Annotated in this window: 95 protein-coding genes (1 of these 95 running past the window's edge); 48 read left to right on the top strand and 47 right to left on the bottom strand. The window is 72.5% G+C overall.

All coding sequences use genetic code 11. The features are described from left to right. Together ACGFQ9_RS30830 and ACGFQ9_RS30825 are read right to left on the bottom strand one after the other, a co-directional pair. On the bottom strand, positions 1-143 hold the 5' portion of the coding sequence (locus ACGFQ9_RS30830) for a GNAT family N-acetyltransferase (protein ID WP_393578333.1). 697 nt of this gene lie to the left of the window's left edge; the window shows 143 of its 840 coding nt (coding positions 1-143); the start codon lies at positions 141-143; the stop codon falls past the left edge of the window. Positions 144-400: 257 nt separating this feature from the next. Continuing rightward, positions 401-1,210, bottom strand: coding sequence for a PaaX family transcriptional regulator C-terminal domain-containing protein (locus ACGFQ9_RS30825; RefSeq protein WP_393578332.1), 810 nt, complete (start codon positions 1,208-1,210; stop codon positions 401-403). Positions 1,211-1,362: 152 nt separating this feature from the next. Here ACGFQ9_RS30825 and ACGFQ9_RS30820 point away from each other — a divergent pair, with 152 nt between their 5' ends. Beyond that, positions 1,363-2,574 (top strand): RNA-guided endonuclease InsQ/TnpB family protein, encoded by a 1,212-nt coding sequence (locus ACGFQ9_RS30820; protein WP_393578331.1) that lies wholly within the window; start codon positions 1,363-1,365, stop codon positions 2,572-2,574. Between the two features lie 50 nt (positions 2,575-2,624). Here the strand turns inward: ACGFQ9_RS30820 and ACGFQ9_RS30815 are convergent, their stop codons facing one another. Next, a complete protein-coding gene (locus ACGFQ9_RS30815; protein WP_393578329.1) occupies positions 2,625-4,232 on the bottom strand; it encodes an AMP-binding protein in 1,608 nt (535 codons plus the stop codon). Between the two features lie 140 nt (positions 4,233-4,372). Between ACGFQ9_RS30815 and ACGFQ9_RS30810 the strand changes: the two genes are divergently transcribed. From ACGFQ9_RS30810 to ACGFQ9_RS30800, 3 genes are all read left to right on the top strand, one after another. Continuing rightward, positions 4,373-5,545, top strand: a complete 1,173-nt coding sequence (locus tag ACGFQ9_RS30810) for an acyl-CoA dehydrogenase family protein (protein ID WP_393578328.1) — start codon at positions 4,373-4,375, stop codon at positions 5,543-5,545. Next, complete coding sequence (locus ACGFQ9_RS30805) at positions 5,542-5,940, top strand: RidA family protein (RefSeq protein ID WP_393578327.1); 399 nt, start codon at positions 5,542-5,544, stop codon at positions 5,938-5,940. The genes ACGFQ9_RS30810 and ACGFQ9_RS30805 overlap by 4 nt, the downstream gene beginning before the upstream one ends. Before the next feature lie 87 nt (positions 5,941-6,027). Then, a complete protein-coding gene (locus tag ACGFQ9_RS30800) occupies positions 6,028-6,447 on the top strand; it encodes a hypothetical protein (RefSeq protein ID WP_393578326.1) in 420 nt (139 codons plus the stop codon). A 67-nt stretch (positions 6,448-6,514) separates the two neighbouring features. On the opposite strand, the gene ACGFQ9_RS30795 is transcribed toward ACGFQ9_RS30800, so the two are convergent. Beyond that, on the bottom strand, positions 6,515-7,903 hold the full coding sequence (locus ACGFQ9_RS30795) for an aminopeptidase P family protein (RefSeq protein WP_393578325.1): 1,389 nt from the start codon (positions 7,901-7,903) through the stop codon (positions 6,515-6,517). 185 nt (positions 7,904-8,088) lie between these two features. Here ACGFQ9_RS30795 and ACGFQ9_RS30790 point away from each other — a divergent pair, with 185 nt between their 5' ends. The 9 genes from ACGFQ9_RS30790 (at position 8,089) to ACGFQ9_RS30750 (ending at position 18,425) form a co-directional block, all read left to right on the top strand. After that, positions 8,089-10,485 carry a collagenase gene (locus tag ACGFQ9_RS30790; protein WP_393578324.1) on the top strand — a complete coding sequence of 799 codons (2,397 nt, stop codon included), beginning with the start codon at positions 8,089-8,091 and terminating at the stop codon, positions 10,483-10,485. 58 nt (positions 10,486-10,543) lie between these two features. Next, positions 10,544-11,707 carry an NAD(P)/FAD-dependent oxidoreductase gene (locus ACGFQ9_RS30785; protein ID WP_393578323.1) on the top strand — a complete coding sequence of 388 codons (1,164 nt, stop codon included), beginning with the start codon at positions 10,544-10,546 and terminating at the stop codon, positions 11,705-11,707. Next, entirely contained in the window at positions 11,704-12,039 is a 336-nt protein-coding gene (locus ACGFQ9_RS30780) for a (2Fe-2S)-binding protein (protein ID WP_393578322.1), read from the top strand. Before ACGFQ9_RS30785 ends, ACGFQ9_RS30780 begins: the two co-directional genes overlap by 4 nt. Further along, positions 12,020-13,636, top strand: a complete 1,617-nt coding sequence (locus tag ACGFQ9_RS30775; protein WP_393578321.1) for an NAD(P)/FAD-dependent oxidoreductase — start codon at positions 12,020-12,022, stop codon at positions 13,634-13,636. The genes ACGFQ9_RS30780 and ACGFQ9_RS30775 overlap by 20 nt, the downstream gene beginning before the upstream one ends. Before the next feature lie 74 nt (positions 13,637-13,710). Next, on the top strand, positions 13,711-14,610 hold the full coding sequence (locus tag ACGFQ9_RS30770) for a dihydrodipicolinate synthase family protein (protein WP_393578319.1): 900 nt from the start codon (positions 13,711-13,713) through the stop codon (positions 14,608-14,610). 41 nt (positions 14,611-14,651) lie between these two features. Then, complete coding sequence (locus ACGFQ9_RS30765) at positions 14,652-15,656, top strand: proline racemase family protein (protein WP_393578317.1); 1,005 nt, start codon at positions 14,652-14,654, stop codon at positions 15,654-15,656. Positions 15,657-15,724: 68 nt separating this feature from the next. After that, positions 15,725-16,735 (top strand): proline racemase family protein, encoded by a 1,011-nt coding sequence (locus tag ACGFQ9_RS30760; RefSeq protein ID WP_393578461.1) that lies wholly within the window; start codon positions 15,725-15,727, stop codon positions 16,733-16,735. Beyond that, a complete protein-coding gene (locus ACGFQ9_RS30755; protein WP_393578316.1) occupies positions 16,732-17,715 on the top strand; it encodes an ornithine cyclodeaminase family protein in 984 nt (327 codons plus the stop codon). Before ACGFQ9_RS30760 ends, ACGFQ9_RS30755 begins: the two co-directional genes overlap by 4 nt. 41 nt (positions 17,716-17,756) lie before the next feature. Further along, the gene (locus tag ACGFQ9_RS30750) at positions 17,757-18,425 is read left to right on the top strand and encodes a GntR family transcriptional regulator (protein WP_393578314.1); all 669 of its coding nucleotides are present in this window, start codon (positions 17,757-17,759) and stop codon (positions 18,423-18,425) included. Between the two features lie 63 nt (positions 18,426-18,488). Here ACGFQ9_RS30750 and ACGFQ9_RS30745 read toward each other — a convergent pair whose 3' ends face one another. Further along, complete coding sequence (locus ACGFQ9_RS30745) at positions 18,489-20,495, bottom strand: alpha/beta fold hydrolase (protein ID WP_393578312.1); 2,007 nt, start codon at positions 20,493-20,495, stop codon at positions 18,489-18,491. Positions 20,496-20,754: 259 nt separating this feature from the next. Between ACGFQ9_RS30745 and ACGFQ9_RS30740 the strand changes: the two genes are divergently transcribed. Further along, positions 20,755-22,278 carry an MFS transporter gene (locus ACGFQ9_RS30740; RefSeq protein ID WP_393578459.1) on the top strand — a complete coding sequence of 508 codons (1,524 nt, stop codon included), beginning with the start codon at positions 20,755-20,757 and terminating at the stop codon, positions 22,276-22,278. Positions 22,279-22,655: 377 nt separating this feature from the next. Here ACGFQ9_RS30740 and ACGFQ9_RS30735 read toward each other — a convergent pair whose 3' ends face one another. The 3 genes from ACGFQ9_RS30735 to ACGFQ9_RS30725 form a co-directional block, all read right to left on the bottom strand. After that, positions 22,656-23,555, bottom strand: a complete 900-nt coding sequence (locus ACGFQ9_RS30735) for a helix-turn-helix domain-containing protein (protein ID WP_393578310.1) — start codon at positions 23,553-23,555, stop codon at positions 22,656-22,658. 8 nt (positions 23,556-23,563) lie between these two features. Further along, positions 23,564-24,943 carry a cytochrome P450 gene (locus ACGFQ9_RS30730; RefSeq protein ID WP_393578308.1) on the bottom strand — a complete coding sequence of 460 codons (1,380 nt, stop codon included), beginning with the start codon at positions 24,941-24,943 and terminating at the stop codon, positions 23,564-23,566. A gap of 212 nt (positions 24,944-25,155) precedes the next feature. Further along, on the bottom strand, positions 25,156-25,629 hold the full coding sequence (locus ACGFQ9_RS30725) for a hypothetical protein (protein WP_393578307.1): 474 nt from the start codon (positions 25,627-25,629) through the stop codon (positions 25,156-25,158). A 266-nt stretch (positions 25,630-25,895) separates the two neighbouring features. Between ACGFQ9_RS30725 and ACGFQ9_RS30720 the strand changes: the two genes are divergently transcribed. Continuing rightward, a complete protein-coding gene (locus ACGFQ9_RS30720; RefSeq protein ID WP_393578305.1) occupies positions 25,896-26,234 on the top strand; it encodes a hypothetical protein in 339 nt (112 codons plus the stop codon). Between the two features lie 497 nt (positions 26,235-26,731). Here the strand turns inward: ACGFQ9_RS30720 and ACGFQ9_RS30715 are convergent, their stop codons facing one another. From ACGFQ9_RS30715 to ACGFQ9_RS30695, 5 genes are all read right to left on the bottom strand, one after another. After that, positions 26,732-27,352: a hypothetical protein gene (locus tag ACGFQ9_RS30715; RefSeq protein ID WP_393578304.1), complete on the bottom strand. Its 621-nt coding sequence runs from the start codon at positions 27,350-27,352 to the stop codon at positions 26,732-26,734. Between the two features lie 60 nt (positions 27,353-27,412). Further along, a complete protein-coding gene (locus ACGFQ9_RS30710; RefSeq protein ID WP_393578303.1) occupies positions 27,413-28,000 on the bottom strand; it encodes a hypothetical protein in 588 nt (195 codons plus the stop codon). A 301-nt stretch (positions 28,001-28,301) separates the two neighbouring features. Continuing rightward, positions 28,302-28,883 carry a hypothetical protein gene (locus ACGFQ9_RS30705; protein ID WP_393578302.1) on the bottom strand — a complete coding sequence of 194 codons (582 nt, stop codon included), beginning with the start codon at positions 28,881-28,883 and terminating at the stop codon, positions 28,302-28,304. Positions 28,884-29,213: 330 nt separating this feature from the next. After that, on the bottom strand, positions 29,214-30,743 hold the full coding sequence (locus tag ACGFQ9_RS30700) for a helix-turn-helix domain-containing protein (RefSeq protein ID WP_393578301.1): 1,530 nt from the start codon (positions 30,741-30,743) through the stop codon (positions 29,214-29,216). A 67-nt stretch (positions 30,744-30,810) separates the two neighbouring features. Then, entirely contained in the window at positions 30,811-31,794 is a 984-nt protein-coding gene (locus ACGFQ9_RS30695; protein ID WP_393578300.1) for a hypothetical protein, read from the bottom strand. Positions 31,795-32,283: 489 nt separating this feature from the next. Between ACGFQ9_RS30695 and ACGFQ9_RS30690 the strand changes: the two genes are divergently transcribed. Then, positions 32,284-33,240, top strand: coding sequence for an ion transporter (locus tag ACGFQ9_RS30690; protein WP_393578299.1), 957 nt, complete (start codon positions 32,284-32,286; stop codon positions 33,238-33,240). A gap of 25 nt (positions 33,241-33,265) precedes the next feature. Here the strand turns inward: ACGFQ9_RS30690 and ACGFQ9_RS30685 are convergent, their stop codons facing one another. After that, positions 33,266-35,188 (bottom strand): amidohydrolase, encoded by a 1,923-nt coding sequence (locus tag ACGFQ9_RS30685; protein WP_393578298.1) that lies wholly within the window; start codon positions 35,186-35,188, stop codon positions 33,266-33,268. A gap of 262 nt (positions 35,189-35,450) precedes the next feature. Here ACGFQ9_RS30685 and ACGFQ9_RS30680 point away from each other — a divergent pair, with 262 nt between their 5' ends. Both ACGFQ9_RS30680 and ACGFQ9_RS30675 read left to right on the top strand, forming a co-directional pair. Then, a complete protein-coding gene (locus ACGFQ9_RS30680; protein ID WP_393578297.1) occupies positions 35,451-36,461 on the top strand; it encodes a LacI family DNA-binding transcriptional regulator in 1,011 nt (336 codons plus the stop codon). A gap of 48 nt (positions 36,462-36,509) precedes the next feature. Next, entirely contained in the window at positions 36,510-37,112 is a 603-nt protein-coding gene (locus ACGFQ9_RS30675; protein WP_393578457.1) for an HD domain-containing protein, read from the top strand. Positions 37,113-37,143: 31 nt separating this feature from the next. Here the strand turns inward: ACGFQ9_RS30675 and ACGFQ9_RS30670 are convergent, their stop codons facing one another. Further along, positions 37,144-38,007 (bottom strand): alpha/beta fold hydrolase, encoded by an 864-nt coding sequence (locus ACGFQ9_RS30670; protein WP_393578295.1) that lies wholly within the window; start codon positions 38,005-38,007, stop codon positions 37,144-37,146. Between the two features lie 452 nt (positions 38,008-38,459). Here ACGFQ9_RS30670 and acnA point away from each other — a divergent pair, with 452 nt between their 5' ends. The 4 genes from acnA to ACGFQ9_RS30650 all read left to right on the top strand — a co-directional run bounded on the left by acnA (position 38,460) and on the right by ACGFQ9_RS30650 (position 44,826). After that, positions 38,460-41,174, top strand: a complete 2,715-nt coding sequence (gene acnA, locus ACGFQ9_RS30665; RefSeq protein ID WP_393578294.1) for an aconitate hydratase AcnA — start codon at positions 38,460-38,462, stop codon at positions 41,172-41,174. A 246-nt stretch (positions 41,175-41,420) separates the two neighbouring features. Further along, on the top strand, positions 41,421-42,845 hold the full coding sequence (gene ngcE / locus ACGFQ9_RS30660; protein ID WP_393578293.1) for an N-acetylglucosamine/diacetylchitobiose ABC transporter substrate-binding protein: 1,425 nt from the start codon (positions 41,421-41,423) through the stop codon (positions 42,843-42,845). 40 nt (positions 42,846-42,885) lie between these two features. After that, a complete protein-coding gene (locus ACGFQ9_RS30655) occupies positions 42,886-43,830 on the top strand; it encodes a carbohydrate ABC transporter permease (protein ID WP_393578291.1) in 945 nt (314 codons plus the stop codon). Positions 43,831-43,899: 69 nt separating this feature from the next. Further along, a complete protein-coding gene (locus ACGFQ9_RS30650) occupies positions 43,900-44,826 on the top strand; it encodes a carbohydrate ABC transporter permease (RefSeq protein ID WP_393578289.1) in 927 nt (308 codons plus the stop codon). Positions 44,827-44,830: 4 nt separating this feature from the next. On the opposite strand, the gene ACGFQ9_RS30645 is transcribed toward ACGFQ9_RS30650, so the two are convergent. Further along, positions 44,831-45,364, bottom strand: coding sequence for a hypothetical protein (locus tag ACGFQ9_RS30645; protein ID WP_393578287.1), 534 nt, complete (start codon positions 45,362-45,364; stop codon positions 44,831-44,833). A 314-nt stretch (positions 45,365-45,678) separates the two neighbouring features. Between ACGFQ9_RS30645 and ACGFQ9_RS30640 the strand changes: the two genes are divergently transcribed. From ACGFQ9_RS30640 to ACGFQ9_RS30615, 6 genes are all read left to right on the top strand, one after another. Further along, positions 45,679-46,893, top strand: a complete 1,215-nt coding sequence (locus ACGFQ9_RS30640) for an ROK family transcriptional regulator (protein WP_393578455.1) — start codon at positions 45,679-45,681, stop codon at positions 46,891-46,893. A gap of 117 nt (positions 46,894-47,010) precedes the next feature. Beyond that, positions 47,011-48,129 carry a substrate-binding domain-containing protein gene (locus tag ACGFQ9_RS30635; RefSeq protein WP_393578285.1) on the top strand — a complete coding sequence of 373 codons (1,119 nt, stop codon included), beginning with the start codon at positions 47,011-47,013 and terminating at the stop codon, positions 48,127-48,129. 133 nt (positions 48,130-48,262) lie between these two features. Continuing rightward, positions 48,263-49,051, top strand: coding sequence for an ATP-binding cassette domain-containing protein (locus ACGFQ9_RS30630; protein WP_393578283.1), 789 nt, complete (start codon positions 48,263-48,265; stop codon positions 49,049-49,051). A 59-nt stretch (positions 49,052-49,110) separates the two neighbouring features. Next, positions 49,111-50,346 carry a sugar ABC transporter permease gene (locus tag ACGFQ9_RS30625; protein ID WP_393578453.1) on the top strand — a complete coding sequence of 412 codons (1,236 nt, stop codon included), beginning with the start codon at positions 49,111-49,113 and terminating at the stop codon, positions 50,344-50,346. A 220-nt stretch (positions 50,347-50,566) separates the two neighbouring features. Continuing rightward, complete coding sequence (gene dxs / locus ACGFQ9_RS30620) at positions 50,567-52,477, top strand: 1-deoxy-D-xylulose-5-phosphate synthase (protein WP_393578281.1); 1,911 nt, start codon at positions 50,567-50,569, stop codon at positions 52,475-52,477. 148 nt (positions 52,478-52,625) lie between these two features. Next, positions 52,626-54,140 carry an amino acid permease gene (locus ACGFQ9_RS30615; RefSeq protein ID WP_393578279.1) on the top strand — a complete coding sequence of 505 codons (1,515 nt, stop codon included), beginning with the start codon at positions 52,626-52,628 and terminating at the stop codon, positions 54,138-54,140. A gap of 103 nt (positions 54,141-54,243) precedes the next feature. On the opposite strand, the gene ACGFQ9_RS30610 is transcribed toward ACGFQ9_RS30615, so the two are convergent. After that, a complete protein-coding gene (locus ACGFQ9_RS30610; RefSeq protein WP_393578277.1) occupies positions 54,244-55,347 on the bottom strand; it encodes an LCP family protein in 1,104 nt (367 codons plus the stop codon). A 153-nt stretch (positions 55,348-55,500) separates the two neighbouring features. Between ACGFQ9_RS30610 and ACGFQ9_RS30605 the strand changes: the two genes are divergently transcribed. Continuing rightward, entirely contained in the window at positions 55,501-56,634 is a 1,134-nt protein-coding gene (locus tag ACGFQ9_RS30605; protein ID WP_393578275.1) for a hypothetical protein, read from the top strand. A gap of 85 nt (positions 56,635-56,719) precedes the next feature. Here ACGFQ9_RS30605 and ACGFQ9_RS30600 read toward each other — a convergent pair whose 3' ends face one another. The 4 genes from ACGFQ9_RS30600 to ACGFQ9_RS30585 are packed head-to-tail and all read right to left on the bottom strand — an operon-like array spanning position 56,720 to position 61,304. Continuing rightward, positions 56,720-57,847, bottom strand: coding sequence for a hypothetical protein (locus ACGFQ9_RS30600; protein ID WP_393578273.1), 1,128 nt, complete (start codon positions 57,845-57,847; stop codon positions 56,720-56,722). 10 nt (positions 57,848-57,857) lie between these two features. Further along, a complete protein-coding gene (locus ACGFQ9_RS30595) occupies positions 57,858-58,769 on the bottom strand; it encodes an N-acetylneuraminate synthase family protein (protein ID WP_393578271.1) in 912 nt (303 codons plus the stop codon). A 3-nt stretch (positions 58,770-58,772) separates the two neighbouring features. After that, positions 58,773-59,978, bottom strand: a complete 1,206-nt coding sequence (locus ACGFQ9_RS30590) for a cytidylyltransferase domain-containing protein (RefSeq protein WP_393578270.1) — start codon at positions 59,976-59,978, stop codon at positions 58,773-58,775. Positions 59,979-60,029: 51 nt separating this feature from the next. After that, positions 60,030-61,304, bottom strand: coding sequence for a DUF6716 putative glycosyltransferase (locus ACGFQ9_RS30585; RefSeq protein WP_393578268.1), 1,275 nt, complete (start codon positions 61,302-61,304; stop codon positions 60,030-60,032). A gap of 362 nt (positions 61,305-61,666) precedes the next feature. Between ACGFQ9_RS30585 and ACGFQ9_RS30580 the strand changes: the two genes are divergently transcribed. Both ACGFQ9_RS30580 and ACGFQ9_RS30575 read left to right on the top strand, forming a co-directional pair. Beyond that, the gene (locus ACGFQ9_RS30580; RefSeq protein ID WP_393578451.1) at positions 61,667-62,641 is read left to right on the top strand and encodes a glycosyltransferase family 2 protein; all 975 of its coding nucleotides are present in this window, start codon (positions 61,667-61,669) and stop codon (positions 62,639-62,641) included. Further along, complete coding sequence (locus tag ACGFQ9_RS30575; protein WP_393578267.1) at positions 62,641-64,371, top strand: polysialyltransferase family glycosyltransferase; 1,731 nt, start codon at positions 62,641-62,643, stop codon at positions 64,369-64,371. Before ACGFQ9_RS30580 ends, ACGFQ9_RS30575 begins: the two co-directional genes overlap by 1 nt. Positions 64,372-64,478: 107 nt before the next feature. On the opposite strand, the gene ACGFQ9_RS30570 is transcribed toward ACGFQ9_RS30575, so the two are convergent. From ACGFQ9_RS30570 to ACGFQ9_RS30550, 5 genes are all read right to left on the bottom strand, one after another. Then, on the bottom strand, positions 64,479-66,617 hold the full coding sequence (locus ACGFQ9_RS30570) for a 3-hydroxyacyl-CoA dehydrogenase NAD-binding domain-containing protein (RefSeq protein WP_393578265.1): 2,139 nt from the start codon (positions 66,615-66,617) through the stop codon (positions 64,479-64,481). Further along, entirely contained in the window at positions 66,614-67,840 is a 1,227-nt protein-coding gene (locus ACGFQ9_RS30565; RefSeq protein ID WP_393578264.1) for a thiolase family protein, read from the bottom strand. The genes ACGFQ9_RS30570 and ACGFQ9_RS30565 overlap by 4 nt, the downstream gene beginning before the upstream one ends. A gap of 781 nt (positions 67,841-68,621) precedes the next feature. After that, positions 68,622-69,905 (bottom strand): HRDC domain-containing protein, encoded by a 1,284-nt coding sequence (locus tag ACGFQ9_RS30560; RefSeq protein WP_393578262.1) that lies wholly within the window; start codon positions 69,903-69,905, stop codon positions 68,622-68,624. Positions 69,906-70,053: 148 nt separating this feature from the next. Continuing rightward, the gene (locus ACGFQ9_RS30555; RefSeq protein ID WP_365102248.1) at positions 70,054-70,716 is read right to left on the bottom strand and encodes a response regulator transcription factor; all 663 of its coding nucleotides are present in this window, start codon (positions 70,714-70,716) and stop codon (positions 70,054-70,056) included. Positions 70,717-71,369: 653 nt separating this feature from the next. Next, positions 71,370-72,020 carry a DUF3000 domain-containing protein gene (locus ACGFQ9_RS30550; protein WP_393578260.1) on the bottom strand — a complete coding sequence of 217 codons (651 nt, stop codon included), beginning with the start codon at positions 72,018-72,020 and terminating at the stop codon, positions 71,370-71,372. A gap of 91 nt (positions 72,021-72,111) precedes the next feature. On the opposite strand from ACGFQ9_RS30550, the gene hemE reads away from it, so the two are divergent. Further along, complete coding sequence (gene hemE / locus ACGFQ9_RS30545) at positions 72,112-73,176, top strand: uroporphyrinogen decarboxylase (protein WP_393578258.1); 1,065 nt, start codon at positions 72,112-72,114, stop codon at positions 73,174-73,176. Between the two features lie 36 nt (positions 73,177-73,212). Here hemE and ACGFQ9_RS30540 read toward each other — a convergent pair whose 3' ends face one another. The 4 genes from ACGFQ9_RS30540 to ACGFQ9_RS30525 all read right to left on the bottom strand — a co-directional run bounded on the left by ACGFQ9_RS30540 (position 73,213) and on the right by ACGFQ9_RS30525 (position 77,552). After that, positions 73,213-74,556: a cytochrome P450 gene (locus ACGFQ9_RS30540; RefSeq protein WP_393578256.1), complete on the bottom strand. Its 1,344-nt coding sequence runs from the start codon at positions 74,554-74,556 to the stop codon at positions 73,213-73,215. Positions 74,557-74,560: 4 nt separating this feature from the next. Then, positions 74,561-74,785 carry a hypothetical protein gene (locus ACGFQ9_RS30535; protein ID WP_393578254.1) on the bottom strand — a complete coding sequence of 75 codons (225 nt, stop codon included), beginning with the start codon at positions 74,783-74,785 and terminating at the stop codon, positions 74,561-74,563. Positions 74,786-74,988: 203 nt separating this feature from the next. Further along, complete coding sequence (locus ACGFQ9_RS30530; protein WP_393578253.1) at positions 74,989-76,371, bottom strand: FAD-dependent oxidoreductase; 1,383 nt, start codon at positions 76,369-76,371, stop codon at positions 74,989-74,991. Between the two features lie 89 nt (positions 76,372-76,460). Next, entirely contained in the window at positions 76,461-77,552 is a 1,092-nt protein-coding gene (locus ACGFQ9_RS30525) for a DUF4349 domain-containing protein (protein ID WP_393578252.1), read from the bottom strand. A 230-nt stretch (positions 77,553-77,782) separates the two neighbouring features. On the opposite strand from ACGFQ9_RS30525, the gene hemG reads away from it, so the two are divergent. Further along, on the top strand, positions 77,783-79,309 hold the full coding sequence (hemG, locus tag ACGFQ9_RS30520; protein ID WP_393578251.1) for a protoporphyrinogen oxidase: 1,527 nt from the start codon (positions 77,783-77,785) through the stop codon (positions 79,307-79,309). 4 nt (positions 79,310-79,313) lie between these two features. Next, positions 79,314-80,027 carry a hydrogen peroxide-dependent heme synthase gene (gene hemQ / locus ACGFQ9_RS30515; protein ID WP_393578250.1) on the top strand — a complete coding sequence of 238 codons (714 nt, stop codon included), beginning with the start codon at positions 79,314-79,316 and terminating at the stop codon, positions 80,025-80,027. Between the two features lie 123 nt (positions 80,028-80,150). On the opposite strand, the gene ACGFQ9_RS30510 is transcribed toward hemQ, so the two are convergent. From ACGFQ9_RS30510 to ACGFQ9_RS30490, 5 genes are all read right to left on the bottom strand, one after another. Further along, positions 80,151-81,884, bottom strand: coding sequence for an alpha/beta fold hydrolase (locus tag ACGFQ9_RS30510; RefSeq protein ID WP_393578248.1), 1,734 nt, complete (start codon positions 81,882-81,884; stop codon positions 80,151-80,153). An 85-nt stretch (positions 81,885-81,969) separates the two neighbouring features. Beyond that, positions 81,970-82,749 (bottom strand): TIGR04222 domain-containing membrane protein, encoded by a 780-nt coding sequence (locus tag ACGFQ9_RS30505; RefSeq protein ID WP_393578247.1) that lies wholly within the window; start codon positions 82,747-82,749, stop codon positions 81,970-81,972. A 100-nt stretch (positions 82,750-82,849) separates the two neighbouring features. Beyond that, complete coding sequence (locus tag ACGFQ9_RS30500) at positions 82,850-83,794, bottom strand: TIGR04222 domain-containing membrane protein (protein ID WP_393578246.1); 945 nt, start codon at positions 83,792-83,794, stop codon at positions 82,850-82,852. Further along, entirely contained in the window at positions 83,791-85,245 is a 1,455-nt protein-coding gene (locus tag ACGFQ9_RS30495) for a DUF692 domain-containing protein (protein WP_393578245.1), read from the bottom strand. The genes ACGFQ9_RS30500 and ACGFQ9_RS30495 overlap by 4 nt, the downstream gene beginning before the upstream one ends. 336 nt (positions 85,246-85,581) lie before the next feature. Beyond that, positions 85,582-86,148 (bottom strand): hypothetical protein, encoded by a 567-nt coding sequence (locus tag ACGFQ9_RS30490; protein WP_393578243.1) that lies wholly within the window; start codon positions 86,146-86,148, stop codon positions 85,582-85,584. Here ACGFQ9_RS30490 and ACGFQ9_RS30485 point away from each other — a divergent pair. Then, the gene (locus ACGFQ9_RS30485) at positions 86,147-86,695 is read left to right on the top strand and encodes a flavoprotein (protein ID WP_393578242.1); all 549 of its coding nucleotides are present in this window, start codon (positions 86,147-86,149) and stop codon (positions 86,693-86,695) included. The two genes, ACGFQ9_RS30490 and ACGFQ9_RS30485, sit on opposite strands and share 2 nt — an antisense overlap. A gap of 157 nt (positions 86,696-86,852) precedes the next feature. Here ACGFQ9_RS30485 and ACGFQ9_RS30480 read toward each other — a convergent pair whose 3' ends face one another. Next, positions 86,853-87,602: an aminoacyl-tRNA hydrolase gene (locus ACGFQ9_RS30480; protein WP_393578241.1), complete on the bottom strand. Its 750-nt coding sequence runs from the start codon at positions 87,600-87,602 to the stop codon at positions 86,853-86,855. A gap of 116 nt (positions 87,603-87,718) precedes the next feature. Here ACGFQ9_RS30480 and ACGFQ9_RS30475 point away from each other — a divergent pair, with 116 nt between their 5' ends. Beyond that, positions 87,719-88,393, top strand: a complete 675-nt coding sequence (locus ACGFQ9_RS30475; RefSeq protein ID WP_393578240.1) for an AIM24 family protein — start codon at positions 87,719-87,721, stop codon at positions 88,391-88,393. A 69-nt stretch (positions 88,394-88,462) separates the two neighbouring features. On the opposite strand, the gene ACGFQ9_RS30470 is transcribed toward ACGFQ9_RS30475, so the two are convergent. The 4 genes from ACGFQ9_RS30470 to zapE all read right to left on the bottom strand — a co-directional run bounded on the left by ACGFQ9_RS30470 (position 88,463) and on the right by zapE (position 92,711). After that, entirely contained in the window at positions 88,463-89,281 is an 819-nt protein-coding gene (locus tag ACGFQ9_RS30470; protein ID WP_393578449.1) for a polysaccharide deacetylase family protein, read from the bottom strand. 342 nt (positions 89,282-89,623) lie between these two features. Continuing rightward, positions 89,624-90,967, bottom strand: a complete 1,344-nt coding sequence (locus ACGFQ9_RS30465) for an alkaline phosphatase PhoX (protein ID WP_393578238.1) — start codon at positions 90,965-90,967, stop codon at positions 89,624-89,626. Positions 90,968-91,068: 101 nt separating this feature from the next. After that, entirely contained in the window at positions 91,069-91,494 is a 426-nt protein-coding gene (locus ACGFQ9_RS30460; protein WP_393578236.1) for an OsmC family protein, read from the bottom strand. Positions 91,495-91,607: 113 nt separating this feature from the next. Further along, a complete protein-coding gene (gene zapE / locus ACGFQ9_RS30455; protein WP_393578234.1) occupies positions 91,608-92,711 on the bottom strand; it encodes a cell division protein ZapE in 1,104 nt (367 codons plus the stop codon). Positions 92,712-92,746: 35 nt separating this feature from the next. On the opposite strand from zapE, the gene ACGFQ9_RS30450 reads away from it, so the two are divergent. The 4 genes from ACGFQ9_RS30450 to msrB all read left to right on the top strand — a co-directional run bounded on the left by ACGFQ9_RS30450 (position 92,747) and on the right by msrB (position 96,131). After that, positions 92,747-93,529, top strand: a complete 783-nt coding sequence (locus ACGFQ9_RS30450) for a pyrimidine reductase family protein (RefSeq protein WP_393578233.1) — start codon at positions 92,747-92,749, stop codon at positions 93,527-93,529. Positions 93,530-93,655: 126 nt separating this feature from the next. Then, complete coding sequence (locus ACGFQ9_RS30445; protein WP_393578232.1) at positions 93,656-94,123, top strand: indole-3-glycerol phosphate synthase; 468 nt, start codon at positions 93,656-93,658, stop codon at positions 94,121-94,123. A 185-nt stretch (positions 94,124-94,308) separates the two neighbouring features. After that, a complete protein-coding gene (murC, locus tag ACGFQ9_RS30440; protein WP_393578231.1) occupies positions 94,309-95,706 on the top strand; it encodes a UDP-N-acetylmuramate--L-alanine ligase in 1,398 nt (465 codons plus the stop codon). Positions 95,707-95,717: 11 nt separating this feature from the next. Then, the gene (msrB, locus tag ACGFQ9_RS30435) at positions 95,718-96,131 is read left to right on the top strand and encodes a peptide-methionine (R)-S-oxide reductase MsrB (protein ID WP_393578229.1); all 414 of its coding nucleotides are present in this window, start codon (positions 95,718-95,720) and stop codon (positions 96,129-96,131) included. A gap of 60 nt (positions 96,132-96,191) precedes the next feature. Here the strand turns inward: msrB and ACGFQ9_RS30430 are convergent, their stop codons facing one another. Continuing rightward, positions 96,192-97,766, bottom strand: a complete 1,575-nt coding sequence (locus ACGFQ9_RS30430) for an alpha/beta fold hydrolase (protein WP_393578227.1) — start codon at positions 97,764-97,766, stop codon at positions 96,192-96,194. Positions 97,767-97,778: 12 nt separating this feature from the next. Further along, positions 97,779-99,344: an alpha/beta fold hydrolase gene (locus tag ACGFQ9_RS30425; protein WP_393578226.1), complete on the bottom strand. Its 1,566-nt coding sequence runs from the start codon at positions 99,342-99,344 to the stop codon at positions 97,779-97,781. 214 nt (positions 99,345-99,558) lie between these two features. Here ACGFQ9_RS30425 and ACGFQ9_RS30420 point away from each other — a divergent pair, with 214 nt between their 5' ends. Beyond that, complete coding sequence (locus ACGFQ9_RS30420) at positions 99,559-101,031, top strand: MFS transporter (protein ID WP_393578225.1); 1,473 nt, start codon at positions 99,559-99,561, stop codon at positions 101,029-101,031. Positions 101,032-101,078: 47 nt separating this feature from the next. Here ACGFQ9_RS30420 and ACGFQ9_RS30415 read toward each other — a convergent pair whose 3' ends face one another. The 3 genes from ACGFQ9_RS30415 to ACGFQ9_RS30405 all read right to left on the bottom strand — a co-directional run bounded on the left by ACGFQ9_RS30415 (position 101,079) and on the right by ACGFQ9_RS30405 (position 102,577). After that, the gene (locus ACGFQ9_RS30415; protein WP_393578223.1) at positions 101,079-101,651 is read right to left on the bottom strand and encodes a TetR/AcrR family transcriptional regulator; all 573 of its coding nucleotides are present in this window, start codon (positions 101,649-101,651) and stop codon (positions 101,079-101,081) included. A 7-nt stretch (positions 101,652-101,658) separates the two neighbouring features. Continuing rightward, positions 101,659-102,219, bottom strand: a complete 561-nt coding sequence (locus ACGFQ9_RS30410) for a hypothetical protein (protein ID WP_393578221.1) — start codon at positions 102,217-102,219, stop codon at positions 101,659-101,661. Between the two features lie 73 nt (positions 102,220-102,292). Further along, on the bottom strand, positions 102,293-102,577 hold the full coding sequence (locus ACGFQ9_RS30405; protein ID WP_393578219.1) for a hypothetical protein: 285 nt from the start codon (positions 102,575-102,577) through the stop codon (positions 102,293-102,295). A gap of 325 nt (positions 102,578-102,902) precedes the next feature. Here ACGFQ9_RS30405 and ACGFQ9_RS30400 point away from each other — a divergent pair, with 325 nt between their 5' ends. The 4 genes from ACGFQ9_RS30400 to ACGFQ9_RS30385 are packed head-to-tail and all read left to right on the top strand — an operon-like array spanning position 102,903 to position 106,894. After that, the gene (locus ACGFQ9_RS30400; RefSeq protein WP_393578217.1) at positions 102,903-105,359 is read left to right on the top strand and encodes a nitrate- and nitrite sensing domain-containing protein; all 2,457 of its coding nucleotides are present in this window, start codon (positions 102,903-102,905) and stop codon (positions 105,357-105,359) included. Continuing rightward, the gene (locus tag ACGFQ9_RS30395) at positions 105,356-105,766 is read left to right on the top strand and encodes a roadblock/LC7 domain-containing protein (protein WP_393578215.1); all 411 of its coding nucleotides are present in this window, start codon (positions 105,356-105,358) and stop codon (positions 105,764-105,766) included. The genes ACGFQ9_RS30400 and ACGFQ9_RS30395 overlap by 4 nt, the downstream gene beginning before the upstream one ends. After that, on the top strand, positions 105,766-106,293 hold the full coding sequence (locus tag ACGFQ9_RS30390) for a DUF742 domain-containing protein (protein ID WP_393578213.1): 528 nt from the start codon (positions 105,766-105,768) through the stop codon (positions 106,291-106,293). The genes ACGFQ9_RS30395 and ACGFQ9_RS30390 overlap by 1 nt, the downstream gene beginning before the upstream one ends. Next, entirely contained in the window at positions 106,280-106,894 is a 615-nt protein-coding gene (locus ACGFQ9_RS30385) for an ATP/GTP-binding protein (protein ID WP_393578211.1), read from the top strand. Before ACGFQ9_RS30390 ends, ACGFQ9_RS30385 begins: the two co-directional genes overlap by 14 nt. On the opposite strand, the gene ACGFQ9_RS30380 is transcribed toward ACGFQ9_RS30385, so the two are convergent. Together ACGFQ9_RS30380 and ACGFQ9_RS30375 are read right to left on the bottom strand one after the other, a co-directional pair. Then, positions 106,887-107,546 (bottom strand): response regulator transcription factor, encoded by a 660-nt coding sequence (locus ACGFQ9_RS30380; protein WP_393578210.1) that lies wholly within the window; start codon positions 107,544-107,546, stop codon positions 106,887-106,889. The genes ACGFQ9_RS30385 and ACGFQ9_RS30380 overlap by 8 nt on opposite strands. Beyond that, positions 107,543-108,169 carry a LuxR C-terminal-related transcriptional regulator gene (locus ACGFQ9_RS30375; RefSeq protein WP_393578208.1) on the bottom strand — a complete coding sequence of 209 codons (627 nt, stop codon included), beginning with the start codon at positions 108,167-108,169 and terminating at the stop codon, positions 107,543-107,545. The genes ACGFQ9_RS30380 and ACGFQ9_RS30375 overlap by 4 nt, the downstream gene beginning before the upstream one ends. A 354-nt stretch (positions 108,170-108,523) precedes the next feature. On the opposite strand from ACGFQ9_RS30375, the gene ACGFQ9_RS30370 reads away from it, so the two are divergent. The 3 genes from ACGFQ9_RS30370 to ACGFQ9_RS30360 all read left to right on the top strand — a co-directional run bounded on the left by ACGFQ9_RS30370 (position 108,524) and on the right by ACGFQ9_RS30360 (position 115,228). Continuing rightward, complete coding sequence (locus ACGFQ9_RS30370) at positions 108,524-111,880, top strand: type 2 lanthipeptide synthetase LanM family protein (protein WP_393578206.1); 3,357 nt, start codon at positions 108,524-108,526, stop codon at positions 111,878-111,880. Between the two features lie 119 nt (positions 111,881-111,999). Next, a complete protein-coding gene (locus tag ACGFQ9_RS30365) occupies positions 112,000-112,251 on the top strand; it encodes a hypothetical protein (protein ID WP_393578204.1) in 252 nt (83 codons plus the stop codon). 73 nt (positions 112,252-112,324) lie between these two features. Beyond that, positions 112,325-115,228, top strand: a complete 2,904-nt coding sequence (locus ACGFQ9_RS30360; RefSeq protein WP_393578202.1) for an AAA family ATPase — start codon at positions 112,325-112,327, stop codon at positions 115,226-115,228. Positions 115,229-115,343: the final 115 nt, after the last annotated feature.

The raw sequence follows: 115,343 nt of genomic DNA, 5'->3' as shown, positions 1-115,343 counted from the left end.
TCGTCCCCGAAGGCGTGCGGACCGCGCCGCGCCAGCGCATCGGCCACGGTGAGCAGCATGGTGTTGGAGACGGCGTTCGCGGCCACGGCGGGCCCCGCGGTCCGGAGGTACGAGTTCAGATCACGCGTGAAGGTCCAGGTCATGGCCCATGGTCGCGGATCTCCCGTCCACCGCGCACTCGATTTCACCGTGCTCTCGGGCCACCAACCCAGGGGCGCGGGGAACTGCGCGACCGGCCACGGACCGCCCGCAGGCCCGGAACGGCCGTACAGTCCCCGGACGGGGCCCGGGGCGGAGCCCGGTTTCGGGAAAGGGCGGGGAGGGGAACAGCCCGCGGAGCGGCAAGCCACGGCACCGGGCCGCCGGGCCCGGGCTGACCCGCGCCGGACCGGCGCGACGGTCAGAGCCCGACGAAGGCCGCGCCCACGTCCCGCAGCCGGGCGTGCAGCTCCGCGAAGACCGCCGCCGAGCGGTCGCCCGGCCAGTCCGAGGGCAGCAGGGCGCGCGGCAGGCCGGGGTCGGCGTACGGGAGGCGGCGCCAGCTGTCCAGGGCCGTCAGGTAGTCCCGGTAGGCGGCCTCCGGGTCCGGGGCCGCGCCGTTCTGCCAGCCCCGCAGCACCGGCTCGTGCAGGTCCAGGAACTCCTCGTGCTGCTTGGCCAGCGAGGTCAGGTCCCACCAGCGGGCCACCGCCTCCGCCGTGGGGGCGAAACCGAGGTGCCCGCCGCGGAACAGTTCCACGTACGCGGTGAGCTGGAGCCGGTCGAGGGTGTGCCGGGTCTCGTCCTCCAGGTGCGCGGGGGCGATCCACAGGCCCGGCGCGACCGTCCCGAAGCCCAGCCGGGCCAGCCGGGAGCGCAGCAGGTGCCGCTTGTTCCGCTCCTGCTCGGGGACCGAGAAGGTGGCCAGCAGCCAGGTCGGTTCCCCGGCGGCGGCCGGCGGGGCCGCGTAGATCCGCCGGTCGCCGTCCTCCAGCAGCTCACGGGCCTCGTCGGAGAGGCCGTAGCCGGCGGAGCCGTCCGCCGCCCGGCCGGGCACCAGGAACCCGCGCCGCTTGAGCCGGGACACCGAGGACCGCACCGAGGGGGCGTCCACGCCGGCCGCGCCCAGCAGGCGGACCAGCGCGGACACGGGGACGGGCCCCTCGGCGGCCCGCCCGTAGGCGCCGTAGAAGGTGACGATCAGGGATCGCGGAGTGTGCTGCTCGGCCACGTGGTCACCTGATGTCTTCCGTTTCTCCCCGGTCTGAATGCCGGGGAGAAACGGGTCCATGGGCCGGAGCCGCGACGCGGCGGAGTTCTCTACGCATCTGTGCTGACCTGCACTCGTTTCCGTTGTCAGTGGTGACTGTTAGCTTCCAGCCCATGACGACGACAGCGTTGGCCGCCGAAGGGACCGGGCATGCCCGGTATACCTTCCGGCTTCGGGTGTCGTCCACCGCGCGCGCTGGTCTTGAGGGTGAGTGGGCGCGGTGCCGGTGGGTGTGGAACGAGTGTGTGGCTGTGTCCCGCCGTGTGCACGCCCGTAACGAGGCCGCCACGGGTGAGAAGACGACGTGTGGTCCGGCACAGCTGGACAGGATGCTGACCGGGGCCCGCCGGTCGATGGCCTGGCTGCGGCAAGGTAGCTCGGTTCCACAGCAGCAAGTCATCCGGGACTTCGCAAAGTCCCGGGCGAAGGCGGTCAAGGACATCAAGGCGGGGCTGCCGGTGCGGCAGCGGGCCGGGATGCCCCGCATCAAGCGGAAGCGTGAGGCGCTGCCCACACTGAATTACACAACCCGGGGTTTCCGCCTCAAGGACGGGCGGCTGCGCCTGGCGGGCGGGATCGTACTGACGGTGGTGTGGTCCCGGGACCTGCCCGCCGCTCCGTCGTCGGTGCGGGTGTACCGGGACAGCCTCGGCCACTGGTACGCCTCGTTCGTCGTGGCCTCGCCCGCCATCGAATGCCTGCCGGAGAACGGCCGGGCGATCGGCATCGACTGGGGCGTGAAGGAGACTGCCACCACCACCTCCGACACCCACGACCTGCCCCACCCCCAGCACGGCAAGACGGCTGCCGTGAAGCTGGCCGGGTACCAGCGGATGATGGCCCGCCGCGCGACGCCGAAGAACCGGCCCGACACCGCCGGCTACCGCAAGGCCCGCCGCCAGGCGTCGAAGGTGTCGAAGAAGATTGCCTGGCAGCGGCAGGATGCCGGCCGCAAGTGGGCCAAGACCATCGTCCGCGACTTCGGCACGATCGCGGTGGAGGACTTCCGGCCGAAGTTCCTGGCGAAGTCCACGATGGCCCGCAAGGTGGCCGACGCCGCGATCGGCGCGACGAAGACGGCGCTGGTCGAGATGGCCCGCAAGCACGGGCGCACCCTGTATCTGGTCCACCCCGCGCACACCACGATGGACTGCGCCAAGTGCGGAGCGAGAGCCAAGCACGCACTCCCCCTCTCGATGAGAACGTACGAGTGCACCGCGTGCGGAGCGGTGTCCCCCAGGGACAAGAACTCCGCAGCCGTGATACTCGTCCGGGCTGGTCTCAACCCGGCTGGTGCCGATCTTGTAAGTCCCATCACCTGCTAGGTGCCAGGCGAAGTGAGCCAGGAATCCCCTCCCCTCAAGGAGGGGAGGTTTCAATCTAGATCCCGCAGCCGGAAGCGTTGAATCTTCCCGGTCGCCGTCCGGGGGAGCGCGGGCAGGAAAACGAAGGTCCGCGGGCATTTGTGCGGGGCCAGCTCGTCCTTCATGAAGGCCCGCAGCACGTCCTCCGACACCGCAGAACCCTCCCGGGTCACCGCGTACGCCACCACGATCTGGCCGCGCCGCTCGTCCGGCCGCCCCACCACGGCCGCCTCCAGCACGTCCGGGTGGCGCAGCAGGGCCTCCTCCACCTCCGGGCCGGCGATGTTGTACCCCGCCGAGATGATCATGTCGTCGGCGCGGGCCACGTAGCGGAAGTACCCCTCCGGGTCGCGGACGTAGGTGTCCCCGGTGAGGTTCCAGCCGTCGCGCACGTACTCGCCCTGCCGCGGATCGGCCAGGTAGCGGCAGCCCACCGGGCCGCGCACCGCGAGCAGCCCCGGTTCGTTGTCCGCCACCGGCTTGCCGTCCGGGTCCACCACCCGGGCCTGCCAGCCGGGCACGACCCGCCCGGTGGTGCCCGGGCGGATGTCCTCGTCGGCGGCGGAGATGAAGATGTGGAGCAGCTCGGTCGCCCCGATGCCGTTGATGATCCGCAGGCCGGTGCGCTCGTGCCAGGCCCGCCAGGTCGCGGCCGGCAGGTTCTCCCCGGCGGAGACGCACCGGCGGAGGGCGGACAGGTCGTGGCCGTCCAGCTCGCAGAGCATGGCTTTGTAGGCGGTGGGCGCGGTGAACAGCACGGTCACCCGGTGCTCGGCCAGGGCCGGCAGCAGCTGCCTGGGGCCGGCCTGCTCCAGCAGCAGCGCGCAGGCCCCGGCCCGCAGCGGGAAGACCACCAGGCCGCCGAGGCCGAAGGTGAAGCCGAGCGGCGGGCTGCCGGCGAACAGGTCGTCCGGGCGCGGGCGCAGCACCTGCCGGGAGAAGGTGTCGGCGACGGCCAGCACGTCACGGTGGAAGTGCATGCAGCCCTTGGGCCGGCCGGTGGTCCCGGAGGTGAAGGCGATCAGCGCCACGTCATCGGCGGACGTGGGCACGGCCGGGAAGGGCCCGCCCCGCTGCTCCCCGGTCAGCCGCAGCAGGTCGCCGGGGTCCGTTCCGCCGTACGGGGTGATCCGCAGGCCGGGGACGGCGGCCCGCTCCAGGTCCGCCAGCACCGAGGTGTGGCACAGCGCGAACTGCACCCGGGCCATCGCGCACACCGTGGCCAGCTCCTGGGCACGCTGCTGCGCCAGCACGGTGACGGCCACCGCGCCCGCCTTCACCACCGCCAGCCAGCAGGCGGCCAGCCAGGGGCCGGTCGGGCCGCGCAGCAGCACCCGGTTGCCGGGGACCACGCCCAGGTCCTCGGTGAGCACCCGGGCGATCCGGTCCACCCGCTCCTGGAGCACGCCGTACGTCCACACCTCGCCGGTGGCGGTGCGGAAGGCCGGCCGGTCCGGGCCGAAGCGCGCGACGGTGGCGTCCAGCAGCTCGGCCGCACAGTTCAGCCGGTCCGGGTAGGCCAGTTCGGGTAACGGGAAGACCAGGTCCGGCCAGGCGTGCCGGGGTGGCAGGTGGTCGCGGGCGAAGGTGTCGGCATGGGCGGAAGGCAGGAGTTCCAAGGCGGGATCGCCCCCTTGCACAACGGTCCGGGCCCCGTTGTGCGGGACCGAGTGGATGGAGCCGGCCGTGCGGTCGCGCCATCGAGCGTATCGTGACGGTGACGGCAGTCAACTGAACGCGATAAAACTGGGGACAATCGATGCCCGAATTCGCGCTGGAGAAGGAACAAGAGGAACGGGCCGGGCGGCTGCGCGCCCTGGCCGCCGAGCAGCTCCACCCGCTGGCGGCACGCGGGGAGCCCGGCCGGGTCAACCGGCCCCTGCTCGCCGCCCTGGGGGAACTCGGCCTGCTGGAGCGCATGTTCGATTCCGGAGCGCTGGAGCTCTGCCTGCTGCGGGAGTCCCTGGCGTACGGCTGCACCGAGGCGGAGACCGCGCTGGCCCTGCAGGGGCTCGGGGGCTACCCGGTGCTGCGCGGCGGCAGCGCGGCGCAGCGGGAGCGCTGGCTGCCGGCCGTACGGCGGGGAGCGGCGGTGGCCGCCTTCGCGCTGAGCGAGCCGGGCGCCGGGTCGGACGCGGCGGCGCTGGAGCTGCGTGCGGAGCCGGACGGGGAGGGATGGCGGCTCACGGGGGAGAAGCGGTGGATCTCCAACGCCCCGGAGGCGGACTTCTACACCGTGTTCGCCCGGACGGGGGAGGCCGCCGGGGCGCGCGGGGTCACCGCCTTCCTGGTCCCGGCCGGCCGCCCCGGGCTGACCGGCGAAGCGCTGGAGATGCTCTCGCCGCACCCGATCGGGGCCCTGGCCTTCGACGGGGTGCCGGTCGGGCCCGGGGATCTGCTGGGGGAGCCCGGCCGGGGGTTCCGGCTGGCCATGGACACCCTGAACCGCTTCCGGCCCAGCGTGGGGGCCTTCGCGGTGGGGATGGCCCGGGCAGCCCTGGATGCGGCGCTCGCGCACACCGCCCGGCGGGAGGCGTTCGGCGGGGTGCTGGGTGACCTCCAGGCGGTGGCGCACCGGATCGCGGAGATGGCCACCCGGACCGAGGCGGCCCGGCTGCTGGTCCACGCGGCCGCCGCCGCGTACGACGCGGGGGCACCGGACGTGGCCCGGCGGGTGGCGATGGCGAAGCTGCTGGCCACCGAGACGGCGCAGTACGTGGTGGACCACGCGGTACAGCTGCACGGCGCACGGGCGTTGCAGCGCGGCCACCTGCTCGAACACCTGTACCGCGAGGTGCGGGCACCGCGCATCTACGAGGGGGCCAGCGAGGTGCAGCGCACCATCATCGCCAGGGAGCTGTACCGCGAGGCGGGCGTGGCGGGGCCCGCGGGCGGGGCCGGCGGGGCCGGCGTGGCGGAGGGGGCGCGATGAGCCTGGAACGGGTCAACCCGGCGGAACTCTCCCCGCCCACCGGCTTCTCGCACGCGGTGGTCGCCTCCGGTACGCGCCTGGTGCTGCTGGCCGGGCAGACGGCGCTGGACGGCGCGGGCGCGGTGGTGGGGAAGACCCTGCCCGAGCAGTTCGAGCGTGCGCTGGCCAACCTGCTCGCCGCGCTCGCCGCGGCGGGCGGTACTCCGGACCGGCTCGCCCGGGTCACCGTCTACGCGGCCGACGTGGCGGCGTACCGCGAGCACGCACCCGAACTGGGCCGGATCTGGAGGAAGTTGGCGGGGCGGGACTATCCGGCGATGGCGGTGGTCGGCATCACCCGGCTGTGGGACGAGGAGGCGATGGTGGAGCTCGACGGGATCGCCGTCATCGAGTGAGTGTTCGACTGATTTTGACAGCGGCCCGGGTCGGGTGGACGGTTGAAATGCCCCGGAATGTTCTCCGTCAACTATGTTCGGAGGTGCATGAAGATGCGCCGTAGGATCGGAGCGGCAGTTCTGGCAGGGGCTGCCGGGCTCACCCTCGGTCTCATGCCCGTCAGCGCTGCATTCGCCGCCTCAACCCCGCAGAGCGTTCCCCAGGTCCAGACCGGCGACGGTCACTGGTGCGACCGCGACTGGCGTGACCGCCATTGGTGCGACAACGACTGGAGCGGTTACGGCGGTTACGGCGGCTATGGCGGCTACAGCCCCTACTGGGTGGGCTATGGCGGCTACGGCGGCGGCGACGGCTGGGACCACGACGACTGGGGTCGCGGCGGCAACGGCCACCACTGGAACGACGATGACTGGGGCCGCGGCGGCTACGGCGGTGACGGCTGGGACGGGCACGGCGGTCACGGCGGTCACGGCGGCGACGGCTGGGGTGGCCACGGCGGCCACTGACCCGAACTGACCCGAGCTGACCCGAGCCCTCCCGGCCGAGGCCGGGAGGGCTGACACCGCAGAGGGCCTAGCCCTCCAGCAGGGAACCCATCCACTCCTCGACACCCGCCACGGTGCGCGGCAGGGCGCCCGACATCAGTCGGGCGCCCTCCGCCGTGATGACCAGGTCGTCCTCGATGCGGACGCCGATCCCGCGGAGCTCGGCGGGGAGGGTGAGGTCGTCGGGCTGGAGGTAGAGGCCGGGCTCGACGGTGAGCACCTGGCCCTCCTCCAGGACCCCGTCCAGATACGTCTCGGCGCGCGCCTTGGCGCAGTCGTGGACGTCGAGCCCCAGCATGTGGCCGCTGCTGCAGAGGGTGTAGCGGCGGTGAAGGTCGCCCTCGGCGTCCTTGAGTACGCCCCATTCGGCCAGGCCCTCGGCGATGACGCGCATGCCGGCCCGGTGGAAGTCCCGGAAGCTGGCGCCGGGCCGCAGTGCGGCGATGCCCGCTTCCTGGGCGGCCAGCACGAGTTCGTAGACCTGGCGCTGCACGGGGGAGAAGCGCCCGGAGAGCGGGAGGGTCCGGGTGACGTCCGCGGTGTAGAGGCTGTCCGTCTCCACCCCGGCATCCAGCAGCAGCAGTTCGTCCCGGTTCAGCGCGCCGTCGTTGCGGATCCAGTGCAGCACGCAGGCGTGGGCGCCGGACGCGGCGATGGTCTCGTACCCGGTGCCGTTGCCCTCGGCGCGGGCCCGCAGTCCGAACACCCCCTCGATCCAGCGCTCGCCGCGCGGATGGGCGAGTGCACGCGGCAGGGCGCGTACGACGTCTTCGAAGCCGGCGGTGGTGTGGTCCACGGCGAGCTGCAGCTGGGCCACCTCCCAGGCGTCCTTGACCAGCCTCAGCTCGGAGAGGGCGGTGGCCAGTTCGGAGTCGGTGGCGGCGTTGCGGCCGGCCGGTGAGCCGAGGAGGCCGGGGGCGCCGAGGCTGTCCAGGTGTGCGCAGCGGATGCCGGTGAGCCGTTCCGCCTCGGCGAGGTCGGGCCGGCGGCCGACCCAGAACTCGCCGTAGCGGCGGTCCCGGAAGAACTCCTCGCCTCCGTCGGCCCGGGGTGAGCGGGGGCGCAGGTAGAGGACGGCCTCGTGGCCGTGCGGGCCGGACGGCTCCAGCACCAGGACGTGGCCGACCTGGTCCTCGCCGGTCAGGCCGGTGAGCCAGGCGTACGCGCTGTGCGGGCGGAACCGGTGGTCGCAGTCGTTGGTGCGGACCCTGAGCTCGCCGGCCGGGACGATCAGCCGCTCGCCCGGGAAGCGCGCCGAGAGGCGGGCCCGGCGGGCCGGGGTCACGTCGAAGGCGGTGACCCGTTCGGACGCCGCGAGCGGGGAGGGCGCCCAGTCGCCCGCCATGAAGCGGGACAACTCGGGTGATACCGGCAGGTCGTGGCTGCCGATGTTGAGCGGGGCGGGGCGATCGGTCACAGGGGCTCCCCGGGTCTGATGCGAACTGGTGGGCGCACAGGTCTTGTCAGTGCAATTTCACATTACTATGTTACAGCTCACACCGCGGCTCGTGAACTGCGCTCAAATGCCGTGTGACGCAAGGCAGTTGACGTTCCGCAGCACCATTTCCCCCACCTCCCCTCCCACAGGAGTTCTTGGTGTCCATGCACAGAGCTGTGCGTTCCTCCCTCCTCGCCACCTCCGTCGCCGTGGCTCTGGTCGCCTCCGCCGGGCAGGCCGTGAGCCTCGCCGCGGAACGGACCGCACCGGCGGCCCCGGTGGCCGCGACGCTCCCCGGCACCTTCGGCTCCGGCGCCGGCGCCGCGTCGGCCCCCGGCCAGAACCCGTTCGACGAGGTCGACCGGCTCGCCTCCGCCCCCGAGAACGTCCCCGCCGCGAGCCGGATCCCCGGCGGCCGCACGGTGAAGCCCGGCGCCAAGGCCAAGGACGCGGCCAAGGTCCCCGGCCCCGCCGAGAAGGCCCCCGCCGCGACGAAGCGCACGCTCGCCCAGGGCGCGGCCACCACCGCCGCCGGGGTGCCGTGCACCCTCGACGGGATCAGGAACCTCGGCCCGGAGCAGTTCGCCGACTTCCTCGCCGACCCGGCCGTGCTCGCCGACGGCTGCCTCCGCGACATCATCTGGACCTGGGACGCGCGCCTGGTCCCCGTCATGTCCGACGCCCACGTCCAGGCCGTGTCCCGCCGGATATCCGGGCTGGCCGCCGCGCACGACGGCCGCAACTCCTCCCACCTGGAGGAGATGTTCACCTACCTGCACGCGGTCGCCTACCACGACTTCTCGCGCACCGAGATCGACGTCACCGACGCCCCGACCGTGGACGCGATGCGCCAGGCGATCGCCGGCTTCGCCGGTGCCGCCCGCACCTTCGACGTCACCCCCTCCAACGCCCGGACCCTGCGCGAGGCCCTGTACGCGGCCAGCGCCCCCGGCCTGCGCCAGCACCAGCTCGGCCTGATCAAGAACGTGCTCGCCACGATGGGCCCGGACCGGCCCGCCACCAACCGCGACGCCGGCTGGGCCGGTGCCGCCCTGGCCGGCCTCTCCGTCAACTACCTGGGCGTGTACCCGGGCAACCAGGACAACGCCTTCCACTCGGCGGTGGCCGCCGACCCCTCTTACCGGGCGGCCTTCAAGGCCTTCGCCGGCTGGACCCACCTCAAGGGCACCGCGAACGACTGGGCGGCGCGGGACGCGCTGAGCGAGTACGCCCGCTTCGGCCAGATCGCCGGCCTCAAGGACGCCACCGTCGCCGACCTCGGCGCGCTGCTCGGACCGGTCGAGCGCGACTGGGGCTCCGGCAGCGAGCAGTGGGCCACGCTCGTCTCCTGGCTCAACTTCTACGAGGCCTGCAAGCCGTACGGGGTCTGCAAGGAGGACATCGAGAAGCGGATCTTCCCGTACACGTACACCTACGACAACGGGGCCATCAAGGTCCGCACCGGGCTCCCGCAGGCGACCGTCGACAAGCTGTACTACGCGAGCAAGCAGGTCAAGGCGCAGTACCACCGGGTGCTCGGCACGGACCAGCCGCTCGCCGGGGACCCCAACACCACGCTGAACATCGTGCTCTACGCCTCGCGCGCCGACTACGAGCGGTACCACCCGATCCTCACCGGGATGGGCACCAACAACGGCGGCATCTACATCGAGCGCGGCGCCACCTTCTACACCTACGAGCGGCGCGTCCCGCAGGACTCCTCGCTGACGCTGGAGGAGCTGTTCCGCCACGAGTACACGCACTACCTCAACGGGCGGTACGCGGTGCCCGGCTTCTTCGGCGAGGGCCCCTGGTACGAGGGCGACCGGACCACCGCCATGGACGAGGGCACCGCCGAGTTCTTCGACGGCGCCACCCGCGACAACGGCATAGCCGTGCGCAAGTCCCTGGTGAAGAGCATCATCGGCGACACGGCGGGCGGCGGTCCGCGGATGAGCGTCGAGCAGATCATGAACGCCACCTACGACGGCGACGGCTTCCGCTTCTACTCGTACGCCGGCACCTTCTTCGAGTTCCTGTGGACCGAGAAGCCCTCGCTGCTCCGCGAGATGTACACGCACCTGCGCGGCAACGACGTCGCCGCGTACGACGCGTGGCGCCACCGCATGGGCTCCGACACGTACCTGCAGCGGGACTACGACCGCTTCCTGGACGCCCAGATCGCCAAGGTCGACCAGCTGTACGTGCCGAACACCTCGTTCACCCCGGTCGACCAGCTGCGCGACTCGGCGCTGGCCTCGGTGAAGTCCTCCTTCGCCACGGCCACGTACAACACGCCGGACTGCGTGGAGAACGGGGAGCCCGGGAAGCGCCGGTTCACCTGCACCGGGCGGATCACCGCCAACCTGAAGAACTGGCGCAGCGACGACCAGAACTTCAAGGACATGTCCGAGACGGTGGACTACTTCATCCTCGACCGGGCGGGCGCGGCCTCCAACAACCTGGCCGACATGAACTGCCACTTCGGGCCGGTGGAGATCTGGTCCAACAAGGTGGCGGGCACCTCGTCCTACAGCTGTGAGGGTCCGCTGCGCGGCTGACCGGACTCGCAGATCAGGGGCCCTAGGCACGCACAGAACTATGTGACATATTACTGTCGTGCCCAAGAGACACCCCCTGGATGCCTCCCCCGACGTCGTGATCATCGGCGCCGGTGTGGTCGGCGCTGCCTGCGCGTACTACGCGAGCCGCGCCGGCCTGTCCGTCGCCGTCGTCGACCGCGGTCCCGTCGCGGGCGGCACGACGGGCGCCGGGGAAGGCAATCTGCTCGTCTCCGACAAGGAGGCGGGCCCCGAGCTCGATCTCGCGCTGCTGTCCACGAGGCTGTGGCGCGAACTGGCCTCCGTCCTACCGCCGGAGACCGAGTACGAGCCCAAGGGTGGTCTCGTCGTGACGCCCGACGGGACCACCCTCGAGGCCCTGCGCGGATTCGCCGAAGGGCAGCGCGCCGCGGGCGTGGACGCGCGGGAGGTCGGCCCGGAGGAGCTCCGCGAGCTGGAGCCGCACCTCGCGCCCGGTCTCGCCGGCGGCTTCCACTACCCGCAGGACGCCCAGGTCCAGCCCGCCCAGGCGGCGGCCCGCCTGCTCGCCGCGTCCGGCGCCGCGCGGTACCTCGGTGAAGAGGTCACCGGGATCCTCCGCGAACCCTCCGGCGCCGTACGCGGAGTCCGCACCGACCGCCGCGAACTCCTCGCCCCCGCCGTGGTGAACGCGGCCGGCACCTGGGGCGGCGCGGTCGCCGCGCTGGCCGGCACCGACCTGCCCGTGCTGCCCCGCCGCGGCTTCGTCCTGGTCACCGAACCGCTGCCGAGGGTGGTCCGGCACAAGGTCTACGCCGCCGACTACATCGCGGACGTGGCCAGCGGCTCCGCCGCCCTGCAGTCCTCGGCGGTGGTCGAGGGCACGCCCGCCGGGCCGGTCCTGATCGGCGCCACCCGGGAGCGCGTCGGCTTCGACCGCTCGCTCTCCACGGAGGCGCTGCGCCGACTCGCCGCCCAGGCCGCCGCCCTCTTCCCGGTGCTGGCCGACGTCAAGGTGCTGCGCACCTACCACGGCTTCCGCCCGTACCTGCCCGACCACCTCCCGGCGATCGGCCCCGACCCGCGGGTCCCGGGCCTGCTGCACGCCTGCGGCCACGAGGGTGCCGGCATCGGCCTGGCCCCGGCGACGGGTCTGCTGATCGCCGCGGCGCTGACCGGGGAGGCGCCGCCGCTGGACCCGACCCCGTTCCGCCCCGACCGCTTCGCGGAGGCACCCCGATGAGCGACAGCACCGGCAGCGGGGGCCGTACCCCGCGCGACCTGGTCGGCGGAGCGCCGGAAGCCGCGTACGCCATCCGCTTCGACGGCCGGGAGATCCCGGCGCAGGCCGGCCAGTCCATCGCCGCCGCCCTGTGGGGCGCGGGCATCCTGGCCTGGCGCACCACCCGCGACGGGGGCTCGCCGCGCGGCGCGTTCTGCGGGATCGGCCAGTGCTACGACTGCCTGGCCACCGTCAACGGCCGCCCGAACCAACGGGCCTGCCTGGTCCCGGCCCGCCCCGGGGACACCGTCACCACCCAGGAGGGAACCGGCCGTGCCGACCTCGCCGTCTGACCCGCCCGCTCCCCGGCAGGGCGCGTCACCGAACCCCGGGCCCGGTGGGTCGGGCTCCTCCGCCCCCGCGTCCGACGCCGCCGTCGCGGACCTCGCGATCGTCGGCGCCGGGCCGGCCGGGCTCGCCGCCGCCGTCACCGCCGCCGACCTCGGCCTGAGCGTGGCCCTGCTGGACGCGGGCGACCGGCCCGGCGGCCAGTACTACCGCCACCCGGACCCCGCGCTCGGCGCCACCCGCCCGCAGGCCCTGCACCACGGCTGGTCCGCCTTCGCGACGCGCGAGGCACGGCTGCGCGCACACGAGGCGGCGGGCCGGCTGAGGTACCTGCCGGGCCACCACGTCTGGACGGTGGCTCCGGCCCCGGTTCCGGCTCCGGCCCCGGTTCCGGCTCCGGGGTCGGGCTCGGCCCCGGAGCCGGTCGTGGAGCGGGAGCGGCAGTGGCTGCTGCATGCCGTGGTCGGGCCCGAGGAGCGGGCGGCGGTCGTGCGGGCCCGGGCGGTGTTGCTGGCCACCGGGGCGTACGAGCGCCAACTGCCCTTCCCCGGCTGGACCCTGCCCGGGGTGGTCGGGGCCGGCGGGGCGCAGGCCATGCTCAAGTCCGGGCTCGTACTGCCCGGGCGGCGCGTGGTGGTGGCCGGCAGCGGACCGCTGCTGCTGGCCGTCGCCGGATCGCTGGCCGCGGCCGGGGCGCGGGTCCCCGCCGTCGTCGAGGCCGCGTCGTACCTGGCCTACGCCGGCCGGCTGCCGGCCCTGCTGCGCAATCCGGGCAAGCTCGCCGAGGGGGCCGTCTTCGGCGGGGCGCTGGCGCGCCGTCAGGTCCGGCTGCTCACCCGGCACGCCGTGGTCGAGGCGCACGGCGCCGAACGCGTCGAGGCCGTCACCGTGGCCCGGCTGGACCGCGACTGGCGGCCCGTGCCCGGCACCCGTCGCCGGATCCCGTGCGACGCGCTCGCCGTCGGGCACGGGCTCGTCCCCCAGCTCGAACTGGCCACCGGCCTCGGCTGCGCCACCCGGCTCGCCCCCGACGGCACCCCCGCTCTGGCCCTGGACACCGGGCAGCGCACCTCCGTCCCCGGTATCTGGTCGGCGGGCGAGACCGGTGGCATCGGCGGCGCCCAACTGGCCCTGGCCGAGGGCGAACTGGCCGCCCACTCCATCGCCGACGCACTGCGCGGCGGGACCCCCGAACGGCTCGCCCGGCTGCGGCGTCGCCGCGCCCGGTTGCGCGCCTTCGCCGAGGCCATGGGTGCCGCCCACCGCCCGGGCGAAGCCTGGACCGGCTGGGTCACCGACGCCACCGACGTCTGCCGGTGCGAGGAGGTGCCCGCCGGGCGGATCCGCGAGGCCGTGGAGGAGCTCGGAGCGCGGGACGCCCGTACGGTCAAGCTGCTCACCCGGGCCGGCATGGGCTGGTGCCAGGGCCGCATGTGCGGCCAGGCCGTCGCCGCCCTGGCCGGCGCGGAGCCCGCCGCCGACCGCCGCCCGCTGTCCTGCCCGGTCCCCCTGAGCCTGCTGGCCGCCCTGCCTCCGGCGCCGACCACGCCGGCCGCGCCGACGGCGCCCGCCGCGCCCGCCGCACCCACCACCGAAGACTGACACCCGTGCGCCACCCCTTGTGGCGCCCGCACACCACGCAGTAAAATGTCACACACCACACTAGGGAGTCCCGTATGAGCGCCGCACCCCGCACCCCCTGGCACGGCATCATGGTCGCCACCACCCTGCCGCTGCGCCCCGACCTCTCCGTCGACCACGACGCCTACGCCGAGCACGTCGCCTGGCTGATCGCCAACGGCTGCGACGGGGTCGTCCCCAACGGCTCCCTCGGCGAGTACCAGACGCTCACCGACGAGGAGCGCGCCCGCGTGGTCCGCACCGCCGTGGAGGCGGCCGGCGACGGCGCCCGCGTGATGCCCGGCGTCGCCGCCTACGGCAGCGCCGAGTCCCGCCGCTGGGCCGAGCAGGCCGCCGAGGCGGGCGCCGGCTCCGTCCTCCTGCTGCCGCCCAACGCCTACCGCGCCGACGAGGCCGCCGTCCGCGCCCACTACGCCGAGGTCGCCAGGGCCGGCCTGCCCGTGGTCGCGTACAACAACCCCATCGACACCAAGGTCGACCTGACCCCGGCCCTCCTCGCCCGGCTGCACGCCGACGGCAGCATCGTCGCCGTCAAGGAGTTCAGCGGCGACGTCCGCCGCGCCTACGAGATCGCCGAGCTCGCCCCCGGCCTGGACCTCCTCATCGGTGCCGACGACGTCCTGCTCGAACTCGCCCTGGCGGGCGCGGTCGGCTGGATCGCCGGCTACCCCAACGCCCTCCCGTCCTCCTGCGCCACCCTCTACCGGGCCGCCGTCGCCGGGGACCTGGAGACCGCCCTGCCCCTCTACAAAGCCCTGCACTGCCTGCTCCGCTGGGACTCCAAGACCGAGTTCGTCCAGGCGATCAAGCTCTCCATGGACCTGGCCGGCCGCCCGGGCGGCCCCACCCGGCCGCCGCGCCTGGCGCTCACCGGCGAGACCGAGGCCGCCGTCCGAGCCGCCACCGAGAAGGCCCTCGCCGACGGCCACTGCTGACAGGCCGCCACCCACAGCCCGCCACAGCCAGGGGAGACCCCATGCGCACCCGTCACATCTACCACGCGGTGGACTCGCACACCGAAGGCATGCCCACCCGCGTCATCACGGGCGGCGTCGGGGTGATCCCCGGCGCCACCATGGCCGAGAAGCGCCTGCACTTCATCGAGCACCTGGACCACGTCCGGACCCTGCTCATGTACGAGCCGCGCGGCCACGCCGCGATGAGCGGCGCGATCCTCCAGCCGCCCACCCGCCCGGACGCCGACTTCGGCGTGCTGTACATCGAGGTGTCCGGGCTGCTGCCGATGTGCGGGCACGGGACCATCGGGGTCGCCACCGTCCTGGTCGAGACGGGCATGGTGCCGGCCGTCGAACCGGTCACCACCGTACGCCTGGACACCCCCGCCGGACCGGTGAGCGTGGACGTCCGCGTCGAGGACGGCGCGGCGACGGCCGTCACGCTCACCAACGTCCCCGCCTTCTGCGCCGGCCTCGACCTCAAGGCCGACGTACCCGGATACGGCACGGTCACCTACGACCTCGCCTACGGCGGCAACTTCTACGCCTTCGTGGAACTCGACTCCCTCGGGCTGCCCTTCGACCGCGCCCGCAAGGAGGACCTCCTGGCCGCAGGCCTCGCGGTCATGGAGGCGATCAACGCCGGACCGGACCGTCCCGTGCACCCCGAGGACCCGGGCATCTCCGGGGTCAAGCACGTCTACCTCGCCGCCCCCGGCTCCGACGCCGTCCGCTCGCGGCACGCCATGGCGATCCACCCGGGCTGGTTCGACCGGTCCCCCTGCGGCACGGGCACCAGCGCGCGGATGGCGCAGCTGCACGCCCGCGGCCTGCTGCCGCTGGACACCGACTTCGTCAACGAGTCCTTCATCGGTACCGAGTTCACCGGCAGGCTGGTCGCCGAGACCACCGTCGGCGGCCGGGCCGCCGTGGTGCCCACCGTCACCGGCCGGGCCTGGATCACCGGCACCGCCCAGTACTTCCTCGACCCGACCGACCCCTTCCCCGCCGGGTTCCTGCTGTGAACCCGGCCCACCCGACACCCGCTCCGGCGGCGCCCGCTCCGGCGGCGCCCGCGGACTCCTCCTACACGGTGCACTCCGTCCGCACCACCGACTACCACACCGCCGGCGAACCCTTCCGGATCGTCACCGAGGGCCTCCCGCCCGTCCCCGGGGACACCGTCGCCGCGCGCTGCGCCACCGCCATCGGCCCCGGAGGCTCCGGCACCGCGCCCCGGCTCAGCGCGCTGGACGACGTACGGCGCATGCTGGTGCAGGAACCGCGGGGACACGCCGGGATGTACGGCGGGTTCCTGGTCCCGCCCGACGACGACGGGGCCCACCTCGGGGTGCTGTTCTGGCACAAGGACGGCTACTCCACCGCCTGCGGGCACGGCACCATGGCCCTCGGCGTCTGGGCGGTGGACAGCGGACTCGTGGCGGCCCCCGACGACGGGGACGCGCAGGTCAGGATCGACGTACCGTCCGGGCGGGTCACCGCCACCGTCCACCGTGACGGCGGCCGCACCACCGGGGTCACCTTCCGGAACGTCCCGGCCCGGGTCGCCGCCCGCGGAGTGCCCGTGGCCACCACCCTGGGCATCGCCGAGGTGGACATCGCGCACGCCGGGGCCTGTTACGCCTCCGTGCGCGCCCGCGACCTCGGCCTGAAGGTCATCCCCGCCGACCTGCCCGCCCTGGTCCGGGCCGGCCAGGAGATCCGCACCGCGCTGGCCACGCACCCGGCCGCCTGGCATCCGGACGGCCCGCTGCTCTCCGGCGTCTACGGGGTCATCCTGTACGAGGAACTGCCCGACACCCCGTTCGGCCCGCACCAGCGCAACGTCACGGTCTTCGCCGACGGCCAGATCGACCGCTCGCCCTGCGGCTCCGGCACCTCCGCCCGGCTGGCGCTGCTCGCCGGGGAAGGACTGCTCGGGACCGGACAGGACCTGCTCCACGAGTCCGTGGCCGGCACGGTGTTCACCGGCCGGATACTCGACGGCGGAGTCACCGAGGTCACCGGCACCGCCTACCGCACCGGCGAGCACAGCTTCCTGCTGGACTCCCGGGACACCCTCGGCACCGGATTCCTGTTGTGACGTACTCCCTCGGGGCGGAGGAGATCGCCGGGCTGCTCGGCCCGGCGGCCGTCGCCGACGCCCTCGCCGACGCCCTGCGCTCCGGGCTCGACCCGGAGGGCTGCCCGCAGCGCACCAGCGTCCCCGTCCCGGCGGGCGAGCTACTCCTGATGCCCGCCGCGTCCGGGGCCTGGGCCGGGGTGAAGGTGGCCGGGGTCGCGCCCGGCAACCCCGCCCGCGGCCTGGCCCGGATCACCGGCAGCTACCTGCTGCTCGACGGCCCGACCCTGCGGCCGGTCGCCCTGCTCGACGCCGCCGCGCTCACCGCGCTGCGCACCCCGGCGGTGTCCGCCCTCGCGGTACGCGCGCTCACCCCGGCCGGGCGGCCGCTGCGGACGGTGCTGTTCGGCACCGGCCCGCAGGCGTACGGACACCTCGACGCGCTGCTCGCGGAGCGCGAGCTCGACGGGGTGACGGTGGTCGGGCGGAACGGGGACGGAGCCGCCCGGCTCGCCGCGTACGCCCGGACCCGCGGAGTGGCCGCCCGTACCGGCAGCCCCGCCGACGTGGCCGGGGCCGATCTGGTGGTCTGCTGCACCACGGCCCGCGAACCCCTCTTCGACGGACGGCTGGTGGCCGACGGCGCCACCGTCGTCGCGGTCGGCTCGCACGAGCCGGAGGCCCGCGAGACCGACACCGCGCTCGTGCGACGCGCCGCGGTGTGGGTGGAATCGCGGGCGGCGGCCCTGCGCGAGGCGGGCGACCTGCTGGTCCCCGAGGCCGAGGGCGCGATCGGGCCGGGCCACATCACCGGCACCCTGGCCGACCTGGTCGCCGGGCGCGGGCCGGCCGCCGGCCCCGCCGGGCCCGCCGCACAGGGCGGGACGTCCGGCTGTCCACACCTCTTCAAGAGCGTGGGCATGGCCTGGGAAGATCTCGCTGTGGCGGTGGCCCTGTACCGGGCCGCGAGTGGGGCCACCGGGGCGAACAGCGAAACGTGACATTGTACGCTGTTCCTCTGCGATTTCTCGGAGGAAAAGCGATGGGTGACCTGAAGCAGCACAGTCTCATCAAGGCCCAGGAGCGGCTTCGCGATCAGGTAGGCCACGCCCTTCGAGCAGCCCTGATAGCCGGACAGCTGGAGCCCGGCCGGGTCTACTCGGCTCCCACCCTCGCCGCCGACCTCGGCGTGTCGGCCACCCCGGTGCGCGAGGCGATGCTCGACCTGGCCCGCGAAGGCCTGGTCGAGCCGGTCCGCAACAAGGGGTTCCGGGTCACCGAGGTCAGCGAACGCGACCTGGACCAGTACACCGAGCTGCGCACCCTGATCGAGGTCCCCACCATCGGCGTGGTCACCCGGATCGCCGCCAAGGAGGCCCTGGAGGAACTCCGGCCCATCGCCCAGGAGATCGTCACCCAGGCCCGGGAACACAATCTGATCGGCTACCTGGAGGCCGACCGCCGCTTCCACCTCACCCTGCTCGGCCTCGCCGGCAACGAACGCCTGGTGGAGACCGTCGGCGACCTGCGCAAGCGGTCCCGGCTGTACGGCCTGACCAGCCTGGACAAGGCCGGTCTGCTGGTGTCCTCGGCGGAGGAGCACCTCGAACTCCTCGACCTGATGCTGGCCGGTGACGCCCCCGCCGCCGAGGCCTGCATGCGCCGCCACCTCGGCCACGTCCGCTCCCTCTGGGCCGACCAGGCCGAGTAGCCGCCCAAGGCAGAGCGGCCCCGGCCGAGACCACCCCGGCCGGGGCCGCTCGCCGGTCCCCGGCTAGTGCAAGGCCGCCTTCAGGAAGGCGAGTTCCTGGGCGGCGATCTTCTCGTAAGTGCCGTTCGGGGTCATGTGGGTGACGCCCGGGAGGGCGAGGAGCCGGTGGGGGCGGCCCGCGTCGGTCAGGGCCCGGGAGAGCCGCAGGGTGTGCGAGGGGTGCACGTTGTCGTCGGCCAGGCCGGTGATCAGGAGGAGCGGGCGGGTCAGCGCGGGGGCGTCCGCGATCAGCGACTCCTGCTCGTACACCTCGGGGTTGTCCTGGGGCAGGCCGAGGTAGCGCTCCGTGTAGGCGGTGTCGTAGTGGCGGAAGTCGGTGGGCGGGGCGCCCGCCACCGCCGCGTGGAAGACGTCCGGGCGGCGCAGTACGGCCGCCGCGGCCAGGTAGCCGCCGTAGGACCAGCCCATGACCCCGACCCGGCCGAGGTCGAGCTCGGGGTGCCGCTCGCCGAGCGCCCGGAGGGCGGCCGCCTGGTCGTCCAGGGTGACCCGGGAGAAGTCCCGGTACATGGCGTGGGTGAAGGCGGGGGACACGTACGGGGTGCCCCGGTTGTCGACGGTGACCACGGCGAAGCCCTGGTCGGCCCACCACTGCCGGTGCTGCCATCGGCGCGGCTCCAGGCTCACGTCCTGGAAGCCGGGGCCGCCGTACCCCTGCACCAGCACCGGCAGCCGCTGCCCCGGCACATGGCCGCGGGGCAGCACCACCGCGGTGGGCAGGCCGTGTTCGGTGACCCGGGTCAGCCGGGGCACCACCCGGTACGGCAGCGGCTCGGAGAGGTCGGCGGGGGTGAACTCCCGTCCGTCGGCGGCGCGCACGGTCCTGCGGATCCCGTCCGGGCCGGCCGAGGTCAGCAGCAGCGCTCCGGCGGAGGCGGCCGCGGAGTGCACGCCGGGCCCGTCGGCGAGCGGGGTGAGGGTGCCGCTGTCCGGGTCGAGCAGGAGGACCTGCTGTTCGGCGGGTTCGCGCAGACCGGCCTCGACCAGCAGGGCGCCGCGGTGCTCCCCGGCCACCCGGCGGATCTGGACCTCGTCCCTGGTGAGCAGGACGCCGTCCAGCGCGAGCGCGCGGGCGGTGCCGTCCGGAGTGTCGGCGGCGGTGAGCATCCGGCCGTCGGAGAGGCGGGCCGGGGTGCCCGGCAGCGGGTCCACCCAGTGCGGGTGGGTGGTGCGGGACAGCTCACGGGTGGCGCCGGTGGCCGGGTCGGCGGAGAGCAGGAGGACGTTCTGCTGGAGCCGGTCCTGGACGGTCAGCAGGATCTCCTCCGCGCCCTCCCAGCCCGCGTCGGAGACGTAGGGGTAGGTGCGGGAGTCCCAGTCCAGGCGGACCCGGCGGCCGGCCGGGCCCATGACCCACAGCCCGACCGAGGCGTTCGGGCCGCCGGCCTCCGGGTAGGCGAAGTCCTCGGCGGGGAGTTCGGGGTGGGCCGGGTCGGCGAACCAGCGGCGCTGCAGTGCGGACTCGTCCACCCGTGCGGCGAGCAGGGCCTGCCCGTCGGGGGACCACCAGTGGCCGCGGGCCCGGCCCAGCTCCTCGGCGGCCGCGAACTCGGCCAGGCCCCAGCGGGCGCCGTCGTCGGGGCTGATCCGCCCGGTGGTCCACGGGGCGGCCGCGCCGGAGCCCGGTGCCGTGGTGCCCTCGCCCGGTGCCGTGGTGTCGCCACCCGGCTCTGTGGTGTCGCCGCCCGCCCGGGCGACGTACAGGGCGTCCTCGCTCACGTACGCGATCAGGCTGCCGTCGGTGTTCGGCCGCGGGTCCACGACCGGTCCCGCGGCCGGGATCTCCCGCGTTTTCCCGGTGCCGTCGCCCGGGGCCTCGTACAGCCGGCCGTAGAGCGCGAAGACGGCCCGCAGTCCGTCGCCGGAGAGGGCATACGTGCCTATGCCCGCGGCCACCAGCCGGATGCGTTCGCGGAGCCGGCGCTCGGCCACGGGCAGTTCGCCGGGTTCGGGGGAGAGCTCGCGCGGATCGGCGAGCAGCCTCTCGGCGCCGGTCGCGGTGTCGAGCACCCAGAGGGAGTCGTAGGGGTCGGTGGGTCCGGTGGAGCGGAGGAAGTAGAGCAGGCGGGCGTCGTCGCCGAAGGCGAAGGCGCGGGGGGCGCCGTAGGCGAACCGTCCGGTGCGGGCGGAGAGATCGAGAAACGCATCCTGACGTGAAGTGTGACATGTGAAATGTTATGCGACCAGCCTTCGGCCGTTCGGGTGGTGACGCTCCGCGCCCGGGCTTAGCGTCGTAATCGTGGACCGGAACGCGGACCGGAACGCCCCTGTGCCGTCCACCGAACCGGGTGGCGGCAAGGCCGAAGGGCGCGGGGACGGACTCGCCCTCTTCGTCATCGCCTCCTGCCAGTTGATGGTGGTGCTCGACATCACCATCGTGAACATCGCCCTGCCGCACATCCAGACGGCGCTGGACTTCTCCACCGAGAGCCTGTCCTGGGTGGTCAACGCCTACACCCTCACCTTCGGCGGCCTGCTGCTGCTCGGCGGCAGGGCGGGCGACATCCTCGGCCGGCGCCGCGTGTGGATCTTCGGCGTGCTGCTCTTCGGGCTGGCCTCGCTGCTCGGCGGATTCGCCCAGACCTCCGGTCAGCTGATGGCCGCACGGGCCCTGCAGGGCGCCGGTGCGGCGGTCGCCTCGCCGACCTCGCTGGCCCTGATCAGCACCACCTTCAGGGAAGGCCCGGAGCGCAACCGGGCCTTCGGCGTGTTCGCGGCCGTATCGGCCGGCGGGGGCGCGATCGGCCTGCTGGCGGGCGGCATGCTCGTCGAATGGCTCGACTGGCGCTGGGTGTTCTTCGTCAACGTCCCCATCGCGCTGACGATCGCCCTGATGGCGCCCCACGTCCTGAAGGAGTCCGAACGCCACCCCGGGCACTTCGACCTCGCCGGCGCGCTCACCGGCACCCTCGGAGTGGTGGCCCTGGTCTACGGGTTCATCCGGGCCGCCCAGGAGGGCTGGCGGGACCCGGGCACCCTCGTCTCCTTCGGCGCCGCGGTGGTCCTCCTCACCGGCTTCGTGCTGGTGGAGCGCCGCTCGCGGCAGCCCATCACCCCGCTGCACATGTTCGCCGACCGCAACCGCGCGGGGACGTACGGCATCATGCTCTTCCTCGCCTGCGCCCTGTTCGGCATGTTCTTCTTCCTGACCCTGTTCGTGCAGAACGTGCTCGGCTTCAGCCCGATCCAGGCGGGCCTGTCCTTCCTGCCGGTCAGCGTGATGGTCGCGGTGGTCGCGAACATCACCTCGAAGCTGCTGCCGAAGTTCGGCCCGAAGCCGTTCATGGTGGGCGGCGCGCTGAGCACCACCGTCGGGCTGGCCTGGCTGAGCCTCACCGACATCCACTCCACCTACCTGGGCAGCATCCTGGGGCCGATGCTTCTGTTCAGCGCAGGCATGGGCATGCAGTTCGTCTCGCTGACCCTGATGGCCCTGTCGAACGTCGCCGACCGGGAGTCGGGTGCGGCCTCCGGGCTGCTGAACACCACCCAGCAGGTGGGCGGCTCGCTGGGCCTGTCCATCCTGGTCACCGTGTTCGGTGCGGCCAGTACCAGCGAGGGGACGCGGCAGATGGCGGCCTTCCTGGCGGGCGCCACGCCGGTGCAGCGGGTGCTGTTCGAACGCACCGGGATGCTGCCGGATCCGTGGGGGGACCGGGTTCTGACGGCGGGAGTGTCCGCGGCGTTCACCGTGGCGGCCGCGTTCACGCTGGTCGGGGCGGCGATCGCGCTGTTCGTGATCCAGGTCCGGCCCTCCGACCTGGAGCGGCTGCAGGGGAACCATCACGGGTGACCGCGGCTGACTGCGGCTGACGCGAGTGGCCACGGCTGATTACTGCTGACTACGGGTGTGACTACGGGTGTGACTACGGGTGTGACTACGGGTGGCCGGGGCGTCCCGGCGCGCCGCGGGACTGCCCCGGCCACCCCTCACCGGGCGCCGACTCCCGGTGAGGGGTGACCGGGCGCCTGGGGGCCGGGTGGCGGGCACGGCCCGCACCGCCCGGCCCCACCCCCGTGCGCCCGGTGGACCTGTGGAAGTGGCGTCATCCTCGCAGGACGGCATGGCCCGGGTATTGGAAAAAACCGCCGCGCCGCAGGTCGGGCGGGCGCCGCTCCGGACCGGCGCCGCTCCGGACCGGCGCCGCTCCGGGCGGGCCGGCCTCGCGATCACAGCAGGACGCTGGTCACCCGTCCAGGGACCCGGTCCACCGGCCGTTCGCCCCCGCCCCGGTACGACAGGAACTGGCCCGGCGAGCAGCCGGTCATCTCCCGGAAGTCCCGGTGCAGGTGCGCCTGGTCGTAGAAGCCGCACGCCGACGCCGCCTCGGAGGCCCGGTGTCCGCGGGTCAGCATCCGCAGGGCCCGCTGCATCCGCAGCACGCGTGCGGCGGATTTGGGCGACAGTCCGATCTGCTCGCGGAACCGGTGCTCCAGGCGGCGGGCGCTCCAGCCGGCCCCGGCCGCGAGGTCGTCGAGGGGCACCAGACCGCCCGTACGCAGCAGCCGGCTCCACGCCCACACCACCTGCGGGGCGGCCGTCGGCCCGGTGGCGGCCCGCTCCAGCAGCACCGCGTCGAGCAGCTCGAACCGTTCGGCCCAGTGCGGAGCCCGGGCGAGCAGTGCCTCCAGCCGGCCGGCCTCGGCGCCCGGCAGATCGGCGAGCGGGACGACCCGGTCCCGGAGCTCGTGCATCGGGAGCCCGAAGACGGTGAAGGCCATCCACGGGGCGAAGTGGATCTCCACCCCGTGCAGCCGCCCTCCGTGCTCACCGACCGTCGCGTCGGTGCGCAGGCCGGTGAGCAGCGATTGGAAGGCCGTGCCGCCGCCGCCCGCGCCACCGCCGGCGCTCTTGGCCTCCGCTCCGGTCGCCTTGGATATCCGTACCGGCTCCGCGAAGTTGACGACCACGGTCGCGGTCCCGTTCGGGATCTCGATCCGGCGCTGCGGACGGTCCATCTCCACCCGGTAGCCGCGGTATCCGCGAACCCCCGGCCGCAGGGCCGGCGCGGGCGCGCTGGTGGTCAGCCGCCACGTCCCGTGCCCGGTGACCCCCCAGGACCGTCTCACGGCACTGTCTAGGAGGCGACGGGACGGATCCGGCACCGGGCCGGGCCGGTCACCCCCAGGGTGATCCCGGCCGCCACCGGGACCTCCTGGTCCACGGGTTCGAACTCGTACGTCCGGAGGATGATCGCCAGGGCGATCACCGACTCCAGCATCGAGAAGTGCTGCCCGATGCAGGCGCGCGGGCCCCCGCCGAACGGCAGCCAGGCGTACCGGGGCCGGCCGGCCTCCGCGTCCGGGCTGAACCGGTCCGGGTCGAACCGCTCGGGATCCGGCCAGTAGCGGGGGTGCCGGTGGGTGACCCAGGGCGCGATGATCACGTCCACCCCGGCGGGCACGGTGTACCCGTCGACCTGGGACGCGGCGACGGACCGGCGGCCGATCACAGGGGCCGCCGGATACAGCCGCATGGCCTCCTTCAGCACCTGCGTCAGGTACGGCAGCCGGTCCAGGTCCGCGGCCTCCGGGGTCCGTCCGCCCAGCGCCTTCGCGATCTCCTCCCGGGCCCGGTCCTGCACCTCGGGGTGGCGGGCGAGCAGGTGCAGGGCGAAGGCCAGCGAGGTCGCGGTGGTCTCGTGCCCGGCGAGCAGGAAGATGAGCACCTGGTCGCGGAGCTCGGTGTCGTCGAACGCTCCGTCCTCGCCGTCCTCACCGCCGCCGGCCGCCGCCAGCAGCGACAACAGGTCCTCGCCGTCGTCCCCGTCCCGGCGCCGGCGCTCGATGATCGAGTCGCACACGCCGTACAGCTCCCCTATCGCGGCGGCCGCCCGCTTGTTTCCCGGCGTGGGCCAGCCGCGGGGGATGCTCACGGGGGAGTACCCGCGCTTGAGCACGTAATCCGTGATGACCGGAAAGCACCGGTCCACGACGGGCACGGTGGCCTCGACGTCCGCCCCGAAGAGGATCCGCGCCACCGCGCGCAGGGCGAGCTCCATCATGGAGTCGGACACGTCCACCACCCCGCCGGGGGCTGTCTTCCAGCCGTCCAGGGCGGCTTGGGTCTCGGCGGCGATGGCGCCGGCGTACGAGTCCACCCGGCGCCGGGTGAACAGCGGCTGGACCAGCCGCCGCTGGCGCAGGTAGTCCTGGTCCTGGCTGGTCAGCAGGCCGTTCCCGAAGGACTCGCGCACCTCCTGGTAGAAGGTGTTTTCCTTGCGGAAGTTGGCCGCGTCCGAGGCCAGCACCTGCTGCGCCCCCTCGGCGGAGAACACGCAGTACAGCTCGACCCGCAGGCCGGGCGGCCCGGCGGTGATCCGAACTACGTCACCGAGCTCGCGCCGGGCCCGCAGATAGGTTCCGAGCGAGTCCTTGCGGAGGTCGAGCACCGACCCGAGCAGCGGCACGCCCGCCAGCCCGGGGACCTTCGCGCCGACGCCCTCTGTCACTGCCATCCCGGCCCCTTCCGCGGTATCGACACCGCGATTCTGCCGTCCGGTTGCCCTCGAGGGCGAGCCCCGACGCCCGTCAGGCGGCCGAATCCCGCCCTTGACGTTCGTGCAGCAGCAACGCGAGGACGGACACCCACAGCCCCAACCGCCCCGCGAGCGCCAACCCGACCACGCCGGCCCGACCGCGCCGGGCAGGCCGTCGAGCGGCCCCGGTCCTAACGGGGCGCGACGGCTGTGACGGGTTCCCCGAGGATCCGCCCCGCCAGTTCCACCGCCAGCGCCTCCGCATCGGATCGCAGCGCCGCCTCGGCGGCCGCGCGTTCGGCGGAGATCCGCTGCTGCCCCGCCGCCACGATGCCGGCTCGCTCCCGCAGCCCTTCGACGCGGGCCTCCTCCATCAGCCGCGCTCCCTCCTCGGCCAGGGAACGCCGGACGAGCGCCGCCTCGCGCCGCCCCTCGGCGATCACGCGCTCGCACATCTCCCGTACCGCACGGGCCTCCTCCCGCCGATCCAGCGCACAGCAGACAGCGACCTCGATCAGGTCCTGACGCGTCACCATGACCTGCCGGATGCGCTTCAGAGGTACCAGCATCAGCGCGTACACCAGCGCGAACAAGATCGCTCCGACAACGAGCTCGGTCCCGTCCGGGTTCAGCGGGCCTACCTCCAGCGGCAGCAGCTTCACCATCCGTCCTCCTACGGATCGTTCGGATCGACATGGACACGGGCAGGCACGTTCCTGGAGCGAAGTCCCCAATGACGCTTCTGCAATGGCCCGTTGGAGGATATGGGGGGCTTCGGCAGAGGGCGCGGGCGGCAACCAGTTCGGGCCCATGCTTCCCCTCCTCCGTGGCGGCGTACACGGGCCCACGGCCGCGGCACGATCTCTGCCACGGCCTGGCCTTTCCCCCTCAGCCTGCCCAGCCCTCCCTTCGTGGAGAACGGGGCCCGCGGGTGGTGCTGCGCGGTTATCCGGTGGTGCCGGCGCTGCCGGTGGAGGGCTTCGGCGGGGCGCTCGGCGAGGCCTTCGGCGGGGCGGTGGGCGTCGGCGGGGTGCTCGGCGAGGGCTTTGGCGGGGCGGTGACGGACGGCTTCGGGGCCGGGGTGGGGCTGGTGGACGGCTTGGTCGTGGGCTTCGCCGTGGTGCTGGGCGAGGGCTGCGGAGTGGGGGTGCAGCAGCAGTTGGCAGGGGTCGGTGCGGGAGTGGGGCTACCGGCGGTGGCGTTGGTGGCGAAGGAGAGGGTGGCCATCGCCAGGGCGGCTATCGAGGTCGCCAGGGCGGCCTTCGCGTAAAGGTTCTTCACTGTGTTCCTTCGGTTCGAGGCCCGGACGGGCCGTTTCACGTAATCGGAGAGCCCCGCCCTCCTTCGCGGGGAGCAGGGCCGTGCGGGTGGTGCTGTCGGTCCGGCGGCGGAGGAGAGGTGTTCTCGGGCCGTTGGTGAGGCCGGGCGCGAGGATGGTGACGCCGGCGGGGGCGGTCTTGCCGTTCACGGCTGTCCTCCCTGGTCGGTCGGAACTCGATCCGTGTGCGCTTGTCCTTGTAGGGACCGCTCTTCACGAAGACCGCGCATAGCGCACACTTTGCCCGGTAGGTTCCCGGAAGGCATGGCAATTCCGTGATCTTGGTCTTCTCTCTCCTGTCCCCTTCTTCACCGAACCGCTCCGCCCGGGAGCGCTGCGGTGGCGTGACGGGGATGAACCGCATCCTGGCCCTGCGGGGATGACCTTGAACAAGAGGACGCGGGTCCTGACCATGGCCGCACTGGCGCTCTGAGGGGGCGCGGCGGGGGCTAGCGGGTGCAGCCTCCGGGAGGGCAGGGGTTGTAGCAGCCGCCGGGAGGGCAGCCTCCCTTCCCGCCGGGGCGTTCGTCCCGGCGCGGCGCCGACGGCGGCTTCGGCTTCGCAGGCGGCGGCACGTACCGGCGCGTACGCTCCGGCTCCGGCTCGGGGTCCGGCTCGGGGTCCTGCTTGCGCTCGGGTTCCGGTTCGGGCTCGGGCTCGGGATCCGGCCTGGTGCTGGGGATGTTCACCTTGCTCTCGCCGCCGATGCGGTCGGGGCACCCGAACGCGTCGGCCAGTACGTACAGCCGCACCTTCAGACCGTCCTGCTGAACGAAGCACCCGCGCGTAAAGCTGTACCGGTCCACAACGAGGGCGGGCGTCGTGGCCATGTAGGCCGAGACGCCGTATCCGCTTGCCTCAAGCCTCGTCCATGTCTCCGGTGTGCTCTGGCCGATGAACTTCTCGGCGGCCACGGGGGCCGCGGACGGGCCGGCCGATGCCGATGCGGATGCGCCCGGCTTCGGGCCGGACTTGTCGGCATCGTCATCGTCCACGAGAGCCTTGCAGCCGGCGACCAGGCCGACGAGCAGGAGGAGAAGGACCAGGCAGCCGCATCGTGAGATGGGCATCCGGAAGCCCCCGCGGTCGGCGCGGCGCCGGTGCGGGGGCTTCCGGGGGTGTGGCTCAGGTCAGAAGGAGTTGCGGGAGACCTTCACGATCTTGCACTCGATCTTGTCGCCGGACTTCGCGTCATCGGCCACGCTGTAGCCGAGGCCGCCCGCCTTGTCGTCGGTGTACTTCTGGCCGGGGGCGAGGTTCTGCCCCGTCGACAAGATGTCGGCCTTCTTCGCGCCGTTGACGAGGATCTCGCCTTCGGCGAGGTACGTGAACCGGCGGTCGCCGCTGTTGGTGTACTCGACCTTGACGTCGAGTTCCTTGAGGCCGTAGTCGCCGGTCCTCACCTTGCAGGAGGTGACCTTCACGTCCTGGGTGATGTCGGGCTGGGAGACCTTCGAGTTGTCGCCGGCCTTGGCCGAGCCGGAGGGGGCGACCACGGCGGAGTCGTGGTTCTTGTCCAGCTCCTTGGAGACGTCGTCGGCGGCCTTGCCGACCAGGGCCGTGCAGCCGCCCACGAGGATCAGGCCGAGGACGGTGGGAATGCCGCAGCCGAGCGCGATCTTCTTGCCGGTGCTCATGCCCTGCTTCTGCGGGGGCATGGGGGGCTGGCCGTAGGGCTGCTGCGGGTAGCCGTAACCGGGCTGCTGGGGCGTCGACACGCGTGGAACTCCTGGGTATGTCATAGATGTGCGGCGCTCAGCTTAAACAGAATGTCAATCTGTGCCACCTGTGCATATCGAGCCGTAACCCAAGTTCAGCGGATGCTCCGCACGCAGTGGGCAGATGCGACAAAGCCCCACCGAAGTGGGGCCTGTGTCGCCGTCGCAACCAATGCGGGAGTGGCACTCCGGGGAGCAGGGTCGGCAGGCACGTCTGCGAATCTGCCCGACGCGTTGTCGGATGTCGGCCGAGGCGCCAGTGTCGATACGACCGGCAGCAGCAAGCAGCGGCCGGTCGGGTTCAGCTCCAGCCGCCGTGGCGGGGCTCCGCGTGATCGCCGAACAGTGGGCCGTACTCTTCCCCCTCCTGGTCGGTCACGACATAGTCCGGTTCGGTCTTCGAGGCGGCTGCCTGCAACCGGATGACGAGGTCGGTGACAGGCGCGATCCGCAGCGACAGGGCTTCGGCCACCTGGGCGGCCTCGCTGTCGATGTCCGGGTTGTGCTTGTCGCGGGTCCGCTCGAGGTGTTGAGCAGAGACCTGCATGACCTCCGCATCGCCACCGCCCGAGAACGAGAGGCAGTCCCGCCACTCCAGCTCGATGATGATCTCCAGCGCGTCCGCCAGGTCATCGGCGAGCAGCCCGCCTTCTCCTTCGGAGCTCGCGTACACCACCGGCCGGCGACCGTTCTGCTCGGCACACAGGAAGTACGCCCCACCGGCGGACTCTCCGGCGATCGCCTCCAGCGGTGCACCCGAGGCAAGCCTCAAGCCCTCGCCGTAGTGCTTCCTGTGGATGTCGAAGCCGAACGACGACCGCAGGAGCAGATCGATCTCCGGGGTGGTCCGGATCAGGTCGAGCAGATGATCACTTGAGGTCATGGGATGGACGGTAACGAGTGCCGCTGACACGTCAGTGCCACGGCGAACAGCGCGTCCGTGCGGTGGCGCGGCCCCGTGGATGGCGGACTCGGCATCCCCACCAGATGCCAGATGAGGCCCCGTCACTCTCTGGGAAGAGTTTCGGGGCCTCGTCCGGGTGCCTCGATGGCCGACGATCGTCAGTCAATCGTGCTTGGATCGCACGTTCCTTGTACAAGGTGACGGGACGTGCCGGCATGCGCCGAGAGGTGTTGGAAGTGTTTCCGCGGGTCAGGAGCCAGACTCGGGGAGTGTCGCCAAGTCCTGGTTGGTTCCTGTCTGTTCCGCTTCCTAGATATCGCGGAAGATTTCGATCTGGGCGCCGACCGAGTTGAGGCGTTCGGCGAGTTCCTCGTAGCCGCGGTTGATGACGTAGACGTTGCGGAGGACCGACGTGCCCTCGGCGGCCATCATGGCCAGGAGGACGACCACCGCCGGGCGGAGGGCCGGCGGGCACATCATCTCGGCCGCGCGCCAGCGGGTGGGGCCTTCGACCAGGACGCGGTGCGGGTCCAGGAGCTGGAGGCGGCCGCCGAGCCGGTTGAGGTCCGTGAGGTAGATGGCGCGGTTGTCGTAGACCCAGTCGTGGATGAGGGTTTTGCCCTGGGCGGTGGCCGCGATCGCCGCGAAGAACGGGACGTTGTCGATGTTCAGGCCCGGGAAGGGCATGGGGTGGATCTTGTCGATCGGCGCCTCGAGCTTGGAGGGGCGGACCGTCAGGTCGACCAGGCGGGTGCGGCCGTTGTCGGCCGTGTACTCCGCCGAGCGGTCGTGGTCCAGCCCCATCTCCTCCAGGACCGCGAGCTCGATCTCCATGAACTCGATCGGCACGCGGCGGATGGTCAGTTCGGATTCCGTGACCACCGCGGCGGCCAGGAGGCTCATGGCCTCGACCGGGTCCTCGGAGGGGGAGTAGTCGACGTCCACGTCGATGTTCGGGACGCCGTGCACGGTGAGGGTGGTGGTGCCGATGCCCTCGACCTTGACGCCCAGGGCCTCCAGGAAGAAGCACAGGTCCTGGACCATGTAGTTGGAGGAGGCGTTGCGGATGACCGTGACGCCGTCGTGGCGGGCCGCGGCGAGCAGGGCGTTCTCGGTGACCGTGTCCCCGCGCTCGGTCAGCACGATCGGGCGGTCGGGGCTGACGCCGGGCTCGACCTTGGCGTGGTAGATGCCCTCGGTCGCGGTGATGTCCAGGCCGAAGCGGCGCAGGGCGATCATGTGCGGCTCGATGGTGCGGGTACCGAGGTCGCAGCCGCCGGCGTAGGGCAGGCGGAACTGGTCCATCCGGTGGAGCAGGGGACCCAGGAACATGATGATGCTCCGGGTGCGGACGGCCGCCTCCGCGTCGATGGCGTCCATGTCGAGCTCGGCCGGCGGGACGAGTTCCAGGTCCACGCCGTCGTTGATCCAGCGGGTGCGGACGCCGATGGAGCCGAGGACCTCCAGCAGGCGGTAGACCTCCTCGATCCGGGCGACCCGGCGCAGGACCGTGCGGCCCTTGTTGAGGAGGCTGGCGCAGAGCAGGGCCACGCACGCGTTCTTGCTCGTCTTGACGTCGATGGCGCCGGAGAGGCGGCGGCCGCCGACGACCCTCAGGTGCATCGGGCCGGAGTAGCCGAGAGCGACGATCTCGCTGTCGAGCGCTTCGCCGATTCGGGCGATCATCTCAAGGCTGATGTTCTGGTTGCCGCGCTCGATCCGGTTCACGGCGCTCTGGCTGGTGCCGAGCGCCTCGGCGAGCTGGCTCTGGGTCCATCCCCGGTGTTGCCGGGCGTCACGGATGAGCCTGCCGATGCGTACGAGGTAGTCGTCTGCCATGGGTGCACCGTATCTCAGATATGAGATGGGGCTCCCCTGGGGTGTGGCAGACGGGTGTTACGCACCGTCAGCTCGTGTCCGTTGTGTCCGGGTCGCGCCGCGCTCCTCCTCGGTGCCCGGTCTGCCGGTCCCGTCCCGGGGTGAACAGGCCGCCCGGTTTCATCCGGGCCGCCCCGTCGGCCTGGTGGGTGGCGGGCTTGACCAGCAGGGTTGCGGGCTGCCGCTGTTCACGGGGGCGGGTTGGAGCCGGGTGTTCCCGCTGAACCTCCCGGGGTGGTTGCTCCGGATGGCGGAGGCGCTTTCCGCTCCTGCGGTGTGAGAGTGATGACATTCCGTCGGCGGTTCGCAGTGATCTGTGGACATCTGCCCCGTTCGGCGCCGTCGCGGCCCGGGAGTGGTAGCAGCCGGTGTGGTCGGCTCTGCCTTCGGGGGCGTCGTTACGGAGTTCGAAGAAGTCGCGTTCGGGTGCTTTCGCGAAGATGGCGACGTCCTGCGCGGAGATGTCCAAGCAGAACGGCCGTTCGATCGGCTTTCGGCGGGTGGCCCGGTGGAGCTCCAGGACGCCCTCGTACCTGCCTTCCTTGACCGACCAGCCGCGGGCGTTGAAGAGAAGGGTCGGTTGCTGGGGGCTGTGCTGGCCGACGACGAGTGGGGTGGGGTCGGCCAGCCGCTCGTAGTTGAGCCCGTTCGATGCGTGGTCGTACTTCCAGGCGCCGGACTCGTCCCAGAAGAAGCGCGGCGGCTTCACCGCCTGATCGCTCGGCCGCAGGTGCAGCGCCGCGTCGGTGATGATCTCGACGTCCTCGGTTCGGATGCGGCTGGAGACGGTCGGCTGGATGAAGAGGTGGACCTCTCCGCCAGGCCCCCGGGGCTCGAACCGCACCAGATGGGGCAGAGTGACGTCCACCTCGGGTTGCCGCCGCAGAGCGTTGAAGCTGTAAAGCGAGATGGCCAGCGCGACAACGCTGGTGAGTGTGGTGACCCACAGGTGGACGGCTTCGAAGCGCCCGCGGCGAGGCTGCTGCCCGTCAGAGCCCACAGCACGGTTCATGCCCCCCATGCTCGCCGCTGTGCGCCTGCGTGGACGCGTCGGAGTGCTCCATCGGTGCATCCCACCCCCTGCCCGAAAGGCCGAGCGCTGCGGCCGCCGCGCGCACCTCGTGCCCGAGAGCCGCGCCGGGGAGACTGCCTCGGCTGTCAACGCCCGGGCGCTGGGCGGGGCCTTCCGGGTGACGTCCGCGGGTCCGTCGCGCGCCGACCGATGGGCCGCGCGGGCGCCGCTCGACCGCAGCAGTGCTTCCCGTACGGCCAGTTGGTCCGGCCTCGGCCGGACCCGCCGCGGGCCGCCGGAGTCACGTCACCCGTTCCGGTCATGATGCCCGTCGGGTCACGTCCAGGGGCGCGTTCCCGCGTTGTTCCGTGCGACCCCGGCGTACGCCCTTCCGCCGCGGGTCTTGTCATGCCCCGGCATGTCCTGGCGGTGATGCCCGGTATGCCCGAACTCGATGCTGCGCAGAGGTGATGCCCGATGGTGCCCGAGATGAGATCGTCCCGTCGCCGGGCGGGACTGGCCGCCCGCTGCCGGGCGATCATCGAGGACCCCGCCTTCGGGCTGAGCGTCTTCGCGCTGATCCTGGTCAACGCCGCGGTCCTCGGCGTGGAGACGTACCGCGGGACCGTCCTCGCCTACGAGCAGGAGATCCGGGCCGTCGAACACGCCTGCCTGGCCCTGTTCGTGCTGGAGCTGCTGATCCGCGCCGGAGCCTGCGCGGACCGGCCGCGGGCGTTCTTCCGCGATCCCTGGCACCTCTTCGACCTGGCCGTCGTGCTCTCCTCGCTCCTCCCGCTGGTGTGGGACAACGCCACCGTCTTCCGGCTGCTGCGGCTGGCCCGGGTGCTGCGCACGGCCCGGTTCCTGCCGCAGCTCCGGATCCTGCTGATCGCGATGGGGCGCAGCCTGCCGGGGACCGTGAGCTTCCTGTTCGTCGGCGGGCTGGTGCTCTACGTCTACGCCATGATCGGCTGGATCTGTTTCGCCCGGGTCGATCCCGCCCACTACGGCTCCATCGGCCGGGCCGGCCTGACGCTCTTCCTGCTCACCACGATGGACGGGCTCACCGATGCCGTCCGGGCCGGGCTGGAGATCTCGCGGTTCAGCATCCTCTACTACGCGTCGTACGCCCTGCTGGCCTCCTTTCTGCTGGTCAACATGCTGATCGGGGTGGTCCTCGGCTCGCTGGACGAGGCGCGGGAGATGGAGAAGGCGGAGCAGGAGAAGCGGGCGAGTCCGAAGCAGCCGGGCCCGCCGCCGTCGCCGAAGACGTCGCCGTCGCCGTCGATGTCAGCGGACCCGCCGCCGCCCGCGGCGGCCGCCCCGGCTCTGGCGGACGCGGAGTCCCACGAGGTGCGCGAGCGCATCGCGAACGCCCGACGGGCACTGGACGAACTGGAGGCCAGCCTCGACCGGGCCCCACGGGTCCCGGCGGGCCGCACCTGATCCCGGGCGCCGGCCGGCGCCCGGCCTATGCCCCGCAGCAGGCGGCGTGCCGGCCGCCGTCGTGGACCGCCGCGTACGACGCGGGGCGGGGGCCGGACGCCGCGCGGGTCACGCGGGCCGCGGCCGCCCGGCCCGTGGTGGACCGTGCGTCGTGGACCACGCGCCCGCCGACCAGGGTGAGTTCGACGACCGTGTCGCTGATGTCCGGTACCGGGCAGCGGGTCACGTCCCGGTCCAGCAGCACCAGGTCGGCGGCCTTCCCCCGCTCCACCGTCCCGGTCAGCGCCTCCTGCCGCAGCTGCCACGCCGTGCCCGACGTGTGCATCCGCAGGGCCGACGTACGGCTCAGGCCCTCCAGCTCGCGGTAGAGCTCGCCGGAGCCGTGCGCGCCCTGGCGGTCTACGGCCGTCCGCAGCTGGTTCCACACCTGCAGGGCGTCCACCGGCCAGTCCGAGCCGCCGGACAGCCGGGCGCCGGCGTGCTCCAGGCTCCGTGCCGGGTACATCCACCGGTGCCGCCGCGGCCCGATGTACGGCAGCAGCGCCTCCATCGTCCAGGTGTCCTTCGCCGCCCACTGCAGCTGCATGCAGGCCGCGACGCCGAGGGCGGCGAAGCGCCGCAGGTCCGCCGGGTCCACGAGCTGCAGGTGGGCGACGGCATTGCGCGGGTCCCGCTGCCCGGTGGCCCGGCGGGCGTACGCGTACCCGTCCAGGGCGGTACGGACCGCCCGGTCGCCGAGCCCGTGCGCGTGCATCTGCCAGCCGGCCCGGTTGAAGGCGGCGGTGAGGCGTCCGTACTCCCCGGCCGTGGTGTACAGCTCGCCCCGGTTGCCGGTCGGCTTCCCGGTCGTCCCGTCCAGGTACGGTTCCAGCAGGGCCGCCGTCTGCGCCGGGTACTCGATGACCCCGTCCAGGAAGACCTTGATCATCCCGAACCGGAGCCCCGGCACGCCGCCGAACTCCCGGCGGAGGTCCCGCGCGTAGGCCAGGGAGCCCGCCGGGTCCCGGGTCTGCTCCACCTCCAGCCGGAGCGCGGGAACGATCCGCTGCGGCAGCTTCCCGGCCGCGGCGAGGTCCCGGTACAGCTCCAGTTCGTGCCGTCCGACCAGCGCGTCCATCATCGTGGTGAGGCCGGAGGCGGCCGCCTGCTCCAGCACCTTCGCGCAGGCCGCCACGAGCTCCGCCCGGGTCTGCTCCGGAACGTGCCGCTTGACCAGGCCCTGCGCATCGTCCTTGAGCACGCCCGTGGGCCGGCCGTCGGGCCCCTTGACGATCTTCCCGCCGGGCGGGTCGGGGGTGGCCGCGGTGATGCCCGCGGTGTCCAGGGCGCGCTGGTTGGCCCACAGGTTGTGGCCGTCGCCGCCGACGAGGATCACCGGGCGGCGGGTCGGCAGCGCGTCCAGCATGGAGTGGTGCGGGACGGTGCCGGTCGGCAGCAGCCCGACCGGGTTCCAGTCCTCCACGACCAGCCAGCCGTCCGGTTCGGCGCCCGCCCCGCCGGTGTCGGCGAGGAACCCGCGCAGGATCTCCTGGAGTTCGGGCAGGGTGGTCTCCGCGCCTTCCAGCGACGGGCGGAGCGAACGGTCGCCCGCCCCGAGCGGGTGGACGTGCCCGTCGTGGATCCCGCTCATCACCGTGTTGCCGCGTGCGTCGACCACCTCGGTGTCCCGCCCGACGTACCGGTGCAGGGCCCGGCCCCGGCCGGTGTCCAGCACGGTGCCGTCCCGGCCGACCGCGACCGCGTCGACCGGCGGGCCGCCGTGCGTACCCGTGAACACCCGGGCGTTGTGGATCACCAGGGCGGCGGAACCGCGCTTCGCGGGAGCGGGAGCTGCAGCGGCGGCGGCACCGGCCGCCGGGCCGCCGATCAGGCCGGCCGCACCTGCGGCACCGGCCGCGGCGAGCAGGCCCCTCCGGGACGGGCCGGAGGAGGACGTTGTGAACTTCATGAACCACTCCACGAGGACGAACGCGCACGTGAACGAGACCGTGAACGTGAACGTGACGGACACCGACCGCCGTTGGCCACCATCGACCGCCGCCGGCTGTGGCCAGGACGATCGGTGATTAACCCGTTAACCGGAACCCGCCCCCGGCAACGGAATCCGCACCCCGGGCACTGTTCCGCCCGCCCGGCAGCCCGCCCCCCCGACGTGATCCGCGGCCGTCTTCACCACGCCCCGCCCGCGCAGGGATCCGTACGATGGCCCCGTGCCCGCCGCCAGCCCGACCATCGCCGACATAGCGCGCGCCGCGGAGGTGTCCACGGCGACGGTGTCGCACGCCCTCAACGGCACCGGGCGGATCGGCGAGGCCACCCGCCGCCGGGTCCGGGCGGTCGCGACCGCCCTCGGGTACGGCGCACCGGCCGCCGGACCGCGTACCCGCACCCGCACCCTCGGCCTGGCCGTCACCACCTTCGCCGGCTCGGCCTGGAACTACGTCGCGGTCTCCTACTTCTCCCGATGGCTGACCGCCGCCACCGCCGCCGCGCACGCCCGCGGCTACGCCCTGACCACGCTCCCCGCCGACCGCGGCGCCGAAGCGCTGTGGCACAACCTGGCCGTGGACGGGATGCTCCTGCTGGACAGTCCGGACGGCGACCCCGTCCTGCGCGCCCTGCGCGCCCGCGGCATCCCGGTCGTCTTCGACGGCCGCCCCACCGCACCCCGCCCGGAGGACACCTGGGTGGACAACGACCACGCGGCGACCACCCGCGAGGTCCTTGACCACCTCGCCGCGGCCGGCGCGCAACGCATCGCCCTGCACGGCGGCTTCGGCGGCGAGTACTACACGCGGGCGGTGACGACGGCGTACGAACGCTGGTGCGAGGAGCACGCCCGCCCGCCGATCCCGGTCCGCTTCGACCCGCACGACGGGCCCGGCCACGCCTTCGACGAGCCGTTCGCCAGGGGCGCGGCCGACGCCGTCTACTCCCTCTACGACCCGGGCGGCCGCCAGGCCCTGGCCGCCGCCGCCCGCCACGGCCTGCGGGTCCCACAGGACCTCCTGATCGTCTGCGCGAGCGAGGACCCGGCGTACGGCACCGCCGAGCCCCCGGTGAGCACCGTCACCCTGCACCCGGAGCTGATCGCGGAGGCGGCGGTGGCGGCACTGGTCGGCCTGGTGGAGTCCCCGGCCCACCCCACCCCCGGCGGCCGCACTGTCCCGGCCGCCCTCCAGCCCCGCGCCTCCTCCGCCCCACGGACCACACCCTCCTGAAACGCCATGTTCCGGAGACCGAGCACCGTTAGCGTCGCCGGTATGACGATGACCACGCCCCCGGACAGCGGCCTGTCACGCGCACTGGACGCCCCTGGTGAGCCGCCGCTGCGGCCGCTGCCGCCCGCGGTGGCGGAACTCCTGCGTCGCCTGAGCGCCCCACCCCGTCTGGCGGCTCACCTGCGTGCCGTCCACGACGCGGCGGTCGACCTGGCCGACTGGCTGCAGGGCCGCCACCCGGGCCTCGCCGTCGACCGGGACGCCGTCCTCTTCGGCGCGGCGACCCACGACGTGGGCAAGACCCTGCACCCCGAGGAGCTCTCCGGCCCGGGCTCCGCCCACGAGGAAGCGGGCCGCCGCCTGCTGCTGAGTCACGGCTTCGCGCCGTCCCTGGCCCGCTTCGCCGCCACCCATGCGAGCTGGGACGACCCGGCCGCCACGGTCGAGGACCTCCTCGTGAGCATGGCCGACAAGGTGTGGAAGGACCAGCGCGTCCCCGGTCTCGAGGACCGTTTCGTCCGGGAGCTGGCCGACGCGACGGGCCGGGAGCCCTGGGAGGAGTACCTCGCGCTCGACGACCTGCTCACCCGCCTCGGGGCGGACGCTCCCCGCCGCCTGGCCTTTCAGGCGGCGTTCCCGGTCGAGACCTGAGCCGCCCCACCGCGCCCGCCCGGCGCCCGGGTCAGCCCGCCAGGAAGCGCCCGGTCGTCGCGGTGAAGGCCGGGGCGTCGTCCAACCACGGGAAGTGGCCGGCGCCGGGCTGGATGGCCAGCCGTGCCTGCGGGAACAGGCCGCTGAACTCGGTCATCACGGGCAGTGGGCTCTGGAGGTCGGAGTCGCCGGCCAGGACCAGGACCGGCCGGTCGAAGCGGGCGAGGGCGGCGCGCAGGGCGGCCGGGTCATAGGCCCCCTCGGATCCGAAGACGGCGCCGGCCTCGTGGTTCTTGTGGCCGTCGCTGTCGTCGGCGAGCCGCCGCGCCGCCTCGTCCCAGCGCCCGTGGAAGAAGGGGGTGGCGGCCGTCCAGTTCTCCGGGGTGGCCTCGCCCGCCACGATCGCCTCCAGGGCGGCGTACGCCTCCGGGAACCACGGCTCGTCCTTGCGGAGCCGGGCGGTCTCCAGGCGCAGCTCCCCGCTGATCTCGATGCCGGTGGCCATGACGCTCGGAGTGATCAGCGCGAGCCTGCCGACCCGCTCCGGCCGCCGCGCCGCGTACAGCACGGCGAGGTTCGCGCCCGCGCTGTGCGCGAGCAGGTCGATCCGTTCCAGGCCGAGGTGCAGGCGCAGTGCCTCCACGTCCTCGACCTGGCGGTCGCAGCGGTACGTGGCCGGGTCCGCGGGTATCGCCGACGCGCCGGTTCCGCGCGGGTCCAGCAGGATGAGGCGCCGGCCCGCGGACGCGGCCAGGCCGCCGAGGTCGCCGAGGTAGGCGGTGTCCCGCATCGGGCCGCCGGGCAGGCAGATCAGATCGGGGGCGGTCGCCGCTGCGGGGTCTCCGCAGACGTGGTAGGCGAGCTCGGTCCCGTCGTACGAGGTGAAAGTAGGCATGCGCGCGACGTTCGCAGCACTCGCGTGGGGGAGCAACCCGGTTTCCCCGCAGGTCAGCTGACGCATCGAAGCCGGAGTGGTCTCGGTGGGTGTCCGTGCGCCGGCCCGTACGGACCGTGCCGGCGGTCGGGCATGCACTCCGAGCGGATGCCGGGCTGCGGCTTCGCTCCGCCGCCCGCGCTTCCGCCGGCATGGTCCGTCCGGCGTGGTCCGTCCGGCGGGCCTTCCACGGGCGCGGCGGGCCGCGCGACCGGTTTCCGCGCAGGTCCGTGCATGACCTCGGCGCGGCCATGTACTAGAGTTATCTCGACATCGAGATATCTGCCGAAGGCGAACCGCAGCCGCCCCGCTGGTAAGGGTTACCTAACTTAGCCCTACCTTAGCGGATTGGCCAGAGTGCCACGCGGCAGGATGCGGTAGAACGCGCGAATTCATGCATGAAGGAGACTGTCGTGTCGGCGAACAGCTTCGACGCCCGTAGCACGCTGCAGGTGGGCGACGAGTCGTACGAGATCTTCCGGCTGGACAAGGTGGAGGGCTCCGCCCGTCTGCCCTACAGCCTGAAGGTGCTGCTGGAGAACCTGCTCCGCACGGAGGACGGCGCGAACATCACCGCCGACCACATCCGCGCACTGGGCGGCTGGGACTCCCAGGCCCAGCCCAGCCAGGAGATCCAGTTCACGCCCGCCCGCGTGATCATGCAGGACTTCACCGGTGTGCCCTGCGTCGTCGACCTGGCCACCATGCGCGAGGCCGTCAAGGCGCTCGGCGGCGACCCGTCGAAGATCAACCCGCTCGCCCCGGCCGAGCTGGTCATCGACCACTCCGTCATCGCCGACAAGTTCGGCACCAAGGACGCCTTCACGCAGAACGTGGAGCTGGAGTACGGCCGCAACAAGGAGCGCTACCAGTTCCTGCGCTGGGGCCAGACCGCCTTCGACGAGTTCAAGGTCGTCCCGCCCGGCACCGGCATCGTCCACCAGGTGAACATCGAGCACCTGGCCCGCACGGTCATGGTCCGCAACGGCGTGGCCTACCCCGACACCCTCGTCGGCACCGACTCCCACACCACCATGGTCAACGGCCTCGGCGTGCTGGGCTGGGGCGTCGGCGGCATCGAGGCCGAGGCCGCGATGCTCGGCCAGCCGGTCTCCATGCTGATCCCGCGCGTCGTCGGCTTCAAGCTGACCGGCGAGCTGCCCACCGGCACCACCGCCACCGACCTGGTGCTGACCATCACCGAGATGCTGCGCAAGCACGGTGTCGTCGGCAAGTTCGTCGAGTTCTACGGTGAGGGCGTCGCCGCCACCTCCCTCGCGAACCGCGCCACCATCGGCAACATGTCGCCCGAGTTCGGCTCCACCGCCGCGATCTTCCCGATCGACGGCGAGACCCTGAACTACCTCAAGCTCACCGGCCGCTCCGAGCAGCAGGTCGCGCTCGTCGAGGCGTACGCCAAGGAGCAGGGCCTGTGGCTGGACCCGGCCGCCGAGCCGGACTTCTCCGAGAAGCTGGAGCTCGACCTCTCCACGGTCGTCCCCTCCATCGCCGGCCCGAAGCGCCCGCAGGACCGCATCGTCCTGGCCAACGCCGCCGAGCAGTTCGCCCTGGACGTCCGCAACTACGTGGACGACGCCGACGAGGCCGGCCAGGAGTCCTTCCCGGCCTCCGACGCCCCGGCCCAGGCCAACGGCGTCCCGACCCGCCCGACCCAGGTCACCCTGGCCGACGGCACCTCCTTCGAGATCGACCACGGCGCCGTCACCGTCGCCGCGATCACCTCCTGCACCAACACCTCGAACCCCTACGTCATGGTCGCCGCGGCGCTCGTGGCCAAGAAGGCGGTCGAGAAGGGCCTGGCCCGCAAGCCGTGGGTCAAGACCACCCTGGCTCCGGGCTCGAAGGTCGTCACCGACTACTTCGACAAGGCGGGCCTGACCCCGTACCTCGACAAGATGGGCTTCAACCTCGTCGGGTACGGCTGCACCACCTGCATCGGCAACTCCGGTCCGCTGGACGAGGAGATCTCGAAGGCGATCAACGAGCACGACCTCGCGGTCACCTCGGTGCTCTCCGGCAACCGCAACTTCGAGGGCCGGATCAACCCCGACGTCAAGATGAACTACCTGGCCTCCCCGCCGCTGGTCGTCGCGTACGCCATCGCGGGCTCCATGAAGGTGGACATCACCAAGGACGCCATCGGCACCGACACCGAGGGCAACCCGGTCTTCCTCAAGGACATCTGGCCGTCGGAGTCCGAGGTCAACGACGTCGTCGCCAACGCCATCGGCGAGGACATGTTCAACAAGTCCTACCAGGACGTCTTCGCGGGCGACGCCCAGTGGCAGGCGCTGCCGATCCCGACCGGCAACACCTTCGAGTGGGACCCGCAGTCCACCTACGTGCGCAAGCCCCCGTACTTCGAGGGCATGACCATGGAGACCACCCCGGTCTCCGACATCGCCGGCGCCCGCGTGCTGGCGAAGCTGGGCGACTCGGTCACCACCGACCACATCTCCCCGGCCGGTGCGATCAAGGCCGACACCCCGGCCGGCCAGTACCTCACCGAGCACGGCGTCGAGCGCCGCGACTTCAACTCCTACGGTTCCCGCCGCGGCAACCACGAGGTCATGATCCGCGGTACGTTCGCCAACATCCGCCTGCGCAACCAGATCGCGCCGGGCACCGAGGGCGGCTTCACCCGCGACTTCACCGTCGAGGGCGCCCCGGTCTCCTTCATCTACGACGCCTCCCAGAACTACCAGGCCGCCGGCATCCCGCTGGTGATCCTGGCGGGCAAGGAGTACGGCTCCGGCTCCTCCCGCGACTGGGCCGCGAAGGGCACCGCGCTGCTCGGCGTGAAGGCCGTCATCGCCGAGTCCTACGAGCGCATCCACCGCTCGAACCTGATCGGCATGGGCGTGCTCCCGCTGCAGTTCCCGGAGGGCGCCTCGGCCGCCTCCCTGGGCCTGACCGGCGAGGAGACCTTCTCCTTCACCGGTGTGGAGGAGCTCAACGAGGGCACCACCCCGCGCACCGTCAAGGTGACCACCGACTCCGGTGTCGAGTTCGACGCGGTCGTCCGCATCGACACGCCCGGTGAGGCGGACTACTACCGCAACGGCGGCATCATGCAGTACGTGCTCCGGAACCTCATCCGCGGCTAAGCGGCGAAGCCCGCAGGGCAACACCAAAGGGCCGTATCCCCGTTAAGGGGGTACGGCCCTTCCGCTTTTCCCGCGGACGGTGCCAGATGACGGACAGGTCTCGACTCGGAAAAAGCACCGGCCAATTCTTGTGCCCGATCTTGCTGCCCCGAGCGGAAGTGGACTATACCTGTGCGCGTCCGGGCCACCGCGGACGAAGCGGCCCCGGGCCCTCCTTCACATTTCTGACGAAGGCGAGGACACAGCATGGGATCCACTGGTGAGGGCCTCGGACGCCGAGATCTGATCAAGCGCTCCGCAGCACTCGGGCTGATCACGGTGCCGACGATGAGCGTCCTGTCCGCCTGCGCCTCCGGTGGCGAGGAGACCACCAAGGGCCCGGACAAGGCGCCGGTGACCAAGGAGAACCCCTTCGGCGTGGCCAGAGGGGGCAAGCTGGAGGTCGTCGTCTTCAAGGGCGGTTTCGGCGACGACTACGCCAAGGCCTGGGAGCAGGCCTTCGACAAGAAGTGGGGCACCGCCAGCTCCCACCTGGGCACCCAGGAGATCACCGGGAAGCTCCAGACCCGCTTCAACGGCGGCAACCCGCCGGACGTGGTCGACAACTCCGGCGCGCAGAAGATCAAACTGGACGTGCTCTTCAAGGCCGGGCAGCTGGCCGACCTGACCGCGGTACTGGACGCGCCCTCGCTGGACGACCCGGCCAAGAAGGTCCGGGACACGCTGATCCCCGGCACCGTCGAACAGGGCACCCAGGGCGGCAAGTTCGTCGCGCTGAATTACGTCTACACCGTGTTCGGCTTCTGGTACTCGGGCAAGCTCTTCAAGGAGAAGGGCTGGACCCCGCCGAAGACCTGGGACGAGTTCCTCGCGGTCTGCACGAAGGCCAAGGAGGCCGGCATCGGCGGCCTGGCCCACCAGGGCAAGTTCCCGTACTACATCAACGTCGTGATCATGGACCTGATCGCCAAGAAGGGCGGTCTGGAGGCCATGAAGGCCATCGACAACCTGGAGCCGAACGCCTTCGAGGGCAATCCGGCTGCCCTCGCCGCCGTCGAGGCGATCTACGAGGTGGTGGAGAAGGGCCTGCTGATGCCCGGCACCAACGGCCTCACCCACACGGAGTCGCAGACCGCCTGGAACCAGTACAAGGCGGCCTTCATCCCCTCCGGCTCCTGGCTGGAGAACGAGCAGCTCAAGCAGACCCCGGCCGACTTCGACATGCAGTTCCTGCCGGTGCCGCCGCCGGCGGACAGCAAGCTGCCCTTCGAGGCCATCCGGGCCGGCGCCGGAGAGCCGTTCATCGTCCCGGAGAAGGCCGCCAACAAGGCCGGCGGCCTGGAGTTCATCCGTTCGATGCTGTCCCGCGAATGGTCGACCGTCTTCGCCCAGCAGGCGAACTCCCTCAGCGTGGTCAAGGACGGCGTGGACCCGGGCGTCAAGCTGCGCCCCGGCACCCAGTCGGCGGTGGCGGCCCTCAAGGCGGCCGGCGAGGGCACCTTCAACTACCTGTACACCGAGTGGTACAGCGAAATGGACACCGCGATCCAGGACGCGTCCAATGAGCTGATGGCCAAGCGCATCCAGCCCAAGGAGTGGATCAAGCGGTGCCAGGCCGCGGTGAACAAGGCGGCCCAGGACCCGAACGCCAAGAACAACCGCCGCAGCTGACCCGCGGGGCGACGGACACCGTGACGCAGGGAAGGACACCATGAGCCAGGTAGCCCGCAGCAAGGGACGGGCCGGATTCATCGCCGGCTTCCTCTTCGCGCCGCTCGCGCTGTACCTGACCTTCGTCATCTGGCCGTACGTACAGACGTTCGGCTACTCCTTCACCAACTGGTCGGGGCAGTCGCCCGTGTTCGACTTCGTCGGACTGGACAACTACTCCGCACTGATGAAGGACGAGGTCTTCCGCGGCGCCCTCTGGAACAACCTGCTGCTCCTGGTGTTCGTCCCGGTGGTCACCATCCTGCTCGCCCTGTTCTTCGCCTTCATGGTGAACGCGGGCGGGCGGGGCGGTGCCGGCGGGGTGCAGGGCGTCCGGGGATCAGGCTTCTACAAGATCGTCTACTTCTTCCCGCAGGTCCTTTCCCTCGCCATCCTCGCCGTGCTCTTCGGCGCCGTGTACCGCAGCGACCAGGGCGGCCTGCTCAACGGCTTCCTGATCCGCACCGGGCTGGTGGATGACCGGCACCCGGTCGAATGGCTCAACGAACCGGACCTCGTCCTCTGGTGCCTGCTGCTGGTGGTCATCTGGCACGGGGTCGGCTTCTACCTGGTCCTCTTCTCCGCCGCCATGCAGTCCATCCCCAGGGACATCTACGAAGCGGCGCTGCTCGACGGCGCGCGCCGCGGGCAGACCTTCTTCAAGGTCACCCTGCCCCTGCTGTGGGACTCCGTACAGACCTCCGCGGTCTACCTGGGCATCGCCGCGATGGACATGTTCGTCCTGGTCTCGACGATGACCTCGGGCCAGTTCGGCGGCGGCCCGGACCACCACAGCGAGGTCATGGCGACGGTGCTGATGCGGAACTTCCTGTACTTCGGCAAGAGCGGCTACGCCTGTGCCATGGGCGTGGTCATGCTCCTGCTGACCATGATCCTCTCGATCATCACGCTGCGCGCGACCCGCCGCGAGCGCATCGAGTTCTAGAGCGGTACGAGCGGTACGAGCGGTACGAGCGGCACGAGCGGTACGAGCCCACCGGGAGCGGGAGACACCATGACCACAGTGATCAAGGCCCCGGGCGAGGCGGCCGCCGGGCGCTCCGGCGGCTCCGCCGGCCCGCAGGAGCGGCGCGGGCGCGGCTCGGAGGGCGCGGTCCTCAACGTCTTCTCGCACGGCTTCCTGGCCCTGTGGGCGCTGCTGATCGTGCTGCCGCTGGTCTGGCTGGCGCTCGGGTCCTTCAAGACCGACGCCCAGATCGGCGGGTCGGCCCTCAGTTGGCCCTCGAACTGGAACTTCGACGCCTTCGGGCGGGCCTGGGACAAGGGCATCGGGGACTACTTCGCCAACACGCTGATCGTGATGGCGTTCTCCGTCCCGCTGACCATGCTGCTCGGCTCGATGGCGGCGTACGTACTGGCCCGCTACCCCTTCCCGGGGAACCGGTTCCTGTACTACTTCTTCGTCGGCGGGGCGATGTTCCCGGTGTTCCTGGCGCTGGTGCCGCTGTTCTTCATGGTCAAGCGCTTCGACATGCTGAACACCTACCAGGGCCTGATCCTGGTGTACGTCGCGTACTCGATGCCCTTCACCGTCTTCTTCATGCACTCGTTCTTCCGCACCCTGCCGACGGCGGTGCACGAGGCCGCGGTGATCGACGGGGCCTCGGACACCCGGATCTTCTTCCAGGTGATGCTGCCGATGGCCAAGCCCGGCCTGATCAGCGTCGGCATCTTCAACACCCTGGGTCAGTGGAACCAGTACATCCTGCCCACGGTGCTGATGCAGCCGCAGACCGGATCCGATCCCGAGCGGTACCTGCTCACCCAGGGCCTGATCCAGCTCCAGCAGCAGCAGGGGTACGCCACCGACCTGCCGGTCCTGTTCGCCGGCGTGACCATCGCGATGATCCCGATGCTGGTGGTCTACCTCTCCTTCCAGCGGCAGATCCAGTCCGGTCTGACCTCGGCCACCTTGAAGTAGGTCCTCAGGAGCCGTACAAGGGCAGCAGGCCGGTGGCGAGTCCGGCCGCGCCGAGGACGCCGGTCCCGGCCACGACCGCCGCACCCCACAGAGCCACCCGCCGGAACAGTCCGCTCCGGCCGGTACGGGCGATCAGGGCGCCCGCCGAGAGCGAGGCCGTGGCGCACGCCCAGAAGACCAGCATGGGCCGCGTCGCCACGTCGTTGTACGTCCAGAAGGCCGTGACGGGCGGCCCCAGCAGGGCGGCCACCATCAGCGGCGCCCACAGCGCCTCGGGTCCGCCGATCCGGCGGGCCGACAGGGCGGCCAGCGCCACCGACGGCAGCACGAAGAGCAGCGACAGCAGGAACGCGATCACCCCGATGAGGGGGATGAGGGTGATCACCACCGCCCCCTCCGCGGCGTAGTCGAGGGCGGCGCCGGGTGGATACCGCATCCACAGGGACAGGAGCACCACCACCAGGGTGAGCGCGACCTCCAGGTACCCCACCAGCACCGAGACCACCAGTACCCGGCCGTACGAACGCTTCTCGTCCACGGACACCCCCCTCGGGCACGGCAAACGCACGCGTCGACCGGCGGGCGGTGGCGCGGGCTCCATGCTGCCAGCTGGACTGAACGCGTTCAATTGGTATGCGGTGTGTCATGGCGTACCCGGGCGCATCAGGGGCATGCGCGAGGAAACCGGGAAATACTGGCCTGACCGTCGCCCCGGTGACCGCGGGCGCCGAGCCGGATTGTGCTTCTCTCGTACTTTTGGTCATGACCGTCGTCAGCGGCTCTTGACGCCGGAAAGCCCCAGGGGTCGACTTGGGGTTCACAAGTTGGAGAGATGGCAGGAGTGGATCAGTGGTGGAGACTCCGGGTTCGCAGTCGTCCTTGCACCGCGCGAATCTCGAACGGGTCGTACGGGCGGTGCGGCTCGCCGGTTCGCTGACCCAGGCGGAGATCGCCCGTACCACCGGACTGTCGGCGGCCACGGTCTCCAACATCGTCCGGGAGCTGAAGGACGGCGGGACCGTGGAGGTCACACCGACCTCGGCGGGGGGCCGCCGGGCGCGCAGCGTCTCGCTCAGCGGCGACGCGGGGATCGTCATCGGCGTGGACTTCGGGCACACGCACCTGAGGGTCGCGGTCGGGAACCTCGCCCATCAGGTGCTGGCCGAGGAGGTCGAGCCGCTGGACGTGGACGCCTCCTGGGTCGACGGCTTCGACCGGGCGGAACACCTGGTCGGACGGCTGATCGAGAGCGTGGGGACGGTCCGCGAGAAGGTCATCGGCGTGGGTCTGGGCGTGCCCGGCCCGATCGACGTGGAGTCCGGGACGCTCGGCTCCACCGCGATCCTGCCGGGCTGGGCCGGCATCAACCCGCGCGACGAGCTCGCGCGGCGGCTCGGGGTGCCGGTGTACGTGGACAACGACGCCAACCTGGGTGCGCTGGGCGAGCTGGTGTGGGGGAGCGGCCGCGGGGTCAAGGACCTGGCGTACATCAAGGTGGCCAGCGGCGTCGGCGCCGGCCTGGTCATAAACGGCCAGATCTACCGGGGCCCGGGCGGCACCGCGGGGGAGATCGGGCACATCACCCTGGACGAGTCCGGGCCGGTCTGCCGCTGCGGCAACCGCGGCTGCCTGGAGACCTTCGCCGCCGCCCGCTACGTGTTGCCGCTGCTGCAGGGCAGCCACGGGCCGGAACTCACCATGGAGCGCGTGGTGGAGCTGGCCCGGGAGGGCGATCCCGGCTGCCGCCGGGTGGTCACGGACGTGGGCCGGCACGTGGGCAGCGGGGTGGCCAGCCTGTGCAATCTGCTCAACCCCAGCCGGGTGGTGCTCGGCGGCTCGCTGGCGGACGCCGGTGAACTGGTGCTGGCCCCCATACGTGAATCCGTGGGGAGGTACGCGATCCCCAGTGCGGCCCGCCAGTTGTCGGTGCTGACCGGGTCGCTGGGCGGCCGGGCCGAGGTGCTGGGCGCGCTGGCGCTCGTACTGAGCGAGATGGGTGATTCGACGCTTTTGCCGGTCACTGGCGGCGGAGTTGCGGCGCCGCGGCCCTTGTCTTCAGTTAGATAACGGATGGCACCGTTGTCATCTCGTTAAGGATTCACTCCTTGACGACAAGTTGCGGCCGGGGTTGACTCACGTCCACCTCGGCCGCAGCGTTGCGGCCTCGTCAGGGAGGTTCAGGAAATGAACACGCGGATGCGCAGAGCCGCTGTTGCCGTCGCAGCCACCGCCATGGCCGTCTCGCTCGCCGCCTGCGGCAGCGCGAAGGAAGCCGGCGAGAAGCCCAAGGACTCCACCGGCACCGCCACGGCCGGTGAGGCGATCAAGGTCGGTCTGCTCCTTCCGGAGAACCAGACCGCGCGTTACGAGAAGTTCGACAAGCCGCTCATCGAGAAGCAGGTCAAGGAACTCACCGGCGGCAAGGGCGAGGTCGTCTACGCCAACGCCAAGCAGTCCGCGACCACGCAGAACTCCCAGGTCGACACGATGATCACCAACAAGGTGGACGTGCTGATCCTGGACGCGGTGGACTCCAAGGCCATCGCGAGCGCGGTGAAGAAGGCCAAGGACGCCGGCATCCCGGTCGTCGCCTACGACCGCCTCGCCGAGGGCCCGATCGACGCCTACACCTCCTTCGACAACGAAGAGGTCGGCAAGGTCCAGGGCAAGGCCCTGCTGACCGCCCTGGGCGACAAGGCCAAGGCCGGCGACATCGTCATGATGAACGGTTCCGTCACCGACCCGAACGCCGCCCTGTTCAAGAAGGGCGCGCACGCCGAGCTCGACGGCAAGGTGAACATCGGCAAGGAGTACGACACCGTCGAGTGGAAGCCGGAGAACGCCAACACCAACATGGCGGCGGCCATTTCGGCGCTCGGCAAGGACAAGATCGTCGGCGTCTACTCCGCCAACGACGGCATGGCCGGCGGCATCATCACCGCCCTCAAGGCGGCCGGCGTCACCCCGCTCCCCCCGGTCACCGGCCAGGACGCCGAGCTCGCGGGCGTGCAGCGGATCGTCGCGGGCGAGCAGTACATGAGCGTCTACAAGCCCTACGCGCCGGAGGCCGAGGCCGCCGCGAAGATGGCCGTGGCCCTCGCCAAGGGCGAGAAGGTCGACGCCATCGGCACCTCCAAGGTCGACAGCCCCACGACCAAGGGCGTCCCGTCCGTCCTGGTCCCGGTCGTCTCGCTGACCAAGGACAACATCAAGGACACCGTGGTGAAGGACGGCGTCTACACGGTCGCCGAGATCTGCACCGACAAGTACGCCGCGGCCTGCGAGTCCGCCGGCATCAAGTAGCCGCGCCGCGGGCCCCGCGAGGGCCCGCGCCCCCCTCCGGCCGGCGCCCCGCCCCTCATATCCCCGCCATCCGCGGGGCGCCGGTGCAGAATCGTTAATGCAAGGCATCCCCGCCGGTCAGGCGGCGAAGGAGATGATTCACGTGTCCGCTGCGCCCGTGCTGGCGTTGCGCGGGGTCTCGAAGCGATTCGGTGCCGTTCAGGCCCTCACCGACGTAGAACTCGAGATCCATTCCGGCGAGGTCGTCGCCCTGGTCGGCGACAACGGCGCCGGAAAGTCGACGCTCGTCAAGACGATCGCCGGTGTCCACCCCATCGATGACGGGGTCATCGAGTGGGAGGGCAAGCCGGTCGCCATCAGCAAGCCCCATGACGCCCAGAGCCTGGGCATCGCGACGGTCTACCAGGACCTCGCCCTCTGCGACAACATCGACGTTGTCGGCAACCTCTTCCTGGGCCGCGAGCTCAAGCGCCGCGGCGTCCTGGACGAGGTGGAGATGGAGCGCCGCGCCCGCGAGCTGCTCACCACCCTCTCCATCCGCATCCCGAGCGTCCGGATCCCGATCGCCTCGCTCTCCGGCGGCCAGCGCCAGACCGTCGCGATCGCCCGCTCCATGCTCGGCGAGCCCAAGCTGGTCATCCTCGACGAGCCCACCGCAGCCCTCGGCGTCGAGCAGACCGCCCAGGTCCTCGACCTGGTCGAGCGGCTGCGCGAACGCGGCCACGCGGTCATCCTCATCAGCCACAACATGGCCGACGTCAAGGCCGTCGCGGACCGGGTCGCGGTCCTCCGGCTGGGCCGCAACAACGGCGTCTTCAAGGTCGCCGACACCTCGCAGGAAGAGATCATCTCCGCCATCACGGGCGCCACGGACAACGCCGTGACCCGCCGGGCGGCGCGCACCGGGGAGGCTCGCAAGTGAGCACCGAACATGCACCCGCAGACGCCGAGGTACCCGGTCCCGCGACCGTCGCGGACGAGATCCCCGTCGCGGCCGTCCCGGTCGTCGACCCCCGGCTGCTGGTCCGCGAGGAGGGCCTGGCCGGCTACCTGCACGAGTTCAAGAGGAAGATGCGCGGCGGCGACCTGGGCTCGCTCCCGGTGGTCATCGGCCTGGCGGTCATCTGCGTCATCTTCCAGAGCCTGAACGCGAACTTCCTCTCCGCCGAGAACATCAACAACATCGCGGTCACGATGGTCGCCACCGGCATGATGGCCGTCGGCATCATCTTCGTTCTGCTGCTCGGCGAGATCGACCTGTCCGTCGGCTCGGTCAGCGGAGTCTCGGGCGCCATCGTCGCCGTCCTCTCCGTCACCCACGGCATGAACGAGTGGCTCGCCGTCCTCGTCGCCCTCGCCTCGGGTGCGGCCATCGGCGCGATCCACGGCTTCTTCTTCGCCAGGATCGGCGCACCGGCCTTCGCCGTCACTCTTTCGGGCCTGCTGTTCTGGTCCGGTTTCATGCTCCAGCTGCTCGGCGACAGCGGCACCATCAACCTCGACTCCGAGGGCCTGGTCGGAAAGCTCACCACGTACTACTTCTCCGACGTCGCTGCCGCCTACGGGCTGGCCGCGGTCGCCGTGGCGGCGTACTTCGCGGGCTCCTTCCTGGACGCCAAGCGCCGTGCGGCCGCCCAGGTGCCCTTCCGGCCGATGAGCGAGGTCCTGCTCCGCACCGGCCTGCTGGCGCTGGTCTCCTTCGGGGCCGCCGCCGTGTTCAACCAGTACAAGGGCCTGCCGCTGGCGGTGCTGCTCTTCCTGGTGGTCCTGGTCGGCACCGACTTCGCGCTGCGCCGCACCGGCTTCGGCCGGAAGGTGTTCGCCCTCGGCGGCAGCGTCGAGGCGTCCCGCCGGGCCGGCATCAGCGTGGCCGGGATCCGCATCGCGGTGTTCTCCATCGCGGGCTTCTTCGCCGCCGTCGGCGGCCTGTTCTGGGCCTCCAAGATCGCGGCGGCGAACCAGAGCGCCGGCGCCGGCGACCTGCTGATGAACGTGATCGCGGCGGCCGTGATCGGCGGCACCAGCCTCTTCGGCGGCCGGGGCCGGACCTGGAACGCCCTCCTCGGTGTCATGGTCATCACCTCGATCCAGTACGGTCTCGCCCTGCAGGGCATCGCCACGCCGATCCAGTACATGATCACCGGTGCGGTCCTGCTGGCCACCGTGGTCATCGACTCGGTCACGCGCAAGACGCAGAAGACCGCGGGCCGCGCCTGACGGCGCACCCGCACACGGGTACCGTCCTCGTGCCCGGCGCCACCCCAGGGTGGTGCCGGGCACACCTGTGCGCCGACCCACCCGTCCGGGGCGTGTGAGCCCCCGGCGGGGCGCACAGGTTATGACAGAGCCGTGACCCGACCGGGGCCGCCCGATGCCGGACGGCGCGGGCCGGTTCATTAGACTCGTCAAACCAGCAAGCAACTGCAAGGAGGCACGGGTGCTGCTGACCCGCATCACGGGACCGCGCGATCTGGACCGGCTCGACCCGGAGCAGCTGGACCAGCTGGCCGCGGACATCAGGTCCTTCCTGGTCGACGCGGTCTCCAAGACCGGCGGGCACCTGGGCCCCAACCTCGGTGTGGTCGAACTGACGATCGCCCTGCACCGGGTCTTCGAGTCCCCCAAGGACAAGATCCTCTGGGACACCGGCCACCAGTCGTACGTACACAAGCTGCTCACCGGCCGGCAGGACTTCTCCAAGCTGAAGATGAAGGGCGGCCTGTCCGGCTACCCGGCGCAGGCCGAGTCCGAGCACGACATCATCGAGAACTCGCACGCCTCCACCGTGCTTGGCTGGGCCGACGGCCTCGCCAAGGCCAACGAGGTGCTCGGCCGCACCGACCACCACGTCGCCGCCGTGATCGGCGACGGCGCGCTCACCGGCGGCATGGCCTGGGAGGCGCTCAACAACATCGCCGACGCCAAGGACCGCCCGCTGGTCATCGTCGTCAACGACAACGAGCGTTCCTACGCGCCGACCATCGGCGGCCTGGCCAACCACCTGGCCACCCTCCGCACCACCGACGGGTACGAGCGGTTCCTCGCCCGCGGCAAGGACATCCTGGAGCGCACCCCGGTCGTCGGGAAGCCGCTCTACGAGACCCTGCACGGCGCCAAGAAGGGCCTGAAGGACTTCATCGCCCCGCAGGGCATGTTCGAGGACCTGGGACTGAAGTACGTCGGCCCCATCGACGGCCACGACATCACCGCCCTGGAGTCCGCGCTCACCCGCGCCAAGCGCTTCGGCGGCCCGGTGATCGTCCACTGCCTCACCGAGAAGGGCCGCGGCTACCAGCCCGCCCTCCAGGACGAGGCGGACCGCTTCCACGCCGTCGGCAAGATCCACCCGGACACCGGCCTGCCGATCGCCTCCTCCGGCGCCGACTGGACCTCGGTCTTCGGCGAGGAGATGGTCGAGCTCGGCAAGGAGCGCGAGGACATCGTCGCGATCACCGCCGCCATGCTCCAGCCGGTCGGCCTCGACAGGTTCGCGAAGGCCTTCCCGGAGCGCGTGTACGACGTCGGCATCGCCGAGCAGCACGGCGCGGTCTCCGCCGCGGGCCTGGCCACCGGCGGCCTGCACCCGGTCTTCGCCGTCTACGCGACCTTCCTCAACCGCGCCTTCGACCAGGTCCTGATGGACGTGGCCCTGCACAAGTGCGGCGTCACCTTCGTCCTGGACCGGGCCGGGGTCACCGGTACCGACGGCGCCTCCCACAACGGCATGTGGGACATGTCGATCCTCCAGGTCGTCCCGGGTCTCCGGCTCGCCGCACCGCGCGACGCCGACCAGGTCCGCGCCCAGCTGCGCGAGGCCGTCGAGGTCAAGGACGCCCCGACCGTGGTCCGGTTCTCCAAGGGCGCGGTCGGCCCGGCCGTGCCGGCCGTGGGCCGCGTCGGCGGCATGGACGTGCTGCGCGAGGCCGGCGCCGAGCGTCCGGACGTCCTGCTGGTCTCCGTGGGCGCCCTGGCCCCGATGTGCCTGGAGATCGCGGACCTGCTCGACAAGCAGGGCATCTCCACCACCGTGGTCGACCCCCGCTGGGTCAAGCCGGTCGACGAGGCCCTGGCCCCGCTCGCCGAGCGGCACCGGGTCGTCGTCACCGTCGAGGACAACAGCCGGGTCGGCGGCGTCGGCTCCGCGATCGCTCAGGCCCTCCGCGACGCGGACGTGGACGTTCCGCTGCGCGACTTCGGCATCCCGCCGCGCTTCCTCGACCACGCCTCCCGCGCCGAGATCCTGGCGGAGATCGGCCTGACCGCGCCCGACATCGCACGGCAGGTCACGGGCCTGGTGTCCAGGCTGGACGGCCGCTTCGAGAGCGAGCCGGCCGCCACCGTGGACTAGGACCCGCAAGGGACCCGAACGGGTGGCCGGAAAGGCCGTCCTGTTGCAGCCTTCGGGCCGGGAGGATCATCCTTGAATGGGTGATTCGCCCGGCCCGTTCGCGTGCCGGCACCCCCACTCCACGGGGGCCCCGTTCGGAGGTGTGCGCGTGAGTACGAATCTGAACAGTCCCTTCCGTACCAAATCGGTGGAACAGTCCATCCGTGACACGGAAGAGCCCGAACACCAGTTGCGGAAGTCCCTATCCGCCTGGGACCTCACCGTCTTCGGTGTCGGCGTCATCATCGGCACCGGCATCTTCGTGCTGACGGGCATCGCGGCCCGGAACAACGCCGGACCCGCCACTGCTCTGTCCTTCGTGGCCGCCGGCATCGTCTGTGCCCTCGCGGCCCTCTGCTACGCCGAGTTCGCGTCGACCGTTCCGGTGGCCGGTTCGGCGTACACCTTCAGCTACGCCTCGATCGGTGAGTTGCCCGCCTGGATCATCGGCTGGGACCTGGTGCTGGAATTCGCCCTCGGTACCGCCGTGGTCGCGGTCGGCTGGTCGGGGTACGTACGCCACCTCATGCACACCAATCTCGGCTGGGACATGCCGACTGCGGTCTCCGGGCCCGACGCGGGAGGCAGCTTCGACCTGCTGGCCTTCCTGCTGGTCCTGGCGCTGACGGCGGTCCTGGTCGTCGGCACGAAGCTGTCCGCGCGGATCACCGCGGTCGTGGTCGCCATCAAGGTCACCGTGGTGCTGCTCGTCATCGTCGCCGGCCTGTTCTTCATCAAGGCCGACAACTACTCGCCGTTCATCCCGCCCGCCAAGCCGCAGGAGGAGGCCGTCAGCGGCTGGCACGCACCGCTGGTCCAGCTGATGTTCGGGTACGAGCCCACCAACTTCGGCGTGATGGGCATCTTCACCGCGGCCGCGCTGGTGTTCTTCGCCTTCATCGGCTTCGACGTGGTCGCCACGGCCGCCGAGGAGACCAAGAACCCGCAGCGGGACATGCCGCGCGGCATCCTCGGCTCGCTGCTCATCTGCACCGTGCTGTACGTCGCCGTGACCCTGGTGGTCACCGGCATGCAGCACTACACGCAGATGTCGCCCACCGCCCCGCTCGCCGAGGCCTTCAAATCCGTGAACCAGCCGTTCTTCTCCGGCGCCATCAGCCTGGGCGCCGCCGTGGGCCTGATCACGGTCTCCATGATCCTGCTGCTCGGCCAGACCCGGGTGTTCTTCGCGATGAGCCGTGACGGACTGCTCCCGCGCGTCTTCTCCGTCACCCACCCGAAGTACCGGACCCCCTACCGGGCCACCATCCTGCTCGGCGTGGCCATCGCCTTCCTCGCCGGCTTCACCAGCCTGGAGAAGCTGGCGGAACTGGTCAACATCGGCACCCTGTTCGCCTTCGTGGTCGTCGCACTCGGCGTGATCATCCTCCGCAAGACCCGCCCGGACCTGCACCGTTCCTTCCGCACCCCGTGGGTACCGGTGATCCCGATCCTGTCGATGGCGGCCTCCCTGTGGCTGATGCTCAATCTGCCGGCCGACACCTGGCTCCGGTTCGCCATCTGGATGCTGATCGGCATCGTCGTCTACTTCGCCTACGGCCGCAGTCACAGCCGGCTCGGCAAGGGCCTGGAGCGATCCGAGGCGGGACTGCCGAAGGTCTAGCCCCCAGCCACCCGTACCGGGCGTTCGGCACGGAAAAGCGCCGGGCGGCCGGACCCCGTGGAAGAGGGTCCGGCCGCCCGGCGCTCGTGGTCCGTACGGGCGGTCAGCCCGCCTTCGCGGGCGACTTCTTCGCCGCGGCCGGGATCGTCTGGTCGTTGCGCACGGCCTCCCAGAGCTGGGTGGCGTTCGGCTCGGCCGCGATCACCCGGTTCGGGTCGATCTTGTCGTAGGCCACCGGGAGCATGATGGTCTCCATCGTCTCCGGGTCGACGCCCTTCATGCTCTTCGCGAAGTCGGAGAGCTTGGTGAGCGAGGCCAGTTCGGAGTCGGTGGTCAGCGACTTGGTGCCGGCGTCGGCCAGCTTGTAGAGCCGGGCCGGGTTGCCCAGGGCGTCCTGCTTCTTGATCTCGGAGAGCATCGCGGTCATGAACTTCTGCTGCAGACCGATGCGGCCGAGGTCGCTGCCGTCGGCGTAACCCTTGCGGGTGCGGACGAACTTCAGGGACTGGGTGCCGTCCAGGCGGTGCTCGCCGGCGTCCAGCTTGATGCCGCCCTTGGAACCGTTGATGGGCTTGTCCAGCTTGACCGTCACCCCGCCGAGGGCGTCGACCAGGTTCTTGAAGCCGGCGAAGTCCACCTCGACGAAGTGGTCCACGCGGACCCCGGACATCTGCTCCACCGTGTTCACCACACAGGCCGGGCCGGCCAGGGCGTAGACGCTGTTCATCATGGCCCGCTTCTGGCCCGGGATGGTCTTGCCCTTCTCGTCCTTGCAGTCGGGCCGGGTGATCAGGGTGTCGCGGGGGATGCTGACCGCGGTGGCCTTGGACCGGCCCGCGGGTATGTGGATCAGCAGCGTGGTGTCCGAACGGGCGCCCGCCACCGAGCTGCCGCCGTCGAGGTCGGAGTTCTCCCCGGCGCGCGAGTCCGAGCCGATGACGAGGACGTTCTGGGCGCCCTCCACCACCTTCTGCGGGCGGTTGTCGCCGATTGCCTTGTCGAGGTCCACGCTTTCGATGTTGCCGTTGAGGTGGCTGTACATCCACCAGCCGCCGGCGCCGAGGGCGACCAGCACGACGGCCAGGGTCCACAGCAGGGCCCGGCGGATCTTCTGTCCCCGGGTCCGCGTGCGGGTGGCACTCCGGCGCCGGGCGGCGCGGCCGCCCGTCGGCGGAGTCGTCGTCCTGTCTTGAGTGTCAGCAGTCATTCCCGTGGGACCGGCCCTTCCGCACTGATGAGACTTCCGAACTGATGAGAGAAGTCACGCGGCCTATAACATAAGCGCACTCTTGAGCGGGTTGGGCGTCGGGGTATGCTCACTTCGTTCGAATGATGGTTCCGGGAAGGCTGCTTTCGGTTCATGGCTACGCGATCCGCGCGCAGGTCCTCCAAGCAGTCGACCCGCGCTTCCGCACCGGTCGAGGCGTATGACGCCTACGGCCACGGTCCTGCTGCCCTGGGCCCGGTCGGCGGATCCTGGCTCGTGACCGGCAAGGACGGCCGGCTGAGCGCGTACGCGGTCGCCCAGGGCGGACTGCTGCGCTGGACCGAGCAGACTCCCGGCGGGCCCGAGTGGACCGGCCCCGAGTTCTTCCCGGTGGCCGACCTGACCCACCTCTGCCTGGCCCAAGGGCAGGACGGCTACGTCCACTTCGTGGGCCGCCGGCGCGAGGTGGTGAACGGCGCGGAGCGGATCACCTTCCACCACGCCCTGCAGTACCAGACGGGCCGACCGCTGGGCCCCTGGGCCTCGTTGGGCAGTCTCTACCAGAACGAGGACATGGCCCGCACCGCGGGCATCCCGACCGCGGCCGTCGACGCCAATGGCGGACTGCACGTGTTCGTACGGAACTTCGGCAAGGGCGTCCACTCCCGCCACCAGGACAACAAGGGCAAGTGGAGCAAGTGGGCCGACATCAAGGGCAGCGGCACGCTTGACGGTGCCGGCGCCTTCGCGACCTTCGGCGGCCGGGTCCAGCTCCTGGCGCCCGCCGAGAAGCGGGTCAGCCTCTGGGCCCAGTCCGAGCCGGGCAAGGGCCCGGCGGCCAAGGCCGAGGACCTGCCCTTCCTGGGGCAGCCCGGCTCTGTCGGCGCCGTGGAGACCGCACAGGACCGGGTCACCTGGTACTGGCACGCGGTCGACGGCAGCGGTGTCATCGCCTACCGCGCCGGAGTCGGCGTGATGGCGCTCGGCGGCGGTCCCGCCCACGGCGCCGTCGCCGGCACCAGGGCCTTCGTCGACGGCTACGACTGCACCATCCTCGCCTTCCGGGGCGCCGGCGGCCGCACCGCGCTGGCCGCGTACCCGACCGAGAACGAGGCGGCGGGGCTGTGGTGGACCGAGACCGGCGAGGCGTCGGTGGGCACGCCCGGCCTCACGGTCGATGCCCAGGGCCGGATCGTGATCGCCTGCATCAGCTCCGCCGGTGAGCTGATGGTGACCCGCCAGAAGGACAACATGGGCCTGTCGCTGGGCCGTTGGATGCATTTCTGAGGAGACCCCGGACGGGCTGCAGGGCCGCAGAGCCGCGGGGGCGCGGGGTCGCGCTCCGGGGGATTCCCGGAGCCCCGGGGGCCGCTCAGAAGGCCTCGTGGGAGCCGTACGCGCCGTGCTGGCCCGGAATGCCGGGCAGCCCGTGCTGCTGCGTTCCGGGCAGCGACAGCGGGGGACGCGGGCCGCGCGACTGCGGCGGGATCTTCGACAGCCCGTGCCGGGCCACCGCCAGCGAGGAGATCTTGCGCAGGAAGTCCACCGAACGGGCCGCCGTGCCCTCGGTGATCCAGGCGTCGTCGATCTCGCAGAGCTCCACCCGCACCGGGGAGCCCAGCAGCACGATCGGGAGCGTGTACGCGATGGTGGAGGCGAAGGTCAGCACGGTGTGCCCGATGGGCTCCACCCGGGCCATGACCTCCATGGGCAGCTCGGGGTGGACGATCTCCATGCCGGTCGCCTCGGCGATCTCCCGCAGCTTCTCCGGGCTTTCGCGGCGGTGCGCGAGATAGCGCCAGGCGCCGCGGGACCGGGCGATCCAGGTGATCGCCTCCAGGTAGTGCTCCTGGTCGATGATGCCGGTCTCGACCAGCGAGGTGCCGGCCAGGTCGGCGCCGCCGAGGACCCGCACCGGGCCGAAGGTGTCCCGGATCCACCGGTATTCGTTGGGGACCACCACGGCGCCCGGCGGCGGGGCCACCGGCATGCAGGTGAACAGCGTGAACCGCTCCAGGGTGTCCCGGGCCAGCCAGCGGCTGACCGAACTGCCCTTGCCGTCGCCCTTCCTGGACGTGTCGCCGGTGTGCCAGCGGCTCAGCTGCCGGCCCTGCGTCAGCAGGGTGACCAGCTCGGTGGTGGCGGTGCCGTCGTCGACGACGACCACCTCGTGGGCCTTGGAGAAGGGAAGCAGCGCCTGGACGGTCCGGGAGAACAGGTCGCCGATCACGAGCCGGCCGGCGTTGGACACGGACCGGCCCAGGCGGAGCAGGGTGCGGGCCCGGCTCACCGAGCCGGACCGCACCTCGTAGCGCCGCCAGACCAGCTTGGCCTGGGACGCGAACTTGCAGAGACGGCGGACCTGTTCACGGGAGTGACGGTCCGTCGGCTGCAGGATGGCGATGCTGAGAGAGGACGCCTCGCCCGGGTGGACATGTGCCCACTCCAGAACGTTCAGCAGTTGAGCAGGGCTCTCCACCAGGGCGAGGGTCTCGGTCATCGACGGGTCGTCATTCTCCCGCGGCCGCGGCGACGACACCCTGGACGCGGCGCAGCTTCTTCATCGGGCCGAGCTCGGACTCGTAGACCTTCTTGACGCCGTCGCCCTTGGCCTCCTCGATGACACGGATGTCACGGACCAGGCGCTGCAGACCGCCCGGCTCGACGGAAGCGGCCTGGTCCGAGCCCCACATGGCACGGTCCAGGGTGATGTGGCGCTCGACGACGCAGGCGCCCATGGCGACGGCGGCGACGGTCGTCTGCAGGCCGATCTCGTGGCCGGAGTAGCCGATCGGCACGTTCGGGTACGCGGCCTCCAGCGCGTGGATGACGCGCAGGTTCAGCTCGCCGGTCACGGCCGGGTAGGTGGACGTGGCGTGCAGCAGGATGGTGTTCTCGCTGCCCAGCACCTCGACCGCGTGGCGGATCTGCTCCGGGGTGGACATGCCGGTGGACAGGATGACGGGCTTGCCGGTCGCGCGCAGGGCGATCAGCAGCTCGTCGTCGGTCAGGGACGCGGAGGCGACCTTGTGGCAGGGGACGTCGAACTTCTCGAGGAAGAGGACGGCCTCGGTGTCCCACGGGGAGGCGAACCAGTCGATGCCGCGCTTCTTGCAGTGCTCGTCGATGGCGCGGTACTCGTCCTCGCCGAACTCCACGCGGTGGCGGTAGTCGATGTAGGTCATGCGGCCCCAGGGGGTGTCCCGCTCGATGTCCCACTGGTCGCGCGGAGTGCAGATCTCCGGGGTGCGCTTCTGGAACTTGACCGCGTCGCAGCCCGCCTCGGCGGCCGCGTCTATGAGGGCGATGGCGTTGGCCAGGTCGCCGTTGTGGTTGATGCCGATCTCACCGATCACGTAGGTGGGCAGCCCCGGGCCCACCTGCTTGTTGCCGACCTGGCGGATGCGGTTGCTGTGCACCACTGTTCAGAGTTCCTTTCCAAGGATCCATTCGGCGATTTCTCGCACGGCGCCGTGCCCTCCGTGGGCCGACGTGACAGAACGAGCGCGTTCGCGGACCCCGCGATGGGCATCGCCCACCGCGACGGGCCAGCCGACGAGCTCGAAACAGGGGAGGTCGTTGACGTCGTTGCCGACGTAGAGGATGCGCTGCGGGTCGATCCCGGCGTCGCCGTACCACTTGGCGAGTTCGACGTCCTTGGTCTCCACGCCGTGGACGACCTCGACGCCGAGCTTGCGCGCCCGGGCGGCGACGACCGGGTTCCGCTCGCTGGACAGGATGAAGACGGGGATGCCGGCCTTGCGGAGCCGGGCGATGCCCATGCCGTCGCCGCGGTGCGCGGCGACCATCTCGCGGCCGGTCTCGTCGATCCAGACGCGGTCGTCGGTCTGGGTGCCGTCGAAGTCCAGCACCACGGCGTCGATGTCGGCGCGGCCCGGGAGGTCGGCGGCGTCCAGCAGCGGGGCCAGGGCCCGGGCGCGGTCCAGGTCGCCGGGCTCGTCGAGCTCGATGGCGCGCTCGGGCGCGGTGGGGACCAGCTGGGTGCGGCCGAAGAAGCGGTGCCCGTGCTCGCGGAAGCCGTCTACGCGCATCGCGTAGACGGTGCCGGTCTCCAGGTATTCGGGGTGCCGGTCCTGGCGGCGCTGGCGGAAGGCCTTGTCGTGGTTGACGCCGTCGGCGCTGTGCCCGGCGGGCGCGCCGTCGGGGGAGGTACGCCAGACGAAGCCGTGGAACGGCACCGCGGTGAAGGCGGAGTCGGCGCCGTCACGGGTGATGGCCAGGACCGTCTCGTCCACTTCCCGAGTGGTGATGAACGGGCTGGTGCACTGCACGAAGACGAGGACCCCGACGGGCTCGCCGTGGCGCTCCTCCAGGGTGTCCAGGGCGTGCAGCAGGGCCGATTCGCTGGAGGACTGGTCGGCGGCGAGCTCGGCCGGACGCTCGACCACCTCGGCGCCGGCGGCGATGGCCACGGCGGCGATGGCGGGGTCGTCGGTGGACACCACGGTGCGGGTGACGTGCTCGGCGGCCAGGCAGGCCCGGACGGCGCGGGCGACCAGCGGGACACCACCGATCGGCGTGATGTTCTTGCCGGGGATGCCCTTGGACCCGCCGCGGGCGGGGATGACAGCGGTGACGGCGGACGAGGCCTGCCGGGCGGCCGTGTTCACAGAGTTCTCCAGGGAAGGGTGAAGGACGGAGCGAAGGGGCTCGGGCAAGGGTTACACGCCGCCCCACTGCTGGATCTTCGGGGCCACCCGTTGGACGCCGAACTGGTACGCGCCCTTCATGACCCGCCGTGAGGTGCGCTTCATCGCGCTGCTGGAGCGGGCGCCCGGCAGCTGTCCCGGGGAACCGTCGAGGTTCAGCCCGCGCCGGCTCAGCAGTGAACCGACGTAATCCGGCGCGCTGTCCGCCGTGTAGTACGGGGTGACGGGCGGCAGCGGCCGGCTCTTCAGCTCGCCGATGCGGGCCCGGATCGCGCCGAAGGGATCGTGGGCGCGGATTCCCTGGTCGTGCGTCCAGGATTCGTGTGCCATCGGTGCGGCGCCCTCGTCGATGGCGGTCCAGTCGGTGACGCAGCCGGATCCCACGAAATAGTGGTTCCCGTGGATCTCGCGGACACCGAGGTCACTCAGAATGGCCGTGGGCATTCCGCGGTGCATCGATTCCAGGGCGGCCGTCGAACTCACCGTCACCAGAAGGTCGGTGCGGTCCAGCGTGTCCGACATGTTGCCGTAGACGAAATGCAAGTTGGGCGGCAGCGGCTCTTCCATCTGTTCGGCCAGTACCTGGTAGTGGTGCGTTTCCACGTGGGTGGTCGCCTCACCCGGCTTGCTGCGCAGTTTGATGAGGACATCGCGCCCCGGACGCAGCCGTGCGTGCTCAATGGCGCGGCGCAGCATGTACGTACGGCCTTTTCGATCACCGGGCACCGAGGGCTGCACCGCGAAACACACCGTGTAGGCGTGCTGGGCATTGGTCCGGTTCATGTCGTACGGCCGGTGGTCGAGGAACGGCAGAGCGGTCTGCACGACGGTCTCACCGGGAATTCCGAGGGGCTCGTAGATCTCGCGGAACCGGCGCCCGTCGAACGGGCTGTTGGCGAGGACGATATCGGCGCCACCGCGCAGCAGAAGTCCGTCGGTCACCTTCTCGTAGACCACGCCGACATAACCGGTCATCAGAATGGGGCGGTTCCACTGCCCCTCGAACCGGTAGGCAAGCGCATGCAAAGCGGCATGGGTCGCTCCGCCTACGGTGCCGAGAATGATCACGTCCGCGTCGTCCAGGACGGGGTCCATGGCGAACTCGGGAAGGGTGGACTCGGAGATGGAGGCGGGTGTGATCCCCACCTCGGCGAGCTGGCGCGCGGTGGGCGTGGAGCGCCCGCGGAGCATGTGGGCGTGCACCTGGCCGCCCGGGTCCATGCCGATGGCGAGGCCGGCTCCCCATTTCCAGCGGGTGTCGGAGTCGGCGAGCACGTGGATGCGCACTGGGACTCCTGGCTCGTTGTGGAAAAGCGGACGAAGGGCTTCAAATGGCGCATTGTGTGCGAAACCGGTCGATCCGCCCCCAACTGCCCCTCCGGTTGGCGCGCATCTGCGCCGTGGTCTGGACCGGATTGCCCCGCAGTCCGGATCACTCTACATCCTTGCCCGACCTTTACCAGCCCCGGAATCGCCTGGATCTTGGTGAGGAGTTGTACGTCACACCGCGGTCATTCGGAGGGGGTTGCGCGGGTTCTGACATGATGTCCGGCAGGCTTACGCGTACGTAGGCTTGACGTGTGCGTGGCGCCCGCGCCGGCACAGTCCACGGGGGTGCATCTGTGAATGGAAGTAGGTGAGTGTTACTGATGGTTACGTTGTCGGTGATTGTTCCCATGTGCAATGTCCGCGACTACTGTCGGACGACACTTAAGTCTCTGGCGCTGAATGCGAGAGAAGATTTCGAGTTCATTATCGTGGACGACTGCTCCACCGATGGGACTCTCGAAATCATCCAGCAGATGGTGCCGTCCATTCCGGGTGCGATCCTGGTCCCGAACCCCCACAACATGGGTATCTCAGCCACCCGCAACAGGGGTCTTTCGGTCGCCCGCGGGCGCTACGTCACGTTTCTCGACGGTGACGACTGGTACGGCCCGGGATATCTCGCCCAGTTGGTCGGCTGGATGGGCCAGTCCGGGGTCGACTTCCTGCGCACCGGGCACGTCAAGGTGTTCGGCAGGAAGCGCGAGATAGCCAAGTGCCCGGTGTCCCCCCGGGCGATGCAGCTCGACCCCGCCGACTACATCCTTCCGGTCGACGCGTCGTCCATCGTCGACTATCCGCTGGTCTGGGCCGGAATCTACGACCGTGAGCGGCTGTTGTCGTTCGACGGCCTCTTCTTCGACGAGACCCTCCGCACCGCCGAGGACCGCCACTGGATGTGGCGTCTGCACCTGCGGGCGCGTTCCTTCGGCGTGGTCGATCTGCACGGCATCTTCTACCGCCGCGACGTCGCGGGTTCGCTCACGAAGATCCCCGACGAACGGCAGCTCGATTTCATCGTCTGCTATCAGAAGGTGTTCCAGGAGATCGCAAACCATCCGCGGGGATACGAACTCTCGTTCAAGGCGATGCGGACCCTCCTCGCGATGACCTGTATCCACCTCGACCGGGCGGACACATATGACGAGTACACGCGCACGCTGCTGATGGAACGCAGTGCCCGCGCCCTCGTGGAAGTCCCGCAGGACATCCTGGAGGGCACGCTGGCCGGAATGGATGCCCGACGGGTGAAGATGATTCGATCGCTGCTGTCCTCGGTCCTGGGCGTGGCCGCGTAATGACCCAGATTTTCGCCGCTTCCACCCTGTACGGCGCGATGACGGTGGCCGCCGCCATCGACGCCGGACAGTTCGGCCCGCCCGGGCGCGAGCGGATCCTGCTCGTGTGCAACAACGTGGACATCCCGGAGGTCGCCACCCCGCTCCACCGCATGCACGGTGCCCAGTCCGTGGTCTCCCGGTTCAGCCGGATCGTGTACTGGAACGAGCTCATCGCCCCCTACCACCCCTCGATGTGGGGTCCGCGGGGCGAGGACCTGGTCCTGTGGCGGTCCATCATGGCCCAGAAGATCGGGATCCCGGCCGGACCGCTCGAACTCATCGTGGAGTCCATCCAGGTCAAGCCGGCCCAGACGCTCGTCCAGATCTTCTCGGACGCCATCGTCACCGTCTACGCCGACGGCGTGATGACCTACGGCCCCACCCGCAACGACCTGCACAGGGACATCCACGCCCGGACTTCCCGGGTCCTCTACCTCGACCTCATCCCGCGCCTGGTCCCCATGCTCCTGACGGAGTACCGGATCCCCTCGCAGCCCGTGGACACCCGGGCCGTGCTCGGCCTGATGGCGGAACTCACCCGGGAGTGCCGCCCGCTGCTGGACGCGGCCATCCCCCCGCACATGCTGCAGCGCGGCCAGGACACCGCCGTCCTCCTCGGCCAGTACCTCTCCGCCCTCAACATCCTCACCGAGGAAGAGGAGGAGCAGCTCCACCTGCGCATGTTCGAGGCCGCGGTCGGCATGGGCTTCCGCTCCGTCATCTTCAAGCCGCACCCGAGCGCGCCGTCCAACCTCGCCGACACCCTCACCCTCGCCGCGCACCAGGCCGGGGTCGACTTCCTGGTCCTGGACGCCCCGGTGCTCGCCGAGACCATCTTCGAGTACCTGAAGCCGCGTTTCGTCATCGGGTGTTTCTCGACCGGTCTGTTCACCGCCCGGTCGCTGTACGGGATCGGGGTCGGCCAGATCGGCGCCCTCGAGGTCATCCGCCGGATGCGGCCCTACGAGAACAGCAACCGCATCCCGGTCACCATCACCCACGCCCTGCTGCCGGACCTCGAGGCGCCGAACAGCGGCATGGACCGGATCGGGGACGCCGCCTACGTCACGGGCGAGCTCTCGTCGTACGTCTCCACCGTCGGGTTCTGTATGCAGCCCAAGCGGTACGCCTTCCTCCGGCCGATCGCCGAGCAGTACATCGCGTCCTGCGTTCCGGTGTGGAACGACCGGCCCGAACTGGCCATGCACTTCAACGACAAGACCCGGGACAAGCTGGAGCTGCCCGGTCCGCCCACGAAGAAGATGCGCGCCGGCCGGCGGATGCGGTCCGTGCCCTCTCAGGGCATGCAGTTCGAGGTCCCGGTCAACGAGGTCTCGCTGGAGTCGTTCGCCTCCCTCCTGGAGGACGGCGACGACGAGGGCGCCCTGGAGGTCGGCACCAAACTGCTGGCCGAACGCGAGCACTTCGACGTCCTCATCGGCATGGCCCAGCTGCGGATCCGCACCGGTGAGATGGACGTCGCCGAGGAGCACCTGCAGAAGGCGGTGCGCCAGGCGACCGGCAGCGACCGCGCCCTGACCTGGCTGCGCATCGGCGAGACGGCCGCCCGCATGGGCAAGCGCGGAGCGGACCTGCGGCAGCAGGCCGGCCGGGAGGCGCTGCGGATCAACCCGAACTCGCCGGCCGCCGAACGGCTGGTCAAGGGCAAGCGCTTCGGCCGCCGCTGACCGCCACGGCGAACCACACGACGGCGAGCCACAGGGCGGCGAGCCACACGGCGGCGAAGCCCCTCCGCACCGAGTGCGGAGGGGCTTCGCCGTGTGCGCGGGACGCGTTACGCCGGGACGCTCGCGACGCCGGGGGCGAGGAACTTCTTGCCGTTCACCCGCTCCGAGACGCCCTCACGGTCCAGGTACGGGGTGATGCCGCCCAGGTGGAAGGGCCAGCCCGCACCGGTGATGAGGCAGAGGTCGATGTCCTGGGCCTCGGCCACGACACCCTCCTCCAGCATCAGGCCGATCTCCTGCGCCACCGCGTCCAGGACGCGGGCCCGCACCTGCTCCTCGGTGAGGACGGTGTCGCCCTGCTTGAGGAGGGCGGCGACCTCGGGGTCGAGCTCGGGCTTGAAGCCGTTCTCGGCCGTGTAGACGTAGAAGCCGCGCTTGCCGGCCTCGACGACCGCCTTCAGGTTGGGGGAGACCGTGAAGCGCTCCGGGAAGGCGCGGTTGAGGGTCTCGGAGACGTGCAGGCCGATGGCCGGGCCGACCAGCTCCAGCAGCACCAGCGGGGACATCGGCAGACCGAGCGGCTCGATCGCCTTCTCGGCGGTGACCACCGGGGTGCCCTCGTCGATGACGTTCTGGATCTCGCCCATGAAGCGGGTGAGGATGCGGTTCACGACGAACGCCGGGGCGTCCTTGGTGAGGACCGCGGTCTTCTTCAGCTTCTTGGCGACACCGAAGGCCGTGGCCAGCGAGGCGTCGTCGGTCTGCTCGCCGCGGACGATCTCCAGCAGCGGGAGGATCGCGACCGGGTTGAAGAAGTGGAAGCCGACCACGCGCTCCGGGTGCTGGAGCTTGGAGGCCATCTCCGACACCGACAGCGAGGAGGTGTTGGTGGCGAGGATCGCGTGCGCGGGGGCGACCGCCTCGACCTCCGCGAACACCTTCTGCTTGACCGTCATCTCCTCGAACACGGCCTCGATGATGAAGTCCGCGTCCGCGAAGCCCTCGGCCTTGTCCAGCACACCGGAGACCAGGCCCTTGAGGCGGTTGGCCTTGTCCTGGTTGATGCGGCCCTTGCCGAGCAGCTTCTCGATCTCGGCGTGGACGTAGCCCACGCCCTTGTCCACGCGCTCCTGGTCGATGTCGGTGAGGACCACCGGCACCTCCAGGCGGCGCAGGAACAGCAGCGCCAGCTGCGAGGCCATCAGGCCCGCGCCGACCACGCCGACCTTGGTGACCGGGCGCGCCAGGTTCTTGTCCGGGGCGCCGGCCGGGCGCTTGCCGCGCTTCTGGACCAGGTTGAAGGCGTAGATGCCGGAGCGCAGTTCGCCGCCCATGATGAGGTCGGCGAGCGCGGCGTCCTCGGCGTCGAAGCCGGCCTGCAGGTCACCGTCCTTGGCGGCGGCGATGATGTCCAGCGCGCGGTAGGCGGCCGGAGCCGCGCCGTGCACCTTGGAGTCGGCGATGAAGCGGCCCTTGGCGACGGCCGCGTCCCAGCCCTCACCGCGGTCGATCTCCGCACGGACGACCTCGGTCTCGCCGGTCAGGACGCGAGCGGTCCACAGGAGCGACTGCTCCAGGAAGTCCGCGCCCTCGAAGATCGCGTCGGCGATGCCGAGCTCGAAGACCTGCTTGCCCTTGAGCTGGCGGTTCTGGTTGAGCGAGTTCTCGATGATCACCGAGACCGCGCGCTCGGCGCCGATCAGGTTCGGCAGGATGGCGCAGCCGCCCCAGCCGGGGACCAGGCCGAGGAAGACCTCGGGCAGCGAGAAGGCCGGGATGGCCTTGGAGACGGTGCGGTAGGTGCAGTGCAGACCGACCTCGACACCGCCGCCCATCGCCGCGCCGTTGTAGTACGCGAAGGTGGGGACGGCCAGCGCGGACAGACGCTTGAAGACGTCGTGGCCGCCCTTGCCGATGGCCAGGGCCTCGTCGTGCTTCTTCAGCAGCTCGACGCCCTTGAGGTCGGCGCCGACCGCGAAGATGAACGGCTTGCCGGTCAGACCCGCGCCGACGATGGTGCCGGCGATGGCCTCCTGCTCGACCTGGTCGATCGCCGCGTTCAGGTTGGCGAGGGACTGCGGGCCGAAGGTGGTCGGCTTGGTGTGGTCGAAGCCGTTGTCCAGCGTGATGAGCGCGAAGCGCCCGGCGCCGAACGGCAGGTCGAGGTGGCGGACGTGCGCCTGGGTGACGACCTCGTCCGGGAACAGCTCGGCAGCGCCCTTCAGGAGCTCGGCGGTGGTGCTCACTTGGAGTCTCCCTTGGTGTCGAAGTGCGGGTTCTCCCAGATGACCGTGGCGCCCATGCCGAAGCCGACGCACATGGTGACCAGGCCGTAGCGGACGTGCGGCTGCTCCTCGAACTGACGGGCCAGCTGCGTCATCAGGCGGACGCCGGAGGAGGCCAGCGGGTGGCCGAACGCGATCGCGCCGCCGTACTGGTTGACGCGGGCGTCGTCGTCGGCGATGCCGTAGTGCTCCAGGAACGCGAGGACCTGGACGGCGAACGCCTCGTTGATCTCGAACAGGCCGATGTCCTCGATGGACAGACCCGCCTGCGCGAGGGCCTTCTCGGTGGCCGGGATCGGGCCGTAACCCATGACCTCGGGCTCCACGCCGGCGAAGGCGTAGGAGACCAGGCGCATCTTGACCGGCAGGCCGTTCTCGCGGGCGAAGTCCTCGGAGGCGATCAGCGCGGCGGTGGCACCGTCGTTGAGGCCCGCGGCGTTGCCGGCGGTGACGCGGCCGTGGACGCGGAACGGCGTCTTCAGACCGGTCAGGTTCTCCAGGGTGGTGCCCGGGCGCATCGGCTCGTCGGCGGTGACCAGGCCCCAGCCCGTCTCGCCGGCGTCCGGGTTGGTGCGGCGGACGGAGATCGGCACCAGGTCGGGCTGGATCTTGTTGTCCGCGTACGCCTTGGCGGCCTTCTCCTGCGAGCGCACGGCGTACTCGTCGGTGCGCTGCTTGGTGATGGTCGGGTAGCGGTCGTGCAGGTTCTCCGCGGTCATGCCCATGAACAGGGCGGACTCGTCGACCAGCTTCTCGGAGACGAAGCGCGGGTTCGGGTCCACGCCCTCGCCCATCGGGTGACGGCCCATGTGCTCGACACCGCCGGCGACGGCGACGTCGTACGCGCCGAAGGCGACGGAACCGGCCACCGCGGTGACGGCGGTCAGCGCGCCGGCGCACATCCGGTCTATGGAGTAGCCCGGAACGGACTGCGGCAGGCCCGCGAGGATGCCGGCCGTGCGGCCCAGCGTCAGACCCTGGTCACCGATCTGCGTGGTGGCGGCGATCGCGACCTCGTCGATCTTCTTCGGGTCGAGGTCCGGGTTGCGGCGCAGCAGCTCCCGGATCGCCTTCACGACGAGGTCGTCGGCGCGGGTCTCGTGGTAGATGCCCTTCGGGCCCGCCTTGCCGAACGGGGTGCGGACGCCGTCGACGAAGACGACGTCCCTGACGGTACGAGGCACGATGGCTCTCCTCCAGGTGCGGGATGGCACTGCTGCGCGGCGTCGCGCGTCAGTCTCCTGAGCGCTTGCTCACCCGCCATGCTACTTGCGGGTAACTGATGTGCACACCCCCCGCCCCCCAAGCGGCGAAGGTCACACTCTGCGCCCTCCGCCGGGGCGTGCGCGCGCCCCTCCGATCGGCGCGCCCCCGGCTACCCGATCGGGTCGGCCGCCCGCTCGCCACGGTCACGTCAATGGCATCGGCCCCACCGCTGTGCCGGCCCTGGCGGAGCCCGGGCGACCGCCGAACGGCAGGCAGAGCAAGCAGGGGACCGAGTTCGGCGCGCCCGTCACGCTGCCCGTGTCCGAGCCGGAGGCGTCCTTCGGCTTCCCCATGTCGGTGGGCACCAAGAAGGGGCTCAAAGACGCGTGGGCCAAGGCAGGGCACCTGCCGTCCCGCGCAGGCGATGCGGAACATCAGCTTCCTGGGTCCGGGAACGGCCTTGTAGAGCTCGGGCACCGAGAAGTACAGCAGGCCCAGGTCCGGCGCGGTGTTGACGATCGAGTCCTGCTCCCCGTAGACGATGCACACGGGCACCTTGTCGCCGAGGACCCTGCGCAGCGGCACGGTGGTGCGGTTCCAGCCGGGAGCGGGTGCACAAGACGCTGCACACCATGTCCGAGCACTGGCTCAAGAACGGCAAGGTCGAGGGCACGACCAGCGGCAGCCACCACCGGGACGAGGACGGGGTCCTCACCCCGCTGGAGGACTGAGGACCCCGCCGTACGCGAGCGTTCCGGATCAGGCCGTGGCGGCCAGGGCGGTCACCAGCGCGTCGGTGACCTGCTCGACCTGCCACGGCCGGGCGCCGTGGTCGGCCAGCGCCCGGGCCACCGACACGGCAGAGACCTGCATCGGGGGCTCCCAGCACAGCCGGCGGACGGTGTCGGGGGAGATCAGGTTCTCCTGGGGCAGGTTCAGCCGCTCGGCCAGGGCCGTGACCGCGGTCCTGGCCGCTGACAGGCGGGCCGCGGCGGCCGGGTCCTTGTCCGCCCAGGAACGCGGCGGGGGCGGGCCCGACGGGGTCGCCCCGGGCTGCGGCAGCTCGGCCTCGGGCAGGGCCCGGGCCCGGTCCACCGCGGCCATCCACTGCTCCAGCGCGCGCCGGTTGACCCGCTGGCCGAAGCCGGGCAGGGCGGACAGCGCGTGCGCGTTCGAGGGGAGGGCCAGGGCGGCCTCGACGATCGCCGCGTCGCCCAGCACCTTGCCCGGGGACACGTCACGCCGCTGTGCGATCCGGTCCCGGGTCTCCCACAGCTCCCGTACGACGGCCATCTGGCGGCGGCGGCGCACCTTGTGCATGCCGGACGTACGCCGCCACGGGTCCTTGCGGGGCGGGGCGGGCGGGGCCGAGGCGATGGCGTCGAACTCCTGCCGGGCCCATTCCAGCTTGCCCTGCCGGTCCAGTTCCTTCTCCAGCGCGTCCCGCAGGTCGACCAGGAGCTCCACGTCCAGCGCGGCGTACCGCAGCCACGGCTCGGGCAGCGGGCGGGTCGACCAGTCGACGGCCGAGTGGCCCTTCTCCAGCGCGTAGCCGAGCACGCTCTCGACCATCGCCCCCAGGCCCACCCGGGGGAAGCCGGCCAGCCGGCCCGCCAGCTCGGTGTCGAAGAGCGAGGTCGGGACCATGCCTATTTCGCGGAGGCACGGCAGGTCCTGGGTGGCCGCGTGCAGGATCCATTCGGTGCCGGACAGGGCCTCGCCGAGTGCGGACAGGTCCGGGCAGCCGACGGGGTCGATCAGCGCGGAGCCGGCCCCCTCCCGGCGGAGCTGGACCAGGTAGGCGCGCTGGCCGTACCGGTATCCGGAGGCGCGCTCGGCGTCCACGGCCACCGGCCCGGTGCCGGCGGCGAAGGCCGCGACCACCCGGGCGAGGCCGTCCTCGTCGGCGACCACCGGCGGAATCCCGTCGCGGGGTTCGAGCAGCGGGATCGGCAGCCCATCGGACGGAACAACGACGTCGTCCGGGGGGCCGCCCCCGGTGGTGGTGCGCAGGTCTGCTGCGGTCTCATGGGCGTCGGTCACCGGTCAAGGGTATCCGTGGATGCGGCGCGCCCGTCGCCGGAACGTTCCGTCGACGGGCGCGGGCCGTATGCGAGGCGGCTTCCCCGTGTTCCCCGGGCGTTCGTCCGGGTCGTCTGGGGACCGGCTATCCGGGGGCCGTGGGCCGGGCTCAGTGGATGATCCCGGTCCGGAGGGCGACCGCCACCATGCCGGCGCGGTCCCCGGTGCCCAGCTTGCGGGCGATCCGGGCCAGGTGGGACTTGACGGTCAGGGCGGACAGGCCCATCGAGACGCCGATGGCCTTGTTGGACTGGCCCTCCGCGACGAGGCGCAGGACCTCGACCTCGCGGCCGGAGAGCTCCCGGTAGCCGCCCGGGTGGCTCGGGGCACCCGGGGGGCGGCGGTGCATCCGGGCGGCGGCCGACCCGATGGGGGCGGCGCCGGGCCGGCTGGGCAGCCCGATGTTGGTCCGCGTTCCGGTGACGACGTAACCCTTCACACCGCCCGCGAGGGCGTTGCGGACGGCGCCGATGTCGTCGGCGGCGGACAGGGCCAGGCCGTTGGGCCAGCCCGCGGCGCGGGTCTCGGAGAGCAGGGTGAGACCGGAACCGTCGGGCAGGTGGACGTCGGCCACGCAGATGTCGCGCGGGCTGCCGATGCGGGGACGGGCCTCCGCGATGGACGACGCCTCGATCACGTCACGGACTCCGAGGGCCCACAGATGGCGGGTCACGGTGGAACGGACGCGCGGGTCGGCCACGACGACCATGGCCGTCGGCTTGTTCGGGCGGTAGGCGACCAGGCTTGCGGGCTGCTCGAGAAGAACGGACACCAGGCCTCCTGGGGGAGTGGCGGGACGGCGCCGGCTCGGGGAAGAAGCCGGTGCGCTCCGTGGGGATGGTCACTGACTCCTTCGGCACGTCACCCGGCCGGCTTTAGGAAATGATCACGATTTGGTGAGTAACAATTCGGGCAATTCGGACGAGCGATCGATCGGGGCCGCTCAGCGGCCGCGCCGCGGCGCGGCTGCGTCGATGCGTGGGCGCGGCTCGGCTGAGGTGTGGGCAGGCGTTCCGCAGGGCGGAACGGGTGGGCACACCGGAACGCCGCCCAGCAGGCAGCGCTCCCGCCCCACCGAAGCGATGGCCGGGCTCGGCCGCAGCCGCTGCCCCACGGCCCGGGCGGGGCTCCGCCGGACCCGGCGCCGCCTGGAGCGGAGCTCCGCCCGGACGGGGGCCGACCCCGGAGCGGGGTCGGGGTGCAGGCGCACGCTGCGCGTCCGGCGCGGGCCGGTGTGCCGTGTGCCCACCCGTGCCGCCCTGCGGCACGCCTGCCCACACGGCGGCGCGAGCGGCACGCCTGCCCACACGGCGGCGCGAGCGGCACGCCTGCCCACACGGCGGTGCGGTGCGGCATGGCCGCGCGGCGGCGTGCGGCCGCCCCGCCCGCCATGGCCGAGGCGACGGCCGCCCTGCCCCACGGGGCTTACGGATGGTGGGGGCCTCGGCGTTGGGGGAGGGAGACCACGCCGGGGTCGGACGGGGGGAGGGGTTCCAGGCCGGCGACCTGACAGAGCAGCTCGCACCACGCGGCAAGGTGCGACGCCGTGTCCGGCACCCCGCCCACCCCCTCCCGCGGGGTCCACGACGCCCGGATCTCGATCTGTGTCGCCGGCCGCCGCGCGGACAGCCCGCCGAAGGAGTGCGAGCTCGCCATGGTCACCGTTCCGCTCGCCTCCCCGTAGCCCAGGCCGCGTGCCTCCAGCGCGCCGGTCAGCCAGGACCAGCACACCTCCGGGAGCAGCGGGTCGGCCGCCATCTCCGGCTCCAGCTCCGCCCGTACGAGCGTGACCAGCCGGAACGCGCCCTGCCACGCCTCATGCCCGGCGGGATCGTGCAGCAGGATCAGCCGCCCGTCGGCCAGGTCCTCCTCGCCCTCGACGACCGCGGCCTCCAGCGCGTACGCGTACGGGGCGAGTCTCTGCGGCGGTCTGGTGGCCTCGATCTCGATCCCCGGCCGCAGCCGAGCCTTCTGCAAGCCGCCGACCGCCCGTCTGAACGGGAGTGGGACGGAGGCCTCCTTCGCGCTGTCCATACCGTCAGCGCCATCTGAAAATCGTCCCTGAGCCGCAGCCATGCGGGGAAGACTAGGCGGAAGGAGGGTCCGTTCACCGCAGGGACACCCGGCCCGGAGGGGCCAGTTCGTCATACGTGCGAAGATTTGGGTCGTGAGTGCCAACGACCGCCCCACGGGCCAGCCGCGTCAGACCTACGATTCCGCCTTCCTCAAGGCGTGCCGGCGCGAGCCGGTGCCGCACACCCCGGTGTGGTTCATGCGGCAGGCCGGGCGCTCCCTCCCCGAATACCGGAAGGTCCGCGAGGGCACCGCGATGCTGGAGTCCTGCATGCGGCCCGATCTGGTCACCGAGATCACGCTGCAGCCGGTGCGGCGGCACAAGGTCGACGCGGCGATCTTCTTCAGCGACATCGTGGTGCCGCTGAAGGCGATCGGCATCGACCTGGACATCAAGCCGGGCATCGGCCCGGTCGTGGCCCAGCCGATCCGCCGCCGTGAGGACCTCGCCCAGCTGCGCGACCTGACGCCGGACGACGTCCCGTACATCACCGAGGCGATCGGCATGCTCACGGGTGAACTCGGCGCCACCCCGTTGATCGGCTTCGCGGGCGCTCCTTTCACCCTCGCGAGCTACCTGGTCGAGGGCGGCCCGTCGCGCAACCACGAGCACACCAAGGCGCTCATGTACGGCGACCCGCAGCTGTGGGCGGACCTGCTGGACCGGCTGGCGGAGATCACCTCCGCCTTCCTCAAGGTCCAGATCGAGGCCGGCGTCTCCGCGGTCCAGCTCTTCGACTCCTGGGTCGGCGCGCTGGCTCCGGCCGACTACCGCCGCTCGGTCATGCCTGCCTCCTCGAAGGTCTTCGACTCGGTCGCCTCCTACGGCATCCCGCGCATCCACTTCGGCGTGGGCACCGGTGAGCTGCTCGGCCTGATGGGCGAGGCCGGTGCCGACGTGGTCGGCGTCGACTGGCGGATCCCGCTGGACGAGGCGGCCCGCCGGGTCGGCCCCGGCAAGGCCCTCCAGGGCAACCTGGACCCGGCGGTCCTCTTCTCCACGCCCGAGGCGGTCGAGGCGAAGACCGACGAGGTGCTCGCCGCGGCGTCGGGCCTGGAGGGGCACGTGTTCAACCTGGGCCACGGCGTCCTCCCGACGACCGACCCGGAGGCGCTGACCCGCCTGGTGGACTACGTCCACACCAAGACCGCGCGCTGAGCCCGGCCCCAACGGGACCGGCGGGACCCGGGGCTATCACCGTCCCAGGGGCCGCGGTCCCGCGGCGGCGGAGCAGGGCACCTGCTCGCGGGCGCCGACGTCGAGCCTGAGGCCCCGGGGCTGCAGGACGCTGCTGTCCGTGCCGAACGCGGGCGCGGAGCCCACCGCCAGGCGGAGCCGGTGGCGGCCCACGACGGTCGCGGTGGCGACGACCATCGCGACCGTGCCGAAGTGGGCGCCCAGGCAGATCCGCTGCCCGCCGCCGAACGGCATGAACGCGTACTTGGGCAGCGGTGCCCCGGCCGGGCGGTCGATCCAGCGGTCGGGGCGGAACTCCGTCGGCCGGTCGTAGTGCCGCGGGTCCCGGTGCAGCACGAAGGGGCTGACGAAGACCTGCTGCCCGGGGTGCAGCAGCCGGCCGCCGAGCTCGGTGGGCCGGTCCACGGTCCGCTCCAGGAACCACAGCGGCGGATAGAGCCGGAGGGTCTCCTTCACCACCGCCTCGGTGAACACCAGGCGGGGCAGGTCGGCGGCGGTCGGCAGCCGGCCCGCCAGCTCCCCGTCGACCTCCGCCAGCATCCGCGCGTACACCTCGGGCTGCCGGTCCAGCAGGAGGAAGAGCCAGGCCAGCGCGGCGGCGGTGGTCTCGTGGGCGGCGAACAGCACGGACATGACGATGCCGACCGCGCCCTCGTGCGTGATCGCGCCCTCGTCGCAGGCCGCCAGGAGGAGGTCCGCGAGCACTCCGGGGCAGTCGTCCTGCCGGGTCCGGCGCCGCTCGACCAGACGGGACACCTCACGGGCCAGCTCGCGACCCGCGCGGTGCAGGCGCCGGCGGCGCAGGAAGCGGCAGGACGCGGGCAGCGGCACGGTACCGGGCAGCCGGGCGTCCTGGAGGCGGGCCACCAGCTCGGGTACCCGGCCGACCTCGGGCCCCAGGCAGTACTCGGAGATCAGGTGCGCGCTGAGGTCCTCCAGTGCCGGGACCGCGTCGATGCCGCCCCGGGCCCGCCAGGAATCCGCGTGCCGGGCCACCGTGGCCGCGAGGCGGTCCTCGGCGGCGCGCACGCTGCTGCGGTTCAGGCCGTGGCCCGCCAGGCTGCGCGCGCGCATCCACCGGGCCAGGTCGGCCGAGGCGCTGCCGCCGTCGACCTCGTCGCCCAGCAGGTCGCGGGTGATGACGTAGGCGGTGTTGGTGTGCTTGAACACCTCTTCCGCGAGGTCCGGCGAGTTCACCAGGTACATCCCCTGGTCGAAGCGGACCAGGTCGCCGTACTGCCGCTGGTGCAGCAGGAAGCCGAGCCGGTCCCGCTCGAAGGCGAGCCTGTTGCCGTACCCCCCGGCCCCGAGGGGGCCGGGAGTCGTACCGGGCGTCAGCACGGGGTCACCGCTCCTGGAGGAACGGGTAGTAGTAGGTACTGAAGCGGTCCTGCTGGTTCGCTCCGAGCATGGTCCTCATCGAGCCCTGTCGCTCGATGCTGGCTCCGGACGGGTCCGATGCCAGTGGAGCCGCGCTCGACGCGGCGTAGGCCGATCCGGCGCCGAGCACGGCGGCGACGGTGGACACGGCCACCAGGGCCAGCTTGCGCAGGGGGGTCAGGGCAGCCATGGCTGTCCTCCTTCGGGTCGCCGGACGGCTGGTCCGTCCGGTCTGCACCCATTGGGCCCGGCCGTGGGGGCCGGGTCATGCCCCGGGATCTCGTGACATGACCCGGGCCGCCCGGTACGGCACAATCGCCTGCCCTGCCCTGCCCTGCCCTGCCCTGCCCTGCCCTGCCCCCGCCCCTGCCCCGTGCCGTCCGCGGACCGCCGTCACATCCCCGCGGCGCGCACCGCGGCGACCGCCTTGCGGGCCGCCACCAGGACCGGGTCCCAGACAGGGGAGAACGGCGGGGCGTAGCCCAGGTCGAGCGAGACGACCTGCTCCACGGTCATGCCCGCGGTCAGGGCGACGGCGGCGACGTCCACGCGCTTGGCGGAGCCGGCCCCGCCCACGATCTGCACGCCGAGCAGCCGGCCGGTACGCCGTTCCGCCAGCATCTTCACCGTCATCTCCTGCGCGCCCGGGTAGTACCCCGCCGTGTTCGTCGAGCGGACGGTGGCCGTGACGAAGCGCAGGCCGGCCGCCGAGGCGTCCTTCTCGCGCAGCCCGGTGCGGGCGATCTCCAGCGAGCAGACCTTGCTGACCGCCGTGCCGACCACGCCCGGGAAGGTGGCGTAGCCGCCGCCCGCGCCCGACCCGATCACCTGGCCGTGCTTGTTGGCGTGGGTGCCCAGCGGGATGTGCCGGGTCCGGCCCGACACCAGGTCGAGGACCTCCACGCAGTCCCCGCCCGCCCACACGTTCCCGTGGCCGCGGACCCGCATCGACAGGTCCGTCAGGATGCCGCCCGAGTCGCCGAGCGGCAGGCCCGCCGCCCGGGCCAGGCCGGTGCGCGGTTCCACGCCGATGCCGAGCACCACGACGTCGGCCCCGTACTCCGTGCCGTCGGCGGTGACCACCGCGCGGGCCCGGCCGTCCTCGTCCGTGCGGATCCCGGTGACCTCGGCCCGGGCGACCGTACGGATGCCCATTCCGTTCATCGCGCGGTGCACCAGCGCGCCCATGTCCGGGTCGAGCGTGGCCATGGGCTGCTCGCCCCGGTGCAGCACGGTGACCCGGTAGCCCCGGTTCACCAGCGCCTCCGCCATCTCCACCCCGATGTACCCGGCGCCCACCACCACTGCCCGGCGGCCCGGGGTCCGCTCCAGGGCCTCCAGGAGCCGCTGTCCGTCCTCCAGCGTCTGGACGCCGTACACCCCGGCCGCGCCGATGCCCGGCAGCCGGGGCCGCACCGGCCGGGCGCCGGTAGCCAGGACGAGCCGGTCCCAGCCGGTCCAGGACTCGGCGCCGGAGTCGAGGTCGCGGGCGCGGACCCGCTGCCCGGCCAGGTCGAGCTCCAGGACCTCGGTCCGTGTCCGCAGGTCGATCCCGCGGGCCCGGTGTTCCTCGGGCGTACGGGCGACCAGGGCGTCCCGGTCCCTGACCAGCCCGCCGATCCAGTACGGGATCCCGCACGCGGAGTACGAGGTGAAACGGGACCGCTCGAAGGCCACGATCTCCAGCTCGTCCGGCCCCTTGAGGCGGCGGGCCTGGGACGCGGCGGACATGCCCGCCGCGTCCCCGCCGACCACGACCAGTCGTTCCGCCGCCATGCCCCTGCCGCCCTCCGCCGTGTCCGCTGCGCGATGTCCCGCGCGCCGTCCGCGGAACACGCTATGCGGGAAGGGGCGTTCGGATCACCTCATTCGGTGTCGGCGGGCGGAGTGGCGGACGGAGTGGCGGGCGCCGGGTCGGAGGCGGCGGCGGGCTGTGCGGCGGGAGCCGGGGCGGCGGACCGCTCCGCGGCTGCCGCGGGCGTCGCGGGGTGCGGCACCAGGCCGCCCGCCGGCCACCCGGCCCGGGCCCCGGACCGGTCCCGCGCCGGGCGGAACCGGCGGTACACCCGCCACAGGGCCAGCAGCACCCCGCCCGCCAGGGCGAACGGCAGCAGGGCCCCCACCGCCAGCGTGATCCACTTCAGCACGGCGAGGAACACCCCCCAGCCGCCCTCCAGCGCGTCCAGGAACGCCGGGCCGTCTGTGTCCTTGCCGTCCTTGCCCTCCTTGCCGTCCGTGTCCGCCGCGGTCACCTCCAGCGTGATGGTGCCCAGCGAGGTCTGGTCCTTCAGCGAGTTCTGCTGGGCGAGCAGCGCCTCCAGCTCGGTCTGACGCTTGTTCAGTTCGCCTTCCAGCGTGACGAGATCACCGATGGCGGTGGCCTTCTCCATCATCTCCCGCACCCGGGCCACACTCGCCTGCTGCGACTTGACCCGGCTCTCGACGTCGACCACCCGCTCGGTCACGTCCTGCGCCTCCACCTTGCGGTGCAGCAGTTTCCCGCTGCCCTCCAGCGCGGCGAGGACCGAGTCGAAGCGGTCCACGGGCACCCGGAGGGTGACCGTCGAGGTCATCACCCCCTCGCCGCCCCCTTCCCGCTCCGCGTCCCCGTGCCCGGACCGCTGCGTGGTCTCGTTGCCGACGTACCCGCCCGCGCCCTGGACCGCCGTACGGGCCGCCGCGAGGGTCTTCTGCGGGTCCTTCGCCTCGATGCCGAGCGCGGCTGTGCGGATGATGTGCTGCCGCACCTGTGCGGGGCTGCCCGGGCTGCCCGGGGCGCTCTGCGGCGCCGCGGCCCCGCCGCCCGCCTTCGCGTCCGACGCGGGCGCGGGAGCCCCGGCCGCCTCCCGCTGCGCGGCGAAGCCCCGGTCGGGCTTGGAAGCCGCGCTCTCGTCGCCGGCCGCGCAGCCGGTGAGGGCCAGGGCGCCGACGGCCGTGAGGGCCGCCAGGGCCACCACCGGGCGGTTGTGCCGCGCAAGGACTGCGCGGGACGGACCAGACAGGCCGGACGGACCGGACGGATCGGTTGGACGGATCGTCGCTGACATGCTCGTTGCCCCCCGGGCTCGGACGGAATCTCGCCGCTTCGACGTGCCCGGGGCCCGGCCGGGTTTCGCACGCACGGTCCCGGACCGGTTCCGAACCGGTCACGGTCCGGCCTCGTTGATCGGTCTGCGACGATGTGTCCATGCACGAAGCGGACACGCGTACGGACCGGGCGCGTACGGAACGACCGGCGGTCCCCGCCCACGTCGTCGTGGTCGGCGGCGGGATCGCCGGCCTCGCGGCCGCCCACCGCCTGCTCGCCTCCGGCGCCCAGGTGACCCTCTTCGAGGCCTCCCCGCGCCTCGGCGGCAAGCTGTACACCGCCGAGCTCGCCGGAGCCCCCGTCGACCTCGGCGCCGAGTCCCTGCTCGCCCGCCGCCCCGAGGCCCTGGACCTCGCCCGTGCCGTCGGCCTCGGCGACGCCCTGCAGCCCCCGGCCACCGCCACCGCCAGGCTGTGGACCCGCGGCGTGCTCCGTCCCATGCCGGGCGGCCACCTCATGGGGGTCCCCGGCGACCTCGAACCGCTCGCCGCCTCCGGAGTGCTGTCCGCCGAGGGCCTGGCCCGCGCCCGGGCCGAACGGACCGACCCGGCCGGTACGGACGGCCCGCTCCCGGCCGACGTGGCCGTCGGTGAGTACGTCGCCGCCCGCCTCGGCCGCGAGGTCGTCGACCGGCTCGTCGAGCCGCTGCTCGGCGGCGTGTACGCCGGGGACGCGTACCGGATCTCCATGCGCGCCGCCGTTCCCGCCCTGTACGACGCGCTGCGCGCCGACCGCCCCCTCACCGAGAGCGTCCGCTCGGTGCAGCGGGCCGCCGCCGAGCGGACCCACGCCATCGGTGCCGCCGCGGCCGGCCCGGTCTTCGCCGGCATCGAGGGCGGCATCGGGCGCCTCCCGCTCGCCGTCGCCGAGGCCTGCCGGGCATCCGGTGCCCGCATCCTCACCGGCACCCCGGTGCGCGAGCTGACCCGTACCGCCCACGGCTGGCGGGTCACCACTGCCGACGGCGCGGTCACCGATGCCGACGCCGTGGTCCTGGCGACCCCGGCCGGCCCGGCCGCCCGGCTGCTCGCCCCGTACGCCCCCGCGGCCGCCGCCGAACTCGACGCGGTGGAGTACGCCTCCATGGCCCTGGTCACCCTGGCCGTACGGCGCTCCGAGCTGCCCGCGCCGATCGCCGAGGGCGCGTCCAGCGGCTTCCTGGTGCCGCCCGTGGACGGCCGTACGGTCAAGGCGTCCACCTTCTCCGGAAACAAGTGGGCCTGGAACGCCGATCCCGAACTCTTCCTGCTGCGTGCCTCGGTGGGCCGCCACGGCGACGAGAAGGACCTGGACCGCGAGGACCCCGAGCTCGTCGGCGCCGCACTCGCCGACCTCGGTGACGCGGTGGGCCTGACCGCCCGGCCGGTCGCCGCCACCGTCACCCGCTGGGACGGCGGGCTGCCCCAGTACCCGGTCGGGCACCTGGACCGGGTCGCCCGGATCCGGACCGCAGTCGCCGCCGTGCCGGGGCTCGCGGTGTGCGGTGCCCTCTACGACGGCGTCGGCATCCCCGCCTGCATCGCGAGCGCGCGCGCCGCGGTGGAGGCGCTGGCGGCCGTCACGGACGCCGCCGCCGGCGGACTGGGCACCCCCGGCACGGAGCACCGATCCGGGCAGGGACAATAGGCACATGACTGCACCAGAGAAGATCCCCAACGCGGGGAAGAAGGCCAAGGACCTCAACGAGGTCATTCGCTACACCCTGTGGTCCGTCTTCAAGCTGAAGGACGTGCTCCCGGAGGACCGCGCCGGCTACGCCGACGAGGTGCAGGAGCTCTTCGACCAGCTCGCCGCGAAGGACATCACCGTCCGCGGTACCTATGACGTGTCCGGCCTGCGCGCCGACGCGGACATCATGATCTGGTGGCACGCCGAGACCTCGGACGAGCTGCAGACCGCCTACAACCTGTTCCGCCGCACCAAGCTCGGTCGCGCGCTGGAGCCGGTCTGGTCGAACATGGCGCTGCACCGCCCCGCCGAGTTCAACAAGTCCCACATCCCGGCCTTCCTGGCCGACGAGGTCGCTCGCGACTACGTCAGCGTCTACCCGTTTGTGCGCTCGTACGACTGGTACCTGCTGCCCGACGAGGACCGCCGCCGGATGCTCGCCGACCACGGCAAAATGGCCCGTGGCTTCCCCGACGTCCGCGCCAACACCGTCGCCTCCTTCTCCCTGGGCGACTACGAGTGGCTGCTCGCCTTCGAGGCCGACGAGCTGTACCGCATCGTCGACCTGATGCGCCACCTGCGCGCCTCGGAGGCCCGCATGCACGTCCGTGAAGAGGTCCCCTTCTTCACCGGGCGCCGCAAGTCCGTCGCCGACCTGGTCGCCGGACTCGCCTGATACCTCCCCACGGGGGGAAGGACCGGAGGGGCACGCCGTCACGTGCCCGCTCCGGTGGATCGGGAGGCCCGGGGCAAGGCCCCAACCCCCGAAACGACGCAGCCGGAGCCCCCGCCCGGAAGTTCAGACCGCCGGAGGCGGCAGCGACCGAACGGTCGCTGCCGCCCGGCCGTCCAGCGACACCGGTGCGGGCTCCGGATGCGGCGCACAGCCGGACCGCGGACCCGCCGTCTCCCCGGTCAGCAGGTACCGCTCCACATGGCGGTCCACACAGGCGTTGCGGCCGCCCGCCACCCCGTGGGCGCCGGCGCCCTCCTCCGTCACCAGCGCCGCGGCCGGTCCCAGCCGCCGCTGCAGCTCCAGTGCCCCCTCGTAGGGGGTGGCCGCGTCCCGTTCGGCGGCCAGGATCAGCACCGGGGGCAGCCCGGCGGGTCCGGCCCCGGACGTCCCGGCGGCCCCGCCGCGGTCCGTGCCCACCGCTGCGCCCACCGCTGCGCCCGCGCCCACGTCCACCGGTCGCTGCCGGTCCGTCACCGGCCAGTAGGCGCACGGGAGGTTGAGCCAGGCGTTCGGCCAGGTCTCGAAGGGCGCCCGCCGTGCCAGTTCCGTGTGGTCGCGGTCCCAGACCGCGAAGTCGGCCGGCCAGGCGGCGTCGTTGCACAGCACCGCCGTGTACACCGCCGTGGCGTTCTCGTCCTCCGCGGCCGTGTCCGGGTCGGGCGCGGCCAGTTCGACCAGCGGCTCCGGGTCGCCCGCCAGGAAGGCGGCCAGTGCGGCCGCCCGCTCCGGCCACACCTCGTCGTAGTACGCCGCCTTCAGAAAGGCCGCCTGCAGCTCCCCGGTTCCCACCAGTCCGCCGGCCGGCCGCCGTGCCACGGCCTCCCGCACCCGCTCGTAACCGGCCCGCACCGCCGCCGGGGTGGCGCCCAGCCGGTACGTGGCATGGTGTTTGGCGACCCAGGCCCGGAAGTCGTACCAGCGGCGCTCGAAGGCCGCCGACTGGTCCAGGTTGTTCCGGTACCAGATGTGCCGGGGGTCGGGGTTGACCACCGAGTCGAAGACCAGGCGGCGGACGTGGCCCGGGTAGAGGGTGGCGTACACCGCGCCGAAGTAGGTGCCGTACGAGGCGCCGAGGAAGTTCAGCCGCGGCTCGCCCAGCGCGGCCCGCAGCACGTGCAGGTCGCGGACGTTGTTCAGGGTGGTGTAGTGCGCGAGGGCCGCGCCCGTGCGCTCCGCGCAGCCCCGCGCGTAGGCCCGGGCCCGTGCGACGCGTTCCCGCTTGTACGCCGCCGAGGGCGCGGCCGGCACCTGGCGCGGGGCCCGGGCGTGTTCGGCGGGGGAGAGGCAGGACAGCGGGGCCGGGCCGCCGACGCCGCGCGGGGCGTAGCCGACCAGGTCGTAGGCGGCGGAGACGCGCCGCCACTCGGGGAGGTCCGCGACCGCCGGGAAGAAGGTGCCGGAGGCGCCGGGGCCGCCGGGGTTGAAGACCAGCGCGCCCTGGCGGCGGGTGGTCCTGTGGCCGGTGGCGGGCAGCCGGCTGACGGTGAGGGAGATCTGCGGGCCGTCCGGGCGGGTGTAGTCCAGCGGCACCCTGAGCAGGGCGCAGCCGACCGGGGCGGGCAGCCGCTCGGCCTCCGGGCAGGCGGTGAACGCGAGCGGGCGGGCAGCGGCCCGGCGGGCGGCGAGCTCGGCGCCCGCCGCCGCGGCCGGGTCCTGCCCGGCACGGTGGGCGGGCGCGGCCGGCGCGGCGGGGGAGGGGGGAGAGGGGGGAGAGGCGGCGCGGGCCGGGGCGGGGGTGCACAGGGCGAGCGAGAGCACCGCCGCGGCGGCTCCGTAACGGGCGGGCGGAGTCCGCATGGGGGCGGCCCCTTTCATGTCATCGGACAGTCCGATCACATGGCCGGGTGGCCCGGAAGTAAAGGAATCCGGGCGGGTGTCGCCGTCAATGACCCCGTTGCCGCGGAATGAGCGCCCGGTCGTCGCAGGACAGGGCGGCCCGCAGGCCCGGGTCGGGCACCGCGGAGACCCCGCGCACGGCCACCGCGGCCAGGAAGCCGCGGCCCCCCAGGTCCAGCCCGGTGAGCAGCCGCTGCCCGGCGGGGGAGGCCCAGCCGGAGTTCCGGCGGCCGTCGAACGCGGCCATGGCCAGACAGGCGAGGGCCAGCACGAGCGGCAGCGCGAACCAGCACACGACCAGCCCGGTCGGGGTGCCGCCGTCGGGCACCGCGAGGGCGGCACCGCACATCGCGAGGACCAGCACGGTGGCGCCCCACACCGCGCGGACGCCGTCGTCGACGCCGGAGCGGACGTCCTCGGTGAGCGCCAGCCCGGCCTCGGCGAGGCGTTCGGCGAGCCGCCCGACGGCCTCGGCCCCGGCCGCGGCCGTGCGGACGTCCGCGACCGGAGACTGGCCGTCCGGGCCGAACGCGGCGAGCACGGCCCGCTCCAGGGCGTCCCGGCCGGCCGGGACGACCACGGTCGCCCAGCCGGTGTGGGCGAGCAGCAGACGGCGCTCGCGTTCCATGGCGACGAGCGTCAGCTCGACGACCCGGTGCGGGCCGCCCGCGAGGTACGCGGCTTCGTACAGGGTCAGCTCCTCGTGGTGACGGACGGTGACCGCGCCGGTGTGCGGCTCGGCGGCTTCGGTGGCTGATCTGACGAGGCGGGTGCACGATATGAGCACTCCCGCCCAGGCCACCAGCAGGAACAGGACCCAGAACATGGGAGGTTTCTACAAGAAGCGGAACTCCCGGGTCAGGTGCTGGTGCTGAGGTGTGAACAGCTTGTGATGCGGCCGTGATGCGCCGTCAGGAACTGCTGCATCAGCCGGAACTGGACGAACTGCCGCAACTCGACCCGGAAGAACAGCTGGAGCCGCCCCCGCCGCTGGAGCCGCTCCCGCAGCCGGAACTGCCGCCGCAGCCGGACGAACTGCCGCAGGAGCCCGTACCGCTGTCGCCGCCGCTCTCGTAGCCGACGGCGCACCACCAGGCGGCTGCGGCATCGGTGCCGTCGGAACCGCCGTGATCCGTCCGGTGCCGTAGGGGAGCCCCTGCCACGGGCCGGTTCAGCTGCCTCCGCAGCAGCCCGTCGGGTATCCCCGCCGGGCCGTGCAGCGCGACACCCGCCCGGGGGTCGCCGGAGGCCCCGTGAGTCCGGCGGTAGTTCCGCAGAGCCGCCCGGCCCGCCGCTGTCGTACGCCGTTCGGTCACCACCCCCAGTGCCACCGCGGCGGCGATGCCGAGCAGCGATGCGGCCAGCGCAGGGGAGTCCGGACCGTCGTCGACCACGGAAAACAAGACGATCACCGGCAGCGAGACGAGGCAGGCCACGCCCTGCACCACCGCCAGCGTGCCGGGGCGGGACATCACCCCGGGCCGTATCCGCAGCCCGCGCGCGGTGAGAGCCTCGCCGACCTCCCGGACCGCCGGATGGGTCTGCACGGCGGCGCGCAGCGGGGCCAGGGCGCCGCCGGACGCACCGCCGAACACCTCCAGCACGGCCCGCTCGACCGGGTCGTTGCCGTGCGCGCCGGTGCGCACCTGCACGATGCCCGGGCCGCCGATCATCATCCGGCCGTCGTGGCAGAGCGAGACCAGGGCGGTCTCCACCACCCGGCGCGGGCCGCCGGTGAGGAACGCGGCGCCGGAGCCGTCCAGGGCGGGAGGGACGGACGGTGCGGTGCCCCGGGCGCGCCGGACGGCGAGCGCGGTGTACGTGGTGGAGGCGAGCACGCCGAGCCAGACCACGACGGTGACGACGGTCATGCCGCGGCCCTCCGTGGTGCACGTGGCAGGCCGAGGCCGAGGCGGCGGACCCACTGGCCCAGCCGGCCGTTCGGGCGGCTGCCGGCCCGGTCCTGCCACCACCGGGTCAGCCGGCGGCGCGCGGCCGCGTCCTCCGGCAGCCCGCGGACGAGCAGGTGCTCGACGAAGTCCAGGGCGTCCCGCCGGTAGCCGCCGGTGAGCGGCCGGTGCCGGGCGTAGGCGACGTAGGCCCTGCGGAACCCCTCCCGGCCGCCGAGGATCTCGACCAGCTCGGGCGCGATCTTCCGTACGACGGAGGCCCGCTTGGCCAGCAGTGCCCGCGCCTGCACGGCGATCCGCTGCCGGTCGAAGCCCTCCGGCACCGGCGTCCCCGCCACCAGCGCCGACAGCAGCGCCGTCTGCGCCACCCCGACCCTGCTCCGCGCCGCATCGGCGGCCCCCGCGCGTGCCGGCTCGGAGGCGGCAGCCAGGGGCCGTGCCGCGCCGGGTGCCGGCAGGTCCGTGCCGGAGGCAGCCGGACGAAGGCCGACCTGCCGTCCACCCGCGCCGGAGGCGTCGGGTGCCGGCCGAGCCTCGCCGGCGACCGAGGCGTTCCGGGAAGCGGTGGGGTGGGGCGATATGCCCACGGGGGCGGCCGCGGCCGCCAGTGCCTCGCGGATCGCGGTGAGTTCGCCGGCCAGCTCCGCCTCCGGCGGGAAGTCGTCGTCCCGCTCCAGCAGCACCCCCGGCGGGTCCACCCGCTCCCGCAGGGCGCCCAGCAGGCCGAGGATCTCCGGCGTGACCGGGTGCGCGTGCGTGTCGTGCCACACCCCGTCCCGCTCCACGCCCCCGGCCACGTGGACGTACGCCAGCGCCTCCACCGGCAGCGCGTCCAGCACGGCGAGCGGGTCCTCGCCCCGGTTCACCCGGTTCGTGTGAAGGTTCGCCACGTCGATCAGCAGCCGGACGCCCGTACGCTCGACCAGCTCCGCCAGGAAGGCGCCCTCGGTCAGCTCCTCCCCGGGCCACTGCACCAGCGCGGCGATGTTCTCCAGTGCCAGCGGCACCGGCAGCGCGTCCTGCGCGATCCGCACGTTCTCGCACAGCACGTCCAGCGCGTCCCGGGTGCGCGGCACCGGCAGCAGGTGCCCGGCCTCCAGCGCGGGCGACGCGCTCCGCACGAAGGCGATGTGCTCGGTCACCAGCGGCGCGCCCAGCGCGACCGCCCGCTCGGCGAGGTTCGCGAGCCGCTCCGGGTCCGGGCGCTCCGCGCCGCCGATGCCCAGCGAGACGCCGTGCGGAACCACCGTCACCCCGCGCTCGCGCAGTCGTACCAGCGACTCCGGCAGGTGTCCGGGACAGACGTTCTCGGCCACCACCTCGACCCAGTCGAGGCCCGGCAGCCGTTCCACCGCGTCCGCGATCTCCGGCCGCCAGCCGATGCCCACCCCCAGGCGTGCCATGGGCTTCATGCCCCTCGCCCCCCTTCAGTCGTTCCGTGCCGGTGTCATCACCCCGCCGGGACGCGGCCAACCCCGGAAGCGCGGGTTCAGAGCAATATTTGAGCTTCGGGCAGGTATCGGCACGGCCGGGCGCCCGAGCGCCGCGCGGCCATGATCTGCCGGTTGCGGCCTGGCCGGCCAGCCGTGTCCGGAGGGCGGGATGGTCGGCGATCACCGTCGCCGAGCCCGGGGCGATCTCGATGCCCCCGAGAAGACTCGTGCACTGACGACTACGAGATCCCGGCGACAGCAGCGTGATCGCCGGGATCTCGTACTTCCGGCGGAAGCGGGCCGGCGGCATGCCAATCAAGCAACGGGGTGGCACCAGTGGAGATCCGGGGAATCGGCGATCCAGTACGTGTGCGAACGTTCCGTCACCCGGAGCTGTACTGCAGTGACGTCAGGACGACCGAAGCCGTCCCATCGGAGGAGTACCTGTTCGACGTCGTCCCACGGGCGCACCGGGCCGCCCTGGCGTACGGTCCACGCAGCGCCGTCCTGGACCAGCTCGGCGAAGCTCTCGCGGTGCGGGTCGAAGAGATGGACGCGAGGCGTGCCGTCGCCGGCCCGGACCCGCAGGACCTGGGCCGCCGGAGCCGCGAGCTGGATCAGGAAGGCCGGCATCGGCTCGTCCAGGTCGGCCGGGGTGACGAGGGCCTGCCACTCGCTGTCGGAGTACGCCACCCGCGAGGACAGATCGCCTGCGATCGGCGTCACGGCCTGGGAGCGTGCCTGCATGAAGCTGGCGTGCGCGATGAACTGGCCGTCGGCCGTGCCGTCCTCGCGCACGGTGACCTTGGCGAGGCCGACCGTACCGCGCTTCGCCCCCGACTCCGCCCGGACCGGGGGCGATTGCATAGGCTCGGGGCCCATGACGCGCACCCTGTACCTCTTCGGCTCGGCCGCCCCGCCCGTGTTCGACGTCGCCCGCGTGATCGAAGACGCGCAGGCCCGCGGCTGGGACGTCTGCCTCGGCCTGACCCCGACCGCCGCGGACTGGCTGCAGGACGGCCTCGACGGCCTTGCCGCGCTCACTGGGCACCCGGTCCGCAGCCGCTACAAGCGGCCGGGCGAGCCCGACGTGTGGCCGAAGGCCGACGCGATCCTCGTGGCGCCGGCCACCTTCAACACGGTGAACGCGTGGGCGCTCGGGCTGACGGACCGGTTCGTTGTCGGTGTCGTCGCCGAGGGCATCGGCAAGGGCATCCCGATGGCGGTGATGCCGTGCGTGAACGCGGCCTACGTCCAGCACCGGGCCTTTGAGCGGTCGGTGCAGGAGCTGCGTGAGATGGGCGTGCGAGTGCTGTATGGCGAGGGCGGGTTCGTGCCCAACCAGCCGGGCCAGGGCCGTCCGGAGGCGTATCCGTGGAGTCTCGCCCTGGATGCCGTGGACAGCCTCGTCCCAGCCGTCGGGTCGTAGACGCACGAAAGCGCCCCCTCCCACGGCCCGCAGGCTGGAGAGGGGGCGTTCGTGTTCAGGAAAGCCGTACCACTACGAGGCCCAGCCGGTGTTGATGATGATGGTGGTGGACTGGTTGGCTCGTCGCTGACGCAGCCTCCGCCGCAGTGGACAGGCCCTAGCCGCCCGACCGCGCACGCAGGGCGGGATGGTCGGCGATCACCGTGGCCGAGCCCGGGGCGATCTCCGTGAATCCCGCGTCCCGTACGACGGGCAGGCCGCTTGCCGTCAGGGCGGCCCACTGCTCCGGTCCGGCGGCCGGCCGTACGGCCAGTGCGAAGCCGGAGTCCCGCCAGGCGGTCCGCTCCGCGCGGGTAAGCTCCCACCAGGCCAGCTGCGCCGCGTGCCCGGCCTGGGCCATGGCCTTGCCGGCCGACATGCCGAGGTCGGGGTTGAACCACAGCACGGGGACCCCGGGCTCCACCGGGCCGGCCGGTTCCGGGTCGTCCAGGTCGGTGCCCGAGACCTGGAGCTTGACCAGTTCCTTGGGCCAGCCGTCCAGCGGTACCGGCGGGAACACCCGCACCTCCGCATCCGCGCCCTCGACCGTGATCCCCGGCAGCGCGGACGCCTTGCGCCACTCCGCGCCGCGGGCCCGCCGCACCACCTTGCGGATCCGTGCGTCCTGCCAGTCGCGGACCGCCGCCGCCCATTCGCCCTCGCCGAGGGCGCGGTCGTCGGAGAGCAGCACCAGCACGGCCCGCGCCGCCGTCTCCAGGGCGTCCGTACGGGCCGGCGGCGCGGCCTTCTCGATCCGCACCACCAGGGGCAGGACGAACTGGGGTGCCTCGTCGCGGGCGATCCGTTCCTGACGGAACGGGCTGTCCGCCCCGACGGCGGGCCGGTCTTCGGTGTGGTGGCTGCTCATCGACCAAAGGATGCCAGGACCGGCCCGGGGCTCCGACTTCAGGATGACCCCGCGGGCGCCGGGAGCGGCTTCCAGGATGATGCCCCGGGCGCCCGCGCAGCGCGAGGATCGGGGTCATGAAGAGTGACCTGTTCGGCTCCGAGCACCTGGCCCAGCCCGCCTCCGCCCCCGGTATGTCCCTGCAGAACGCCAAGTCCGTCAAGTACGCGGTCAACGGCGAGATGCTGGCCCGCCAGGGCTCGATGGTCGCGTTCCGCGGCAACCTCCAGTTCGAACGCAAGGGCCAGGGCATCGGCGGCATGCTGAAGCGGGCCGTCACCGGGGAGGGCCTGGCGCTGATGTCGGTGCGCGGCCAGGGCGAGGCGTGGTTCGCGCACCGGGCCGGCAACTGCTTCATCGTCGACGTCGAGCAGGGCGACGCCTTCACCGTCAACGGCCGCAACGTGCTCTGCTTCGACTCCACCCTCGGCTACGAGATCAAGACGGTGAAGGGCGCCGGAATGACCGGCGGCGGGCTCTTCAACAGCGTCTTCACCGGCCACGGCAAGCTCGCCCTGGTCTGCGACGGCCACCCGATCGTCATCCCGGTGACCGCGCAGAGCCCGGTGTACGTGGACACGGACGCGGTGGTGGGCTGGAGCGCCCACCTGGAGACCGGGCTGCACCGCTCCCAGTCGGTGGGCTCGATGATCCGGGGCGGCTCGGGCGAGGCGGTGCAGCTGAGCCTGCGCGGTGACGGCTTCGTCATCGTCCGCCCGAGCGAGCTCACCGAGGCGCCGGCCGCCGGCTGAAACCGGCGGCCGCCCGGCCCGGTGCGGTCCCCGGGGAGCCGCCCCGGTGCCTCCAGTGCCTCCGGTGCCTCAGGTGCCGATCAGCTCGGACACCTTGACGAACCGGTAGCCGCGCTTGCGCAGCTCCGGGACGATGGTCCGGATGGCCTCCTCGGTCACCGGGGCGGCGCTGCGGGTGCAGTGCATGACCACCACCGAGCCGGGCTTGACCCCGGCCAGCACCTGCTCCGCCACCGCCACCGGGTCCTTGGCGAAGGCGTCCCCGCTGACCACGTCCCACTGCACGGCGGTGACCTTGGCGGTGGACAGCGCGCGCAGCGCCCGGTCGTCGTAGCAGCCGCCGGGGAAGCGGAAGTACGGGACCGTGTTGACCGCGCCGGCCTTGCGGAACGCCTCGAAGGCCCGGTCCACGTCCGCGCGCACGGCGGCGCCGTCGAGGGCGGGCAGCCCGTAGCAGGGCGAGGTGAAGGCGTGGTGGCTGTAGGAGTGGTTGGCGATCTCGAACATCGGGTCGGTGCCGATGGACTTGGCCTGGTCCGGGTACTCCTCGGCCCACCGGCCCGTCATGAAGACGGTCGAGGGCACCTTGAGCCGGCGCAGGGTGGCGATCAGCTCGGGGTTGTCGAAGCGCTCCCCGTCGGCGGCGCGCGGCCCCTGGTCTGCGGTCATGTCGGCGTCGAAGGTCAGCGCGACGGTCTTGTCGGTCCGCTGCCGGGCCCGCTCGAAGACGGGCGTCAGCCCGCCGGGCCCGGGTGCCAGCACCGGGGGCCGCTTGCCCGGCTCCCGGGCCGGACCCGGCGCGGCCGGCGCCCCCGCCGAGGCCGGACCGGAGGCCGGCGCCGAAGCCGAAGCGGAGGGCCCGGTGCGGTCCCCGCCCGCCCGCCGGATGTCGGAGGACGCCGACCCGCCGGACCCGCCCGCGCATCCGGCGAGCACGGCGCCGAGCACCGCGAGGGCGGCCGCACCGCGGAGGGAGCGTCCGGTGCGTCCGGAGCGTGTGCAACGTACGGAACGTACAGAGCGTACGGAAACTGTCACGCTCGCAAACTATATGACTATGTGCCAAGCAGCTTTACGGCGCTCCCGAGGTCGGAGCCGGCCACCGGAAACCGCGGATCCGTGTGCTCCGGATGTCCCAGCCGCGGTTTGCCGACCGGCCCGACGCGGTACCGCGGGAGGCGCCCGCGGTGACCGCCGGGCCGGTCACCGCCGGGCAATCACCGCCGGGCGTCACCGCCAGGGGCCGGTCACCGCGAACGTCGTCCCGGGCGCGTAGGCGTTGACGAACATGGTCCGGCCGTCCGGGGCGAACGTCACGCCGGCGAACTCGCCCCACTCCGGGGACTCCGGCGTGCCGATGTTGTCCGCGTTGCGGGCCACCGGGTACACCTCGCCCTGCCGCGTCACCCCGAACACGTACTGCGCGCCGCCGCCGTCCTCGCACACCATCAGCCCGCCGCCGGGCGTCAGGCAGATGTTGTCGGGGGAGTCCCCGGGCAGCCCCGTGTTTGTCGCGGGACCGAACAGGACCTCCAGCCGGATCCGCGCCTGCCGCGGGTCGTAGTGCCACACCTGGCCGAAGTGGTCCGCGGCCGCCCCGTCGCGGGACCGGGCGTAGCTGGACACGAAGTACACCCCGGTGCCGCTCCAGTAGCAGCCCTCCAGCTTCTGGGCGTGGGTGACGCCGCCCGGGCCGAAGTCCTGGAGCCGGATCGGGGTGCTGTTCGCGGAGGGGTCGGGAACCGGCACCCACCGCACCGGGAAGGAGGCCCCCGGCTCGGTCACCAGCGACAGGTCCGGCACCCCGGGCACCCGCATGGCCTCCAGCCGCCCGCCGGCCCGCAGTGAGCCCCGGCCGCCCAGCGGCAGGTCCGGCAGGAAACGGTAGAACAGCCCGAACGGGCGGACGAAGGCGTCCTCGGTCTCGTAGACCACGCCCCGGTAGGGATCCACCGCCACCGCCTCGTGGGCGAACCGGCCCAGCGCGGTCAGCGGGACCGCGCCGGTGCGGTGCGGGTCGGCCGGATCCACCTCGAAGACGTAGCCGTGGTCCTTCTCGTAGCCGTCCTTGCCCGCCCGGTCCTCGGTCTCCTCGCAGGTCAGCCACGTGTGCCAGGGGGTCGTGCCGCCCGCGCAGTTGACCGCCGTACCGGCGATGCCCACCCGTTCCCCGGCGACTTCGCCCCGCTCGTCCAGCGAGAGCACCGTGCAGCCGCCGCGCGCGCCCGGGTCGTAGGTCAGGCGGGGCACGGCCGGCACCCGCAGTGCCGCGGTCGCCCGGTTCTCGTGGTTGCGCACCAGCCGGATCCGCCCGGCGCCGGCGGCGAAGGCGCCCATGCCGTCGCAGTTGGCCGGAACCGGTCCCTCGCCGGAGCCCATCGGGTCGCCGGCCCGGGACAGCACCCGGTAGCGGAAGCCCTCCGGCAGATCGAGCAGCCCGCCCTGATCGGGCACCAGCGGTCCGTACCCGGCGGCCTCCGGTACGGGCGCGGCGGCGGTGTTCCCGCCGAACAGTGCGCCCAGCGCACCGGTGAAGACCACCCCGCCCAGGATCTGACGTCGTGTCGCTGACATGGGCCCGTCGTACCACGCGGCGGCACGGGGGACCCGTACCGCCGCGCAGGCGGGTGACGCCCGGGTCCGGCCCCGGAGGGCGGCCCCGGAGCGGCGCCGGCTCAGGCGAGCTTGGCGCTCAGCGTGATGGTCGTGCCGGTCAGGGCCTGGCTGACCGGGCAGTTCTTCTTGGCGTCCTCGGCGGCGGCGACGAAGCCGTCGTTGTCAAGGCCGGGCACCTCGCCCTCCACCGTGAGGTGGATGCCCGTGATGCCCTCACCGGGCTGGAAGGTGACGTCGGCCTTGGTCTCCAGCCGGGTGGGCGGGGTGCCCTTGCCGGCCAGGCCGTGGGACAGGGCCATCGAGAAGCAGCTGGAGTGGGCGGCCGCGATCAGCTCCTCCGGGCTGGTCTTCCCGTTCGGCTCCGCGGAGCGCGCCGGCCAGGAGACGTCGTAGGAGCCGAGCTTCGAGGAATCGAGGGTGACGACCCCCTTGCCCTCCAGCAGGTTGCCTTCCCAGACGGTGTGGGCGTGACGCGTGGTGGCCATCGTGGATCCCTTCGCAAGAGGCGGATACGGCCGGGCGGCGCGCGGCGCGCGGCACGTACGGTGCTCATGGCACGTACGGCCCGCGGCCGAGCGGTGGCCCGGCGCCCCCAAACCTACTGCTCCACAAGCCTCTTCGCGTCGCGGGCGAGCGCGGTGAGCCGCGAGATGGCGCGGAAGTACTTCTTTCGATAGCCGCCGTTCAGCATTTCTTCGCTGAACAGCCGGTCGAAGGGGACCCCGGAGGCGAGCACCGGTATCTCACGGTCGTACAGGCGGTCGGCGAGGACCACCAGGCGCAGCGCCGTCGACTGGTCGGGCACCGGGCCGACGTCGGTCAGGCAGACCGCCGATATGCCCTCGGACAGTGCGCCGTAGCGGCTGGGGTGGACCCGGGCGAGGTGGTCCAGCAGGTTCGGGAAGTCGTCGAGGCTGGCGTCCGGGGTGGCGTACGCGGCCTTGGCGACCTGCTCGTCGGAGTACGGGGCCGGAGCATCCGGCAGCCCGCGGTGGCGGTAGTCCTCGCCGTCGATCCGCAGCGGGTGGAAATGGGCGGAGAGGCCCTGTATCTCACGGAGGAAGTCCACCGCGGCGAAGCGGCCCTCGCCGAGCTTGCCGGGCAGCGTGTTGGAGGTGGCGGCCAGCGCCACGCCCTGTTCGACCAGCTTGCCGAGGAGGGAGGAGACCAGGACGGTGTCGCCCGGGTCGTCCAGTTCGAATTCGTCGATGCACAGCAGCCGGTGGCCGCTCAGGGTCTGCACGGTCTGCTGGAAGCCGAGCGCGCCCACCAGGTTGGTGAGCTCCACGAAGGTGCCGAAGGCCTTGAGGGAGGGGTCGGCCGGGGTGGCGTGCCAGAGGGAGGCCAGCAGGTGGGTCTTGCCGACGCCGTAGCCGCCGTCGAGGTAGACCCCGCGGGGGCCGGCCTGCGGCTTGGGCGCCCGGGAGAACCAGCGGCGCTTGCCGGTACCCGAGGCGTGCGCCCCGCCGAGTCCGGCGGCGAAGCCGCTCAGCGTGGTGACGGCCTGGGCCTGGCTGGGCTGGTCCGGGTCCGGGATGTACGTGTCGAAACGCACCCCGTCGAAGCGGGGCGGCGGCACCATCTCGGCGACGAGCCGTTCGGCGGGCACGTGGGGCTGGCGGGCACACAGGGCGTGCGGGCCCGCCTCGGCTATGTGGCTCCGTCCGGCAGCGCCGCCGGACGTGGTGATCGACGTTGACACAGCATTCCACTCTACGGCGTGACAGACTGCGGCCCATGCGCCGCCTGTTCCCTGTGACCGATCAGACACTGGCCGAGACCGACCGGGAGTGGTCGCTGGACGAGCTGGCGGAGGCGTATGCGTACCCTCCGCTGACCGGTGGTGACCGAGTGGCAGCGCACTGGCTGCGCGGCAACATGGTCAGCAGCCTGGACGGCGCGGCCCAGCACGAGGGCCGTTCGCAGCCCATCTCCAGCGACACCGACATGCGGATCTTCGGCACCCTGCGGGCGCTGGCCGATGTGGTGGTCGTCGGCGCGGAAACGGTTCGCCAGGAGGGGTACCGCCCCGCCCGGGCCCGGGAGGCCTTCGCGGCCCGCCGTGCGGCCGCCGGGCAGGGCCCCGCACCCGCCATCGCGGTGGTCACCGCCGGCCTGGACCTGGACTTCTCGCTGCCCCTGTTCACCGCCCCGCTGGTGCCCACCCTGGTGCTCACCGGGGCCACCGCGCCCGCGGACCGGGTGGCGGCGGCCGCCAAGGCCGGGGCCGAGGTCGTCGTGGCCGGCGAGGGTGCCGGGGTGGACCCGGCCCGGGTGGTGCGGGAACTGGCCGCGCGGGGCCTCGTACGGCAGCTCACCGAGGGCGGGCCGCGCCTGCTGGGGCAGTTCGTGGCCGCCGGGGTGCTGGACGAGCTGTGCCTGACCGTCTCACCGGTGCTCACCGCGGGTGACGCCCAGCGCATCGCCGGCGGACCCGGAGTGGCCGTGCCGGAGCGGCTGGAACTGGCATCGCTCCTGGAAGAGGCCGGGTTCCTGTACACCCGCTACCGTCGGATCTGACAGGTTGCGGAATTTGTCGTTCCGCTTTGCTCCCGCTGGGCACTATTACCAGCGCGAGTCCCGTCCCACAGCGGGGCAGGATGGTTTCCGCAGGGGCCGCCACGGCCCATGAAGGAGAGGGCGTCCGTGTTCACGAGCGTATTGATGATCGAGAAGCCTCTGACATCCGTAGACGTGGACTTCGTCACCACCCTGCACGGAGACGACCCGGTCTCCTTCTTCGTCCTCATGCAGCCCAGGGGCGACCAGGACCGGCTGCTGCGCGCCATCGACGACGTGGCTCTGGGAGAGCTCCCCGAGGCCATCCGGGAGGGCGACGAACCGGAGGGCGAGGCGGCCCGCGGGCCGGCCGAGCAGGCCCTCGCCTACTCCCTGGAGCAGCTGCGCAAGCGGGGCAGCCAGGCGGTCGGCCAGCTCATCGACGACCACCCGCTGGACAAGCTGAGGGCCGTGGTCGAGGAAACCGCCGCCGACGAGGTCATCGTGCTGACCGCACCCCACTTCGTCGAGGAGTTCTTCCACCGCGACTGGGCGTCCCGGGCGCGCCACAAGGTCGGCGTCCCCGTCCTGAAGCTGTTCGCGCACAACGAGTAGCGCGCGACCGGCCCTGCCCCCGATCGCGCGGGGCGGCGGCCGCGCGGGGTACGGACGTCACAGCACTGCCACGAAGCGCCCGGCGCGCCGTACGCGGGGCGGCCGCGGGCCGGGCGAGCTACTAGGCTGGGCCCACCCGCACCCGGCCCCGGGTGCGAGCACGACCTCGACCTGGAGCACCCGCTATGACGCCCGGCCTGCCGACCGCCATGGAACGACCCCACTTCATCGGCATCGGCGGGGCGGGGATGTCCGGCATCGCGAAGATCCTCGCCCAGCGCGGCGCCAGGGTCGCCGGAAGCGACGCCAAGGACTCCGCCACCGCCGACGCACTGCGCGCCCACGGCGCCACCGTCCACATCGGGCACGCCGCCGGCCACCTCGCCGACGACGCCACCTGCGTGGTCGTCTCCAGCGCCATCCGCGCCGACAATCCCGAGCTGGCCCGCGCCGCCGAGCTCGGCGTGCCCGTCGTGCACCGTTCGGACGCCCTGGCGGCGCTGATGGACGGCCTCCGCCCGATCGCCGTCGCCGGCACGCACGGCAAGACCACCACCACCTCCATGCTGGCGGTGTCCCTCTCCGCGCTCGGCCTGGACCCCTCGTACGCCATCGGCGGCGACCTGGACGCCCCCGGCTCCAACGCGCACCACGGCGCCGGCGACATCTTCGTGGCCGAGGCGGACGAAAGCGACCGCAGCTTCCACAAGTACGCGCCGCGGGTCGCCATCGTCCTCAACGCCGAACTGGACCACCACGCCAACTACGCGTCGATGGAGGAGATCTTCGACTCCTTCGTGACCTTCGCGGGACGCATCACGGCCGGCGGCACCCTGGTGGTCTCCGCCGACCAGGAGGGCGCCGTCGAGCTGACCCGCCGCGTCCGCGCCGCGCAGCCCGGCCTCACGGTGGTCACCTACGGCGAGTCCGCCGCGGCCGACGTCCATGTCACCGGCATCACCGCACGCGGTCTGACCAGCGAGGTCACCGTCCTCCTCGACGGCCGCGAGCTCACCTTCACGGTCTCCGTCCCCGGCCGCCACTACGCCCTCAACGCGGTGGCCGCGCTCGCCGCCGGAGTCGCCCTCGGTATCCCGGCCGACGACCTGGCCGCCGCCCTCGGCAAGTACACCGGCGTCAAGCGCCGCCTCCAGCTCAAGGGCGAGGCCCGCGGCGTCCAGGTGATCGACTCCTACGCGCACCACCCGACCGAGATGTCGGCCGACCTGGAGGCGATCCGTGGCGCCGCCGGGGACTCCCGCATCCTGGTCCTCTTCCAGCCGCACCTGTTCTCCCGCACCCAGGAACTCGGCAAGGAGATGGGCCAGGCCCTGGCCCTGGCCGACGCCTCCGTGGTCCTGGACATCTACCCGGCCCGCGAGGACCCGGTCCCCGGCGTCACCAGCGAGATCATCATCGCCGCGGCCCGCACCGCCGGCGCCGACGTCACCGCCGAACATGACAAGGCGGCCGCTCCCGCCGTCCTCGCGGGAATGGCCAAGCCCGGCGATCTTGTTCTCACCATGGGCGCGGGCGACGTCACCGATCTCGGCCCCGAGATCCTCGCCCGCCTGGCCGACTGAGGGAGAGCGCCGTGTCCTACGAGATCGAGAAGTCCGACGAGCAGTGGCAGGCGGAGCTCACCCCGACCGAGTACCGGGTCCTCCGCCTCGCCGGCACCGAGCCCGCCTTCCGCGGCGAATACACGGACACCAAGACGGCCGGCGTGTACGCGTGCCGCGCCTGCGGGGCCGAACTCTTCCGCTCGGACACCAAGTTCGACTCCCACTGCGGCTGGCCCTCCTTCTACGACCCGAAGGACTCGGACGCCGTGGAACTGCGGGCGGACACCTCGCACGGGATGGTCCGCACGGAGGTCCTCTGCTCCCGCTGCGGCTCCCACCTGGGCCACGTCTTCGAGGGCGAGGGCTACCCCACCCCGACCGACCAGCGCTACTGCATCAACTCCATCTCCCTGCGCCTGACCCCGGACGGCGAGCAGGGCTGACAGGCCGGCCCGGAAGACTCCACGCCCCCCGGCCGTCGCCCCGGCGGCCGCAGGGGGGCCTCACGGGCCGATCTCGAACTTCGGGGCCTTCAGGGTGCCGAGGCAGCCGGTGTCCGGGCTGGTCGGGGTGTTGAAGAACGAGCGTGCGATGGACTGGGCGCACTTCGACGTCGCGAAGACCACGTGGGGCTCGTAGGGGACCGTGACGACCTTCGCCTTGCTCAGCGTACGGGCGACGTACGGCCCGTTGTCCGCGCCGGTCTGGGAGTCGAAGCTCCCCGACAGGGCGAGGGTGGGGATGTCGCCGCGCGTGACGTCCCGGATCGAGGGCGGCGCCGCGGGGACGTTCCAGACGTCGCAGTCCGGTCGGAGGAAGGTGAGCTGCGGAGCCTGGGCCTGTACGGAACGGGGGAAGGTCGGGAACGCTTCCCGTCCGCCCTGGAGCGCCTGGGCCTGGCTCTCGTACGGCGTCCACTCGCTGCAGAAGACCCCGTAGGTGAGGCCGTGCGCACTCCTGCCCATGGCCTGCGGGCTGAGTTTGCCGCCGGCCCACTGCCGGGCGATCCGCTCGGGTTTTCCGTGCGCCAGCTCGTCGAGGGCGATGGGCACCTGGGGTGCCACGTGCGTGGCGGAGGTCATCCAGTTCACCAGGGCGCCTCCGTCCAGCACGACCTTCACCGGCTTGTCGCTGCCGGGAAGGGTGACGGTGGTGGTGACCGGTCGGGCTTCGAGGTCGCGGACGAGCTTGTCGAAGGTGGCCGGGAGGTTCGGGTAGCGCTTGTTGCAGGCCGGCTGGTCCGCGCATGCCTTGAACAGGCCGTCGAAGCCCTGCCGGGCACTGCTCCACGTAGCGGCCGACCCGCCCGTGGACGGCGGCAGGATGCCGTCGAGGCCCACCGAGCGGAGACCGTCGGGGTGCAGGCGCATGTAGACCAGCGCCAGGTGGGTGCCGTAGGAGATGCCGTACAGGTTCCACTGCCTGATGCCGAGGGTGGCGCGCAGGTCCTCGTAGTCGGCGGCGCTTTCGATGTCGTTGTAGGCGCTGAGGTCGATGCCCCGGCCCGCCAGCTTGTCGCGGCACGCCTTCGTGGCCTCGACGTGCAGGCGTCCGGTGGACGGCGCGTCGTAGACGAGACCGACCGCGCGTGCGTTGAACTCGTCGATGTTGGGGCACAGGGCATTGGGCTCGGCCGAGTACGTGCCGCGCTGGGACATGAGGATGAGGTCCCGGTCGCCGTTCAGGCCGCCGTCGACCGCCATCTGTGCCTCCCCGACGGCATCGTCTCCGGGGCCGCCGGCGAGCCACACGATCGGGTCGGACTTCGGTTCGGCGGTGGCCGCGGGGACGATCGCGACACCCAGGGTGATCTTCCGCCCGCCGGGCCGGTCGCGGTTCTCGGGCACGGTGAGCGTGCCGCAGCGGGCTCCTTTCAGGGCGGGGATCGGCTCCGGCGTCTTCGGGCAGGGGCCCGGCTCGTAGCGGGCGTCGCCCACGGTGCGGGCGACGGTTCCGGTCGCTCCGCCGGGCGTCTCCTGCCGCGCGCTCGCGGGTACCGTCAGCAGGCCGGTGACGAGGATGCCGGTCGCCGCTGCGGCCGACCCGGCGCGCAGCCGTCGTACGTGTGCGCGTGCCATCTGCTCTCCCGGTCACTTCGGGGTGATCGTGAACGGTTCCCACCCGAGGCCCGCCACGCATCCGGTGTCGGGCGCGGTCGGACGGGTGAGGAAGGACGCCAGCACCTTCTGGGCGCAGGGCGACTGCGGGACCACCCAGTGGCCGATGCCGGGGATCCGCACGGTGGTCGCGTGGGGCAGCGTGCGGGCCGTCTTCTGCGCCCAGCTCGCCCCGGTCTTCATGTCGAACGTCCCGTTGAGGAAGAGCACCGGTACCGAGCCGGCGGGGGCCACCCGCTGCGTGGCGGTGCGGTCCGGGACGTTCCAGACATGGCACACCTGGTTCTGGAAGGCAAGTTGGGGCGCCTGGGCCAGGACCGGGTCCGGCCATTCGGGGAAGGCCCGTCGGCCCGCGTCCAGTACGTCGGAGGCCGGGTGCCCCGGCACCCACTCGCTGCACACCACCGAATTCGTCATGCCGTGGGCGGTCTCGCCGACGTTCTGGACCGAACCGGCGGCGCGGGCCCGGGCGAAGCGTTCGGGACGTCCGCGGCTGAGTTCGTCGATCGCCGCAGGGACGTCGGCGAACGGGATCGCCCTGGCGACCAGCACGTTCAGCAGGGCGCCGCCGTCGAGGACGACCTTCACCGGGTCCCCACCCTGCGGCGGCCGGACGTTCAGCGCCAGCGGCTTGGCCTCCAGCTTGCGCACCTGCTCGTTCAGGGTGCGTTCCAGGTCCGGGTAGCGGCTCTTGCAGCGGGGCTCGGCCGCGCACGCCTCGTAGAGGTTGTCGAGGCCCTCCCGGGCGCTGGCCCAGCCGAACGGCAGGGAGACGGACTGGGGAGGGGCGATGGAGTCGAGCGCCACCGCGCGGATCCCCTGGGGGTGCAGGCGCAGGTAGGTTGTGGCCAGGTCACTGCCGTAGGAGTGGCCGTAGACGTTCCACTGCCTGATGCCCAGCGCCGTGCGCAGGTCGGCGAAGTCGGCGGCGTTCTCGGTGCTGTTGTAGGCACTCAGGTCGGTCCCGTCGGCCGTCAGGCGGTCCCGGCACCGCTTCACCGCGTCGAGCATCAGCTTTTCCGTCGAGGGCGCGTAGGAGGGGAGCCCGACGGACTCGGCGTTGAAGCGGTCCAGCTCCGGGCAGGCCAGGTTGGGCTTGTCGTAGAGGTTGCCGCGCTGGGCCATGACGATCAGGTCGCGGTCCCGGTTCAGGCCGGAGTCGACCAGGAAGGGGATGTCGTCGAAGGTCTCGCCGCCCGGGCCGCCCGACATGAAGACCACCGGGTCCTGGGCGGGCTTCGCCGACGCGGCGGGAATGACCGCCACGGCCAGCCGGATCGTCCGGCCGCCGGGACGGGCGCGGTTCTCGGGGACCTCCAGGAAGCCGCACTTCGCCGTGGCCAGTGCTTCGATCGGCTCGGGGGTCTTCGGGCAGGGGCCGGGCACGAAGCGCGACGCGGGGGCCGGGGTGGGCCCGGCCCCACCGGTGAGGCCGGTGTGCGGTGGTGTGGCGCCGGCCTGCGCCGGGCCGAGTGCCGTCAGGAGGGCTGCGACCGCCGCGGCAGCCGCCGCCCCGGTACTGAAGCTGTGCTCTGCCATGTGATCCCGTTCCTCTGCCGTTCGACGGCTGCCCGGCCGTCGGGCGGTATCGCGGCGATGCGGGCGGAACGCACGTAACCGACGCTACCGGCAGGTCCGGACCCGCGCACACGGAGGCCGGGCTCCCGCGTACGCCGTACTCCGTTGCGCGGTTCGGGTGCGACGTGCGTCCGGAGTGGACGCGCCGGGGCTCGGGCGTGCGATCGTCGGGGGGATGGCTGACCTGACACCGGGGGGTGCCGTGCCCGGGTCCGGGCGGAGCGGAAGGCGAGAGCGGTGGGCGCTGTCCGTCCTGCTCCTCGCGGCCTTCATGGGGATCCTGGACGTCCTGATCGTGAACGTCGCCGCCCCCTCCATCCAGCGCGACCTCGACGCGAGCTTCGACGACATCCAGCTGGTGATCAGCGGATACGTCCTGGCCTACGCCGCCGCGCTGACCAGCGGAGGGCGTCTCGGAGACGCGTACGGCAGGAAACGGGTGTTCCTGGCGGGACTGCTGGGCTTCGTGGCGCTCTCGGCGGGGTGCGCGGCGGCGCCGTCCACCGGGGTGCTCATCGCCCTGCGCGTGGGGCAGGGGCTGGCCGCGGCGCTGATGCTGCCGCAGGTGCTCTCCCTGATCCAGGTGATCTTCCCGCCGCCGGAGCGGCGGCGGCCCCTCGCGCTGTACGCGGCGACCCTGGGGCTGGGGGCGGTGGTGGGGCAGCTCGTCGGCGGCCTGCTGATCGGCGCCGACCCGTTCGGCCTGGGCTGGCGCTCGGTGTTCCTGGTCAACGTGCCCATCGGGCTCTTCGCGGCGGCACTGGTGCCCCGTGTCCTTCCCGAGGCGAAGGCGGCCGGTCGTACGTCCCCGGACGTGGCGGGACTGCTGCTGACCGCCCTCGCCATGACGCTGCTCGTCTACCCGGTCGTCCGGGGCGGCGGCAGCGGTTGGCCGCGCTGGGTGTGGGCCGCGTTCGCCGGCTCGGCGCTCGCCCTGGCCGCGCTGTGGCGGGTCGAGCGGCGGCGTGAGGCGGCGGGCCGGACGCCGCTGGTGCCGCCCTCCCTGTTCCGGGTCCGGGGCTTCGCGGTGGGGCTCGGTGTGGCGCTGGTCTTCTACGCCGGGAACTACGGGCTGTTCCTGCTGCTGGCCTACGTGTTCCAGGACGGGCTGCACCTGTCACCGCTCGCCTCGGGGATCGCGTTCCTGCCCCTGGGCATCGGGTTCGCGGGTGCCTCGCTCTACGGGAAGGGGCTCGCGGCCCGGCACGGGAACGCCGTCCTGCTGCTCGGCGCGGGGACCATGGTGGCCGCCTACCTCGCCCTCGTCGTGACCACGGGCGTCCTGGCGGGCCGGGCCCTTCCGGGGCCGGAGGAGGCGCTGGCCATGGCTCCGGCGCTGTTCGCCGCCGGGGTGGGCCAGGGGTTCGTCAGCGCGCCGCTGCTGGGTACGGTGCTCGCCACCGTCCGGCCCGAGGAGGCCGGCGCCGGATCGGGCATCGTGCTGACGGTGATCCAGCTCGCGGGCTCACTCGGCGTCGCCGTGCTCGGGGCGGTCTTCGTCGCCCTGCTCGGGGCGGATCCGCAGGACACGCAGGCGCACCTCTCCGCCGGGGACTTCACCGGGGCACTCCAGGGCTGCGCGTGGCTGCTCGCGGTCCTGGCGGTGGCCACCGGGCTCCTGGCACGCCGGCTGCCGGAGCACCGCTGAGGCCGTCGGCCGCCGGAGCCGCGCCGGGTCCGGCGGCGGACGCCTCGTCAGGCGGGGGCGTTCCAGAGGCGGGACAGGAGGACGACGAGTGCGTCGGCGAGCTCGTCCTCCGGGCGGTCGGGGTGGCTGAGGGCCCAGGTGTCCAGGGCGTCGAAGACGCCCTGGGTGGCGGCCGTGGTCAGTTCCGGGTCCGGGTCCGGGGCGATGGCACCGATGCGCAGGCCGTTGCCGACCAGGTCCCGGATCCACGGGCCGGGGTCCTGGCTGCCGTGCCGGCCGGCGGCCAGCAGGGCGCGGTCGTCCGGGTGTTCGCGGAGGTGGGCGAGGAGCCGGCGGGTGCCGGTGCCGACCTGTTCCCAGAGCGCGGCCGGGGTGTCCACGGCCGTCCACGGGCCGAGCGCGGCGAGGGTGCGGGCGGCGGTGTCCTCGAGGACGGCGGCGAACAGGTCCTCCTTGCCGTCGAAGTAGTGGTAGGCGGAGGTCTTGGAGATGCCGGCCTCCGCGATGATCCGGTTGAAGGAGGCGGCGTCCTTGCCGTCGCGCGCGAAGTGGGTGCGGGCGACGGCGAGCAGGGCGGTCTGCGCGTCGGCCGGCAGCCGGTGGTAGCGGGGCAGCGGCATGGGGTCCTCAGGTGCTGTGGGCGAGCCGGGCGGCGTACGGGCGGGCGGCCAGGGCGCGGTTGACCCGGACCGTCATGGCCCAGTGTGCCGCCCACAGCAGCAGGGCGAGGACCCCGCCCGCGAATCCCGCCGCCCCGGGGAAGAGGGACAGGATCTGCAGCGTGCACCAGCCGTGGCCGAACAGGGCCCAGCGGCGGACGGACCGTACGGGGACGCGTCCGTCCGCGGCCAGGGACGCGGCCACGTTGCGGACGATGAAGAAGTCCTCGGTGAAGTTGTAGGGGATCGCGAACATCCACCACACCGAGGCGGGCGACGCGGCCCGGGTGCCGGCGGGTATCAGGGTCAGGGTGCGCTGCAGGGCGCGGCAGTACAGCGCCACGAGCGCGAGGAAGACGGTCAGGGTGAGGAGGGCGCCGGCGGGACCCTGGGCCGCGATCTCGCCCAGGAGACCGCGGCCCCGTCCGGGAGCCCAGAGGGGGAGGGCCAGCAGCGCGGTGACGAGTGCGGTGCCGGCCGTCTTGACGAGGAGGACATGCGGGAGGCGTTGGGCACGGTAGGTGCGCATGAGTGGAGTGTACTGGTGGTACACACCGATGGTCCATGGTGTGGGCCGGCGGGGCCGGGGCCCGCCGGCCGGCTCAGGTCCCGGCCGCGTCGTCGCAGGCCGGGCAGGCCAGCTCGGCGTACTCCGGCGGGTACCAGGTGGAACCGGGGTGTGCGGAGGGGACCCACCGGGAGCGGATCATGGCGAAGGTGTCCCGGCCGCAGAACGTGCGGGGGCCCGGGAGGTCGGCCCGGTCCGGGGCGGTGGGCGCCGCGTGCACGCGGAGGACGGTGGGTTCGGGCTGCTGCCCGGGGGTGTGCCCCGGGCCGTGTCCCGCGGTCGTCTGGTCGAGCTCGTACAGCACGGCAATCTCGCTCATGGGGAGACCGTAGGACGTGGTGCCGTACGGGGGTGCCGGGCGCGCGGGCGGCTCGCCCGACAGGATGCGGCCCACCCGGAGGGACCGCCGGGTGGGAGGCGGGGAATCGCGGTTGGATTCCGATCGGGACTCCGGGCGGCAACGGGCGTGTCGCTCATAGCATCTGCCGATATCGGAATCAACGTATCCGATTCAGCCGTCCGGCTGGTTATGATCAGCGCCTTCAGACTGGCTGTCTCCCGCTCCCCGCCCGCTGCCCAGCCGCCCCCGAGGAACGATGTCTTCCACAGAAACCGAAGGCCCAGCAGAACCCGAAGGTCCGGCAGTGCCCCTGACGACCCGGCAGCGGCAGCCCCGGCGGCCGCGTACGGTGCGGCTGCGCACCCTGCTGATCTGGCTGGCGGTCGTCCCCACCGTGGCGATGGGCGCCCAGACCGTGCTCAACGCCGAGCGGCTGCTGGACCAGTCGGCGCACCTGCGAGCCGACGTGGCGGCCAGCGAGCGGGTCGGTGCCCCCCTGTACACGCTGCTGGTCGACCTGCAGGCCGAACGGACCGCGACCGCGGCACGGTGGGCGGGCACCCCCGGCGCCGACACGGAACTGCGGCAGCGGCGGGCGGCCACCGACCGTGCCGCGGCCGAGTTCGGCCGGGCGGTGGACGGTACGGACGGGACCCTCGGGGACGTGGCCCGGCGCCTGCAGTCGATCGGGGGTCCCCGCCAGCGCGCGGACGCCCGCGTCGGCACGGCGGAGAGCGCGCTCGGCTACTACACCGGGGCCATCAGCGAGATCATCCGGGTGTACCAGCAGGAGTTCAGCCACGCCGAGGACGCCGAACTCACCCAGGCCAGCAGGCCCGTGGTGTCCATGCTCTCGGCCTCCGAAATGGTGGCCCGGGAGGACGCGGTGCTGGCCCTGGCCGGGCCCTCCAGGGTGCTGAGTGCGTCCGGCTTCGACGAGTTCACCAGCGCCGTCGGCGCCCAGCGCTACCTGTACGAGACCTGGATCGTGCCGTATCTCCCCGAAGGGGACCGGGCGTTCTACGAACGGGTCGCCGCCTCGCCGGACTGGCAGACGAAGACGCGCATCGAGAACGCGATCATCTACGAGAACAAGGACACCGAAACCGGCATCAAACTGCCCGCGGAGGTGGCCGGCTGGCGGGCCGCCCACGGCAACGTCTCGGTGCAGATGGCCACGCTCAACATCGACCGGGCACGGGACGTCCTGGTCCGCGGCGAGGCCAAGGCGGCCCGGCTGCAGACCGAGGTCGCCTGGCTGATCGGCCTCAGCGGCGCCGGACTGCTGCTGGTGGTGACGGTCGTCGTGTTCTCCACCCGCTCGGTGCTGCGCCGCCTGGACGGCCTGCACCGCCGTACGGTGGCCGTAGCCGAGCGCATCCTCCCGGACGTCGTGGCCCGGCTCGACAGCGGCCGGCCCGTGGACGAGTCGGTGCTGCCGAAGGTCCACGGGCACCAGGACGAGGTCGGGCGGATCAACGACGCGTTCGCCCGGGTCGTCGCCGTGTCCGTGGACGGGCACCGGCAGCTCGCCGCCGAGCGGCACGGCTTCGGCGCGTTCGCCTCGGGCATCGCCTCGCGCACCGGGAACCTGGTCAGCCGCCAGCTCGCCCTCACCGAGGACCTCCAGGACGCCTTCGGCCACGACGAGGCCCTGCTCGGCCGGCTGATGCGGTCCGACCAGCTGACGGTCGGCATGCGGCGCCAGATCGAGAACCTGCTCATCCTCGCGGGCGGCGAGATCCCGGACCCGCACACCGAACCCATGCGGATCGCCGACCTGCTGCGCGAAGCCGCCGCGGAGGTCGAGGACTTCCGGCGGATCGAGCGGCAGGCGCTGGACGAGGCGAGCGTGGAGCCGCAGTTCATCAGCCAGATCAGCCACCTGCTGGCGGAGCTGCTGGACAACGCCACCCGCTTCTCCCCGCCGCGCTCGCGCGTGGTGATCCGCGCCGAACGGGTCGCGGACGGCCTGTCGGTGGAGATCGAGGACCGCGGTCCGCGGGTGAGCGGCGCCAGCTACGAGGAGATGAACCGGCGCCTGCACTCCGCCCCGCCGTACGCGGTCCTCGCCGAGAACGCGCACCGGCTCGGCCTCTTCGTGGTCGGCCACCTCGCCGAACAGCTCGACGCCACGGTCACGCTGCGGCGCTCGGTGTTCGGCGGGACCTCGGCCGTGGTGGTGCTGCCGGGCGCACTGCTGGCGGCGGAGACGATCCCCGCGGCAGGCACCCGCGCGCCCGTGACTCGCGCGGCTGTGACGCGTACGTCGGCGCCGGAGCTCGTATCGGAGCCCGCATCGGAGCCCGCATCGGGGTCCGTATCGGAGTCCGCGGCGGAGCCCGCGCCGGAGGCCGGCGCCGTGCCCTCGGCCGCGAGGCCCGTGCCCGTGCCCGCGGCAGTACCCCTGGTGGCGGCCGCGACCGGCCCGCGGGCGGTCGAGCCGGCGCCGGTACCCACCGCCGCCGGGCTGCCGAGCCGCCGCCGGTCCGAACCCCCGGCCGCCCGGGACGGCGGCGACCCGCGACCCGCGCCCGCCGCGCGGGGACCGCGGCCGGCCCTCCCCGAGCGCGGTGCACGGCCCGCCCTCCCCGAACGCGTCCCGCAGACCCACATGACGGAACAACTGCGCGGACCGAGGGCACCGGAGACGGTCACCGACCCGGAGCCGGCCACGCCCGAAGAGGTGGCCGACGCCTGGGCGGACTACGAACACGGGACCCAGACAGTGGAAGAAGAGCTCCGACAGGATCAGGGATGACGACGACACCCAACGACATGATCTACAGCGTCCTGGACAACAACCTGAGCAGGATCGCCGGCATCCAGGGCGCCGTGCTCCTGTCCAACGACGGGATCGGGCTCAGTGCCTACCTCCTCGAGCGGGACCAGGCGGAGCGCATCGCCGCGGCCTGTTCCGGCGTCGCCTCCACCATGAAGGCGATATCCAGGGAGATCGACGGCGGCCGCGTGATCCGCCAGCTGGTCGAGATGGACGAGCGGTACCTCTGCATCGTCGGATGCGGGGAGGGCAGCACGCTCATCGTCGTGACCTCCCGCAAGGCGCGCCTGGGCGAGCTCGGCGGGGAGGCCGTCCGGACCGCCCAGGCGCTGGGCGAGTGGCTGGGCACCCCGGAGCGGGCGCAGCCTCCCGCGCCCACCGCGTAATGCCGGACGGGGACGAGGACGGGACGGGCGGCGTCGCCGGCGCCGCCCCGGGGGACGCCGTCGAGCCGGAGGAAGGGACCGAGCCGGGGGACGCCGTCGAACCGGGAGAGGAGGTGGACCCGGCGGAGGAGGACGACCCGGAGGACACCGTCGAGTTCCGGCAGCCCGACGAACCGCGGCCCCGGGCCCGGCGGCGCACCCGGCTCTACGCCCTCACCGACGGCCGTACCGCCGCGCCGGTCACCGTCCTCACCATGGACACCACGATCACGGCGGCGGTCACCGAGGACGCGTGGAGCGGGCTGCCCACGGAGTGGCGGGCCATCCTCGCGATGTGCCCGGCACCGGACGGCCGGGCGGTCGCCGAGATCGCGGCGCGGATGCACATCCGCCTCACCCCGATGATGCTGCTCCTCGGGGAACTCGCGGAGCGCGGCCTGATCCACCACCGGCCGCCCCTGGACGGGGCCGAGACCACCAATGTCCACCTGCTCATGAGAATCAGGGACAACCTTGCCCGGATATGACACCACCGCCTCCACCCAGGCGGCCCCCGTCAAGATCCTCGTCGCCGGGGGGTTCGGAGTCGGCAAGACCACCCTCGTCGAGACGATCTCCGAGATCGCGCCGCTGCGTACGGAGGAGCGGCTGACGGCCGCTGGAGTGGGCGTCGACGACCTCGACGGCATCGAGTCCAAGGCGGTCACCACCGTCGCGATGGACTTCGGCCGGATCACGCTCACCGAGGCCGGGGTGGTGCTCTACCTGTTCGGCACGCCCGGCCAGGAGCGCTTCTGGTTCATGTGGGACGACCTGCTGAACGGGGCGCTCGGCGCGATCGTCCTGGTCGACACCCGGCGCCTGGACCGCAGCTTCGCGGCCGTCGACTTCTTCGAGAGCCGCGGTCTGCCGTTCGTGGTCGGCGCCAACTGCTTCCACGGCGAACAGCCCTACACCGCGGAGGAGATCGCCGCCGCCCTCCACCTGCGGAACCCGGACACCCCCGTCCTGATGCTGGACGCCCGCGACCGCGGCGACGTCCGCGGCATCCTGCTCGCCCTGCTGGACATGCTCATCGCCGCCGCCGACGCAGGGGTGGGCGCAGCGGCCGGAGCCGCCGCTAGATGAGGCTGTGGCGGACCGCGCGGGCCACCGCGTGGGCGCGGTTGCGGGCCTGGAGGCGGCCCATCAGCTCGTAGATGACGTTCTTGACCGTGTGCTCCGAGCAGGACAGGGCGCGGGCGATCGCCGCGTTGGGATGGCCTTCCGCCATCAGCTGGAGGACCGCGGTCTGGCGGGCCGTCAGCAGGGGTGCCTCCGGGAGGGCCGAGGCCCGGGGAACCGCCGGGGCCGGTCCCGAGCCGAGGAGGCGGACCAGCGCCGCGTACGGCATCCGGCCGTCGCCCTGGTGCGCGCAGTGCACGGCGGCGACCAGCTGTGCCGGGGTGAGGTCGTCGGTGCGCAGGATCGCCAGGACACCGGCCTCGATGGCCCGGCGTAGCCCGGCCGGGGTGACCGTGTCGCAGATGGCGAGCAGCCGGTGGCCGCGGCCGGCGGGGCAGGCTGCGAGGGCTTCCTCGACGGTCGCGGCCACCGCGACCACCACGGTGTCCGGCTCCGGTTCGGCGGTCGGGGACAGGCCCGTCCCCGGTGCGGCGAGGATCCGGGCGAGCGGCTCGGGCGCGGTGCCGCCGGGACCGCCGGCGACCACGTGGACCCGTACGCGGTCGACGGCCGGTACGGCGGGCTCCGTGGCGGGGGCGCCGGCCGGGGCGTTCACAGGAGTCCCGTCCGGAGCGCGTAGGCCACGGCGTGGGCGCGGTTGCGCAGCCGGAACCGCTGGGTGATGTCGTGCACCACCGTGGTCACGGTGCGCGGCGAGTAGCACAGCCTCTGGGCGATCTCGCTGGTCTCGTGTCCGTCGGCGACCATCCGCAGCACGGACCGCTCGCGGTCGGTGAGTCCCGCGTCCGCCCACGGGGTGCCGGCCGGATCCTCGTCCCGGCCGCCCGCGCCGGAGTGTCTGAGCAGCAGGTCCAGCAGGTCCGGGGGAAGGGTGCAGTCCCCGCGGGCCGCGGCCAGCACCGCCCGGGACAGCCGGGCGGGGTCCGCCTCGCGGCGGCGCAGCAGCCCGCGGGCGCCGGCGGCTATGGCGTGCAGCGCGCCGCCGGGGACGAGTTCGCCGGCGACCAGGACCACGTCGGGGCGGTGCGCGGCCTCGCGGATGGAGCGCAGGACGTCGAGCTCGGGGTGACCGACCTGGTCCACCGTCATGACCACGACCCGCGGGGCACCGCCGGGGGGTGTCAGAGACACCTCGGGGCAGCTGAACAGAGTGGATTTGGTGCCTGCCTCCAGCACCGGGTCGAGGGCGACGACGTCGACAGGGACGGGGTTTCCCACCAGGTCCTCCGAGTGGTCATGGGTGAGGGGTGACGGACAGCAGAGTGGCCGCGGGGGTCCGGCCGCTGCATCGGGCCGTGGCCCCCACATTTGTGAAAGGTGCGTGAGCAAGCCCCGCAGATAGCGTGCGCGGTGGTCGTCCGAGCTCGTGGCGCGTACGGGGCGGGGGCCGTGCGGCGGGGCGGCACCGCGGGCCGGAGCGGTTCCGGGCGGGGCGGGCGGGGCCGTGGAGGGGCCGGGGACGGGCCTGCGCCCCCGGGTGCGTACGTATGTGGGGGCGGGTGGGGGAGGGGGCGCAGAATATGGGGGTGTTCCCCCCATGTGGGGGGCGGCGGGCTCTGCGAGCTTTTCCACGTGACTGATACCGCCACTGACCGAGAGACCCAGGTCGGCGCCCTCCCCCGCTGGTGGTGGGCCCGGGGCCTGACCCTGCGGGAGAGGCTCGACGCCCCGGACGCGCCCGCCGCGCAGGGCAGCGCCGCGGCCTCCGCCGGGGGGCGGCCGGCACCGTGGGACTGCGGGGACCCGGCAGGGTTCGCCGCCAGGCTCACGAGCCTGGGGATCGACGAGCGGATGGCGTACGCCCTCGCGGAGGAGCCGCCGGCCCGGCTCGGCGCCCGCGCGGCGGAGCCGCACTGGGCGGCGTACATCGAGCGGGCGGTCGGGGCGGTCGGGGTGGTCGAGGCGGTCGCCGGGCGGCCCGAAGGGCTTCACCGGTCCGGGCAGTCCGAGGAGTCCGAGGAGTTTGAGGAGTACGGGCAGGCCGGGCAGGCCGGGCAGGCCGGCGCCCCGCGGTCGGCGGCGGGCCGGGACCACATGGACGATGCCGACGGGGCCGCGCTGTTCCTCCCCGCGCTGCGCCCGCTCATCGGCCCCGCCTGGGCCGAGGTGGCCGCGGCGCCCGGCGCCGCCGGCGCGGCCGACGCCGAACTGGCCGCCGTGCGGGCCGGCTTCGAGCAGCGGCTCGGAGAGCAGCTGACCCGGCAGGCGGCCCGCACCCTGGTCCGTGAGCTCAACCTGGCCCGTGCGGCCGGGCGGTTGCCGGGGCGGACCCCGCAGGACCGGTTCGCGGCCTTCCTCGGGGAGCTGCGCACCGCACCGGGTCTGGCCGGCCTGTTCACCCGCTACCCGGTGCTCGCCCGGATGCTCGGCCAGGCGTGCGCGTACGCCGCGGAGGCCACCGCGGAACTGGTCGACCGGTACACCGCCGACCGCCCCGAGATCGTCAAGGAACTGCTCCGCGGCACCGACCCCGGACCGCTGGTCCGCGTGGACCTAGGCCGCGGCGACGCCCACCAGGGCAACCGCTCCGTGGCCGTCCTGCACTTCGCCGACGGCGCCGCCGTCGTGTACAAGCCCCGCCCGCTCGCTCAGCACGCGCTGCTCGACGGCGCGGTGGGCTGGCTCAACGCGAAGGTGCCCGGACTGGGCCTGCGGACCCCGCGCTCGGTGCACGGAAGCGGCTACGGCTGGCTGGAGTTCATCGAGCACCACGGCTGCGCCACGGTCACCGAACTCGACCGCTTCTACCGGCGCCAGGGCGCGCTGCTCGCACTGCTCTACGCGGTCGACGGCGTGGACATGCACTACGAGAACGTCATCGCCTGCCGGGACCAGCCGGTCCTGGTGGACGCCGAGACCCTGCTCCACTCCGGACTGCCGCCCGCCATGACCGCCGGGCCCGACCCCGCCGCCGAGGCCCTGGCCGCCTCCGTACACCGCACCTGCCTGCTGCCCAGCCTGCTGATCGGGGAGAACGGCGCCCTGGACATCTCCTCCCTGGGCGGAGGGGACGGCGGTGCCTACCCCAGCGACGAGGTCTGCTGGGAGGGCGCGGGCACCGACGAGATGCGCGTCCGCCGGGCGCCGGTCACCTGCAAGGCCGGCAGGAACCGGCCGGAAGGCCCCGGCCGGGCCGACGGCCACACCGACCACCGGGCGGCGCTGCTCGAAGGCTTCCGCGCCGGGTACGAGGCGATCGCCGTGCACAGGGACGAGCTCCTCGGCACCCCCCGTCCTGAGCGCACCGCCGGTGACGGTGGCCTGCTCGACCACTGGGCGGAGGCGGGTGCCGGCCGGCTGATCGCACGCTCCACCCGGCTGTACGCGACGCTGCTGGACGAGTCCGCGCACCCGGACGTGCTCGGCGACGCCCTGGCCCGGGAGTCGGTCTTCGCCCTGCTGTGGTCGGAGTCCGCACACGACCCGGCCCGGCAGCGGCTGATCGAGGACGAGATCGCGGACCTGTGGTGCGGGGACGTGCCGCTGTTCTTCCACCTGCCGGCCGGGACCGCGGTCCTGACCGCCCGCGGCCGCCGCCTCGACGGGGTGCTCCCCGTCGCCGGACTCCGCGCCGCCCAGGACAAGATCGCCGCGATGAGCGAGGTCGACCGGTACGACCAGGAGTGGGTGATCTCCGCGACGCTGGCCGTCACCGGGGTCAACCGCGGTTCGGCCTGGCCCCGTTCGGTGCTCGCCGAACGGTACGCGCCCGCCGTGGTCCCCGAGCCGTCCCGGCTGCTCACCGCCGCCTGCGGGATCGCCGACGAGATCGCCGCCCGCGCCGTACGCGGCTCCGGCCGCGCCAACTGGCTGGGTCTGGAGCAGGTGGCCGGCGAACACTGGGCCGTACTGCCGATGGGCGGCGGACTCGCCCAGGGCTACTCCGGGGTCGCACTGTTCCTGGCACAGATCGGCGTCCTGGCGGGCGCGGAACGCTACACAGAACTGGCCCGGGAGGCGGCCCGGCCGCTGCCCGCGCTGCTCTCCGTCCTCGCCTCCGACCCGGAGCTGAGCGCGGCCGTCGGACCGGGCGCCCTGCACGGCACCGGCGGCATCGTCTACGCCGTGGCCCGGCTGTCCGCCCTGCTGGACGGAGAAGGCGGGAGCGGGGGCCGTATCGGCGAGTGCCTGCCGGACGCGCTGACCGCGCTCGGCCGGGCGGCGCTCGGCGGGGCCGGGGGCGCGGGCGCCTGGGGCGGCGGGCTCGGGGAGGGCGGCGCCGACGTCGCGATCCCGTGCGACCTGGCCGACGGACTGGCCGGCGCGCTCGCCGCCGCAGTGGCGGTGTCCGGCACCCCCGGCGGGGCCGGGGCCACCGCCACCGCCCTCGCGGCCCGCATCGCCGACCGGCTGCTCGACCGGCTCGGCGGACACACCCCGGCCCCCGGCTTCGCCCACGGCGACGCCGGCATCGGCTGGGCGCTGCTCCGGTACGCCCGGACCCTCCCCGGGCCGAGCGCCCGACCGTACGCCGACACCGGCGCGGCCCTGCTGCGGTCCGCGCTGGAGACCGCCCTGATCCGGCCCGGCGAGGGCGGCTCCGGCTGGTACGCCGGCCTCGCCGGCACCGTACTGGCCGCGGCGGACGTCCTGCCCTCCGCCGGAGCCGAACTCGACCGGTGCACCCACCTGCTGGGCGAAGCGCCGTACGCCTCGGACCTCGCCCTGCACAGCGGAGTCCTCGGCGCCCTGGAACCCCTCGCGGTGCTCGCCGCACGGGGCCGCACCGGAGCCCGCGACGCCCTCACCCGGCGCACCGCGCACGTCCTCGGCCGGCTCCTCGAACACGGCCACCGGTGCGGCACCCCCGATCGGGTGCCGTCCCCCGGACTGCTCACCGGACTGTCCGGCATCGGATACGGGCTGCTGCGGCTCGGCTTCCCGGAGTCGGTCCCCTCGGTGCAGCTGCTCGACCACACCACGCACTGAACGGCCCGCTCGCCTCACCGCGCTTCCCGCTCACCGCGCTTCCCGCTCGCCGCACTTCGCGCTTGCCTCACCGCACTTCCCGTTCCCCCAGGCTCCACTCAACGGAAGGCCCACACGCCATGCAGCAGAACACCGTCTCCGCCGAGTCCGCCGCCGTCTCCACCCCCGCCGTTTCCGCCCCTTCCTCCCCTTCCGTTTCCACCTCCTCCTCCGTCGACGACGGCATGGCCGCCGGCCGGATCACGCTCTCCGGCCGGAACAGGATGTGCGCCCGCGCCCGCGCCCTCTCCGGAATGGTCCTCACCAGCGGGATCGTCATCAGCCTCGGTCAGCTCGACACCTCGGTCTCCTTCATCAAAGCCAGTGCGTGACGCATTTCCGACCTCAGGGAAAAGGCCAACTTCGGCGGGACATCGAACAGTTCGTATGAACTAGCATCTCGCCATGCGTTCCCGTGCGCGTCACCTCGTGGGTCGCGACCCCCAAGTCGCCGAGATCAGACAGGTTCTGGACGATGCGCGCGAAGGGCGTGGGGGTGTGGTCTTCCTCGTCGGGGAAGCGGGCATCGGCAAGTCCCGGCTCGCCGCCGAGGCCGTGGGAATCGCTTTCGACTCGGGCATGGGAGTCCTGCGCGGCCGGAGCAGCACCACCGGGCCGACCGTGCCCTTCCGGCCGCTGACCGAGGCCCTGATGTCGCTGTTCCGGAGCGGCCGGCCGATGGACGACCTGCCGCTCGGCCCCTACCGGCCGGCCCTCGGCCGGCTCATACCGGACTGGAGCAGCGAGGCCCAGGACAGCAGCTCGATGATCATCCTGGGGGAGGCGGTGCTGCGGCTGCTGATCGCCACCGCGCCGCCCGAGGGGCAGCTCCTGCTCCTGGAAGACCTGCACGACGCCGACCCCGAGACCCTCGCGGTCGTCGAGTACCTGGTGGACAACCTGGAGTACACCCCCGTCGTCCTGCTGGCCACCATCCGCTCCGAACCCTGCGACGCGCTCGACATGGCCGACTCCTCCCGGCGGCGCGGCACCGGCGCCGTCCTCGAACTGGCCCCCCTCACCCGCCCCGAGGTGGGCGCCGTGATCGCCGCGCAGCTGGGGACCGGTCCCGACGGGGTGCCGGCCGCCGCGCTGGACCGGCTCTGGGACGACAGCGCCGGCAGCCCCTTCCTCGTCGAGGAGCTGCTGCAGAGCATGATCAGCGGCGGGGCGCTGGTGCAGGGCGACGTGGGCTGGCGGGTCGTCGGCGACCTGCGCAGTGACGTCTCGACCGCACTGGCCCGCGGCATCCTGCGGCGCATCGACCGGCTCGGCCCGCAGGGGCTGACCCTGCTCTCCGCGGCCGCCGTGATCGGCCGGCGCTTCCCGCTGACCGTGCTCCAGCGGATGACCGGTGTCGACGACCGCGCCCTGCTCAGCCACCTGCACGCCGGCGTCGCCGCCCAGCTGGTCGTCCCCGACGAGCCCGCGCCCGACTGGTACGCGTTCCGCCACTCGCTCACCGCCGAGGCCCTGCTCACCCAGCTCACCCCCGCCCGGCGGGCCGCCATGGCCGGGCTCGCCGCCGACGCCGTCCAGGCCCAGTATCCCGACCTCCCCGGCGACTGGTGCCCGCTCGCCGCCGAACTCCGCTCCCAGAGCGGCGACCTGGACGAAGCCGGCCGGCTGTTCGCCGATGCCGGCCTGCGGGCGCTCTCCGCCGGAGCCATAGGCTCCGCGATCACCCTGCTCGGCCGGGCCGAACGCATGCTGGCGGGCACCACCGACCCCGCACGGCGGGCCGAGGTACTCGAAGCGCTCCTCCCCGCACTGGCCGAGGCCGGCCACTTCAACGAGGCGTTCGGCTTCGCCGAGAACCTGCACGCGCTCGGCAGCCTGAACGCCGTACGCCTCGCCGCCCTGCACACCCGGCTCGCCAAGGTGGCGCACACCGCCGGCCGGTGGGAGGACGGCAACCGGCAGATCGCCCAGGCCAGAGCCCTCATGCGGGCCGAACCCGACGAGCGCAGCAGCGCCCCCATCGACGTCACCGCCGCCTACCTGGCGCTGGACACACCCGGCCAGGACCGCACCCAGCTCGCCGAGAAACTCGCCCGCAACGCCCTCCAGAGCGCCGAACGCCACGGCCTGCCGACGGTCGTGTGCCAGGCATGGGAGCTCCTCGCCACCCTCGCCCGCGAACGCGACTTCGACGAGGCCACCGCCCTGCTCGAATCGGCGCTCTCCACGGCCGAGAAGCACCGGCTGCCCGTTCAGCGGATGTACGCGCTCACCCGGATCGGCGGCAACAACTGGCTCACCGAAGGCGACACCGGACCGCTGCTCGCCGCCCGCGGCGAGGCACTCAGGCTCGGCTCCGCCACCATCGTCTACACCATCGACGGCATCCTGATCCTGGACAGCGTCCTGCGCGGCCGGTTCGCCGAGGCCGAACGCAACGCCGGGGAATGCCTGGCCGTGGTGCAGCGCCTGAGGCTGGCCCCCGCCACCCGGTACGTCCTGATGGCCCAGGCGTCCCTCGCCGCACACCGGGGCGACCGCCCGGCCATGGACCGCGCGCTGTCCGCCTTCGCGGACTGGGACGGCGCCGGCTCACAGGAGGAACCGCTGACGCTCGGGCTCGCCCGGGCGTTCTGTGCACTCATGGAGGAGAACCGTGCCGGGGCGGCGGACCAGCTGCGCGCCGTGCGCCGGCTGGAGGACGCGAACCCGAGCACGTACTACCTGAGCGGCCGTTACGGGGTGGGGCTGCTACTCGGCGTCCTGTCGGGGGAGGTGGGGCGCGGCCCGTACGAGGAGGTGGCCGCGACCGCGCCCGGCCGCATGCGGTGGAACCGCCAGTTCGTACTGTTCGCGGGCGCCGTCCTGCTGGGCCGGGAGGGCCGGAGGGAGGAGGCGGAGGCGGCGGTCGCGGAGGCCCTGCGCCTGGCGGAGCCCTACCCGACCGCCCTGTACCTGGGCCTCCGCCTGATCGCGGAACCCGCGCACGAGGACGGCTGGGGCGACCCGGTGACCTGGCTCCGCCGCGCCGAACACCACTTCCACCAGGGCGGCGTGGCCACCGTGGCCAACGCCTGCCGGGCCGCGCTGCGCCGCCTCGGCGCCCCCGTCCACCAGCGCCGCAGCGGCTCGAACGCCATCCCGGACGAACTCCGGGCCCTGGGCATCACGGTGAGGGAGTACGAGGTGTTCCAGCTCCTCCCGGAACGCCTCGGCAACAAGGACATAGCGGACCGCCTCTACATCTCCCCGCGGACGGTGGAGAAGCATGTGGCGGCCTTGGGTGCGAAGACCGGCCACCCGTCGCGGGCGGCGCTGTGCGAGTACGCGGCGTCGGTGTTGGGGTGAGGTGGGGGGTGGGGGTTGGCGGGGCTTCGCTGGGGCGGTGTCACGGGGGTGCCCGGGGGCTGCCCGTCAGTCCCAGTGTCTTTCCGTGCCGGCCGTCGGCGTCAAGGGCGCGACG

This window comes from Streptomyces sp. NPDC048603, from assembly GCF_043199475.1.
Lineage (GTDB): Bacteria > Actinomycetota > Actinomycetes > Streptomycetales > Streptomycetaceae > Streptomyces.
Note: the sequence above shows the minus strand (reverse complement) of the source record. Positions and strands in the feature narration are given on the sequence as shown.

Coding starts and splice junctions, on each gene's coding strand:
- ACGFQ9_RS30820 (WP_393578331.1), top strand. CDS start 1,363: ATGACGACGACAGCGTTGGCCGCCGAAGGGACCGGGCATGCCCGGTAT.
- ACGFQ9_RS30810 (WP_393578328.1), top strand. CDS start 4,373: ATGCCCGAATTCGCGCTGGAGAAGGAACAAGAGGAACGGGCCGGGCGG.
- ACGFQ9_RS30805 (WP_393578327.1), top strand. CDS start 5,542: ATGAGCCTGGAACGGGTCAACCCGGCGGAACTCTCCCCGCCCACCGGC.
- ACGFQ9_RS30800 (WP_393578326.1), top strand. CDS start 6,028: ATGAAGATGCGCCGTAGGATCGGAGCGGCAGTTCTGGCAGGGGCTGCC.
- ACGFQ9_RS30790 (WP_393578324.1), top strand. CDS start 8,089: ATGCACAGAGCTGTGCGTTCCTCCCTCCTCGCCACCTCCGTCGCCGTG.
- ACGFQ9_RS30780 (WP_393578322.1), top strand. CDS start 11,704: ATGAGCGACAGCACCGGCAGCGGGGGCCGTACCCCGCGCGACCTGGTC.
- ACGFQ9_RS30770 (WP_393578319.1), top strand. CDS start 13,711: ATGAGCGCCGCACCCCGCACCCCCTGGCACGGCATCATGGTCGCCACC.
- ACGFQ9_RS30765 (WP_393578317.1), top strand. CDS start 14,652: ATGCGCACCCGTCACATCTACCACGCGGTGGACTCGCACACCGAAGGC.
- ACGFQ9_RS30750 (WP_393578314.1), top strand. CDS start 17,757: ATGGGTGACCTGAAGCAGCACAGTCTCATCAAGGCCCAGGAGCGGCTT.
- ACGFQ9_RS30730 (WP_393578308.1), bottom strand. CDS start 24,943: ATGGCAGTGACAGAGGGCGTCGGCGCGAAGGTCCCCGGGCTGGCGGGC.
- ACGFQ9_RS30725 (WP_393578307.1), bottom strand. CDS start 25,629: ATGGTGAAGCTGCTGCCGCTGGAGGTAGGCCCGCTGAACCCGGACGGG.
- ACGFQ9_RS30715 (WP_393578304.1), bottom strand. CDS start 27,352: ATGCCCATCTCACGATGCGGCTGCCTGGTCCTTCTCCTCCTGCTCGTC.
- ACGFQ9_RS30705 (WP_393578302.1), bottom strand. CDS start 28,883: ATGACCTCAAGTGATCATCTGCTCGACCTGATCCGGACCACCCCGGAG.
- ACGFQ9_RS30700 (WP_393578301.1), bottom strand. CDS start 30,743: ATGGCAGACGACTACCTCGTACGCATCGGCAGGCTCATCCGTGACGCC.
- ACGFQ9_RS30695 (WP_393578300.1), bottom strand. CDS start 31,794: ATGAACCGTGCTGTGGGCTCTGACGGGCAGCAGCCTCGCCGCGGGCGC.
- ACGFQ9_RS30690 (WP_393578299.1), top strand. CDS start 32,284: ATGAGATCGTCCCGTCGCCGGGCGGGACTGGCCGCCCGCTGCCGGGCG.
- ACGFQ9_RS30685 (WP_393578298.1), bottom strand. CDS start 35,188: ATGAAGTTCACAACGTCCTCCTCCGGCCCGTCCCGGAGGGGCCTGCTC.
- ACGFQ9_RS30675 (WP_393578457.1), top strand. CDS start 36,510: ATGACCACGCCCCCGGACAGCGGCCTGTCACGCGCACTGGACGCCCCT.
- ACGFQ9_RS30670 (WP_393578295.1), bottom strand. CDS start 38,007: ATGCCTACTTTCACCTCGTACGACGGGACCGAGCTCGCCTACCACGTC.
- ngcE (WP_393578293.1), top strand. CDS start 41,421: ATGGGATCCACTGGTGAGGGCCTCGGACGCCGAGATCTGATCAAGCGC.
- ACGFQ9_RS30655 (WP_393578291.1), top strand. CDS start 42,886: ATGAGCCAGGTAGCCCGCAGCAAGGGACGGGCCGGATTCATCGCCGGC.
- ACGFQ9_RS30650 (WP_393578289.1), top strand. CDS start 43,900: ATGACCACAGTGATCAAGGCCCCGGGCGAGGCGGCCGCCGGGCGCTCC.
- ACGFQ9_RS30635 (WP_393578285.1), top strand. CDS start 47,011: ATGAACACGCGGATGCGCAGAGCCGCTGTTGCCGTCGCAGCCACCGCC.
- ACGFQ9_RS30630 (WP_393578283.1), top strand. CDS start 48,263: ATGATTCACGTGTCCGCTGCGCCCGTGCTGGCGTTGCGCGGGGTCTCG.
- ACGFQ9_RS30610 (WP_393578277.1), bottom strand. CDS start 55,347: ATGACTGCTGACACTCAAGACAGGACGACGACTCCGCCGACGGGCGGC.
- ACGFQ9_RS30605 (WP_393578275.1), top strand. CDS start 55,501: ATGGCTACGCGATCCGCGCGCAGGTCCTCCAAGCAGTCGACCCGCGCT.
- ACGFQ9_RS30600 (WP_393578273.1), bottom strand. CDS start 57,847: ATGACCGAGACCCTCGCCCTGGTGGAGAGCCCTGCTCAACTGCTGAAC.
- ACGFQ9_RS30580 (WP_393578451.1), top strand. CDS start 61,667: ATGGTTACGTTGTCGGTGATTGTTCCCATGTGCAATGTCCGCGACTAC.
- ACGFQ9_RS30575 (WP_393578267.1), top strand. CDS start 62,641: ATGACCCAGATTTTCGCCGCTTCCACCCTGTACGGCGCGATGACGGTG.
- ACGFQ9_RS30550 (WP_393578260.1), bottom strand. CDS start 72,020: ATGGCTGCGGCTCAGGGACGATTTTCAGATGGCGCTGACGGTATGGAC.
- ACGFQ9_RS30535 (WP_393578254.1), bottom strand. CDS start 74,785: ATGGCTGCCCTGACCCCCCTGCGCAAGCTGGCCCTGGTGGCCGTGTCC.
- ACGFQ9_RS30530 (WP_393578253.1), bottom strand. CDS start 76,371: ATGGCGGCGGAACGACTGGTCGTGGTCGGCGGGGACGCGGCGGGCATG.
- hemG (WP_393578251.1), top strand. CDS start 77,783: ATGCACGAAGCGGACACGCGTACGGACCGGGCGCGTACGGAACGACCG.
- hemQ (WP_393578250.1), top strand. CDS start 79,314: ATGACTGCACCAGAGAAGATCCCCAACGCGGGGAAGAAGGCCAAGGAC.
- ACGFQ9_RS30510 (WP_393578248.1), bottom strand. CDS start 81,884: ATGCGGACTCCGCCCGCCCGTTACGGAGCCGCCGCGGCGGTGCTCTCG.
- ACGFQ9_RS30505 (WP_393578247.1), bottom strand. CDS start 82,749: ATGTTCTGGGTCCTGTTCCTGCTGGTGGCCTGGGCGGGAGTGCTCATA.
- ACGFQ9_RS30500 (WP_393578246.1), bottom strand. CDS start 83,794: ATGACCGTCGTCACCGTCGTGGTCTGGCTCGGCGTGCTCGCCTCCACC.
- ACGFQ9_RS30495 (WP_393578245.1), bottom strand. CDS start 85,245: ATGAAGCCCATGGCACGCCTGGGGGTGGGCATCGGCTGGCGGCCGGAG.
- ACGFQ9_RS30485 (WP_393578242.1), top strand. CDS start 86,147: ATGACGCGCACCCTGTACCTCTTCGGCTCGGCCGCCCCGCCCGTGTTC.
- ACGFQ9_RS30490 (WP_393578243.1), bottom strand. CDS start 86,148: ATGGGCCCCGAGCCTATGCAATCGCCCCCGGTCCGGGCGGAGTCGGGG.
- ACGFQ9_RS30480 (WP_393578241.1), bottom strand. CDS start 87,602: ATGAGCAGCCACCACACCGAAGACCGGCCCGCCGTCGGGGCGGACAGC.
- ACGFQ9_RS30475 (WP_393578240.1), top strand. CDS start 87,719: ATGAAGAGTGACCTGTTCGGCTCCGAGCACCTGGCCCAGCCCGCCTCC.
- ACGFQ9_RS30465 (WP_393578238.1), bottom strand. CDS start 90,967: ATGTCAGCGACACGACGTCAGATCCTGGGCGGGGTGGTCTTCACCGGT.
- ACGFQ9_RS30460 (WP_393578236.1), bottom strand. CDS start 91,494: ATGGCCACCACGCGTCACGCCCACACCGTCTGGGAAGGCAACCTGCTG.
- ACGFQ9_RS30450 (WP_393578233.1), top strand. CDS start 92,747: ATGCGCCGCCTGTTCCCTGTGACCGATCAGACACTGGCCGAGACCGAC.
- murC (WP_393578231.1), top strand. CDS start 94,309: ATGACGCCCGGCCTGCCGACCGCCATGGAACGACCCCACTTCATCGGC.
- ACGFQ9_RS30430 (WP_393578227.1), bottom strand. CDS start 97,766: ATGGCACGCGCACACGTACGACGGCTGCGCGCCGGGTCGGCCGCAGCG.
- ACGFQ9_RS30425 (WP_393578226.1), bottom strand. CDS start 99,344: ATGGCAGAGCACAGCTTCAGTACCGGGGCGGCGGCTGCCGCGGCGGTC.
- ACGFQ9_RS30420 (WP_393578225.1), top strand. CDS start 99,559: ATGGCTGACCTGACACCGGGGGGTGCCGTGCCCGGGTCCGGGCGGAGC.
- ACGFQ9_RS30415 (WP_393578223.1), bottom strand. CDS start 101,651: ATGCCGCTGCCCCGCTACCACCGGCTGCCGGCCGACGCGCAGACCGCC.
- ACGFQ9_RS30410 (WP_393578221.1), bottom strand. CDS start 102,219: ATGCGCACCTACCGTGCCCAACGCCTCCCGCATGTCCTCCTCGTCAAG.
- ACGFQ9_RS30405 (WP_393578219.1), bottom strand. CDS start 102,577: ATGAGCGAGATTGCCGTGCTGTACGAGCTCGACCAGACGACCGCGGGA.
- ACGFQ9_RS30395 (WP_393578215.1), top strand. CDS start 105,356: ATGACGACGACACCCAACGACATGATCTACAGCGTCCTGGACAACAAC.
- ACGFQ9_RS30390 (WP_393578213.1), top strand. CDS start 105,766: ATGCCGGACGGGGACGAGGACGGGACGGGCGGCGTCGCCGGCGCCGCC.
- ACGFQ9_RS30365 (WP_393578204.1), top strand. CDS start 112,000: ATGCAGCAGAACACCGTCTCCGCCGAGTCCGCCGCCGTCTCCACCCCC.
- ACGFQ9_RS30360 (WP_393578202.1), top strand. CDS start 112,325: ATGCGTTCCCGTGCGCGTCACCTCGTGGGTCGCGACCCCCAAGTCGCC.